Genomic DNA, 110,468 nt, shown 5'->3' with positions numbered 1-110,468 from the left:
CGCCGGCAGTGTTGCGGGCTGCGACGACGGAAACCTCCCGGCTGAAGGTGACGAAGCCTTCGAGGATGGCAGGAAAATGCCCGATGGCCTCATAGGCTTCGGCCAGATCGGTATCAGCCGCGATCTTCACCTGCCCCTTGCCGTCATAGCCGAAGCGGCGCGTCTTCAGGACGCTGGGGCGGCCGAGTTCGGCGACCGCGCGTTCGAGATCGGCCAGCGAATCGACGGCGCGGAACGGCGCAACCGCCAGCCCGAGATCGGCGACGAAGCTCTTCTCGCTCAGCCGGTCCTGCGTCAGGGCCAGGGCGCGCGCGCCGGGATGAAGCGGCGTGCGCGCGGCGAGGAAGGCCGCTGTCGCATGCGGCACATTCTCGAACTCATAGGTGACGAGGTCGACCGCATCGGCAAATCCGGCCAACGCAGCCTCGTCTTCATAGGCGCCGATCGTATGACGGGCGGCGACGTCGAAGGCCGGGCTATCAGCCTCGGGCGCGAAAATATGGGCGCGAATGCCGAGATCGGCGGCGGCGAGCGCAATCATGCGGGCAAGCTGCCCACCGCCGAGGATGCCGAGCATGGCGCCGGGGCCAAGCCCGCGCGGATCGGGCGTGCTCATGCGTCGTCCCTGGGGAATTCGGCGACCGCCCCGCTTTGGCGGCTGCGATAGGCTTCCAGCCGCTCGGCCAGGGGCTCATCGCCCAAGGCGAGCACGGCGGCGGCGAGGAGGCCGGCATTGACCGCCCCGGCCCGGCCGATGGCGAGCGTGCCGACCGGGATGCCCGCCGGCATCTGCACGATCGAGAGCAGGCTGTCCTGGCCGGAAAGGGCCTTGGATTCGACCGGCACTCCGAAGACCGGAAGCGGCGTCAGCGAAGCCGTCATGCCCGGCAGATGCGCGGCCCCGCCGGCGCCCGCGATGATGACCTTGAAGCCCTTCGCCTTGGCTTCCTTCGCGAAGGAGAACATGCGTTCCGGGGTCCGGTGCGCGGACATGATGCGAGCCTCGTGGGCCACGCCGAGCATGTCGAGGACTTCGGCCGCATGACGCATCGTCGCCCAGTCGGACTGGCTGCCCATGATGATGGCGACAGGAGGGCTGGTATCGGCCATGTGCACTCGCTTCCCATGCGAGGGGAGGAAGCGCGCGACTTAAACTGCGGGCAGCCCGGCAGGCAAGCACCGATTCGTCGAAATCATTGTTCTGTGTGCTGTTTTCCGCATCAGGCGATGATGTCCGGCGTCAGCGCGTCTTCGATCTGCGTGATGCGGTCCTTGAGGTAGAGCTTCCGCTTCTTCAGGCGCTGCACCTGGATCTGATTGATCGCGCCCATGCGCTCCAACGCGTCGATGGCGCTGTCGAGGTCGCGATGCTCTTCGCGCAGACGAGCCAGCTCGGCCGTAAAGGCCTCGATCTCCTCAGGGCTCAGCTCGAATCCCATGAAGCCGTCTCATCATTGCCGCGATCCGGGTCGACTATGCTCAGGCGCGGGCGGCCCGGCAAGAGCGCAGTGTCGCTTCGCGCAGGGATAGCGCGTGCCATTCGCGCCCTGCGGGAAGGAGAGACCCAGGATCACGGAAACTCATGGTGCAGTGCACTGCTGCCCCAGAGACTTGAAGCCGGCTCTGTGTCAGACTCCCCCCGTCAATCGCTCATCAGGAGAATCCAGATGTCGCTGCAGACCCACCTCGCCGAGCTCGAGCGCAAGCATCGTCAGCTTGAGGAAGCCATCGCCCAAGCCGCGGCGCGCCCCTCTTCCGATACGCTGAGTGTGTCCGAGTTGAAGCGGAAGAAGCTGCTGCTGAAGGAAGAGATCGAGCGCGTCAGAATGACGATGCCGCAGCCGACGCTGCATTGAACGGGATAACGGGGCAGCCATCGCCCGTCGAATAGGATGGTTTTGATCGAGCCGGTCCCAGGAGGGGCCGGCTTTCTCGTTGAATGGACATGCAGGACTGGAAGCCGCGCCTGGCACTACAGGGCCCTTGCCATCTCGCGCAGCTTGAATTTCTGGATCTTGCCGGTCGAGGTCTTGGGGATCTCGGTGAAGACCACCGTCTTGGGGCATTTGAACGAGGCCAGAAGCCCGCGGCAGAAGGCGATGATCTCCGCCTCGGTCGCATTCTTCCCCGGCATGAGTTCGACGAAGGCGCAGGGCGTCTCACCCCATTTCTCGTCCGGCCTGGCGACAACCGCAGCCGATTGCACCGAGGGATGCTTGTAGAGCGCATCCTCGACCTCGATCGAGGAGATGTTCTCGCCGCCGGAGATGATGATGTCCTTGGAGCGGTCCTTGAGCTGGATATAGCCGTCGGCATAACGCACGCCGAGGTCGCCGGAATGGAACCAGCCACCGGCAAAGGCAGCTTCGGTCGCCTTCGGATTCTTGAGGTAGCCCTTCATCACGACATTGCCGCGGAACATCACCTCGCCGAGTGTCTGACCATCGCGGGGAACCGGCTGCATGGTTTCCGGGTCGAGTACATCGAGGGCTTCCAGAGCGGGGTAGCGCACGCCCTGGCGTGCTTTCAGCACGGCCTGGTCCGCAGCTTCCAAGGCGTCCCAGTCGCGCTGCCACTCATTCACGACTGAGGGACCATAGGTCTCGGTCAGGCCGTAGAGATGCGTCACCTCGAACCCAGCCTGCTTCATCGCGGCAAGCACGGCTTCTGGCGGCGGGGCGGCGGCGGTGAGGAAGGAGACCTTCTGCGAGAAGGGGCGGCGTTCCTCCGCCGGGGCGTTGAGCAGCGTCGACATCACGATGGGTGCGCCGCAGAGATGGGTGACGCCATGATCCGCCAGCGCCGCGTACAGCGCCTTGGCGCGGACCTGGCGCAGGCAGACATGGGTGCCGGCGAGGATCGAGATCGACCAGGGGAAGCACCAGCCATTGCAGTGGAACATCGGCAGCGTCCAGAGATAGACGGGATGACGACCCATGCCGCAGGTCACAATATTCGAGGTCGCGAGCAGATTGGCGCCGCGGTGATGATAAACCACCCCCTTGGGGTCGCCGGTGGTGCCCGATGTGTAGTTCAGCGAGATCGCGTCCCATTCGTCGCCGGGTAACGTCCAGGCGAAATCCTGGTCGCCGGTCACGAGAAAGTCCTCGTATTCGACGCTGCCAAGCCGCTCGCCGCTGCCGTCATAGACCGGGTCGTCATAGTCGATGACCAGCGGCTTGACCTTGCAGAGTTCCAGTGCCGCCTGGACTGTGCTCGAGAATTCGCGGTCCGCGATCAGCACCTTGGCTTCGCCATGGTCGAGCGAGAACGCGATGATGGCGGCGTCGAGCCGCGTGTTCAACGTGTTGAGCACACCGCCGGTCATTGGCACGCCGTAGTGACATTCGAGCATGGCGGGCGTGTTCGGCAGCATGGCTGCGACGGTATCGCCCCTGCGGATGCCGTGCTTCGCCAGCGCGGATGCAAGCCTGCGCGAGCGTGCGTAGAATTCGGCATAGGTCCGGCGCAACGGGCCGTGGATGATCGCAACATGGTCGGGAAAGACGGCGGCGGCACGCTCGAGGAAGGTCAGCGGCGTCAGCGGCTGGAAGTTGGCCGGGTTGCGGTCGAGGTCGATGTCATAGGGCGAGGTCTTCATCGGGGCGCCTTCTTCCGTCGCGTCGCCTTCGGATCTAGCCGGTCCCGCGCTCTCCCGTAATCCATCCCTTTTTCCGATGCGGCGCAATCGACGCAGCTGGACTCGTGGGTCAGGGATGGAGGCGCAACGCCAGGAACCCGTCGATGATCAGCTTGCTGCCGACAGCAATCAGCAGCCAGTAGATGATGGTGTAGAAGCGTTCCGCCGGCACGCGGCGCACCAGCCAGACACCGGCAACGGTCGCGAGGATCGCGACCGGAAACAGTGCCGCCGACGCGGCGAGGTTCTCGCGGGTGAACTGGCCGAGCGCGATATAGGGGCCGACTTTCATGAGATTGAGCAGCGCGAAGAAGATCGCGCCGGTGCCAACGAAGGTCGGCGGCGAGAGCCGCTGCGGCATGACGTAGATCTGAAAGGGAGGGCCGCCGGCATGGGCGATCATGCTGGTGAAACCGCAAACCGCGCCCCAGAAGCTGCCGGGCCCGAACGCGGGCTTCGTGACCGGCGACTGCGCCTTGCGGTCGGCGAAGAGCCGACGGCCTGCGAAGGCAACCGAGATGATGCCGACCGAAAGGCCAACCGCGGCATCGGAAACCCGCGATGCCAAGACATAACCCGCAAGCACGCCGAGAAGAGCACCCGGCAGCATCGTCGCGAGGTTGCGTTTGTCGAACTCACGGCGATAGGCCCAGACGCTCACCATGTCCTGGACGATCAGGATGGGCAGCATGATCGCGGCCGCCTGGACCGGCGGGAGCACGAGCGCCATCAGCGGCAGCGAGAGCAGCCCCAGGCCCGAGAAGCCACCCTTGGCGAGCCCGACCAGGATGACGGCAGGCACCATCGCGGCGAGATAGGCTGGGTCGAAGCTCATGGCTGTCCGGGGGGGCGAGGGCGGGAGCGGTCGTGCGCGGATGCGTAGCTAAAGTCTGACGGCGGCGTGCTTGCGCAGGCGGGGGAGAGTGAGCACGATCCCGCGCAAAATCGCCCGACCCGCTTGCCGGGTCTAGGCCAGAACCAGGCGAAGAGGAACGCGTCCGATGAATGCCACGCATGCAAGCCACTATCGCGAAACCTATGCGCGCTGGCAGGCGGATCCGATCGGCTTCTGGCGCGAGGCGGCAGGCGAGATCGAATGGATCAAGCCGCCGCAGGCGATCTTCGATGCCGAAGCCGGTGTCTATGGACGCTGGTTCCCGGATGCGAGCTGCAATACCTGCTTCAATGCGCTCGACCGGCATGTGCGTGACGGGCGGGGCGAGCAGACGGCGCTGATCTATGACAGCCCCGTCACCGGAACCAAGGCGAGCTACAGCTATCGTGATCTGCTCGGCGAGGTCGCGACGCTTGCGGCTGTCCTGCAGGATCTGGGCGTCGGCAAGGGCGACCGCGTCATCATCTACATGCCGATGATCCCGGAGGCAGCCTTTGCCATGCTGGCCTGCGCCCGGATCGGGGCGSTGCATTCGGTGGTGTTCGGCGGCTTCGCCGCCAAGGAACTGGCGACGCGCATCGATGACGCCAGGCCAAAGGTCATCCTGACCGCGACATGCGGCATCGAGCCGACACGCATCGTCGAATACAAGCCGCTGCTCGACGGCGCGATCGCGCTCGCCGCCCACAAGCCGGAAACCTGCATCGTGCTGCAGCGTCCCCAGGCGGACGCCTCCATGCATGTCACGCGCGACCGGAACTGGCGGGCGCTGGTCGCCTCGGCCAAGGCCGCGGGACGCAAGGCCGATTGCGTCGAGGTCGCCGCCACGGACCCGCTCTATGTGCTCTACACCTCGGGCACGACGGGTCGGCCCAAGGGAGTGGTCCGTGACAACGGCGGCCATATGGTCGCGCTGAAATGGACTATGGAGAACCTCTACGGCGTGAAGCCGGGCGAGGTCTTCTTTACCGCGTCCGATGTCGGATGGGTCGTCGGCCATAGCTATATCGTTTATGGCCCGCTGCTGCATGGCGCGACCTCGGTGCTCTATGAGGGCAAGCCGGTCGGCACGCCTGATCCCGGCGCGTTCTGGCGCGTCATTTCCGAACACAAGGCGGTGGCGATGTTCACCGCACCGACGGCGTTTCGCGCGATCCGCAAGGAGGATCCGCAGGCAACCCATCTCGCACGCTACGACCTGTCGCAGTTCCGCACGCTCTTCCTCGCCGGAGAACGGGCCGATCCCGATACGTTGAAATGGGCCGAGGACGTGCTGAAGGTTCCGGTCATCGACCATTGGTGGCAGACCGAGAGCGGCTCCTGCATGGTCGGCAACCCGGTCGGGCTGGAGCTCCTGCCGGTGAAGCATGGATCGCCGACCGTGCCGCTGCCGGGCTATGACGTGCAGTGCCTCGACGAGACCGGAAAACCCGTATCGGCCGGCACGATGGGGGCGATCGTGGTCAAGCTGCCGCTGCCGCCCGGCGCCTTGCCGACGCTGTGGCAGGACGACGAGCGGTTCCGCCAATCCTATCTCACGGCCTTCCCGGGCTATTACAACACCTCGGATGCCGGCTTCATCGACGAGGACGGCTACGTCTTCATCATGGGCCGCACCGACGATATCATCAACGTCGCCGGCCATCGGCTCTCGACCGGTGGCATGGAGGAGGTGCTTGCCTCGCATCCGGCGGTGGCGGAATGCGCCGTGGTTGGTATCAGGGATGCTCTGAAGGGCGAGCAGCCCTGCGGGTTCGTCGTGCTGAAATCGGGCGTGACGCAAAGCCCGGCCGAGGTCGAGAAGGAGCTGGTTGCGCTGGTGCGCGACAAGATCGGCCCGGTTGCTGCCTTCAAGCTCGCGGTGACCGTGGCACGCCTGCCGAAGACACGCTCCGGCAAGATCCTGCGCGCGACGATGAAGAAGATCGCCGATGGCGAGGAATATGCCGTACCGGCGACGATCGACGATCCTGTCGTGCTCGACGAGATCGGCGAGGTCCTCAAGGCGAGAGGCGTTGGCTAGTCCGAGGGCGAGACAGGATTGCCTGGCTCGCGATGACGCGGCTCAGATCCCGATCGTCGCGCCATTCCAGCGCAGCAGTCGTTCGCCGACATCGAGCGCCATCAGATCCTCGCCAACAATCAGCGGGCCGGCATAACCTGCCGTCCTGATCTCGCGGGCAAGCCGGGAGGTGTCGGCGCCGGGCGGTACCAGATGCGTCAGCGCGAGCATGCCTGCGCCGGCCTGCGTCGCCAGTTTCGCCACCACGGCGGGGGTCATGTGATAGGCCTGTACGGCCGCCACGGTCTCGGCCGAGCGAATACCGGCGACGACAGGCATCTCACTGTCGATGAAGACCTCGCAGACCAGCAGATCGCAATTCTGCGCGGCGCGTTCGAGCGACGGTGTCAGGCGCGTGTCGCCCGAGAAGACAAGGCTGCTGCCTGCCAGCGAAATCGCGAGTCCAAAAGCGGGCTCGACAGGCCGGTGATCAACCAGGAAGGCGTCGATCGCGAGTTCGCCCAGCCCGGAGACGATGCCTTCGCGCAGCTCCTCGAACTGCACATCGAGCCCCGTGGCGTCGGGCCGCTTCTCGAAGGCAATGCGCAAGGCGCGTTCGCGGGCAAAGCCCTCGTATTGCGCGCGCATATTGGCAAGTGCGGGGGCAGGGGCCAGCACACGCCAGGGGCGGGCGCGGCCCTGATGCCAGGATGAGACCACAAGTTGGTAGAAATCGACCAGATGGTCGGAATGCTCATGCGTGACGATGAGCAGGTCGATATCGGTGCCGCGATGGCCGGCGGCGACCAGGCGCTGGCTCACGCCCGAGCCGCAATCGATCAGGATCTTGCGTCCGGCCCCCTGGACGAGATGGGACGGGCCGGCCCGGCGCAGGCTGACCGGCGGCGCGCCCGTGCCGAGAAAGGTGAAGGCAAGATCGGATGCCAAGGCCATTCTCCGCGACAGGCAGGCCGCTCGGTCGTCAGCGACCTCAGATCTCGTCGTCCTCGTCGGCCGGACGCTTGAGCTGCTTCAGCTTGGCGAAGACGGAATCGACGTCGATCGCCGCTTCCTCCTCGCGCTTCGGCTTGCTCATATCAGCGAAAGGCTGGCTCGCATGGACCGGCTCCCGCGCGGTGGTCTCCTCGGCCGGGAGCAAGGTCGAGCCTGCCTCCGCAAGGGCGGCCGGGCGATCCTTGGCCGCACGACCGACCTCGAAGTCGAGATCGATCTGCGAGCTGAGCCCGAGGCTGACCGGGTCGACCGGCGTCAGGGTCTGCGCGTTCCAGTGGGTGCGGTCGCGGATCTGGGCGATGGTCGATTTCGTCGTGCCGATCAGGCGGATGATCTGCGCGTCCTTGAGCTCGGGATGGTTGCGCAGCAGCCAGAGGATCGCGTTCGGGCGGTCCTGGCGCTTGGAAACCGGAGTGTAGCGCGGCCCCTTGGCGCGCTTGATCTCCGGCACCTTCACCTTGCGCTCGGCAAGCCGGAGATGGTGGTTCGGGTTCTTGGCGGCGCGCTCGAGCTCCTCACGGGTGAGCTGACCAGAGGTGATCGGGTCGAGGCCCTTGATGCCGGCGGCGACTTCGCCATCGGCGATGCCGCGAACTTCGAGCGGGTGGAGTTTGCAGAACTCGGCGATCTGCTCGAAGGTCAGCGACGTGTTTTCCACGAGCCAGACCGCAGTGGCTTTCGGCATCAGCGGGGGTTGTGACACGGCATCGTCTCCTGGATCTCGAAGGCCGGCGGCTTACGCCGGATCAGGGTCGCGGACAAAAGCTCTCATGCGCCGACCGGCCTCCTCGGCCGGCCATCCAAATCATCAGCGATGAGCAGGATGCGGGCGTTATATGCAAAGCCATGAAGGCTGTCCAAGAAAAAGCGCGGAAGGCGCCGGTGGCTCAGACAGCCCTATGATCGATGACAGCGCCGGCCGGCAAGGCGAGCACTGATATCGCGGCTGCGGGTCACATCGTCAGGACGATCTTGCCGATATGGGCGTTGCTCTCCATCAGGCGATGCCCGGCCGCGGCCTCTGCCAAGGGGAAGGTCGCATGGATCATGGGTTTGCAGCGGCCCTGGGCCAGCAGGGGCCAGACCTTGGCCTCCAGCTCGGCGGCGATGGCTGCCTTCTCGGCGATGGTGCGCGGGCGCAGTGTCGAGCCGGTATGGGTCAGGCGCTTCATCATCAGCCGACGGAAATCGACCTCCGCCTTGGGGCCGTTCAGAAAGGCGATCTGGACGATCCGGCCGCTCTCGGCCGCTGCCTCGTAATTGCGGGAAATGTAGTCGCCGCCGACCATATCCAGGATCAGGTCGATGCCGTGCCCGCCGGTGGCCTCCTTCGCGGCGCTGACGAAATCCTGCTCCCGGTAGTTGATCGCGACATCGGCACCGAGTTCGCGGCAGGCCGCGCATTTCTCATCCGAGCCCGCGGTTGCGATGACCGTCGCGCCAAAGGCCTTTGCGAGCTGGATCGCCGTGGTGCCGATGCCCGAGCTGCCGCCATGGACCATGAAGCTCTCGCCGCTCTTTAACCGGCCACGCTGGAAGACGTTGGTCCAGACGGTGAAATAGGTCTCGGGAATCGCGGCCGCCTCGATCAGCGACAGCCCGGCGGGGACTGGCAGGGCATTGCTCTCGTGGACGCTTGCATATTGGGCATAGCCGCCGCCGGCGACGAGCCCGCAGACCCGGTCTCCCAACGCGAAGCGGCCGACGCCATCGCCGACCGCCACGACCCTGCCCGCGATCTCGAGGCCGGGGATATCCGAGGCGCCGGGCGGGGGAGCGTAGCCGCCGAGCCGCTGCAGGACATCGGGCCGGTTGATGCCGGCGGCCGCAACTTCGACGAGAACCTCGCCTGCGGCCGGTTTCGGCACGGGCCGTGTTTCAGGACGCAACACGTCAGGGCCGCCGGGGGCCGCAAAGCCGATGGCGGTCATCGTCTCGGGAAGGATTGGCATCACGTCTGGTTGTCCCTCTTTGGTCATGAGGCGTCCGCATCTGACGCCTGCTTCGCAGAGATAGTGGCCTTGCGGCGGCGAGCCGGCTAGTCTCCGCCGTCGCGTTTCGAAAATGAGGCAGCCATGTCGATATTTTCAGAGGATGACCGCCCCGCGCCGCAACCCATTCACCAGATCGGGCAGGATCTTGCGATGCTGTCGCTCGCGGAGATCGATCAACGCATCGAGGCGCTCAAGACCGAGATCGCGCGCCTGATGGAGATCAGGGCCAAAAAGGATGCCTCGCGCTCGGCTGCGGATGCCTTTTTCCGCAAGATAGGCTGAGGCAGGGGCTCGCGGCACGAATAGCTCAGGCTTCGTCGTGCCAGGATTCCATAAGCGCGCATCGACCGGGCCGACTGGCGCGGGAGGAGGGCAATCGTCGCCCGATCCTGCCGTTTCCTTGCGCAAATATGCTCGCGCGGCGGCGTTCTTAACCGCTCCTTAACGATTCCAAAGTATGAATCCGATCATCCAGTTTCTCTGGATGTCGAGTGGCTCCTGCCCACTCTGTTTGACGCCTCCCTGTTGACCTTCGAGCCGCCTTCGGGGCGGCTCTTTTTTGGCCTTCATGGCGTGTTAAGGTTAACAACATCTTACCAGAGTCTCGACAATGCAACGGCGCTATTCTTGCCGTTGTGACGGTATCAATCCGTGGCGCGTCCCAGACGCACACGCCTTTGTGCCGATTGGAGACGTCGCGATGACCGATATGACGCTGCTGAAGTCCGGGCCGGATGAAGGCGCACTTTCCTTTGCAAGGGGCTTCGTCAAATCGGACGGCTTCATGCTGCTGTTTCGCGAGGGCATGGCGCTGGTCGAGCTGACGGCGAGCTACCTCGATGGCGACGGCCGCGCCGAGTCGGCGGCACTCCCGCGCGATGTTGCGCTGACCTATGCGACCGAAAGCATGCGCCTGACGACGCGGCTGATGCAGATCGCCTCCTGGCTCCTGGTGCAGCGCGCCGTGGCCGAAGGAGAGATGACCGCAGAGCAGGCTCGGCTGGAGAAGAACAAAGTCAAGATCGCCGAGCCGATGCTGTCGCCGGTGCAGGAAGAGGCGATGCGCCTGCCGCAGAGGCTGCGCGATCTGATTGCCCACTCCATCCGTCTGCAGGACCGCATCCGCCACCTCGAAGGGCTGATGTCCGGTTCAGACGTGTTCGAGGTCACTCCGAACCCCGTCCAGAGCCAGATCCGCAGCCTGCAATCGCGGCTCGCCCTGCTCAACTGAGCCTGATGCGCGGGGCTCGCGACCGCGACCAATCGCCGCCCGACACGCAAAAAGCCCGGCCGCTAGGCCGGGCTTTTGTGTTTGCAGGCTGCGTCGATCGGGGACGATCGACGGCCGAATTACTTCTTGCCGAGCGCGCTGAGGGCGCCGAAGCGCGAATTGAAGCGCGAGACGCGGCCGCCGCGGTCCATCAGCTGCTGGGTGCCGCCGGTCCAGGCCGGGTGGGTCTTCGGGTCGATGTCGAGATTGAGGGTGTCCCCCTCCTTGCCGAGCGTCGAACGCGTGAAGTATTCGGTGCCATCGGTCATGACGACCTTGATGGTGTGGTAGTCGGGATGGATGCCGGTCTTCATGGCGAAATCCTCAATCGTAAGCGGGCACGGTCGATAACCAGGCTAGCTGGCCGGCCCGTCGAACAATTCGTATGAGCCTGTCGTGAAGTCGCCAGCGCAATAGCGCAGGCGAAGCGACAGCGCAAGCATGACAGGACAGTGAAGCGTGGCCGAAGATAACGAAGACCAGAAAAAGACGCGCCCCGATTTCCATTCTCTCTCCTCCTTCTGGCCCTATGCGCTGGCGCAGAAGGGGCGGATCGCGCTGGCCATCCTCGCACTGATCGTCGCCTCGGGCGCGACTCTGGTGCTGCCGCTCGCGGTCCGTCGCGTCATCGATGTCGGGTTCTCCGGCGGCGATCAGGCGCTCGCCCACAATTATTTCATGCTGCTGATCGGGGTCGTCGCCGTGCTGGCACTGGCGAGCTCGGCGCGATTCTATCTGGTGATGACGATCGGCGAGCGCATCGTTTCCAGCCTGCGCGCCGATGTCTTCACCCATCTGACCCGGCTCGAGCCCGCATTCTTCGATTCGAGCCGCGCCGGCGACCTCGTCTCGCGCCTTACGGCGGATACGACGCAGATCAAATCGGCCTTCGGTTCGGCTGCCTCGATCGCATTGCGCAATGGCATCATGTTTCTCGGTGCCCTGGCGCTCATGGTCGTGACGAGCCCCCAGCTTTCGGCCATCGTCATCGCCGCGATCCCGCTGATCGTGCTGCCGCTGGTCTTCTCCGGACGCTCGGTCCGGCGCCGGGCGCGGGCGGCGCAGGATCGTCTGGCCGATGCCTCGGCCTTCGCCTCGGAGGCGGTCGGTGCGATCCGCACCATGCAATCCTTCGGGGCCGAGCGGCAGACGGCCCGGGCCTTCGAGAGTGCCTCGAACGATGCCTATGCGGCCTCGCGCTCCGCGACGCGCTCGCGTGCCATCCTCTCAGGCGTCGCGATCTTCCTGGTCAGCGCCAGCGTGGTCTGCGTGCTCTGGGTCGGCGCGATGGATGTCTTTGCCGGCCGGATGACTGGCGGCAGGCTCTCGCAATTCGTGCTCTACGCGGTGCTGGCTGCGAGTTCGCTCGGACAGCTCTCGGAGGTTTATGGCGAGATTTCGGCCGCCACCGGTGCCGCCGGGCGCCTCGGCGAAATCCTCGCGACCAAACCGGCGATCACCGCTCCTGTGCATCCAAAGCCGATGCCCGAGCCATCGCTCGGTGAACTCGCCTTCGAACGCGTCTCCTTCTCCTATCCTGGGCGGACGGTCCTGGCGCTGCACGAGATGTCCTTCAGCGTCCGCCCGGGCGAGCGCATTGCCCTGGTTGGCCCATCCGGTGCCGGCAAGAGCACGGTGCTGCAGCTTGCGCTGCGCTTCTTTGATCCGGCGGAAGGCCGCATCATGGTCGACGGCGTCGCCGGGACCGACGCCGATCCGGAAGCCTGGCGGCAGCGCTTCGCGCTGGTGCCGCAGGAACCGACCGTGTTCGGTGTCTCGGTGCGGGACAATATCGCCTATGGCCGCCCCGGTGCGAGCCGCGAGGAGGTCGAGGAAGCCGCCCGCCTGGCCGCAGCCGACGGCTTCATCCGTGCTCTGCCGCAGGGTTACGACACTGTCGTCGGCGAGCGTGGCGTCACGCTCTCGGGCGGCCAGCGCCAGCGTCTGGCGATCGCCCGGGCGGTGCTGAAAGATGCGCCGATCCTGCTGTTGGACGAGGCCACCTCCGCGCTCGATTCGGAAAGCGAACGCGCGGTCCAGGATGCGCTCGACCGGCTGATGCAGGGCCGCACCACGCTGGTGGTCGCCCATAGGCTCGCCACCATCCTTTCTGCCGATCGCATCCTGGTTCTGGACGAGGGCCAGGTGGTGGAGGAGGGCACCCACGCGGAGCTCAAGGCGAGAGGTGGGCTCTATGCCAGGCTGGCTGCCCTGCAATTCGGGCTGGAGGCGGCGTAGCCGAGCGCCCCGGGCGCAATCTGGGCCGATGCCCAGCAATCCCGGTTTTGCGACCCGATGACGGCGGCCACGCCGTCATCGTACCCGGGCTCTTTGCTTTGTCCTCCTGCATGGCGGCGGGAGCTCGCGCCTCAATCGGATCGCCTCAAGGTCGGAGCGCTCCACGCAAGCCGCGTCGCGGGATTCAAGCGAGGCATCGCACGGCACGAGTAGAGGCTCCGTCTTGCGAGGTGAAACGGCTGGCTCTCGGAGATGTCCGGCTGTTCGCGCCGATCAAACGCGTCAGGGAATTGTAACGCCCTTGTCATTCCTGCAGGGCGCCGATTCACTATTCCTGCAGTTCGACAAGACATCGGCTCCGTCTGTGACGCAAATTGCGCAGCAGTTCCGGAACCCGTACGCTCCGCTCGTTGATGGGGTGCACGCCATTCGCGAAGGCGCAAGCGTGAAGCGTTTTCACATCATCCTTGTCGCGTCAGTGCTAGCCCTGGTCGGCGCAGTCCTTCCGATCGCCGTGATGCTCCATATTTCCTGGACGCTTGCCGTCCGCGCCGAGCAGGCCCGGCTGGAGCTGTTTGCCAAGCGGGTGATCGTGCGCGCGGAGACGGCCTTCGCCGGGGCGAGCGAGGCCCTCCGGACCATCGCCGGCACTCCGTATGAGCCTTGCACCGAGGAGCATATTGCCGCGATGCGCAGGCTCGCGATCAACAACCGCTCGATCGACGAGGTTGGGTATTTTCGCGACGGAATCCTGAAATGTACATCCTGGGGTCAGACGGCTGACAGGATTGCCCACTCTCCCGGCGACTACGTGACGGCAGACGGCATCGAGGTCATCGTCAGGATGATGCCGATGGTGAGCGGCGGCGATGCCAGGATGGCGCTGCACCACGGGGACTACAATGTCCTGATCGACCCGGTGCGCCTGGTTGACGTGATCGTCGACCCCGGCATCAAGATCGCCGTCGGCAACGAACAGGGCGTGCTGATCGGTGCCCTGAACGATCCAGATCCCGGGGTGCTGCGCGAGCTGCTCGCCAATCCGCGCACGGGCATGGATGATCACAACATCTTTGCAGCAGCCCGCGCTCAAGGCTGGGTCGCAGTGGCGGCCCAGTCGCGCGAGAGCCTGTTGAGGCCCCTCCGGCGGGAACGAATGCTGCTTCTGCCGGTCGGGGCCTTCATCGCGGCCTTCATCGTCGGCATCATCATCTGGCTGTCCCGAAAGCGCCTGTCTCCGTTGGGGGAGTTGACGATCGCGGTGCGCAACCGCGAATTCATCGTGCATTATCAGCCGATCATCGAGCTCGAGACCGGCATCTGCGTCGGTGCCGAGGCCCTCGTGCGTTGGCGGCGCCCCGATGGCTCCCTGGTGCAGCCGGATCTCTTTGTTCCGCTTGCGGAAGAAAGCGGGCTGATCATGCCGATCACCGATCAGATCATCGACGTGGTGATCCTCGATATGAAGGCGCTGCTGGTGACCGACCGGTCCTTGCACATCGCGGTCAATCTCTGTGCGGACGATATCAAGACCGGGCGGATTCTGTCGTTCATCCAGACCGCGCTCGCGCCGACGGGCATAAGGCCGCAGCAGATCTGGCTCGAGGCGACCGAGCGCGGCTTCATCGATATCAATCCGGCGCGGGAGACGATCATTCAGGCCCGCAAGCTCGGTCATTCCGTGGCGATCGACGATTTCGGGACGGGTTATTCGAGCCTGCAATATCTGCAGGGCCTGCCGCTGGACGCCCTCAAGATCGACAAATCCTTCATCGACACGATCGGCCGGAACACGGCGACCAGTTCGGTGACCTCTCACATCATCGACATGGCCAAGACGCTGAACCTGTTCATCGTCGCAGAAGGCGTCGAAACCCGGGAGCAGTTCGATTACCTGCTCGATCACGGCGTGCATTTTGCCCAAGGCTGGTTCTTTGCAAAACCGCTCCCCGCCAAGGAGTTCATCGCCTTCTATCACGACAGGCAGGCGAGCCACGGTTCGGGGCCCGATGTCATCCGGCGCGCCGCCGCCTGAACGGTCTCGCGGTTACGCCGGGAGCAACCGACCGAGTTTCGCCACAACCTCCTCGACCGTGTCGGCGGTCACGCGCGAGATGCCGAAGACGAGCCCGGTCCGGGGCGGACCAAGATGGAAGCGCGACATGGGCTGCATCGCATAGCCGTGCTGGCTGAGATGGTGAGCCGTGGCGCGATCATCGGCACGCTGATCCTTGAACCATGCGGCCAGCTGGAGGCCACCTGTACCGCCGCCGAGGTGCAGAACCTGACCGCAATGATGGCTCAGGGCCGCCATACTCATGGCCATGCGCGCGGCATAGGCAGCGTTCATCTTGCGAATATAGGCGCGCAGCCGCCCCTCTCGGATGAAATCGGCAAGCGCCGCCTGAACATGGATCGGTACAACCGCGCCTCGGAGTTGCAGGCCGACATGGGCGTCTTCCAGCAGCCAGGGTGGAACGATCGCATAGGCGACCCTTACCCCCGGTGCCAGAACCTTCGAGAACGTGCCGAGATAGGCGACGACATTGTTCCGATCGATGCCCTGCAGCGCCGCGATCGAGCGGGATGCGTACTGGAATTCGCTGTCGTAATCGTCCTCGATGATCAGAGCTCCGCTGGCTTGCGCGACCTCCAGCAAGGCCAGTCGTCGTTGCAGGCTCATCGTTGCGCCAGTGGGGTATTGATGCGAGGGCGTGACATAGATCAGCCGCGCCGGCGGGCCGGAGGCCTTGCTGACATCGATCCCTGCACTGTCGCAGGGGACCGGGACGATGCGTGCTCCGGCCGCCTGCAGCAAGGCCCGTGCCGCCGGGTATCCTGGCTCTTCCATCCAGGCGATGCTGGCATCGCTTGCGGCGGGTTGGAGCCGGATGGACGCGAGCAGGCCGATCGCCGCCCTGGTCGAGGGAAGGACGAGGACCTGCTCAGGCCGCGCGACAACCCCGCGCCGGTCGGCGACATGAGCGATGATCGCTTCCTGCAACTCGCGGATGCCACCGGCGTCGCCGTAGCCGAGATCGTGAATCCGCAGCGAGCGGGCTCGGGCGCCCAGGCATCGCGCCCAGGTTGCGTGCGGAAAACCGGCCAGGTCCGGGATGCCGGGCTCGAAGAGTTTCTGGGCGGGCGGTTCGGCGCTCGGCCATGGAGTGGTCGGCTCGGCGCGATCCGGTCCCGGGGAGGGCAGCTTCGCAACGGGGGCAACGCGACTGGCCGATCCGGACGCGGCCTCAAGATATCCTTCCGCTTTGAGCCGGTCATAGGCCAGGACGACCGTCGAGCGGGCGACACCAAGAGCGTTGGCCAAAACGCGCGTCGACGGCAGGCGCTGACCTGCAAGCAATTGGCCCTGCAGGATGCGGTCCCGTACCGCGCGGTAGACCTGTCCTTCTAGATCGCCCGCGGCCCGATCGAGCGGAGACCACACCGGATGCGGAGGTGTTGTCGCGACGTCCAAAGTGGTCTGATGAAAATCCATGAAGTGGCAGTTTATGTCCTACCGGCAATCCCGACAACTGTCGCCGGTTCCGGTCTTCAGCCCGGTTCGACATCAGGAACGCATCATGGATCTCTCACATTGGAAGGGCGTGCCGCGTCCGGAACGCGTAGCGCTGGATGGGCGATACACTCGGCTCGAGCCGCTGGAGGCTGCGCGGCACGGTAAGGATCTCTTCGCCTCAGCCCAGCAACCAGGCGCGGAGGACCGCTTCCGCTATCTGTTCGAGGAGGCGCCGGCCGATCTGGCAGCCTTCGATCCCTGGCTCGAGAAGGCGTCAGCCTCGCCCGATCCGCTGTTCTTTGCCGTGATCGACAAGAGGACCGGTCGGGCCGAGGGACGCCAGGCGCTGATGCGGATCGAGCCTGCACATGGTGTGATTGAGATCGGCAACATTCTGTGGGGACCCGCGATCGCTCGCGGTCGCGTCGCGACCGAGGCGCTCTATCTCTTTGCCAGCCATGCCTTCGACACGCTCGGCTATCGCCGTTTCGAGTGGAAGTGCAATAACCTCAACGAGCCCTCGAAGCGCGCCGCGCAGCGCTTCGGCTTCACGCCGGAGGGCGTGTTCCGCCAGCACATGGTCACCAAGGGGCGAAACCGCGATACGGCCTGGTTCGCGATGGTCGATGGCGACTGGCCGCGCCTGAAGGCCGGCTACGAGGCCTGGCTCAGCCCGGATAATTTCGACGAGACCGGCCAGCAGCGTTCGAAGCTGGCATTTTAGGATTGGCGCCAGCGTCTCGCATGCCCTTCCGGTCAAGGCGTTTGGCTGGATGGGCGCGATACGGGGTGGGGAGGCCGCAGGAGCGGCTTTCCCCTACCGCTCCGTGATCTTGAACTCGATCCTGCGATTGCGGCGATAGGCTTCGTCGTTGCTGGCGAGATCGAGGGGTTGGAACTCGCCGAACCCGGTTGCAGCGATGCGATCGGCGGGGAGGCCGCGTGTGATCAGATACTCGACAACCGCGACCGCACGCGCCGTCGACAGGCTCCAGTTGGACGGGAACTGTGCGGAGCGGATCGGGCGTGCGTCGGTGTGGCCGTCGACGCGCAGGATCCACGGGATATCGGGTGGCATCTCATGGCCGAGATCGGTCAGGATGGTTGCGAGCTTGTCGAGTTCGGCCTTTCCTTCAGGCTTCAGCACGGCTTGGCCGGCATCGAAGAACACCTCTGACTGGAAGACGAAACGGTCCCCGACGACGCGGATGTCGGGACGTGCACCGAGCACCTGCCTGAGACGGCCGAAGAAGTCGGAACGATAGCGCGCCAGTTCCTGCACGCGCTGGGCGAGGGCGACATTCAGGCGCGAGCCGAGATCGGCAATACGGGCCTGCGATTCCTTGTCCTTGGCTTCGGAAGCCTCGATGGCCTGCTCGAGCGCAGCGAGTTGCCGGCGCATGGCCTGGATCTGCATGTTGACCTGCTCGACCGTCGCCTGGGCTCTCGCCGAGAGCTGCTTCTCCGCGTCGAGCGCTTTCTGGGTGTCGGCAAGCTGGGCTGGTCCGTTCGTCGCCTGCGCTTCGAGCGCACCCTGCAAGCGGCCGCGCTCGCTCTGTTCGCGCGTCAGGGTCGATTGCATCAGGAGCAGGTTCTCCTGGGCCTGCCGGTTGGAGACGCGCTCCAGCGCAAGCAGGTCGGACAGCTCTGATATCTGGCGATTCAGCCGTTCCAGCGCGGTGTCCTTGCCGGTCAATTCCTGCGACAGGAAGAACTGACCGAGCACGAAGACCGAGAGCAGGAAGACAATGCCGATCAGCATCGTCGAGAGGGCATCGACGAAGCCGGGCCAGAAATTCAGCTGCTCACGGCGGTAGGTGCGAGACAAAGCCATGGCTTCAGGCCTCCTTCGGCTTCGCGTACGCCTTCGTCAATGAGCCCGACGAGCGGATCATGGCTCGGAGACGCCGTTTGCGGTCAGCCGCTCGATCAGGCGCTTCAGATCCTTCTCGCGCGCAGCCTGCGCCTCGACCCAATCGCGGATCAGCTGCTGTTCGGCGCGCATATGCTGGACCAGCCCCTGCACGCCTTCGGCAAGGTTCGAGATGGCCTGAGTGGCGGCGCGGTTATTGGGGCCGTCGGCCAGCGCTGCACTGAGCCGGTCGAGCTTGTCGCCGAGATTGCGGCCGATCTCGGGGGCGAAGCCGGGGGCCGCGACGGCCGAGGCCGCCTCCCGGCTGCGCGAGCCGAGCCAGCTCTCGAGTTCGTTGCGGAAGCGGCGCTGTGCCTGGCCGACCTGCAGTTCCAGGAAGCCGAGGATCAGCGAGCCCGCGATGCCGAAGAGCGAAGACGAAAAGGAGAGGCCCATGCCGGCAAGCGGTGCGGCAAGGCCGGCCTTGAGTTCGTCGAAGAGCACGCCGGCTTCAGCGCCGGTGCGCAGGCTCTTGATGACGTTTCCGACCGAGCTCACGGTTTCGAGGAGGCCCCAGAAGGTGCCGAGCAGGCCGAGGAAGACAAGCAGGCCTGCGAGATAGCGCAGGACCTCACGACCGTCGTCGAGCCTGACCGCAATCGATTCGAGTACGGAGGCCGCTTGAGTGGGGGCGAGGGTCCCGGCGTCGAGGGCCGGCAGCACGGGACCGAGCGGGGCAATGACCTGGCCGCGCTCGACATCGGCGAGCCCGGGCGCTGCGGCGAGGCGGGTCGCAGCGGCCGCTTCGCTGTTGACGCGCCAGAGCTCACGCAGTGCGATCAGCGCTCCGACCAGGAGCGCGCCGAGGATGAGCCCGTTGAGACCGGGATTGGTCATGAAGGCCGTGACGAGGCCGCCCTGGAGGATGAAGCCCAGGAATCCGATCAGGGCAAGGAACAGGATTGCGCGGATCGCGTAGCGCAGCGGCCGCGAAAAGCGGGTGGTTTCCCGTGTCGTCGCGACCGTGCCCATCTCGGCCGCTGGGACCTCTCTGTCCATGCCTCGTCTTCCGTTCGCCTGGAGCCTGCCACTCCCGGGTGATCCCGAGCCGGCGTCTCTCATCAACCATCCGGCCGTCAGCGGGGTGGACCCGAATCCGGTCACCCCTGTCCACGGCCGCAACGCTGGAGGCAGACTGTCGCCTCCCGCTGCGCCATGATCAAGCGTGAAAGATCAAAGCTGTATGTCAGCCAGCCGTCTTGAGCGCGGCGCGAAGCGCTTGTTCACCGACTTCGTTGCCGCAGATGATATCCTTGGCGCTGGTCGGCTGCTTGCCATCGAGGGTGCCGAAGGTACCGCCAGCCTCGCGGATCATCACGGCGCCCGCCGCGAAATCCCAGGTGTTGAGGCCGCGTTCCCAGTAAGCGTCCATCCGGCCGGCCGCGACATAGGCGATGTCGAGCGCAGCGGAGCCCAGGCGGCGGACATTGGCAAAGCGCGTCATGACGGCGCCGAGCTCGCGCAGAAAGAGCGGGTGGCCGCCCTTGCCGATATGCGGCACGCCCATGCCGATCAGCATGTCGGTCGGCTCACGGCGGCCGGAAACGCGCATCCGGCGGTTGTTGACATAGGCGCCCTTGCCCTTCTCGGCGATGAAGAGCTCGTCCTTGGCTGCATCATAGACGATGCCCGCGACGAACTGGTTGTCGCGCTCCAGCGCCACCGAGATGTTCCAATGCGGAATGCCGCGCAGGAAGTTATGGGTGCCGTCGAGCGGGTCGATATGCCAGCGGTTGCTCTCGTCGGTGCCGTGGACGACGCCGCTCTCCTCCATGACGAAGCCGTAGCCTGGCCTGGCCTTCTCCAGCGATTCGCGCAGGATGCTCTCGGCCTTGTGGTCGGCCTTCGAGACGAAATCACCCGGGCCCTTGGCGAGCACCTGCAGGTTCTCGATTTCGCCGAAGTCGCGCTTCAGCGAACGGGACGCCTTCATCACGGCGTCGGTCATCACGGTCATCAGGGGAGAGCGGATCATCTAAAACCTCATGCGCGCCTTGAACGCGAGAAGGCCGGCAGCGCCATCGCTCCGGCCTGGAAATTCTGCCGTCACTTGCTCGGCTGGCTCGGCGTAGTCAAGGCCGTGCCCTCGATCCGGTCGGCGGCGACGCGTGCGATCCGGTTCATCTGCTCAGGTGTCATGCGATCAAGCAACTGGTCGAGCATGGGATCGTCGAGGCCCTGGGCCCTGGCGGCGAGATGCCAGGCAGCGGCCTCGGCACTGTCGGGAGCGATGCCGCGGCCAGCCAGATAGAGACGGGCGATGCGGTTCTGCGCTATCGCATTGCCCTTGTAGGCGGCGCGCAGGAAGAGCCTGGCGGCAGCTGTTTCGTCGGTGGCGACGCCCTCGCCATTGAACAGCATGATCGCATATTCGATCTCGCCCGCGACATTGCCGCTCTGTGCCGCCTTCGCCATCCATTCGGCGGCCTTCGCATTGTCCTGCGGCACGCCGCGGCCCTGATTGTAAAGCGTGCCCAGCGCGTGTTCGGCATCGCCGATATCGGCTTTCGCGGCGATTTCGAGAGAGGCAATAGCCCGCTTGTCGTCGGCCTCCTTGCCTGTCGCGAGCAGCGCCAGGGCCAGGTTGTAGTTGGCGGCCGGATGCCCGGCTGCGGCGGCACGTTCCAGCAGCTGGCCGGCCTTGGCGGGGTCGCGCTTGCTGCTGCGCTGGTCGAGCAATGCGATGGCGAGCGCATAGACGGCGTTGATGTCGCCACGGTCGGCTGCGCGCTCATACCATTCGGTGGCGGCCGTGGTGTTTTCCGGGACGCCGAGACCCTGGCGATAGATTTCGCCGAGCAGTGTCATGGCAGCAGCGTCAGTGTTATCAGCCTCGACGCGCTTTAGCGCCTCTTCCTGAGCCCTGCGATAATGGCCAGCCTGAAGGGCGCCATAGGCAAGGTCGATATCGGCGGCCGACGCAAGCCCGGCCGGCGCGAGCGCCAGCCCGACGAGCAGCAGGTTGCGCCGAAGGCGTCTCACCGGCCGGCCTTCCGGGTTGCGCAGGCGGCAATCGCCGCATTGGCGGCCTCGACAAGGGCGCGGATGTCCTGATCTTCGCCAAAGGCCCATTCGCCGAGCGCGATGAATTCGGCGCCGGTTTCGACAAGTGCCGGCACGGATGCCGCGTCGGGCGCATAGGCGACGCATGGCGTCTCGAAGATCTCCGCCCACCAGGTGGCGCGCTCGACGACGGCCGGCAAAGGCGGCATCGAGCCGTCAGGCCGCGGTTCGCCGAACATCACGTAGTCGACGCCTGCCTCGCCGACATCCATGGCGTCGTGCCGGGCGCGCAGGCCGCCGGCGCCGATGATGCGCTCATCGCGCAGGCTGGAGCGCGCCTCGCGGATCGCCTCCGGGCCGTCGACCAGGTGCACGCCATCGGCGCCACCGCGTGTCGCAATCAGCGCGGAACCTTCGACGACAAGCGCAACGCTGTTCGACTGAACGGGCCCGGCGATGCGCTTGACGCGCTCGATCCGGCTGCGGTCGTCGCCCTCGGTGAGGCGGAGCAGCACGGCGGCGACGTCGCCGCCGGCGAAGGCCTGCATCAGGCGGAATGACATGGCCTCGGCATCCGCGACGGGCGGAGTGACGAGCATGAGGCGGGTCTGTGAGGTTGTCATGGTCATGATCTTGCGCGCAAACGGCCTGCGAGAGCGTCCAATGTCAAGACCGCAAGCCCGGCGACCAGACTCCAGAAGGCGGAACCGACGCCGAAAAGCGAGAGGCTGGACGCCGCAACGGCGAAGGTGATGACGGCGGCGAAGCGCTCGGAATCCTTGGCCATGGACTGGCCGAGCGCGCCTGTCAGCGAGCCGATGAGGCCGAGTCCCGCGACCGCGACGATCAGTGCCTTGGGCATGGCGATGATGAGCGCGAGCAGCAGACCGGCTGTCGCGGCGATGCATAGCCAGAACAGGCCGTAGGCGATGCCGGCCTTCCAGCGTTGCTTGGGGTCGGGATGAGTGTCGGCGCCCGTGCAGATCGAGGCGCTGATCGCTGCGAGATTGACCATATGCGCGCCGGTCGGCGCCGTGATGAAGGACATCAGCCCGGTGACGAACAGACTGGGCGAAGTCGGCGGATGATAGCCGGCGGCGCGCAGCACGGCGAAGCCCGGCAGGTTCTGCGCGGCCATGGTGACGAGATAGAGCGGGATGCCGATGCCGATGATCGCGGTCAGGTCAAAGCGCGGCCAGGTCAGGACGAGTTCGGTCAGCGCCATGTCGCCGCCGGGCAGGGTTGCGAGGCCGGTTCCAAAGCTCAGCGCCAGGCCGGCAGCGAGCGCGGCGATGACGCCAAGAAACGGGTTGATCAGGCGCGCGACCAGGAAGACGGCGAGCAGCGTCAGGACAAGGGCGGGTTGCAGCTTCATCTCGTCGAAGACGGCGACGACAAAGCGGAAGATGACGCCGGCGAGCATGGCCGAGGCGATGGTCATCGGAATCCGCTCGATCAGCGCGCCGAGCGGCCGGAAAGTGGCGGTCAGCATCATCAGCGCCGCAGCGGCGAGGAAACCGCCGATCGCGGCTGCGAGATCAAAGCCGCTTGCGGCCGCGATCAGAGCGGCGCCGGGTGTCGACCAGGCGCAAATGATCGGCATCCGATGGCGCCAGGACAGCCAGATGCTGGCGAGCCCCTTGGCGATGGCGAGCCCGACGATCCAGGACACCGTCTGTGCCTGTGTCGCCCCAATGGCTTGCGCCGCGGCAAGCACGACCGTGACGGAGGCGGCAAAGCCGACAAAGACCGCGACCAGCGCGGAAAAGACGATCGACATCGGGCACTACCGCGGCAGTAAGGTAAGCCGCGCAGGGAGTGCGCGGCCAGACGGGCCTTTCCTTGAACCAGAAAAGCACGGCGCCCGGAAGGGCAGGGACGAAACCGGCTCATGTCCGCGGCGCCTGTCGCGGAGCTGCCACGGCTCCCTTTTCAAAGTGAAACGCCCGGCGAAAGGCCGGGCGTTTCTGTTCGGTGGGTTCAGGCCTGGGTCGCGACTCTGCGCCGCGCCGCGCCGATCCGTCCGTCCGTCCGTCCGAGCGGTGTGACTTACGCGGCCCTGCCCGCAAAGGTCGGGTCGAGCTCGCCCTTGGCGTAACGCTTGGCCATCTCGGCGGTGGTGGCGACGCGCTTGATCTTCGAGGCCTGTCCGGCGGTGTTGAACTCCTGCAGGCGCAGCGTGCAGAGCTTGGTCATTGCCTCCATGGCGGGCTTCAGATATTTGCGCGGGTCGAATTCGCCGGGATGCTCGGAGAGGATCTTCCGGATCTGGCCAGTCATGGCCATGCGATTGTCGGTGTCGATGTTGATCTTGCGCACGCCGTGCTTGATGCCGCGCTGGATCTCCTCGACCGGTACGCCCCAGGTCTGGGGCATCTTGCCGCCATACTGGTTGATGATGTCCTGCAGGTCCTGCGGCACGGAGGAGGAGCCGTGCATCACGAGATGCATGTTCGGCAGCTTCTTGTGGATCTCCTCGATGACATGCATGGCGAGGATCGCGCCGTCGGGCTTGCGCGTGAACTTGTAGGCGCCGTGCGAGGTGCCCATGGCGATGGCGAGCGCATCGACCTTGGTCTCGGCGACGAATTTCACGGCCTCCTCTGGATTGGTCAGGAGCTGGTCGTGGGAGAGCTTGCCCTCGAAGCCATGGCCGTCCTCCTTCTCGCCTTCGCCGCTTTCCAGTGAGCCGAGCACACCGAGCTCGCCCTCGACCGAGATGCCGCCGAGATGAGCCATCTCGGTCACCGTCTTGGTCACACCGACATTGTAGTCCCAGTCCCCCGGGGTCTTGCCGTCGGCCTTGAGCGAGCCGTCCATCATCACCGAGGTGAAGCCGGCCTGGATCGCGGTCATGCAGGTCGCCGGCTCGTTGCCGTGGTCGAGGTGAACGCAGACTGGGATATGCGGATAGATCTCGGTGACGGCGTCCATCATGTGCTTGAGCATGATGTCGTTGGCGTAGGAGCGGGCGCCGCGCGAGGCCTGGATGATGACGGGCGCATCGGTCGCGTCCGCTGCGGCCATGATCGCCAGTGCCTGTTCCATGTTGTTGATGTTGAAGGCGGGCACGCCGTAATCGTTCTCGGCGGCATGGTCGAGCAGTTGGCGAAGCGTGATGCGGGCCACGATGGTCCTCCCTTTGGGCTTAGAGCGTTCGGGGAGGATTTAGTGCGGATGACCCGTCATGGCAAAGCGAAAGCGGCCGCAGCGTGAATGCAGTTCGTGGCCGCGCGCTCCAATGAGGCGCGCCTGCTCGGCAAAGTCGCCGGTATGGTCTCGGCCATCGTGACCAGGCCTGCAGGGTCATGTCCCTGCTTTTGGACGAGCTCTTCCGGGGAGCGCATAGCCGAGCATATGTCCAAGGATGACTGAGGTTCAGTCACCGGGCCCGCAGCCAGAAGGCCGGTGATGCCGATCGGCAACCAGCGCGGCCCCGGCCAGCCGACGAAGTCGGCAGGCACGTCGATTGTTCGATTGGAGCCCTGCCAGACCTGCTGTGCAGACGTGGAACAGGAAGATGAAGGCGTTGCGGCTTACCGCGTCCGCAGCGCCTCGACCCCCGGCAGGGCCTTGCCTTCCATCCACTCGAGGAAGGCACCGCCCGCCGTCGAGACATAGGACAGGTCGTCGGCGACGCCAGCATGGTTCATTGCTGCAACGGTGTCGCCGCCGCCGGCAACGGCCACGAGCCGGCCGGCCTTGACGCGCTCGGCCGCAGCCTTGGCGACTGTGACCGTCGCCGTGTCGAAAGGATGCAGCTCGAAGGCGCCGAAGGGGCCGTTCCACACCAGCGTCCTGACGGTGTCGAGCTTGAGCACGACCTCGGCGACGCTGAGCGGGCCAGCATCGAGGATCATCTCGTCGGCAGCGACCTCGGTGATCGGCACGACGCGGTGTCCGGGATTGGCCTTGAACTCACGGGCGACCAGCGCATCGACCGGCAGCATGATCTCGCAGCCCGCAATCCTGGCCTTCTCGTCGATCTCGCGGGCGGTAGCGAGGAGATCATGCTCGCAGAGCGACTTGCCGACATCGACGCCGCGCGCGGCCAGAAAGGTATTGGCCATGCCGCCGCCGATGGCGAGGACGTCGACCTTCTTCACCAGGTTGCCGAGCAGCTCGAGCTTGGTGGAGACCTTGGCGCCGCCGACGATCGCCATGACCGGGCGGGCGGGATTGTCGAGCCCGGCGCTCAGCGCTTCCAGCTCGGCCTGCATGGTGCGACCGGCATAGGCCGGCAGCACATGGGCGAGGCCCTCGGTCGAAGCATGGGCACGGTGGGCAGCGGAGAAGGCGTCATTGACGAAGATGTCGCCATTGGCGGCGAGCGCCCGGACGAAGGCGGCGTCGTTCTTCTCGTCGCCCGCATGAAAGCGGGTGTTCTCCAGCAGCAGGACTTCGCCACTCTTGGCCGCGGCGACGGCCTTGGCGGCGTCCTCGCCGATGCAGTCATCGACGAAGATCACCGGCTGGCCAAGCTGATGGGCAAGCGCCATGGCGACCGGCTTCAGCGAATCCTTGGGATCGCGACCCTTCGGCCGGCCGAAATGCGCGAGCAGGATGACCTTGCCACCTTTCTGCGAGATCTCGCGAATGGTGGGCAGGACACGGTCGATGCGTGTCGTGTCGGTGACCTTGCCGGCGTCCATCGGCACGTTCAGGTCGACGCGGACAAGCACGCGCTTGCCGGCGAGATCGGCGTCGTCGAGCGTGCGGAAGCTCATCGTGGCAGAAGTCCCGGAAACAGGCCCGGCACGCCGAACTTCAGCACCAGGATGGTGAGCAGCACGGTGAGAACGGCAGTGACGAGGGCGGTCGTGAACAGGGTCGCCGAACGAGGAGTCGCGTCGACGCGTTCGCGCAGCGCCGCAACCTCCTGGCGGATTCCCGCGAAGTCCATGGCGCCGGTCGCGGTCTCGACCTTGGCCGCACTGCGCTCCAGCGAGGCTTCGGCTCGGGTGAAGACGGCCTCGTAGCGGGCAAACTTCTCCTCGATGCGCGCCGCCTTGTCTTCGATGCGAGAGAGTTGGTCGAGCTTGCGCGGCTCCGCGGTCGGCGCCACCTCTTCGGTCCGGCTGGCTGCGGAGAGAGCCGTCACCGTTGCTCCCGATGCGCCGGGCGCAGCGATGGAGGGTTCGGGGAGGCTCGCCGGCGCGGCGACGGTCGGCTCGATCTTGGTCATGCGCGTTCCGTTCGTTCGAGAAGGGTCAGGCGGGGCCCGGCAGCGCGCGGGGTCCCGCCGGCCGTTGCGTCAGATGAGCTTCGCCATCGCGACGGCAGTGTCGCTCATGCGGTTCGAGAAGCCCCACTCGTTGTCGTACCAAGCCAGGATGCGAACGAACTTGTCGTCCAAAACCTTGGTCTGGTCGAGCGCGAAGGTCGACGAAGCCGGGTCGTGGTTGAAGTCGATCGAGACGTTCGGCTGGTCGGTGACCGCGAGGATGCCCTTGAGCGGACCGCGCTTCGAGGCCTTGATGATGGCTTCGTTGATCTTCTCGACCGTGGTCTTGCGCTTCGAGATGAACTTGAAGTCGACGACCGAGACGTTCGGGGTCGGCACGCGGATCGAGGTCCCGTCGAGACGGCCCTTCAGCTCGGGAATGACGAGGCCGATCGCCTTGGCGGCGCCGGTCGAAGTCGGGATCATCGACAACGCGGCAGCACGGCCCCGATAGAGATCCTTGTGCATCGTATCGAGCGTCGGCTGGTCGCCGGTATAGGCGTGGATCGTGGTCATGAAGCCTTTGTCGATGCCGACCGCGTCCTGCAGCACGCGCACGACTGGCGCGAGGCAGTTCGTCGTGCAGGAGGCGTTCGAGACGACGAGATGGTCCGTGGCCAGGGCGTTGTTGTTGACGCCGAAAACCACGGTCAGGTCGGCGCCATCGCAGGGCGCCGAAACCAGCACGCGCTTGGCGCCGGCGGCGAGATGGGCGGCCGCCTTGTCGCGGGTCGTGAAGATGCCGGTGCATTCCAGCGCGATGTCCACGCCGAGCGCCTTGTGCGGCAGGTCCTTGGGATCGCGGATCGCCGTGACCTTGATCGGTCCACGGCCGACATCGATCGTGTCGCCGGAGACTGTCACGGTACCGGGGAAGCGGCCGTGGACGGAGTCGAAGCGGAAGAGATGGGCGTTGGTCTCGACCGGGCCGAGATCGTTGATCGCCACGACCTCGATATCCTTGCGCTTCGACTCAATGATCGCGCGCAGAACATTGCGCCCGATGCGGCCGAAGCCGTTGATCGCCACCTTGACCGTCATCTCAATCCTCTCCTTCGCCGATTCACGGCGGGTTGGCCGTTATTCACGCGGGCAAATCGGCCAAAGCATGGCCAAACGCAAGTGTCCGGGTAAAACTCAGCCGTTATGCCGCTTCAATGCGGCTTCGACCACTGCGTCGGGCGTAATGCCGAAATGCTTGTAGACGTCCTTGTAGGGGCCGCTGGCGCCGAAGGAGGCCATGCCGACGAAGATGCCGTCATGGCCGATCACCGCATCCCAGCCGAAGCGGACGGCGGCCTCGATCGCGATCTTGACCGGGGCCTCGCCGATGATCTGGTTCTGCGTCGCCTCGTCCTGAGCGAGCAGCAGTTCGAGCGAGGGTACAGAGACGACACGGGCGCGAACGCCCTTCTCGGCCAGAAGCTTGCGGGCCGCAACGGCGATCTCGAGTTCCGAGCCGGACGCGAAGAGCGAGACCTGCGCCTTGCCGCCCTCGGCCGCCTGCAATTCATAGGCGCCCTTGGCCGAGCGGTTGGTCGCGGTGCCATCCGTGCGGAGCGGCGCGAGATTCTGGCGCGAGAGCGCCAGCACGGTCGGCCCTCCGGTCCGCTCAAGCGCGATCTGCCAGGCTTCCGCCGTCTCGATCGCGTCGGCTGGGCGCAGCACGCGCATGTTCGGCATCGAGCGAAGCGAGGCGAGATGCTCGACCGGCTGGTGGGTTGGGCCGTCCTCGCCCAGGCCGATCGAGTCATGGGTCATGACATAGACGACCGGCAGGCCCATCAGGGCCGCCAGACGCATCGAGGGGCGGGCGTAGTCGGCGAAGACCAGGAAGGTGCCCCCGGCGGTGCGGAAGCCGCCATGCAGGGTGATGCCGTTCATCGCGGCAGCCATGCCGTGCTCGCGGATGCCGTAACGGATGTAGCGCCCCTTCGGGGTCTTGAGCGTGAAGTCTTCCAGCCCCTTCGCCTTGGTGTTGTTCGATGGCGTCAGGTCGGCCGAGCCGGAAACCAGCTCCGGCATCACCGGCACGATGACGTCGAGGGCGAGCTCGGAGGCCTTGCGGGTCGCGACGGTGACCGGGTTGGCGGCAAGGGCCTTCTTGTGGGCGACGATCACCTTGTCGAGCTTGCCCGGAATCGTGTGGGCGAGGCGGCGCTCGAACTCGGCGCGCTTGCGTGGCGACAGCGCCTCGAACCGGGCGAGCCAGTCCTTGTGGGCGAGGTGGCCGGCAGAGCCGAAGGCGCGCCAGCTCTTGAGGATGTCGGGGGCAATCTCGAAGGCCGCGCCGGTGATGCCGAGCTTGGCCTTCGCGGCTGCGAGTTCCTCGGCGCCGAGCGGCTCGCCATGAGCCTTGGAGGTGCCGGCCTTTTTCGGTGCGCCGAAGCCGATCACGGTCTTGCAGGCGATCATGGTCGGCTTGTTCGACTTCTGGGCGCGGCGGATCGCGGCCTCGATCGCGTCGGGGTCATGGCCGTCGACGCGCTCGGAGCGCCAGCCACAGGCCTTGAAACGCGCGACCTGGTCGACCGAGTCGGAGATCGAGAGCGGGCCATCGATCGAGATGCCGTTATCGTCCCAAAGCACGATCAGCTTGTTGAGCTTGTGGTGGCCGGCAAGCGCGATCGCTTCCTGGCTGATGCCTTCCATCAGGTCGCCGTCGGAGGCCAGGACATAGGTCTTGTGGTCGACGACCTTCTTGCCGAACTCGGCGGCGAGCATGCGCTCGGCCATGGCCATGCCGACTGCGGTGGCGAGACCCTGGCCGAGCGGGCCAGTGGTGGTCTCGACGCCGACAGTCATGAAGTTCTCGGGATGCCCCGGGGTCTTCGACTCGAGCTGGCGGAACTTCTTGAGGTCGTCGAGCTCCATGCCCGGCGTGCCCGTGAGATAGAGCAGGGCGTAGAGCAGCATCGAGCCGTGACCGGCCGAGAGAATGAAGCGGTCGCGATCCGGCCAGCGCGGATCGGCGGCGTCATAGTTCATGACGCGGGTAAACAGCACGGTTGCGACGTCGGCTGCACCCATCGGCAGGCCGGGGTGGCCGGACTTCGCCTGCTCGACGCCATCCATTGCCAGGGCGCGAATGGCGTTGGCGAGCTTGTCGTGCTGGGCGCGGTCGATCGTGGTCATGGTGTCATTGGCTCCGGCGGGCGGAAGGGCGCGTCCCGCGTCCGAACCATGCCGGAAGGGCATGAGGGCGACGGTCCGGTAGGCTTTCGGGGCATCGTTTTCGTGCGGGTGCTCGATAGGATGCCCGCTCTCCCGGAGTCAATTCATCAGGGGGCTGCTATCACAGTTGAGAGCTGCGAATATCTGCCCGAAAGCGTTTCCCACTTGCTCATATCCTGCTTTAGGCTCGCGAATCATGGAGCCGGCTTCGAACTGAAAGGGAGGAGACGACCGTGGCGAGCCTGATGCTGGACAATGCGCTTGCGCGACTCGATAGCGCACTCGCGCAACTCGAGGCGGCTGCGCGCCGACGCATCGAGGCGGAGCGCGGACGGGCCAACCTCGAAACCGAGCTGACCTTGATGCAGGATGACAGGGCCCGGCTCGCAGCGGAGCTCGATGGCGCGATCGCGCGCGTCGGCCAGGTCGAAACCGCGGCGGGCGACGTCGAACGCAGGTTGGAGAAGGCGTTGGGCGCGGTGGGTGACGTGATCGCCCGCGCCGAGGCGCGCGAGCACTGAATACGGAGGGCGTGATGCCGCAGGTGAATGTCACGATCGCGGGCAAGGCCTATCGCATGGCCTGCGGCGACGGCGAGGAAGCCCATCTCGAAGGGCTCGCCAATCTCTATGACGGCAAGATCGATGAAATGCGCCAGGCTTTTGGCGAGATCGGCGACATGCGTCTGCATGTGATGGCCGCGCTGATGGTTGCCGACGAGGTGTCGGAGCTCAAGGAACGCGTCGCGACGCTGGAGAACATGCTCGCGGCTGTGCGCGGCGACGCCGGCTCTGCCGATCAGCGCCTGGGCGAGGTCGAGGAGCGCGCCGCCGAAGCGCTGGTCACTGCGGCAGAGCGTATCGAAAGCGTAGCGCGCAGCCTGATCCCAAGCCCAGTCGGCTGAAGCCTCGAGGCACGGCATCGCCTATCCCGATCCGATCGACGGCGTGATCCAGCACGGACTGGTGCGGGCGGCCTGGCAGTGCCCTGCGGGGGCGACGATTGCCCCGAGGCGTTCTCTGGGTGAAACAGCGGCGATGCAGCCCTATGCGATTTTCCTGAGCGGCCCGATCGGCGCCGGCAAGACGACACTCGGCAAGGCGCTGGCCACGGAGCTCGGTGGCGGCTTCATCGACGGTGACGACCATTCGGATCCGGATCTGCCCTGGTATCGCTCAATCCTGCGGACGAGCCGATCCGTGGTCAGGACTGGCCTGACAATCCTCGCGGTTCAGCCAGTTGTCGTGATCGCCTATCCGCTGGGGTGTAGCACCTGGATCTTCTACCGGCGTCATTTCACGGATGCTGGCGTTCGCCCGCTCTTCATCAGCCTGCGCGCCTCCTATGCGGGTATCACATCGGCGGCACGCGGCCGTGCATTCGACGAGGACGAGCATGAGCGCATCCGCGTCATGCTGCATGAAGGTTATGCGGAACGTCCCTTCAGCGATCTGATCATCGACACCGACCTGCTGCCGTTCGAGGCGACGTTGCAGCAGCTCACCCGGGACGTGCGAGAGTTCTTCTCGGCGTGAGCCAGCATCCTGTGCGCCGGCTGCAACTCGCCACTGGCGCTTTGCCGGCGAGCGTCCTACATAGTTCTGGCGGGGCTGCCCGGTGCGTGAGAGTATGTATTCCCGGGCCCATACGATCTCCTCGGGAGCTGTCCCTGACTGGGTCCCTGGACCCAGACATATGGCGCCCACCTACTTAGTAGGTGTCCCGGGATCGAAAACTCCACGGCCAAGGTGGCTCCGCGCTTTCTCCATGCATACTGACCTTCAAACGACGCCGCTCCGCGGCAAGAGCGAGTTGCGGATCGAGGCGCTCGCGCGCCGTGACGCGCTTGAGATCGATGACCGGCTCGAATGGGATCAGGCCATCGTCGCCGGCGTCCTGGCGCTGCCGGCGCTGGCTGGAGGCGGAACCGTCTCGGCCTATTGGCCGATGCGCTCCGAGGCCGACCCCCGCCCGGTTCTGGAAGCCCTGCACGCGCGGGGCGTTCCGCTCTGCCTGCCGGCTATCGTCAATGGCGCGATGATTTTCCGGAGCTGGGCGCCATGGGAGCCGATCGTGCCCGGTGGCTTCGGTACGCTGGTGCCCGAGCCGCAACAGCCGCAGGCAAGGCCGAGCATCCTGCTTGTGCCGCTTGCGGCCTTCGACCGCCGCGGCTACCGCATCGGCTACGGCAAAGGCTATTACGACCGCACGCTCACCGAGCTCGGAGCGGTCACTACGATCGGCCTCGCCTATGGTGCGCAGGAGATCGCGGCTGTTCCCGATGAGCCCCATGACCGCAAGCTCGACTGGATCGTGACCGAGCGCGAAACCATCCGCTGCGGTTGATTCGCGTGCGCGTTCGCGTCAGTGAAGCGCTCCTTCTTCGTTCAGGGTTCCCGTCATGCGTTTTCTTTTCCTCGGCGACGTCGTCGGTCGCCCCGGTCGCATTGCGGTTCAGGAGCGCCTGCCTGGCCTGCGTGAGCGCTGGAAGCTCGACTGTGTCGTGATCAATGGCGAGAACTCGGCCGGTGGCTTCGGCATCACCGAGGCGATCTGCGACGAGTTTCTGGCCGCGGGGGCCGATGCCGTGACGCTCGGCAACCATTCCTGGGACCAGCGCGAGGCGCTGGTCTTCATCGAGCGCCAGCCCGCATTGGTCCGCCCCGCCAATTATCCGCCCGGAACGCCCGGCCGCGGCGCGACCGTGATCGAGGCGCGCAACGGCGCGCGCGTGCTGGTCGTCAATGTGATGGGGCGGCTGTTCATGGATCCGCTCGATGACCCCTTCGCCGCGGTCGAACGCGAACTCGCAGCCTGTCCGCTGCGCGAGGTCGCCGACGCCGTCATCATCGATGTCCATGCCGAGGCGACCAGCGAGAAGCAGGCCATGGCCTATTTCGTCGATGGCCGCGCCAGTCTCGTGGTCGGCACCCATACCCACGCCCCGACCGCCGATACGCGCATCCTGCCTGGCGGCACCGCCTACCAGTCCGATGCCGGCATGTGTGGCGACTATGATTCCGTTCTGGGCATGCACCGGGAGGAGCCGGTTCGCCGCTTCCTGCAGAAGGTGCCGGGCGCGAGGCTGGAGCCTGCGACCGGACCTGGAACACTGTCTGGCGTGGCGGTCGATATCGACGACGCGACGGGGCTGGCCCGGGCGGTCTGGGCCGTCAGGCTGGGGCCGCATCTGAGCGAGGCCACACCGGAGGCCTGGGAGCGGGGCTGATCACCCCACCCTGAACCGTTTAGACGGTGCGGCCCTGACGGGCGAGGTTCTCGAAGGCGGAGGTGAGCGACGAGGCTTGCTTCGCCAGGTTTTCCGCGACGCTCAGGACGTCCGAGACATTGGCGCCGGCTGTCTGCGCCATCTCGCTGACCCCGCTGGCGGCCTGCGCGACTTCCTGCGTTCCGAGCGCGGCCAGGTTGACGCTGCGGGCAATTTCCTGCGTTGCGGCGCGTTGCTCGTCGATCGAGCCCGCGATCGTCACCGTCGTCTGCTCCATCTGCGTGACGAAGGCGACGATGCTCTCGATTGCCGCGACTGCCTCGCGCGTCGCCGCCTGCATCGCCGGCACCTGAGCCGCGATCTCGTCGGTTGCCTGGGCCGTGCGCGCCGAAAGCTGCTTGACCTCATTGGCGACCACGGCAAAGCCGCGCCCGCTTTCGCCGGCACGCGCAGCCTCGATCGTGGCGTTGAGCGCGAGCATGTTGGTCTGGGCGGCGATGGTCTTGATCATCTCGACCACCGCGCCGATGGTTTCGGCCGAATGCGCGAGGCTCTTCACGATGATGTCGGTCTTCATCGCGGCCGCATTGGCGTCATGCGCCATGTTCGCCGCGCGCGAGATTTCGGACGAGACATCGTTCAACGAGATCGAGAGCTCTTCGGCCGCGCTGGCGACGTTCTGGACGTTTGCCGAGGCTTCATCGGAGGCCTGCGCGGCGACGATGGCCTGCGTGCCGGTATCCTGCACGACGTTGCTGACGGCGCGTGCCATGGTCTCGACGCGGGTGGCACCGGTGCTGACCGTGTCGACCACACCGCGAACCGTGACCTCGAAGGCCTCGATCTCGGCGCGGGTGCGCTCGCGGCTTTCACGCTGGACTTCGGCATAGGTCTCGAGCAGCAATTCGAGGTCCAGTTGCACGGCCTTGTTGAGCGCAGCCCTCATGGCAATGCCCCGGACGAAGCGCTTGTGCTGCCAGAAGCCATTCAACTTCTGGAGGCCGTCGCGGTCGACACCAAGCTCGGCGCCGATCGCGTTGGAGACGATCGTGTGGCAGATCGCGACCGCATAGACCGGAACACCGTGACGATAGAAGGCTGCGGCGAGGTTGCGGGCGGAGTGGAGGTAGCCATCCCCGAGTTCGCCCGAGGCCAGCCTGATCCAGTGCGCCAGCCTGAGTTCATGAACCTCGGGGGTTTTCAATGCGCGGCTGGTTTCCGGCCAGGGATCGAATTCGACGTGCAGTTCCTGCAGCAACCCCGGCAGTCTCTCCTTGGCGAAGGCGGATTGCAGGCGCAGAAGGGCGAGATCGTCGGCGCCGATCTGGAACGCGCGGAAGCGCACGTCCTGTTCTGCGATGGCTATGCTGGACACAGATTTCATGAGGTCGGGAGAGCTGCAATCTGGCAGGAGGGACTGATCTGAAGTGACCCTGACCCAGTTCGGCAAAGATTGGCTTAACGCTGCTCTTGCCGCGCTTCTGCCGTGGAAACGCAGTAGGAGCATCGTCATTCAGGGCGGCCCGGCGGCTTGCCTGCCGGCAAAAGCCCCGCTTATAAGGCGCGGATTGCCTCGCCGGGCCCAGTTTGGTCCGCCTTGGCAGGTCCACAGTGACAAAAGAGGCTGACCTCGATGGCCGGGCATTCCCAATTCAAGAACATCATGCACCGCAAGGGCAAGCAGGACGCGGTGCGGTCGAAGCTGTTCTCGCGGCTCGGGCGCGAAATCACCGTCGCGGCCAAGATGGGCATGCCCGACCCCAACATGAATCCGCGCCTGCGCATGGCGGTGCTCGCCGCGCGTGCCGAAAACATGCCGAAGGACAATATCGAGCGCGCCATCAAGAAGGCGGCCGGCAATGAAGGCGAGAACTATGACGAGGTGCGCTACGAGGGCTATGGCCCGGGCGGTGCCGCCGTCATCGTCGAGGCGCTGACCGATAACCGCAATCGCACCGCTTCGGCCGTCCGATCCTACTTCACCAAGGCCGGTGGGGCTCTTGGCGAAAGCAACTCCGTCTCCTTCATGTTCAACCGCGTCGGCGAGGTCACCTACCCGCCGGAGGCCGGCGATGCCGACAAGGTCATGGAAGCGGCGATCGAAGCTGGCGCCGACGACGTCGTCAGCGACGAGAACGGCCACACGATCCTGTGCGGCTTCGATGCGCTGAACGAAGTCTCCAAGGCGCTCGAAGCCTCGCTCGRCGCGCCGGCTTCGGCCAAGCCCGTCTGGCGCCCGACGACGACCGCGCCGCTCGACGAGGAGAAGGCCGCATCGATGATGCGGCTGATGGAGGCGCTCGACAATGACGACGACGTGCAGAACGTCTTCGCGAATTTCGAGATCGCCGACGAGATCATGGCGAAGCTCGGCTCGTAAGCAGCCCTGCCAATCATGGTCGGGCTTGTCCCGGCCACGACGCCTGCTCCTTCATCGCGTGCGGCAAGGCGCGACTACTTGCCTGCGAAGGCGAACGCGGCGGTTCAACGCCCCAGCATGCCATCCCATAGCGGCAGGCTGACCAGCGCGCTGAGGAAGATCACGAGATAGGCGATGCGCCGGAACGTCTCCTCGGAGGCGATCCGGAAGGCATGCGTGCCGACCCAGAGACCGGCGCCGTAGATCGCAAACAACGGCAGCGCCATCGCGAGCGATGCGGCCGTGATGATGCTCTTCAGCCAGAGCAGGACACCGCTGACCACGGTCGACAGGCCGAAATAGGTCTGGAGGTTGGCACGCGCTTTGTGCCGGTCGTTGCGCTGGGCGCCGAGCCAGAATACGGCCAGCGGCATGCCGCCGATACTGGAGAGGCCGTTGAACAGGCCGGACAGCGAACCGACACCCAGCGAGAGCGGGATGCCCGGCTTGCCGTGATAGCGCCAGCCCGAGGCCATCAGCGTCACCGCGGCGAGAACGAGCACGGCGACGATCCAGCGCATCGTCCTCGGCTCCAGCCAGGTCAGCAGCCAGAGCCCGAATGGCAGCGTCAGCGTCGCGGCGATCAGCAAGGGGATGACCTCGCTCCATTCGGCACGCTTGGCCGAGCGGGCGGCGATCGGCAGCGCGAAAGGCAGATCGATCACCCAGATCAGGCCGAGCGCTGCGACGGGGCCGAGCACCAGGCTTGCCAGCGGCATGAAGACCATGGCGAAGCCGAAGCCGGTGAACCCGCGCACCAGTCCGCCGAGCAGCGTCGCGCCGAGAAGGGTGGTTATCCCCGAGAGGGTGAGGCTGGGGAACAGCGCGGAAAGCAGGTCGGTCATCGGTCCAGGGAGGTCAGGCAGTCGGGGCAGCCCACCATCACCCAAGTCCCGGCGGGATCAACTCTTTCCTTGTGATGGCATCGATATGTGCACGTCATCGATGCCATGAGGATCGCGCGCGGTCATGCGCGCCTGATCAACTGCGCGTCCGCGCATGCCCGCCTTGCTCAGCTTGCGGCCACGGGTTCCGGGAATTTCCATTTGCCGTTCAGGATCTCAGCGCGTGGGCGATAGAGGCGAACCGTGTAATTCCAGCCCTTCATGATCGGCAGGCAGTTCGGGATCTTGCCGTCGCAGCCGCTGAACTGGATCGAGATCGAGCCGTCGCCATTCTTCCTAGCGGTGATGTTGTTCAATGAGTAGGCGCCGTAAGGATTCTTTTCGTAGTAGCCCTCGGCATTGTAGAGGCTCACCGACCAGAAGCCGTTGACCGGCACATCCTTGACGTTGAGCTTGTAGACGGTGGTTCCGTCATTCCTCGCCGGCGTGACGTTGAGATAAGTGGCGTCCTTGTCGGGGTTGCCGCCCCAGCCTGTCGCGGTCCCGATCAGGTGCCGAATGGGATCGACTTCCTTCTTCGTGCCGAAGGCCTTCTTGAAATCGGGTATCGTCGAGCCCAGCACCAGTAATGCGTCACGGACTTTCTTCTGGCTGGCCTGATCCCAGTTCGGCACGTCGAACTTACCCGCGCGCTTCTGGCTGACCTTGATGGCATCCTGCAGGGCGTGAACCTGCTGCACGTCCTTTGGATCCACAGGGTCGACCAGGGTGCGGATGGCAACCGCCGCATAGCGCGTGCCGACCCTTTGCCTGTCGAGGGTGTAGGAGCCGGCGCCATAGGCCACCATCGGGGTATAGTGGTCCTCGTTGATCACCTGCATCGACATGAAGCGCTTGCCTGCCGTCGGCAGCGTGATCGTGACCGGGCCTGCGTCGAGATCGAAGACGGCCGCCGAATAGAGCGTATCGCGGTTGAGGCGGATAACGGTCTGGTTGTCGATCGCGGCCGGCTCACGCCGGTGCACGAATTTACCGAGGCTGCCGTCCTTGACCATGTTGCTCATGTAGAGGTCCGATTCGGCGCGGATGAAATTGTCCACTCCGACTGGGGCTGCAGGATCCGACGGCGCCTGCGCGACCGCGCCGCCCGTAACCGCCAGCGTAGCGGCAAACGCGTAAATCGTGAGCTTGGTGTGCATCTCGGCCCTCTGGGTCAGTTCTGTGGCTGCAGCGGTGGGGATTTCCATTTGCCGTTCAGCGCCGCCGGCTTCGGCCAGTACAGCCGCGTGACCGCGAAGAACGGCCCCGTCGGCGCGGGCAGCCAGTTGGCTTCGCGCTCCTTGCCGGGGGACTCGTTTTGCACATGGACCGTGATCCCGCCATCCGCATCGCGCTTCAGGCCCGGCAGCATCGGCGAATTGATCAGGTAACGGTTGATCGGGTTGGCATAGAGCAGGCTCGCCGGCAGCTCGTACATGGTCAGCGACCAGAAGGCGTTGACCGGTGGCAACTGCCCCGGTGCAAAGCGCAGGGTGTAGCGCTTCGCCCCGTTCAGCGTCTGCTTGGCGGAGTCGATGAAATAGGCGGGATAGAGCGCCTCCTGCTTCGCATTGCCGTAGATGCCGAGGACAGCGCTTGCCATTCGCAGCATGTAATTGTTCTTCAGGAAGGCTCGCGTACCAAACCCGTCCGCACTCGAACTCTTGCCGGTATCGACCTCTGTTTCCTTGTACAGTTTGAATGCGGCCCAGCCATCGGCCATGCCGTCCTGCAGGGCCTGGCGTAGTTCAGGCGAGAGCGCATTCGCGTCGAAGCTCTTTCCGCCGCCGACGCCGATCTTCGAGAAACGCGCCATCAGCGCCCTTTCGGACGGATGCGTCGGGGCAAATTGCAGAACGAAATTCAGGACGTTGAAGGCCTCGAGCGAGCTGCGTTCCTGCTCGGGCGTCAGCGGCTTGATGAAATCGACCGTCGGCGCCGGTGCTGGCGCCGGCCGTCCCAGAAACTGCGAGAGCGGCTGGACCTTGTAGCCGGCCTGGACCGCCTTCACCTTGTCGATGTCACCGGGGTCGAAGAGCTGGGTCCGGTACAGCACGAAGGCGAAATCGGTCTCGGAGCGGATCACCTGCTTGATGCCCGCGGGTTTCTCGCCCTTCCATTTCGGCCCCGCCAGCAGATAGCTGCCCGCGCCGTTCCCGGTGGCGCGGCTGCCGACATAGGCGAAATCGAAGGTGTATTGGTCGATGAACTGAAGGGCATAGTAGCGGCCCTTCTCGACCGCGGGCACCGTGAAGACGAGCGGCTCGGCGCGCAGGTCGGCACCGACATAGGAATAGGGCGTGTCCGAGTTGGGCGTCTGGATCGCCTTGTCGTCAGGCGTATAGACACGTGCGTTGTTGACGAGCGTGTTCCAGGGAGCCTTGAACTCCGGGCTGTTGCGATCGACGAAATAGGAATGCTGGATGCGGTAATTGTCGACGAGCGGGAAGCCATAGATCGTGGCTTCCTTGGCGATGGCGCGGGCTTCGGCAGGGGTAGGAGATTGTGCGCGTGCCGTCAGCGCCAGAGGTGGCAGCAACAGGGCGAGCGAGGCCGCGAGAGAGACGAAGAGCGACGTTCTCATGACGTATTCCCCTGGATTCCTGCGCTGACATCGTCTCGATGACGAAAAACGTCCGGATTTCTCGCGGAATGACCGCGATCGACGAAGCATAGGGGCAAGCCGCGCGCAGCGTATAGAGGCCACGCCATGCTGTGCCGCATGCCCTGGCATTCCGGCAGCGCTCCTCAGTGGAACCTCGGTAATGGAGTACAAACCGTGTCCAGACTAGTGTGCGGACATGGCACAAGCGATTCGGATTCTCGGCCTTGATCCCGGTCTCAGGAAGACCGGCTGGGGCATCATCACCAGCGAGGGCACCAAGCTCTCCTTCGTTGCCTGCGGCTGCGTCGAAAGCGACGGAGCGAGCCCGCTTTCGGAGCGGTTGAGACAACTTCATGACGGTATCGCGCGGGTGATCGGCTCGTTCGACCCCCACGAGGTCGCGGTCGAGGAGACGTTCGTGAACCGCGATCCGCAATCGGCGCTGAAGCTCGGCCAGGCGCGCGGCATCGCGCTGGTGGTGCCGGCGATCGCCGGTCTCAGCGTTGCCGAATACGCGGCCAATCTCGTCAAGAAGACGGTGGTCGGCGTCGGCCATGCCGACAAGAAGCAGGTCCAGGCGATGATCCGGGTGCTGCTTCCGAAGGCCGAGACAAAATCGGCAGATGCTGCGGACGCGCTCGCGGTGGCGATCTGCCATTCGCAGCATCGCGGCATGAGGGCGCTGGTTGCGCAGATGCGCGCGGCCTCGTGAGGCGCTACAGCTTGGACATGCACATGCGACGGAGCCTCTGATGATCGGCAAGCTCAAGGGGCTGATCGATTCCTATGGCGAGGATTTCGTGATCCTCGACGTGCAGGGTGTCGGCTATGTCGTGCAATGCTCGTCGCGCACCTTGCAGCGTTTGCCAAAACCCGGCGAGGCAGCGGCGCTGGCGATCGAGACCCATGTCCGCGAGGACGCGATCCGTCTCTATGGCTTCCTGTCCGACGTCGAACGCGACTGGTTCCGGCTGATGCAGGTGGTACAGGGCGTCGGCGCCAAGGTGGCGCTCGCCATTCTCTCGACGCTGGAGCCCGGCGCGCTGGCGACGGCGATCGCGACCAACGACAAGGCGGCCGTGGCGCGTTCCCCCGGGGTCGGTCCAAAGCTGGCGCAGCGGCTCTGCGCCGAGCTCAAGGACAAGGCGCCCGCCTTCGGCCATATCGATCCCGGCGTGGTGCAGCTCGCGGGCGCACTGGAGGACAGGAAACTACCGCAAGCGGTGGCGGACGCGATCTCTGCCCTGTCCAATCTCGGCTATCCGCAGGCCCAGGCCGTGGCGGCGGTGGCCGCGGCCTCGAAAGCAGCCGGCGAGGGGGCCGGGACGGCCCAGCTGATCAAGCTGGGTCTCAAGGAACTGGCGAAGTGAGCAATGCCGACGCCCTGATCGTCCGCGCCGTCGAGGATAAGAGCGAGCTGCTGCAACTGATGCTGGCGGTCTGGGGCTCGCATAAGATGATGATCGACCTGCACACCTACGACGTCGCTGAGATCGATGCGCTCGGCCTGTTCACGGCTACGGGGCAGACGGCGGCGCTGGCAAGCTGGACGCGACACGACGAGACCGCCTATCTCTGCGCCCTGCATTCGCTGCGGCCGGGAGAGGGCGTGGCAGTCCAGATGCTCGCTGCGGTCAAGGCCGCTGCCCGGGCCGCAGGTGCCAAGAAGCTCAAGGCGATGCTGACCAATGACAACATGCCCGGGCTGACCTTCTATCAGCGCCAGGGCTTTCGCCTGTCCGGCCTCTATCCCGAGGCGATCGATCATTATCGCTCCGTGATTCCGACGATTATCAAGACCGGCTACAGGGACATCCCGGTGCATGACGCGCTGGAGCTGGAGATTGAACTGTGAGTGAACCCCGCCGCCTCGTGACGGCCGACCGTCGCGACGACGACAGCGAAACCTCGCTGCGGCCGCTGTCGCTGTCCGATTTCACCGGCCAGGCGGCGGCGCGCGCCAATCTCCAGGTCTTCATCAATGCGGCGCGCGCGCGCGGTGATGCGCTCGACCATGTGCTCTTCGTCGGCCCGCCGGGCCTCGGCAAGACGACGCTGGCGCAGATCGTGGCGCGTGAACTCGGCGTCAATTTCCGCTCGACCTCGGGGCCGGTCATTGCCAAGGCCGGCGACCTCGCGGCGCAACTGACCAATCTCGAAGAGCGCGACGTGCTCTTCATCGACGAGATTCACCGGCTCAACCCGGCGGTCGAGGAAATCCTTTATCCGGCGATGGAGGATTACCAACTCGACCTGATCATCGGGGAGGGCCCGGCGGCGCGCTCGGTCAAGATCGACCTGCCCAAGTTCACGCTCGTCGGCGCGACCACGCGCGCCGGCTTGCTGACGACGCCGCTGCGCGACCGTTTCGGCATTCCGATCCGCCTGCAATTCTACACGGTCGAGGAATTGCAGGGCATCGTCTCGCGCGGCGCTCGCGTGCTCGGCATCGGCATGTCGGATGACGGTGCCAACGAGGTCGCCCGCCGGTCCCGCGGGACACCGCGCATCGCCGGCCGGCTGCTCCGGCGCGTGCGGGACTTCGCCATCGTCGACGGCGATCCGGTGATCACGCGCTCGGTCGCCGACAAGGCGCTGCACCTGCTCGATGTGGACGGCATCGGCCTCGATCAGATGGACCGGCGCTATCTCACCACCGTCGCGATCAATTTCGGCGGCGGCCCGGTCGGGATCGAGACCATCGCCGCCTCGCTCTCCGAGCCGCGCGATGCGATCGAGGAAATCATCGAGCCGTTCCTGCTGCAGCAGGGCTTCATCCAGCGCACTCCGCGCGGGCGCCTGCTGACGCCGCATGCCTTCCGGCATCTCGGCATGCCGGAGCCGAACCGCGAGGCCGCGCAATTCGGGTTGTTCGGGGACGAGGCCGAGGACGAGTGATGCTGAAAATACTCCGGAACCTTTTGATCGCCGTCTTCGTCACGTTGACTGCGGGGCTCGCCGCGCAATGGGCTGCGGCGGCCGAGTCCACGCCCGAAGCGACGGTCAAACAGGCCTATGCCGCGACAATCCGTGGCCTCGCCAGCTCCGGCCCCAAAGCCCCGCCACCGGCATGGCGACCGCCGCATCGCGACAGGCTCTTGAGCAAAGGCCTTGCCGCGCTCTTCGCCCGCGACGACCTCTATCAGGATGAGAGCGGCGAGATGGGCAATATCGGCGCCGATCCCTTCCTCAACGGCCAGGACGGCGAGGTGAAGAACCTGCGCATTGTGGTGATTGGGAAGCCGGCGGCCGGCCAGGCGCTTGTCACGGCCAGCTTCCAGAGCCTCGGAAAGACGGTGATGGTGCCGTTCCGGATGATCTGGGAAGCCGGCGCCTGGCGCATCGACGATATTGGCGATGGGAGCGACAGCATCCGCGAGGCGCTGTCGCAACCCTATGAGTGCGGGTCCTTCATGAAGAAGCCCTGCACGCGCTGAAACCGGCTGCTACCGCGCGAATTTCGATCGGTGCATCGCCGAGCGTTGGCCCGCATGATCGAGCGCGCCGGATTTCCCTGCCTTGCTGCTTGGGACGGACTTCATGCCTTTACCGGCGTGCCGGCTCGCAGGCTGCGTCTGGGCGGCCTCCTGGCGCTGCTTCAGCGCCAGCGCCTTGCGGGCAAGGCTGCGCTGGCTCGGAGCGTGCAGCTTCTCCGTGCGGCGCGTCCGCTCGGCACCGACCCGCTTCAGCGCCGAGGTCAGCATGTCGGCCTTCGCCTTGGTGCCGCTGTTGTCGGAGGCAGGGCGCGCGCCCTGCGGCTCGGATTTGCGGCGCATCTCGCGCCGCTGCTGGCGGGCGATCGAGCGAGCCCGGTCGCGGCGTTCGCGCAACTGGACCGAAAGCTCCTTCAACTCGGCATCGGTCGCGCCGCCGATGGTTCGGCGCTGGGTCCGGGTAAAGAGCTCGTATTCCGACTTGTCGAGAAGACGCTGGATTGCCTTGGTCGATTGGGCCATGCCGTTTCTCCTTGCTAGGCTGTCGGTGAAGCAACCTTAGCGACGGCGCGAGGTTCCGGGTAGCGTCGCGTCGATCATGCCCGTGCGCGGTTGTTCCGGCTGCCATGCCCGGTCTAAAGGTCGGGAAACGTCATCACGGAAATCCCGCAGCGACATGAGCGCCGTCCACCAGCTTCCCGTCCGGGTCTATTATGAAGACACCGATTTCTCCGGCGTCGTCTATCACGCCTCCTATCTGCGTTTCATGGAGCGCGGCCGGACCGAGTTGATCCGCGCGCTCGGCGTTGAACAGCGCGAGCTGTTCGACGGGGGCGCGGCGTTGGGGTTCGCGGTGCGCCGCATGACGATCGATTTCCTCAAGCCCGCCGTGATGGACGACATGCTGACCGTTGAGACCGTTGCGACGGCTGCACGCGGCGCGACGATGGATATTGCCCAGCGCGTGCTGCGTGGCGAGGAGGTGCTGATCACCGCCGAGGTCAAGGTCGCCTGCGTCGGCGGCGGTCGGGCTCGGCGTATTCCCGACACACTGCGCCACCGGCTGGGGCTCGAGGCATGATGGGCGGCGAACACCGTCGACGCCATTCGCCTGCTATGTTAGCGCTCCTTACATGATCGGACGGCGGCCGGATTCGGAGCGACGCGGCTATCACCACGGCAACCTCAAGGAGGAGCTGGTGAAGGCGGCGCTCGAGTTGATCACAGAGAAGGGGGCGAACGGCTTCACCGTTGCCGAAGCCGCACGGCTGGCGGGGGTCAGCCCGACGGCGCCCTATCGGCATTATCGCGACAAGGTCGAACTGATGGCCGATGTCGCCACGCGGGGCTTCCAGGCCTTCGAGGCGGCACAGTCGCGCGCCTGGAACGAGGGCAGACCCAATGCATGGACTGCCTTCCAGCAGTTGGGACAGACCTATATCGCCTTTGCTCATGAGCAGCCGGCCTATTATTCCGCAATGTTCGAGGCTGGCGTACCGCTCGATGCCAGCCCGGAATTGCGTCTCGCGGCGGATCGTTCCTTCCAGATGCTGCGCGCGGCCTGTGAGGCCCTGATCGCGACCCTTCCGGCGGGGCGCCGGCCGCCGGCGCTGATGATGGCGCTGCATGTCTGGGCGATGTCGCATGGCGTGGCAGCCTTGTTCGGGCGGGCCGATGCGGGCCGTCGCTCGTTGCCGATGTCGGCGGCCGAACTGCTGGAAGCCAATATGCTGATCTATCTGCAAGGGCTCGGCCTCTCGGCGCCAGCGAATTGAAACCGGCCTCCGCCGCTTGACAGGGATCGGGGGCGTTCCCATAATGTGTATGTGACTAACATACACACTCACTGATATCGCGAGGGATCGATGCCGATCGTTGCGAGGCTTGATGAATATGGAAGAGGGGCCTGGTTCGCCTTTGCGGTACTGGGCTTCATCGTGTGGTGGCCGCTTGGTCTTGCGACCCTGGCCTTCATGTGGGGGAGTGGACGCATGTCTTGCGGATATGCCGGTGGAAACCGGTTCGAGCACCGGATGAGCCGTCTTCAGGAGAAGATGGATCGCATGCGGGAACGCATGGGGGAACGCGGCGGCCCTGGCGGCGGCTGGGGTCGATGGGGCGGTCCGCCGTCCAGCGGCAACCATGCCTTCGACGAGTACCGCGCAGAAACCCTGCGCAGGCTTGAGGACGAGCAGCGCGAGTTCCAGGACTTCCTGGGGCGTCTGCGCATGGCCAAGGACAAGGCCGAGTTCGACCAGTTCATGGCCGATCGTCGGCCCGGCAGCCAACCGGACCAGGATGCGGCCTGACGTGTCCGCCTGAAACCTGACGCCAGAGATGGCCCGCCTCGGCAACGAGGCGGGCCATTTTGCTTTGAGGAGACTCCGAGCGCAGGGGGGCTCAGCGCATCCGCTCGCGCCGCCCCAGAGCCCGCAGCAGCGGCGCGCCGTTCGATTCGTTTCGCTGTCAACCCGGCATTAACCTTGCTGGGTGCTTAACTCGACCAGCACGAGTCGCTGATGAAGAAAACCCCGGATGCGCCCATCTTTCGCCGGATTCAAAGGCAATTGACAGGAACGGCATGTTCCCCAGTTCGCAAATTCGGTGGTGGCGCGAGGTATTCGTGGCCTCGGTCATCGATTTGGTCGGCGGGAGATTGGATCAGCAGCGCTCGATCGCGCTGACCGTCTGAAAGGATGACAGAATGAACCCCGCCGAGGTTGCGCAGGCTGCGCCACAGATCGACATGTCGTTCTGGACGTTGTTCTGGCACGCCCATATCGTCGTCAAGCTGGTCATGATGGGTCTGCTCGGCGCCTCTGTGTGGTGCTGGTCGATCATCATCGACAAGACGCTGCTCTATCGCCGCACCCGCCGCGATATGGATGCCTTCGAGGAGGTGTTCTGGTCCGGTCGGTCGCTGGAAGAGTTGTATCGCGATCTCGCGAGCAAGCCGGTCAATGATATGGCGGCGGTCTTCGTCGCGGCGATGCGGGAGTGGAAGCGCTCCTTCGAGAATGGCGGCCGCTCCGTCGCCAGCCTTTCGGCACGTATCGACAAGGTTCTCGACGTTACCATTCAGCGCGAAACCGAGCGGCTGGAATCGAAGCTGCTCGTGCTCTCGACCATTGCCTCGGCCGCTCCCTTCATCGGCCTGTTCGGCACGGTCTGGGGCATCATGAATTCCTTCACCGCCATTGCGGTCTCCAAGAATTCCTCCCTTGCCGTGGTGGCGCCCGGTATCGCCGAGGCGCTCTTCGCCACCGCGATCGGCCTGTTTGCCGCGATTCCGGCGCTGATGGCCTATAACAAGCTGCAGGCCGAAGTGGCCAAGGCCCAGAACCGCCTCGAAGCCTTTGCCGACGAGTTCTCCGCGATCCTGTCGCGGCAGATCGACGAGCGGCTGGCGGCGTAGGGGGCTGCACGATGGGCATGTCAGCAGCGACCGGCGCCAAGGCCGGAGGCAGGCGGGGCCGGCGTGGCCGCCGCCACAGCGCGATCGCCGAGATCAACATGACGCCGTTCATCGACGTCATGCTGGTGTTGCTGATCATCTTCATGGTGGCCGCGCCCCTGATCGCGACCGGCGTTCCGCTCGATCTGCCGCAGACCGGGGCGAAGCCGATCAATGTCGACCAGAAGCCGATCACCATTGCCATCGACAGCAAGGGCCAGATCTTCCTCCAGGACCAGCCGACGCTGGAGCCCGACCTGGTGACGAAGCTGCATGGCCTCGCCAAGCAGGGCTTCGACGAGCGCATCTATGTGCGCGGCGACCGTCAGGTCGATTACGGGCGCGTCGCATCGGTGATGTCGACGATCACGTCGGCCGGGTTCAAGCGTGTGGCACTCGTCACCGAGCCCGCAACGCGCTGACGACGTGAAGGCGAGGTATTTCCAGCCGTGAAGCTCTCCACCTCCGAACCGGGAATCGCGCTCTCCGCTCTCGGCCACGTGACGTTTCTCGTCGCGGGGCTGCTGGCGTTCTCGTCGCCGAATCCCCTGCCGGAGAACGAAGAGGCGATCGCCGTCGAGATGGTCGATCCGAGTGCACTGAATCAGGTCACGCGTGGCGAACGCAAGGCTGAGAAGGTGCAGGAACAGCCGGTCCAGCGCGCCGAGCGCCAGTCGGAGACGGTCGAGCGCAAGGAAGCCGGTGAGGCCAAGCAGGACACCCCTGCGCCACCGACGCGGCCCGCTGAATTGAAGACCGCGGACGACAACGCTTCGGCGCCAATGCCGCCAGCCCGCCCTGCGCTGCAGCCCCCGAAGCCGGAGCCCAAGCCGCCGGAGCCGGCGAAGCAGCCGCCGCAGAAGGCAGAGGCTGCGGCTGAGCCAAAGCCGGATCTGCGCCGCGAGGAGCTCGCCAAGCTCGCCGAGGAAGCTGAACTGGCCTCCAAGGCGAAGCAGGCCGAGGAGGATGCCAAGGCCGCTGCCAAGGCGAAGGCCGAAGCCGAGGCGCAGGCCAGGGCCGACGCTGCTGCCAAGGCCAAGGCGGAAGCGCAGGTCAAGGCGGCCGCTGCCGAGGCGGCCAAGGAAAAGGCTGAGGCGGAAGCCAGGGCGAAGGCCGAAGCGGAGGCCAAGGCCAAGATCGCCGCCGCCGCCAAGGCAAAGGCCGAAGCCGAGGCCAAGGCCAAGCGTGAGGCGGAGATCGCCAAGAACTTCAACCCGACCGATATCGCCAAGCTTCTGCAATCGAAGGAGCCGGCTCAGTCCTCAGGCTCGTCCGCGCCGCAGGTGAACCGCACCGCGTCGCTCGGCACCGAGCGCGGCTCGTCGCAAAAGCTCAGCCCTTCGTTGCGCGCGCAGCTTGTCGGGATCATTCAGGACCAGCTCCTGAAATGCTGGAACGTGCCGATCGGGCTCGCGAATGCGAAGGGCGCAGTCGTGCCTTCGGTGCGGATGAAGCTGAATACCGACGGCTCGCTCGCGGGCCAGCCGGGCGTGATCAACACCTCGTCCGATCCGCTGTTCCGGGTCGCGGCCGATTCGGCCCTGACGGCGACACGCCGTTGCGCGCCCCTGCGCATTCCTGCTCAATTTGCCGCTTACTATGACGACTGGCGTGATGTCGTCGTCAATTTCGACGCTAGGGACGTGCTGTGACCCCCATGTTTCGCAACTCCATGATCAAGGGCGCCGGTCAGACCCGTTCCGGGCTGACGCGCCGCCACGCGCTGACCCTTGCCGGATCGGCCATGTCCTTGCCGCTGCTGGTGCCGGCGGCTGCGCGCGCGGAACTGGTGATCGACCTGCGCAAGGGTACTTTCCAGCCCATGCCGATCGCGATCGCCGATTTCGGCGGCGAGGCCGGCGTGATGGTGTCCGGCGTGATCACCAACAATCTCAAGCGTTCCGGCTATTTCCAGCCGATCGACAAGTCGCGCCACCCCGACAAGAACCCGGCCTTCGATGCGGTACCGCAGTTCGAGGCCTGGAAGGCCGCCGGCGTGCAGGGGCTGGTGACGGGCCGCGTCTCGCGCGACGGTGGCCGGCTTCGTGCGGAATTCCGGCTCTGGGACGTCGTCACCGGTGAGCAGATCGACGGGCAGCAATATTTCACCGACCCGAACAACAGCCGGCGGGTCGGCCATATCATCTCGGACGCGATCTTCACGAAGGTCACGGGCGTCGGCGGCTTCTTCGATACCCGCGTCGTCTTCGTCGACGAATCCGGGACGAAGGAAAACCGGCGCAAGCGGCTCGCCATCATGGATCAGGACGGCGCCAATGTCCGCTACCTGACCAATGGCGAGGTCTCGGTCGTGACCCCGCGCTACTCGCCTGTGGCGCAGGAAGTCGCCTATATGGCACAGCGCACCGGCGAGCAGCCGCGCGTGCATGTGCTGAATATCGAAACCGGACAGCGTCAGGTCGTCGGGAATTTCCCCGACATGACCTCGAGCCCGCGCTTCTCGCCGAATGGCGCGAAGATCGCGCTCAGCCTGCAGCAGGGCGGCAACGCAAATCTCTACATGATCGATATCGGCTCGCGCACGACGACGCGGCTGACTTCGACGGGCGCAATCGACACCTCGCCCTCCTTCTCGCCTGACGGCACCCAGATGGTGTTCGAGAGCGACCGCGGCGGTTCGCAGCAGCTTTATGTGATGGCGCTCGGCGGCGGGGAGGGCAAACGCATCTCCTTCGGCCAGGGCTCCTATTCGCAGCCGTCATGGTCGCCGCGCGGCGACCTGATCGCCTTCACGCGCCAGGGTGGTGGCGGCTTCGCCATCGGCGTGATGCGGCCGGACGGCTCGGGCGAGCGTATCCTGACCGAAGGCTTCCACAACGAAGCACCGAACTGGGCGCCGAACGGTCAGTACATCATGTTCTTCCGTGATCCAGGCGGGCAATCCGGCGGCAAGCTCTACATGGTCGATATCACGGGCCGGGTCGAAGTGCCGGTGCCGACACCGGCTTTCGCCTCGGATCCGAGCTGGTCTCCGCTGCTGACGACGGCGCGCTGAGGCGGCAATCTGTTGCTGTCGCGCAACAGCTCGGAGAATGCTGCATTTCGCTGCAATTGGTTAACCATACGCCGCAATGCCGCCACTTCGCCTTGATTTGGCAAGGTCTCGTTTAGGTTGACACATCATTGATGTGTCTGAGTTTCAGACTTTCTGATTGCGGAACCTAGACCCGCCTGGAGAATCAACATGCTGCTTGCCTCGCTCGCCAGCCCGCGCACTGCCCGTTTCGCCGCCGCCATCGCCGCCACGCTCGCACTGGGCGCCTGCGCCAAGGACCAGAACGCCGAAGCCGGCTTTGGAGCCGGCGGCGCGGCCACCCCGGGCAGCGCCCAGGACTTCGTCGTGAATGTCGGTGACCGCGTCTTCTTCGAGACCGACTCGACCGACCTGACGCCGACGGCCGTTTCGACCCTCGACAAGCAGTCCTCCTGGCTGCAGCGCTACCCGCGCTACACATTCACCGTCGAGGGCCATGCCGACGAGCGCGGCACCCGCGAATACAACTATTCGCTTGGCGCTCGCCGCGCCCAGACGGTGCGCGACTATCTGACCTCGCGCGGCATCCAGGCCAATCGGATGCGTACGATCTCCTACGGCAAGGAGCGCCCGGTGGCAGTCTGCAACGACATTTCCTGCTGGTCGCAGAATCGCCGTTCCGTGACCGTGCTCGATGGCGCCGGCGGCGTCTGAGCATCCGGCTTTCTGAAATCTATCGAGGCCGGCACTTTCCCTGCGGAAGTGCCGGCCTTTTCATATTTTGGCCGCGGTGACAGCGTGTGATAACCCGTCACTTGAGAGAAACAGTCCGGTCTTCATGATGGTTCGAGAATTTGCCTTTCTACCCAGCCGGGCGCGACTGCTGGCTGCTGTCGCCTTCGGGGCCATTGCATGGGCTGCGTTGCCGGCTGCAGCGCAGGATGCAGCCGAGCTGACCGTGCGCACCGGGCGACTGGAAAACCAGGTCCGAGCGCTGTCTGGCCAGATCGAGCAGTTGCAGTTCGAGAACCGCCGGCTCACCGAGCAGCTCCGCAAGTTCCAGGAGGATGTCGATTTCCGCCTGAACGAGCGCGGCGGCAGCGGTGGCGCTCGCCCGAGTGGCGCCGCGCCAGGGCCGGTTGCCCAGCCGCCGGCGACGCAGCCGGGTCGTCCGCGTCGGAATGATGCCTTCGACCCCTCAACGCACCCGGGTGGCTCGGGGGCGCCGCGTCAGCTCGGCAGCATGGAAGGCATTATCGAGGACGAATTCGCCGGGGCGGGCGGTGGTGGCCAGGGACCGCTCGACCTTCAGGGCGTCGGCCGACAGGTCCCGCAGGGTGCGCTGCCGCAGGGCGGACCGCGTGGCGGACCGAGCGTCGCGGYGACGGGCGCGGCGCCGAGCCCCAAGGACAGCTATGACACGGCCTATTCCTATGTCCTGCGCAAGGAATACGAGCAGGCCGAAATGGGCTTTCGTCAGTTCCTGCAGAGCTATCCGCGCGATCGGCTCGCCGCCGACGCCACCTTCTGGCTCGGCGAGAGCTATTTCCAGCGCCAGCGCTATCGCGAGGCTGCCGAGCAATTCCTCAAGATCTCGCGTGACTATCCGCGCGCCGGCAAGGGCGCCGACAGCCTGCTCAAGCTCGGCATGTCGCTGAATGGGCTTGGCGCGCGCGACCAGGCCTGCGCAACCTATGCCAAGGTCGGCGTCGACTATCCTTCCGCTTCCAATGCCGTGCGGCAGGGTGTCGAGCGCGAACGGCGCCGCGCTCGCTGCGCTTGAGCGCGCTGGCTTCCAGCGATCCTGAGCATCTTCCGGTTTCAGCCGGCGAGGCGGCTGCGCTCTTCGCCGGGCTCGCGGGTGAAACGCGCCTGCTGATTGCGGTCTCGGGCGGCCCAGATTCCGTTGCCCTGCTTTCCCTGTTGCACGATTGGTCGCAGCAGCCCGCTAGGCCCGCGCTTCATGCCGCGACGGTCGATCACGGCCTGCGCGAGACGTCCTCGAGCGAAGCTGAAGCCGTCGGCGCGCTCTGCTCCGGGCTGAGGGTTCCCCATGTGATCCTGCGTTGGGCAGGGCCGAAACCTGCGACGGGCATCCAGCAGCGGGCACGAGAGGCGCGCTATGCCCTGCTGGCGGCACATGCGGAGGCTCTCGGTGGTGCAGTGCTGGTCACGGCGCACACGCTCGACGACCAGGCCGAGACGCTGCTGATGCGGATGGCGCGCGGTTCCGGGCCGAGCGGGCTCGCCGGTATGCGGGCCAGGGTGCGCAAGGGTGGCACGGTGCTGGCACGTCCGCTGCTTGCCGTACCGAAAGCGCGTCTCATCGCGACCGCTGAGGCGAGGGGGCTTTCCTACATTCGTGACCCGAGCAATGCCGATCCGCGGTTCGAGCGCGCGCGTTGGCGGATCCTGATGCCGATGCTGGCCGACGAGGGGCTCACAGCCGAACGTCTGGCGGTCCTGGCTGCGAGGCTGGCGCGCATGGATGCGGCGATAGAGCACCACGTCGCCCTTCTGCTGCCGTCGCTCATATTCGCAGGGGAGGGGACCGGGGTGACGCGGCTGCGCTTCGGCGCGTTGGTCGATCTTCCCGAGGAAATTGCCCTGCGGGTTATGGCCGAGGCGCTCGCCCTGGTGCCTGGATCGAATGCAGAACTATCGCGGCTCGAGCGGCTGGAAGGCTGCGTGTTCACGCTTCTGGAGGCGGCACGGCGGGGCACGGCCATGACGCGGACACTATCGGGGTGTGTACTCGCGCTCGATCGGGACGGTGTCCTGACGCTGGCGCCGGAACCGGCGCGCAGACGGGGCGTTCACCCTGCGTCGCGATGAGCCTGGTTCAAATCTGCTGTTTCCCTTGGCAAGGGGCTTTGCCGCTCCTAGATTAACGCCTGAAACCCTTGGCCCTTTCCGGTTGGACCGGGCGGCCCGATCGGACAGAGAATGAATCCGAACTTCCGTAATTTTGCCCTCTGGGTGGTGATTTTCCTGCTGGTTCTGGCGCTCGTGACGCTGTTCCAGAGCCCGAGCCAACGCACCAGCACCAATGAAATCCCCTATAGCCAGCTCATCAACGAGAGCGAAGCCGGGCGGATTTCCAATGTCGTGGTCGCAGGCCAGGAGATTTCGGGCACGTTTTCGGACGGCCGCAGCTTCGTCACCTACGCTCCCTATGGCGACCCGGCTCTGCTGAAGACGCTGGCGCAGAAGGGGGTCCAGGTCTCGGCGCGTGCTCCGTCGGAGGGCACGCCCTGGTTCATGGCGCTGCTCGTCAATTCATTGCCCTTCGTCATCTTCATCGGCCTGTGGATCTTCATGTCCCGGCAGATGCAGAATGGTGCTGGTCGCGCCATGGGCTTCGGCAAGTCCAAGGCCAAGCTGCTGACCGAGGCGCATGGTCGCGTCACCTTCGAGGATGTCGCGGGCATCGACGAGGCCAAGGAGGATCTGCAGGAGATCGTCGAATTCCTGCGCGATCCCCAGAAGTTCCAGCGGCTCGGTGGGCGCATCCCGCGCGGCGTGCTGCTCGTCGGTCCTCCCGGCACCGGCAAGACGCTGACGGCGCGTGCCGTCGCCGGCGAAGCCAATGTGCCGTTCTTCACGATCTCGGGTTCTGATTTCGTCGAGATGTTCGTCGGCGTCGGCGCGAGCCGCGTGCGCGACATGTTCGAGCAGGCCAAGAAGAACGCGCCCTGCATCATCTTCATCGACGAAATCGATGCGGTCGGTCGTCACCGCGGCGCCGGTCTCGGCGGCGGCAATGACGAGCGCGAGCAGACCCTGAACCAGCTGCTCGTCGAGATGGACGGCTTCGAGGCGAATGAGGGTGTGATCATCATCGCCGCCACGAACCGCCCGGACGTGCTCGATCCGGCGCTGTTGCGCCCCGGTCGCTTCGATCGCCAGATCGTCGTGCCGAATCCCGACGTCGCCGGCCGCGAGAAGATCCTGCGCGTGCACGTCCGCAAGGTGCCGATGGCTCCCGATGTCGATCTCAAGATCCTGGCGCGCGGAACACCTGGCTTCTCGGGCGCCGATCTGATGAACCTCGTCAACGAGGCGGCGCTGCTGGCGGCTCGCCGCGGCAAGCGCATGGTCACCCATGCCGAGTTCGAGGATGCCAAGGACAAGGTCATGATGGGCGCCGAGCGCAAATCCATGGCGATGTCCGAGGAAGAGAAGAAGCTGACCGCCTATCATGAGGCCGGCCACGCCATCGTGGGCTTGTATGTCCCCGCCGGCATCCCGGTCCACAAGGCGACGATCATCCCGCGCGGTCGCGCGCTCGGCATGGTGAAGTTCCTGCCGGAGGGTGATCGCTATTCGATGAAGTTCAAGGAGTTCACCTCGCAGCTCGCGGTGGCCATGGGCGGTCGCGTTGCGGAGGAGATCACCTTCGGCAAGGAGAACATCACCTCGGGCGCCACCGGCGACATCCAGCAGGCGACCAAGATGGCCAAGGCCATGGTAACGCAGATGGGCTATTCCGATGAACTCGGCCTGGTCGCCTATGGCGACAACCAGGAAGAGGTTTTCTTGGGCATGTCGATGGGCCGGACCCAGAGCGTGTCGGAAGCGACCGCGCAGAAGATCGATAGCGAAGTGCGCAAGCTCGTCCACCAGGGCTATCTGGACGCCAAGAAGATCCTCAACGAACACCATGAGGAATTCGTCCACGTGGCCGAGGCGCTGCTCGAGTTCGAGACGCTGACCGGCGACGAGATCCGCGATCTGATCGCCGGCAAGCGCCCGACCCGCGATGCTGACGATACGCCGTCGGCGCCGCGCGGCTCGGCGGTGCCGAGTGCCGGCCGCGGCCGTAAGCGCGACGAGCCTGACGCTGGTCTGGAGCCGCAGCCGCTGGTCTGAACGGCCTCGGTCGGACCTGACACATGAAGGCGGCCATATTGGCCGCCTTTTTCTTTGCCTGCGATCAATGGTTAGGTGGGGCTGTTGCGTGTGACCGAGTTGGGGACGAGACCCGCGCGGTCGTTCCCGTCTTCGTTCCGGCGGCGTTGCCCATGATAAAATTCGTCATAAAACGTGACAAGGCGGAACGCATGTCCCGCTATAGAAGAACTCAACAGGGCCGGGAGCGGGCTGGTTGCAACCGCGCCCCGGTTGTCCGCGAAGCTCCCATCATGGCCGCCATCTGGATCGACTGGATATGACGCGCAAATATTTTGGAACCGACGGCATCCGCGGCCGCGCCAATGGCGTGATCACGCCCGATCTGGCGCTCAGGGTCGGCCAGGCAACCGGTATCGCGTTTCGGCGCGGCGAGTACCGCCACCGCGTGGTGATCGGCAAGGATACGCGGCTCTCGGGCTACATGATCGAGACGGCGCTGATCGCCGGCTTCACCTCGGTCGGCATGGATGTGCTGCAGCTCGGTCCGATGCCGACGCCGGCGGTCGCGATGCTGACGCGCTCGATGCGCGCGGATCTCGGCGTGATGATCTCGGCGTCGCACAATCCCTATGAGGATAACGGCATCAAGCTGTTCGGTCCCGACGGCTACAAGCTCAATGACGAGGTCGAGAGCGAGATCGCCGCCCTGATCGATTCCGATCTCGGAGCGCAGCTTTCGGAGGCTGCGATGCTTGGCCGTGCCAAGCGCATCGACAGCGCCCATGCGCGCTATATCGAATTCGCCAAACGCACCTTGCCGCGCAACATGAATCTCGACGGGCTGCGCATCGTCGTCGATTGCGCCAACGGCGCCGCCTACAAGGTTGCGCCCGAGGCGCTCTGGGAGCTCGGGGCCGAGGTCATCGCCATCGGGGTCGAGCCGGACGGCTTTAACATCAACAAGGATGTCGGTTCGACCAAGCCGGATGCCTTGGCTCAGAAGGTGCGCGAGCTGCGCGCCGATATCGGCATCGCCCTTGATGGCGACGCTGATCGCGTGCTGATCATCGACGAGCAGGGACATGCCGTCGATGGCGACCAGCTGATGGCCGTAATTGCGCGCAGCTGGCAGGAGGACGGTCGTCTCTCGGCGCCTGGCATCGTCGCGACCGTGATGTCGAATCTCGGGCTGGAGCGTTATCTCGCAGGACTCGGCCTGAGTCTTGAGCGCACCGCTGTGGGCGACCGTTATGTGCTCGAGCATATGCGGGCGAACGGCTTCAACCTTGGCGGCGAGCAATCCGGCCATATCATCCTCTCCGACTATGCGACGACCGGAGACGGGCTCGTGGCGGCGCTGCAGCTGCTCGCGGTGGTGAAGCGGATGGACAAGCCGGTCTCGGAAGTCTGCCACTGCTTCGAGCCGCTGCCGCAGATCCTCAAGAACGTGCGCTACAAGCAGGGCCAGCCCCTGACGGAGAAGCCGGTCGTCAACGCGATCGAGGCCGCCAGGCAAATGCTCGGGGATAGCGGGCGTCTCGTCATTCGTCCGTCAGGCACTGAGCCGGTGATCAGGGTGATGGCCGAAGGCGATGACCGCGACCTGGTGATGCGCGCTGTCGATGACATCGTCGATGCGGTGACCAAGGCCGCAGCCTGACGTAGCCGGCGGGCTGCGTTTTCGGTCAAGGATCATCCTGAAGCTAGGGCAGGTCCCTGTGCATTCCACCTTGAGAATGCACAGAGTTTGCTCGTTTGCACGAGATTTCGTGGTTAAGCGGTAAGGTTAAGCGTCGTTTAAGGAATTCGTGCCAGGGTCCTTCCCGTCGGTAACACGCGCGAGCTGAGTATCGCGTCGCGCAAACTCGAGGGACTCTGCCATGGGCAGCCTGAAAATTCTCGCGCTGGCGGGCGCCATGGCCTTCGGAGGCTCCGCAGTGGCCTCTGCTGCCGACCTCGCCCCTCTGCTGCCTCCACCGCCTGAGCCTGTTGCCCTGCGCGGGACGATTGGGTCCGGTTGGTATTTGCGCGGTGATGTAGGTGTCGGTTTGCAGACCGTCGGCAAGTACCAGCAGGACGACCTTGCGGCTGTCGGCGGCGTGCTTTTCAATAAAACCGATCAAACGGCCTTTTTCGGTGGCGTCGGCGTGGGCTACCGCTTCAACAATTGGTTCCGCATCGATGGTACATGGGAGTATCGCGGCGGAGGGGCGATTGGGGTCAATGATAAGCTCTTCAACTCCTTCGCCAATGGCACCCAGACAAATACCTACAAGGGCAACCTCTCCTCGATGGTGGCCCTGTTCAACGCCTATGTCGATCTCGGCACCTGGAACTGCCTGACGCCCTATATCGGCGCCGGTATCGGTTATGCGCAGAACCGCATCTCGGGGTTGACCGAACAGGGCATCGTGTTTGCCAATGAGCCTTTCGGTCCGGTTTCCCCGACGCTGGGCACCGCGAGCAACGGCACCCGTTCCGGCGTCGCCTGGGCGCTCATGGCGGGGCTCGGCTATGAGGTGAACAAGAACCTGACCCTTGAAGTTGGGTATCGCTACCTCAATCTGGGCGATGCCCAGTCTGGGCGCATTCAAAATGCATTCCTGACGGAATCCTATGGGCCGCTGAAGGCCAAGGACATCCAGAGCCACGACATCCGCATCGGCATGCGCTGGAATTTCGGCGATCCCGATTGCTGCGCGGCTCCGGCTCCGGTCGCCTACCAGGCGCCCGTCGTGCGCAAGTACTGACCAGCTGGCTTTCCAGTTTCGTAAGGAACGGCGCGGATCATCGATCCGCGCCGTTTGCATTTCGCAACTCCGCAAGACTGTGAGGCTCCAAGTCGGGCCGCGTTGACAAAGCCTCCATCCCTTCGCCCTATTTGTGCTTGGCCGAGGCGTTCGCAGTCGGGACACGCCTCCACTGACCAGGCTTCCAGCCCACGCGCCATCGCCGTTCGCGCTGGCCCTCTGCAAGGATATGATCATGAAGACACGCGCCGCCGTTGCCTGGGAGGCCGGAAAACCGCTGACCATCGAAACCATCGAGATCGGCGGCCCGAAGGCGGGCGAGGTCCTGGTCGAGGTGATGGCGACCGGCATCTGCCACACCGACGCCTACACGCTTTCCGGGCTCGATTCAGAGGGCAAGTTCCCGGCGATCCTCGGCCATGAGGGCGCCGGCATCGTGCGCGAGGTCGGCGCCGGGGTCACGACGCTGAAGCCAGGCGACCACGTCATTCCGCTCTACACGCCGGAATGCCGCAGCTGCAAAAGCTGCCTGTCGCGCCGCACCAATCTCTGCACCGCGATCCGCTCGACACAAGGCCAGGGCGTGATGCCGGACGGCACATCGCGCTTCTCCTGCGATGGCGGCGAGGTCTTCCACTATATGGGCTGCTCGACCTTCGCGAATTTCACGGTGCTGCCCGAGATCGCGCTGGCGAAGGTTCGTGAGGACGCGCCCTTCGACAAGATCTGCTATATCGGCTGCGGCGTGACGACGGGGATCGGCGCGGTGATCTACACCGCCAAGGTCTGGCCCGGCGCCAATGTCGTGGTCTTCGGGCTCGGCGGCATCGGCCTCAACGTCATCCAGGGTGCCCGCATGGTCGGTGCCGACAAGATCATCGGTGTCGACATCAATCCCGGCAAGCGCGCCATGGCCGAGAAATTCGGCATGACCGACTTCATCAATCCGGCCGAGATCGGCAACGACAAGGTGGTGCAGGCGATCGTCGATCTGACCGGCGGCGGCGCCGACTTTTCCTTCGACGCGACCGGCAATACCAACGTGATGCGCCAGGCGCTGGAATGCTGCCATCGCGGCTGGGGTGAATCGATCGTCATCGGGGTTGCCGAAGCCGGCAAGGAAATCGCGACCCGGCCGTTCCAGCTCGTCACCGGGCGGGTCTGGAAAGGCACAGCCTTCGGTGGCGCCCGTGGGCGCACCGATGTGCCGAAGATCGTCGACTGGTACATGGAGGGCAAGATCAACATCGATGATCTGATCACCCACAAGCTCAGCCTCGACGAGATCAATCACGGATTCGACCTGATGCATGAGGGCAAGTCGATTCGCTCGGTCGTCGTGTACTGAGCCGGCCGCTCTTCCGCCGCATCGACCTTCCATGGAAACCCGTCATCATCCCTGATCTCCGCTTCACCGCGGCAGGGATGATGATGTGGATCAGGCTTGGACTGCGCGTCGCGAACGACCGAAAGGGACATCATGGAACTCCTCTCGAACTCCAAGGCTTTCGGCGGCTCGCAGCGCGTTTTCCGACACGAGAGCGCGGTCTGCGCCTGTCCGATGACCTTCGCGATCTTCCTGCCGCCACAGATCGAAGATGGCCCGGTTCCGGTGCTCTGGTATCTGTCGGGGCTGACCTGTTCGCACCAGAACGTCATGGACAAGGGCGAGTACCGCGCTGCCGCGGCCGCGAACGGCATCGCGATCATATGCCCGGACACGTCGCCACGCGGCGACGGCGTGCCGGACGAGCCCGACAACTGGCAGTTCGGCTCCGGTGCGGGCTTCTATCTCGATGCGACCCAGGAGCCCTATGCCCGAAACTACCGGATGGAGAGCTATCTCCTCACAGAGCTGAGCGAGATCGTCGCTCACAACTTTCCCGTCGACATGAGCAGGCAGGGCATCTTTGGCCATTCCATGGGGGGGCACGGCGCGATCACCCTCGCGCTGAAAAATCCCGATCGCTTTCATTCGGTCTCAGCCTTCGCACCAATCACGCAGCCTTCGACGGCGGGTTGGTCGCGGCCGGCCTTTGAAAAATATCTCGGCTCCGATGAGGCGGGCTGGCGGCGTTACGATAGTACTGCGCTGATCGCGGACGGCCACCGGGTCAAGGACCTCCTGGTTGACCAGGGCACGGCCGACGGCTTCCTGCAGGAGGGGTTGCGGCCGTGGCTGCTCGAAGTGGCCTGCGTCAGCGCAGGTATTCCGCTCGAGCTCCACATGCGGGATGGCTACGACCATTCCTACAATTTCGTCTCCACTTTCATGGCGCAGCACATCTCCTGGCACGCCCAGCGCCTGACCCCCTGACGTGGATCGCAGCCGTTCCCAGGCGCCGGGAACGGACTGGCCCGCCCCGTGTTGATGAACGTAACCGTTCCGCATGCGGGGGAAGCAATCATGCCATCGAGCCGCTCTGCGATCGCGGAACGCTCCTTCTTCACGCGCCTTTCCCAGAGCACGGCCCATTTGGCCGGCAAGCCCCAGACCTTCTTCCTGGCGCTAGCGATCATCATCGTCTGGGCAGCGTCGGGGCCCTTCTTCGGCTTCAATGACACCTGGCAACTCGTGATCAACACCTCGACCACGATTGTCACCTTCCTGATGGTCTTCATCATCCAGAACAGCCAGAACCGCGACACCGCAGCGATGCAGATCAAGCTCGACGAGCTTATTCTTCGGCTTGAGGGGGCTCGGGAGGAGCTGCTCGACCTTGAGGAACTCGACGAGGAGAAGCTCGAGGCGATGCGCGCGGAGTTCGAGAGGCTGGCGAGGAAGGCGAGGGAGAAAAACGGTGACTAGCTCCGGCTTGCCGGGAGAGCGAGGCATCGTCTATCGTCATGGCGTGATTTGTCCGCCCTTCGTCTCGATCTGGTATTTCGCCAATTACTCAGAGCTTTAGCATAAGCCCATACCTCAAGTGGGAGATGCAAAATGTCCTCTGATACCGCCTTGCTCGTGATCGATGTCCAGGAATCCTTCCGGCAGCGTGCCTATTTTGAAGAGACCTATGTGTCGCCCTTCATCACGCGGCTTCAGGCGCTCGTCGACGGAGCCAAGGAAGCTGGCATCCCTGTCGTCCAGATTTTCCACGTCGACCCGACCGGTCCCTTCGCCGAGAGTTCCGGCTACGTGAAGACCCTCGCGCCGCTCACGCTCGAACCAGATGCCGTCTTTCGCAAGGGGCGGCACAGCGCGCTCGTTGGCAGTGGGCTTGATGTCTGGCTGACCGAGAATGGCATTCGCCGCGTGATCGTCTCCGGCATCCGCACCGAGCAGTGCTGCGAGACCACGACGCGCCACGCGTCGGACCTCGGCTATGAGGTCGATTATGTCGGCGAGGCGACCCTGACCTTCCCGATGACCGATGCCGCCGGCCGTCAGTGGAGCGCAGCCGAAATACGGGCGCGGACGGAGCTTGTTCTGGCCGATCGCTTTGCGCGCATCGCCACCGTCGAGGACGCTCTCACTCAGCGCAGCAAGAAGCTGGCAGCATGACGCGCGAGCAGCAGCCCGTCGAGGTGCCGGTCTATGTGCTCGTACCACCGCGCGTGCTGCTGCTCGATGTCGCCGGACCGATCGAGGTGCTGCGCCGGGCCAATCTGGAACAGGACGCCTTGCGCTTCACCGTGACCTATGCCGGGCCGCTGCCTGATGTCTGGAGTTCGATCGGCCTTGGCATGACAGCCATCGGTCCCTTACCAGCCTCCCTGCCAGACGGCTCGCTGCTTGTCCTGCCCGGCAGTGCCGATGCGCCTCTTGGCCATCAGGGCTCGAGCCGGGAGGAGGATGCGGTCCAGGAGGGGCAGATCGTCGAGTGGCTGCGGCGGGCGGTTCGTCCGGGCATCCGCTTCATCTCGATCTGCTCCGGAGCCCTGCTCGCGGGCCGCGCCGGGCTTCTCGACGGGTATGATTGCACCACGCATTATGACTGCCTCAGCGAACTCGCCGAGGCTGCGCCGGCGGCCCGAATCCTTGAGAACCGGCTCTATGTCGAGGATGGCGAGCGCCTGACCAGTGCCGGGATTACAGCCGGTATCGATCTGATGCTGCATGTCGTGGCGGGGATGGCGGGGCATGCCTGCGCGCTTGCAGTTGCACGCTATCTCGTCGTCTATCTCAGGCGTGCCGGCGCCGATCCGCAGCTTTCGCCCTGGCTCGAAGGCCGCAACCACATCCACCCTTCCGTGCACCGGGCACAGGATGCGGTGGCGGCCGACCCGGTGCGCGACTGGTCGGTGAGTACGCTTGCCGATGCCGCCGCAACGAGCCCGCGCAATCTCTCGCGCCTGTTCAACGAACATGCGGGCATGAGCGTCACCGAATATGTCAATCGGATGCGGGTTGCCGTTGCGCGAGAGTTGCTGACCGGTTCCCGCCTCGACATCGAGGCGGTCGCTGAACGCGCCGGCTTTGCTTCACCTCGGCAATTGCGGCGGGCCTGGGGGCGCTTCCATAGTCTGCCGCCGAGCCGGATGCGGCAGAGCGAGGCTAATGCTGCGGGCTGAACCGGAGGTCAGACCACCGATGTCAGGCCGCCATCGACCATCAGCAGATGGCCGTTGACATAGTCGGATGCTGCCGATGAGAGGAAGATCGCGGCGCCGACCAGTTCCTTAGTCTCGCCCCAGCGCCCGGCGGGCGTCCGGCTCTTGACCCAGCCTGAGAAAGTTTCGTCGGCGATCAGCGCCTTGTTGAGCTCGGTGACGATGTAGCCGGGGCCGATCGCGTTGGTCTGGATGTTATGTTTGCCGAGCTCGGCGGCGAGACCGCGTGTCATCATCTTCACGGCGCCTTTGGTGGCGGTGTAGGGCACGATGGTGGGCCGGCCGAGCTCACTCATCACCGAGCCGATATTGACGATCTTGCCCCGGCCGCGCGGCACCATCCGCTTCGTCACGGCCTGCGTGACATAGAAGACCGAATGGAGATTGGTATTGATCAGGTAATGCCAGTCCTCGGCGGGGAACTCGGTGAAGGGCGCCCGCTTCTGCGTGCCGGCATTGTTGATCAGGATGTCGATCGGCCCGACCTCGGCCTCGATCGTGGCAATGGCCGCCTCGACGGCCTGCTGCTCGGTGACGTCGAAGGCAGAGATCGAGACCTTGCGGCCGGAATTGGCGATCGCGGCGCGTGCGGTCTCGAGCTTGCCCTTGTCGCGGCCGTTGAGCACGACATGTGCCCCAGCTTCGCTCAGACCTTCGGCCATGGCGAGGCCGATGCCCTGGCCCGAACCGGTGATGAGTGCGATCTTGCCTTCAAGGCTGAACAGCGAAAGCGACATGGCGTATCCTCGATGGCGCAGGTATGGCCGAAGAAATTCGATTTGCGCGGGCCCGCATAGCTTGGGTAAGCATCTTTCAATCGATTAGACAATTGCAGATCGGCCGAATCCGGCAAGGCCTTCCCTGGGAGAACCGCCATGCGCGCAGTCGTCATCCACGCCGCGAAGGACCTGCGGGTCGAGGAAAGGCCCGTGCCGGAACTCGGACCGCTGGATGTGCGTGTGCGGATCGAGGCGGGCGGGATCTGCGGCTCGGACCTGCACTACTACCAGCATGGTGGCTTCGGTACGATCCGCGTGCGCGAGCCGATGATCCTCGGCCACGAGATCGCAGGGACGGTCGAGGCGGTCGGCGGCGAGGTCTCGCGGGTCAGGTCGGGGGACCGTGTCGCCGTCAATCCGAGCCGGGCTTGCGGGCGTTGCCGCTACTGCCAGGCAGGCCAGCAGCAACACTGCACCGACATGCTGTTCTATGGCAGCGCCATGCGCTTCCCCCATGTCCAGGGCGGGTTTCGCGATGTGCTCGTCGTCGAGGAGCGGCAGGCGGTGAAGCTGCCTGCGCATGTGCCGGCGGCGCAGGCCGCCTTCGCCGAGCCGCTTTCGGTTTGCCTCCATGCCGCCAAGCGCGCTGGCCCCCTCCTCGGCAAGCGGGTCCTGGTGACCGGCTCCGGGCCGATCGGCGTGCTCACCGTGGTCGCTGCCAGGGCGGCGGGAGCCTCCGAGATCGTCGCGACCGACGTTGTCGACGGTCCGCTGCCGACGGCATTGAAGATGGGCGCGACGGGCGCGATCAACGTCATGGTGGAGCCGGAGCGGCTCAAGGCGGAGTACGGCGCGGAGAAGGGAACCTTCGACGTGATGTTCGAGGCCTCGGGTAACCAGCATGCGCTGACGGGTGCGTTCGACGTGGTGCGGCCCGGCGGGGTCATTGTGCAGATCGGCGTCGGCGGCAATTTCACCCTGCCGATGAACGTGCTGGTCGCCAAGGAGTTCGATCTGCGGGGCTCATTCCGCTTCCATGAGGAGTTCGACTGGGCCGTGGCGATGATCGGCTCGGGCAGCGTCGATCTCTCTCCGCTGCTGACGGCGTCGATCCCGGTCGAGCGGGCCGTCGAGGCCTTCGAGCTGGCTGGCGACAAGTCGCGGGCGATGAAGGTGCAGCTCGCCTTCGCCTGATCAGCCGAGCCGCAGCGTCGGATGGCCCGTCTGGCCGTGCAGCGCGGGGTCGTAGACGACGAAGGTGTCGCGGCCGCCATGCTTGGCGGCATAGAGCGCGGCATCGGCATGGGCGGCCGCGCTCGACAGGGTTTCCAGCGGGCCGACGATGCAGGCGCCGATGCTCACGGTCGCGGTGATCGCCTGCGCCCCATTAAGCTCGATCGGGGCTGCCCTGATCTCGCTGACGATCTTGGCGGCAATCGCCGAAAGCGAGGCGAGCGAACTGTCGGCGATCAGCAGGATGAACTCGTCGCCGCCCCAGCGGGCGCAAATATCATAGTTGCGCAGCACGGCGGACATGCGGTGTACGACCTCGATGATCACCCGGTCACCGGCCTGGTGGCCATAGGTATCGTTGATCGTCTTGAAGTCATCGAGATCGACCAGGGCGAGCGCCGTCGGGCGCCCGGTGCGAAGGGCCCGGTTCTGCTCCTGGGCAAAGGCCCCTTCAAAGCCACGTCGATTCAGCACCGAGGTAAGCGGGTCGTGATGGGCGAGATGCTCGAGCGTCTCGGTGCGCTCCCGTACCATTGCCTCGAGTCGGTCGGTATTGTCGCTAACCGCGCGTGCCATCTCCTCGAGGGCGCGCGACAGGCGGCCGATCTCATCATGGCCGGCGTCAGTGTCGGAAGCTGTGAACGAGCCGGCGCGGACGCGCATCACGGAGGCTTCCATCCGCGCCAGCCTGTCGAGAACGCTGCGTTTGAACAGCAAGGTCATCAGTGTGGCGGCAGTCATCAGGATGGTGGCCAGCAGCAATGCGATCGGAAGAAACAGCCTTCGATCGATGATCTGGTCGACATCCATCAGGCTGATGTTGAACCAGCCCAGGCGGTCGAGATAGCCCACTCCGACGAGCGTTTCGCGGCCGCTGACGGTCATGAAGCGTGAGCGGACGGGGGCTTCACCCCGCGCGACCTCAGCCATCATGCCGGTCAGCGCCGCACGGTCGGCTTCTTCGTCGACAAGGGCAAAGATCGTCTTCTTGGCCTTGAGGTCCTTTGTCAGACTATGAAAGTCGACAAGGCGCGGATCGCGATGCGCCTGCACCGCGCCGTTGCGGTCGACGAAGATGCTCTGCACGCCGACCTGCGGGATATCGACGACTTCGCGAATGAACTGGCTGAGATCGACGCCGGTCCCGATGATGCCGAGCTGCTTGTCACCCTTGCTGATGATGCAGTTGATCCAGACCTTGGTGACTTTGAGATTGTCGTCGTGGTCGACATTGAGGTGGCAGCCGGAGCCGAGCGCCGCCGTCTTGTAGTACCAGCCGTCGCGCGGGTTCTCGCGTGAGAGGGTGTAGCGCCTGCGGGCGGTCTCGTAAGTGTTCTGCTTGTCGTTGAAGTAGTAGTTTCCGGAGCCGTCGAGCACGACGAAATAGCTGCGATCCTTGAACGAGAGCCGGTAATGCTCAAGTTCAGCGAGCCCGCGCTCGGATTTCTCGGGATCGTTCTCATCTGCCGCCCAGGCAAGAATGGCTGGGGAGCGCGCCACCGTTTCGGCCAGCGAGACCTCCCGCATCAGGGATTCCAGCCCGCGATAGCGATCGAACAGGATCTGCTTCTCGGCGAAGAGCGTGCCGAGTTTCTCGACCGTCGCGTTGACGATCCAGAGAAGAGCTGCGGTCGAGGGGATGGCGACCGCAAGCAGGGCGGCCAGGGTCAAGACGAGAACCCGGCCCCTCAACCCCGAGGTGAAGGCCGGCCGCGCGATATTCGCCCTCATCCCGAGCAGTGCCCCGACAGCGTCCGCCGAACCTAACTGGATGTCGTGATTCGACGCGTTTGATTCGGCCTGTTTCTGTCACGATGCTTGCACGGGTGAAGCTAGAAATCACCCGTGCCAGTGTCCAATCCAGCCGCAAAAGCTTAGAAGAGGCCTTCGATCTGTCCTTCCGCATCGATATGGATGCGTTCTGCGGCGGGCTCCCGGGGCAGACCGGGCATGGTCATGATGTCCCCGCAGATCGCGACGACGAATCCGGCCCCGGCCGAGAGGCGAAGTTCACGGACCGGAACGATGTGGCCCGAGGGAGCGCCGCGCAACGTGGGATCGGCCGAGAAGGAGTATTGGGTCTTGGCCACGCAGACGGGAAGGTGTCCATGCCCGGCAGCTTCGAGTTCCGCGAAGCGCGCGCCCACCTTGGCGTCGTGGGAGATGCCAGCCGCGCCATAGATCTCTTCGGCAATGGTCTGCAGCTTGTCGCGCAACGGCATGGCATCTGGATAGAGCGGCGCGAAATCCGCCTCGTCATCGTCGGCCAGTGCGGCGACCTTGCGCGCCAGCTCCTCTGCGCCCGCGCCGCCTTCGGCCCAGTGCCGGCAGATCACGGCTTCGACGCCAAGATGGTTGCGGCAATAATGGCGGATCAGCTCATGCTCGGCATGGGTGTCGCTGTCGAAATTGTTGATCGCGACGATCGGCGGAACGCCGAATTTCCGGATGTTGACGACATGGCGCGTCAGATTGGAGAGCCCGGCTTCGAGCGCCTTCAGGTTCTCCTGGCCGAGCGCATCCTTGGCTGCGCCGCCATGCATCTTCAGCGCGCGGACGGTCGCGACCACGACAGCCGCGGCCGGCTTGAGGCCGGCCTTGCGGCATTTGATGTCGAAGAACTTTTCCGCGCCGAGATCGGCTCCGAAGCCGGCTTCGGTCACGACATAATCGGCGAGCTTCAGTGCGGCGCGCGTGGCGATCACCGTGTTGCAGCCATGGGCGATATTGGCGAAGGGGCCGCCATGGACGAAGGCGGGCGTTCCTTCCAGGCTCTGCACGAGATTCGGCATGAGCGCATCCTTGAGGAGGACGCTCATCGCGCCGGTCGCCTTCAGCTCGGCGGCAGTGATCGCGCGCTTGTCGCGGCTGCGGCCGACCACGATGCGGCCGAGCCGGTCCTCGAGATCGGCATGGTCGCGAGCGAGGCAGAAGATCGCCATGACTTCCGAGGCGACAGTGATGTCGAAGCCGTCCTCGCGTGGATAGCCGTTGCCATTGCCGCCCAGCGACGACACGATCTGCCGCAAGGCGCGATCATTCATGTCCATGACGCGGCGCAGCGCAACATTGCGGGCATCGAAGTCGAGCGCATTGCCCCAATAGATATGATTGTCGACCAGCGCAGCGAGCAGGTTGTGGGCGCTGGTGATGGCGTGGAAGTCGCCGGTGAAATGCAGATTGATCTGTTCCATCGGCACGACCTGCGCATAGCCGCCGCCGGCGGCCCCGCCCTTCATGCCAAAGCAGGGACCGAGCGACGGTTCGCGCAGCGCGATCATGGTACGCTTGCCGAGGCGAGACAGGCCGTCGCCGAGGCCAACCGTCGTGGTGGTCTTGCCCTCGCCGGCGGGCGTCGGGCTGATCGCCGTGACGAGGATCAGCTTTCCATTTGGACGCTGCTCGAAATCCGGGATCGCGGCGCCATCGATCTTTGCGATGTACTTGCCGTAGGGATGAAGGGCCTCTTCGGGAATCCCGACCCTTTCGGCGATGCTGGCGATGGGCGTGAGTTCGGTTGCGCGGGCAATTTCGATATCGGTCGGCATACGGTTTCCTTCGCCGCGTCGCGACCCAGACCGGAGCACGCGGAATCGGCGGTCACAGTGCCGTGAAACGGGCCATTCTGCCACTGCTTTCCCGGAACGCTGCGTCCATATTTTGGCACGGCTCCGGTCTTCACCCCAAGGGGAGGGGCACCAAACTGGGATCCGGGATGGGAGTGCGCGATGCCGCAAATTGGGTTCAACCGCCGTGATCTCGTCGCTTCCGCGCTCGCTGCGGCCGGGCTCGCGGCGCTGTCTCGTCCCGAACCTGCCCGGGCCCAAGGAGCGGAACTTCCGATGACGCCTGCCTGTGAGGGTAGGGCGGCGGTTACCAGGCGCCAGACCGAGGGGCCGTATTTCACGGCGTCCTCCCCGCTCAAGCGGGATCTGCGCGGAGATGGGCCAGGCGAGATGCTGGTGCTGTCCGGTTTCGTGCTGACGCCGCAATGCCGCCCGGTCGGCGGAGCCCTGGTCGATCTCTGGCATGCCAATGCGAGCGGCGACTATGACAATGCGGGCTTTCTCTTCCGAGGCCACCAGTTCACCGACGCGCAGGGCCGGTACCAGTTCATCACCCGCATGCCCGGCCTCTATCCCGGCCGGACACGACATTTTCATGTGAAGGTTCGGGCGGGACAGGGGCCGGTCCTGACGACCCAGCTCTATTTCCCGAGCGAGCCCGGCAATGCGCGCGACGGTATCTTCGATCGCGCGCTGCTGATGGATATCCGCGCTGCCGAAGGTGGGCGTCTCGGCCGGTTCGATTTCGTGATCGCGGCCTGAGCGAACCGGCGTGAGCCGGCCCGCTCGGGCTTTGGCTCACGCGACGAGATGGGCGTTCTGCGGGAACAGGAACTTGCGCGCTTCCTCGTCGAATTCCGTCTTGAAGGCGAACTGATCCTTCAATGCCACCGCGCGCTGAGCGGCGGGGCGAGCGGAAATCTCATCGAGATGGCGCTTGACGTTGGTCAGCTTGCCGAAGGCCTCTTCACCGAGCGCGAAGGCCGCGCGCGTCGACCAGCCCCAGACCGACATGTCGATCAGCGTGTAGCTGTCTCCCAGCATGTAACGATGCTTGCCGAGCTGGTCGTTGATGATGCCCCAATGTCGTTCGGCCTCGCGCGAGTAGCGGTTGATTGCGTAGGGGATCTTCTCAGGCGCAAAACGGGTGAAATGCACGGCCTGTCCACAATAGGGGCCGATGCCGGTGGCGACGAACATCAACCAGGAGAGCATCTGGCCTCGTGCCGCCGGTGTGCTCTCGGGGAGGAACTTGCCGGTCTTCTCCGCGAGATAAAGCAGGATCGCGTTGCTATCGAAGATCGTGACGTCGCCATCAGTCAGGGCTGGCGTCTTGGCATTGGGATTGATCGCCAGGAACTCGGGCTTGAACTGGTCGCCACGCCGGGTATCGACCGGCACCATCTCGTAGGGCAGCCCGGCTTCCTCAAGGAAGAGCGCGATCTTCGCGGGGTTCGGCGACGGATGATAGTAGAACTTGATCATCGATTGGGTCTCCTGGCGCAGGGTGATCGAGCGGGTCTTACCGCTGTTTCGTCGCGTAAGCTGCAAGATCCGTCAGCCTGGCGATAGTAAGGTCGGCGCCCGCCCCGAGCCGTTCCGGTTGCATGCGCAGAGCCTTGAACAGTGCCGTGGGGCCGATCCCGCCGGGGGCCGCCAGCTCGGCGCGCAAGGCCGATGCGGGAATGCGCTCGATGCGCGCGACGGTGAAGCCGTAGGCTTTGGCGCCGGCGATATCGAAACCGTTGGAGGAAACGAAGAGGATCTCCTCGCGAGCAAGGCCCAGTCGCTTCTCTACCAGCTCATAGCCGCGGGGGTCCGGCTTGTAGACGCCGATCTCGTCGACGCTGATCACGGTTTCCAGCAACTTGTCGATTCCGGCCTGGGCGACGAGGCGCTTCAACATGGCCGGGCTGCCATTCGAGAAAATGGCGAGGCGGAAGCCCGCAAGCTCCTCGAGTGCCTGCCTTGCCTCCGGGTAGAGCGCGAGCGCGTCATAGGCTGCCGCAATTCTGGCGATCAGATCGGGCGTCGCCACCAGCCCGAGTGTCGCCAACGTGAAGTCGAGCGAGTCGCGCGTGACCGTCCAGAAATCCTCATAGCGGCCCATCAGCGCCCTGAGCCAGGTGTACTCGAGCTGCTTCAGCCGCCAGATCTGGGTGATCGTTTCGCCATGGCCGGGAAACGCCTCGTCAGTGACGCCGGCAACGGATTGGACGTCGAACAAGGTGCCATAGGCGTCGAAAACGAGGGCTTTGAGCGCCATGGGCGGTTCCCTTGCCGCGGGATCGGGGATCGGTGCTTCTTCTTAGCACTCGCGTTGGCGGCGCGGTGCGTGATATCCGCACAAGCAGTTTTTCCTTGATGCCCACAGGTTGCCGCATGTCGAACCGCCCCGTGATGCTGATGGTCCTCGATGGCTGGGGCTGGCGCGAGGATGAAACCAGTAATGCGGTGAAGCTGGCGAACACGCCGAATTTCGATCGCTATTGGGCCAGTGCGCCGCGCGCTTTCCTGAAGACTTCGGGGCTCGATGTCGGCTTGCCGGAAGGCCAGATGGGTAATTCCGAGGTCGGCCATCTCAATCTCGGCGCCGGGCGCGTCGTCATGCAGGACCTGCCGCGGATCAACCAGGCGATCCAGGACAAGTCGATCGCGCAGGCGCTGGACGCGACCGGGCTTGTCGCGAAACTCAGGGATACAGGGGGCACCTGCCACCTGCTAGGCCTCGTCTCGCCCGGGGGGGTGCACGCCCATCAGGATCACGCCGTGGCGCTGGCCCGGATTCTGACCGGGCAGGGTATCCCGGTCTGCATCCATGTCTTCACGGATGGACGAGACACCCCACCGCAATCGGCGGCAGAGTATGTACGCGATTTCGCCGCGGCCCTGCCGAAGGAGGCTGTGATCGGCAGCCTGTCGGGCCGTTATTTCGCGATGGATCGCGACAATCGCTGGGAGCGCGTCGAGCAGGCCTGGCGCGCCATGGTGCTGGGCGAGGGCAAGGCCTTCGCGACGGCCGGGGAGGCGGTCGCCGGCGCCTATGCGGAGGGCGTCAATGACGAGTTCATCGTTCCAACCGTGATCGCTGGATATGCCGGCATGCGGGACGGCGACGGGTTGCTCAGCTTCAATTTTCGCTCGGACCGGATTCGCGAGATTCTGGCCGCGGTACTCGACCCGGATTTCACGGGCTTTACTCGGGCTCGCGTGCCGAAGCTTTCCAGGGCGGTCAGCATGACCTCCTACAGCGCCGAACTCGACAAGATCATGCCGGCGCTGTTTCCGCCGCAGACGCTCTCGAACGGTCTCGGAGAGACCGTCGCCAAGGCAGGGCGGATGCAGGTCCGCATGGCAGAGACCGAGAAATATCCGCATGTGACCTATTTCTTCAATGGTGGCGAAGAGCGCCTCTATCCCGGCGAGGACCGGGTGATGGTGCCGTCTCCCAAGGTCGCGACCTACGATCTGCAGCCCGAAATGTCGGCGCCGGAGCTGACGGACCGCGCCGTCGCGGCGATCACTTCGGGGCGATATGATCTCGTCGTGCTGAACTTTGCCAATCCCGACATGGTTGGGCATACCGGAGTGCTTTCGGCGGCGATCAAGGCGGTCGAAACCGTCGATGCGGGCCTGGGCCGGATTGCCAAGGCAATCGAGCAGATGGGGGGTGCCCTGCTCGTCACGGCCGATCACGGCAACAGCGAGCTGATGGTCGATCCGGTGACCGGCAAGCCGCATACCGCCCACACGACGTTTCCGGTGCCCGTGATGCTGATCGGTGGCGATGCGAAGGCGTTGGCCGATGGCAGGCTCGCTGATGTCGCGCCGACGCTGCTGGCATTGATGGGGCTAAAACAGCCGGACGAGATGACCGGCCGCTCGCTGCTGCGCTGACCAATGCAGGCTGATCAGAAGCTGTAGGCGGCTTTCACCTTGACGGGATGCTGGCTGAAATTGGTGAGGTCCAGATTACGGGGTTCACCCTTGGCCTTGCCGGCGACCTGCATGTTGTAGGCGGCCGAGAGCGCGAGCTGTTTCGTCGCCTGCCAGTAGATGCCGGGGCCGGCGAATGTGGCGTAGCCCGCTTCGTTGCCGAAGCCGAGATCGTTGTAGCGCCGCAGATGGCGGACCTCGCCGCTGACATGGAGGCCGTCGACGACCTGCCAGGCCAGTGATCCTGAGGCCGTAAAGGTCGAGGAGCGCCCATAGGGGTCGGGGCCGGTCCAGGTCATGTCCTGGGAGAGATTGAGCGCGGCATAGAGCTTGCCTGGCACCAGCGCCGTGTCGGCGAAGAGACGGATGCCGGTATTGAAAGTGGTGAAGCGGCCGGCGCCGTCGGGATCAGTGCGATTGACGCTCGGATCGAGCACCACCGTCAGGCCGATGCCGTGCAAGTCACGGCCGAGCAGGCGGTATTTCATCTCGACGCCGGCACCATTATTGCTTGAATTAGCACTGATCCCCCCGGCCGAAGCATTGGTGTAGCCACCGAGCAGATAGGGGCCGATCTCGAAGCAGGAGAAGAGCCCATAGGAGCCCTGGAGCTGCGCGCCGTGGGCGTTCGACCGGCCACTGCGCGCGCCGAAGGCGCCGCCATAGGTCAGGCTCGGCCCGAACGAACCGAGCTCCGCCACGTCCGAACCGGTTGTGAAGCCGAAAGCGTCGGTCGGGATGCCTTCGCTCTCGGCGCAGGCTGAGAGCGTCGGCTGGGCGGCAGGCACGCTCTTGCGGGTAGGCAGGTCGGTTGCCAAGGCGTTGGCGGAAAGAGCGCTCAGGGCAAGGGCAGCGGCGGCAATCTTCGGCAGCATCGGTCAGTCCTCGGGTATCGATGCCCCAAGATCGATCAGGTGCAAATGATTTGCAAGAGCGTTAACTGGCCGCCAGAATCGTTGCGGGGAGAATCCTCGCGAAATTGGTCGGGAATGGCGAGACCGCGCCGGCTTCCCAAAATATAATAAAGTTACATCTTTGCAGCGACACTGCTATCGCACCGCAACCGAAGCGAGGCGGGCCGCAACGAGCGGCGCAATGCCGGCGAGTTCGGCGGCAGGCTTCCAGGCTGCGGCGTGAACTTCCTCGAGCTGCGCGACGAGCGGCACCGCGGGATCGGCGACGAAGAGATATTGCAGATCGTGATGGATATGGTCCGGCTCTCCGCGCGAGGGTTTTCCGGGGACGTCATGGCTGTCGATGACGAAGGGCAGATCGTCGCCGCGATGCCAGGGATGCAGGGCAAGCCTGCTGACGCCGGTCTCTTCGATGGCCTCGCGCGCAGCGGAAAGGTTGAATGCTTCGGCCTCTTCGTAATGGCCGCCAGGCTGCAGCCAGCGACCGATGACGACATGGTCGATCAGCAGTACCTGGGCGTGATCCGGCGACAGGACGATCGCACTGGTCGTGACATGGCCCGGAAAGGTGTCGCGCTCGTCGAGCGCATGGCCTGCGGCAATCTGCCAGCGCAACAGCGACAGATGCTCACGCCGCGAGGCGACCTCGGCGCGATAGCGCGTCACTACGCCCTCAAGGCGAGACCGGAAGGAAATAGTCATGGCAGTTGCAGCTCGTATTCCTGGAATCGACCATTCTTGATGCCGTCATAACCGATCAGGAAGCGCAGGCGACCAGGCCTTTCCTCGAGAATGGTCACGACCTCCGCCTTGGCATCCTTGGGCGGTGCAAGTGTGCCGAGATCCCTCGGTGACTGGGGCGCGGCAGGGTCAAGCAGCAGCAGGCCATAGGGAACGTCCTGTTCCTGCGCAGGGCCGACCAGGACCAGCAGGCGTCCGTCCCGCAGTGCAGCAAGGTCGCGCACGCCGCGATTCGGGCCAGCCGGGAAAGCGATCACAGTCGGAGTGCCCTGGGCGGGTTCATTGCCGGGCGCGAAGAGCTCGTCCGGATTTGTTTCTAGCAGGAAGGCGCGACCGTTCTGCGACGGCGCCCGCAGCCCGATCCAGAGCCTGTCATGAGCGGTCGCTATGCCTTCGATGTTTAGGCCGTTGCCATCCGTCAGGGGCTTGCCGAAAGAGGGCGCAACCTCGCCGGCACGACGCAACAGATCACTCAGGCGGTAGGTCAGTTCAACCTGGCCGATGGGGGTGCCGGCCGTATCGACCTTGACCCGCGCGAGCTGGAACGACGAGAGGCGAAACTCGCTGCTGCTGCGCGAGCAGCCATGCGAACCGGCGATGTAGAAATAGGGCGCGGCGTAGGCGACCGCCTCGCCGTCGAACTCGCCATAACCGCCGATCGTCGGACAAGGAGACGCGGGGATCGCGCCGAGCGCGGTCGGGGAGGGGCTGTCCCCGATCAGCTCGACCACGCCGGCAGGCTTGATGCGCCCCTTGGTCAGGATAGCGAACTGGGCCGAGCGGTTCTCGTCATTCGCCAGGAGGCAGCGCCGCTCCTCGCCATTCGCCGGCAGGCAGGCCAGGCCGCTGACATCCTTGGCTGCCTTGTCGGGCTTCTTGCCAGCAAAATCCTCGGTCGCTTCGACATTGCGGACGGGCTTCAGCGTCTTGGCTGACGCCGGTAGCGCGAGCAGCAGCGCTGTGGCGAGAGCAGTCGACGTCAAGGCAAGGCGAGGCATGGCAGGGTTTCCGGTTGCCGCGGGATTGAGCGCGTCGCGCCCGGTGCTGTCAAAGCATTAGTCCGCATCATGCACATTCGGGGCCGGTCAGGCTCGCCCTTGTGTGCGATTGACGTGCTTCTCGCACTCTCACCGCGCTGGTCGCGGCAGACAGCCGGAATCCAGTCGAGCCCTGCCCCGGCGACGGAGGGCGGAGCCCTTGCCGTTCGGAATGCGAGGACTATCTAGCGCGGGTTCACCGAGACCCTTTCTATGCTGCCCCTCGATTTCCGTGTTCCCGGCGTCTTGAATTCAAAAGAGATGCTTATCGCAGAGGCCATCCACGCCCGAGCATGGGAAACTGTAAGAAGCGACCCAGATCTTGCCGGAGATGAGGCCGAAGCTGCGAAGGCGAGGCTTGGAGGGATCGTGGCTCGTTTGATGTCAGATCCTTCCAGATCGGTCGGCGACCTCGCCGCTGCAGCAGTCCGGGCCTTCAACGAAAGCCCCCGCACGCCCTGAGCGGAGAGGGGGATTGCGCGCCACCACCCATGGCGCGCAGTCAGTTCTCATGCGTCTCAGGCCGCGAGTACGCCGTCTGCGTTGCGCAGGACATCGGCGAGCGGAACGAGACCCTTCATCGCGCCACTGCCTGCCGCCTGTTTGCCGTCCTCGATGGCTACCGCGAAGCGAAACGCGGGATCGGCTTCGATGCGCTTGCGCAGCGCCAGGATGCGGGGATAGTCGCGTGGGTCGACGGCCTTGTGGAAGTCCACCCAGCGCGCAACGCCGGCAAACACCGCATCGGCCAGCGTCGGTCTGTCGCCGAGCAGGTAGTCGCTGGCGCCGATCATCGCCTCGAGTTGTTCATGGCGCTCGGCGACAAAGCTGCGGCCGAACTTGCGCAGCGTTTCGCGATACTCCTCCGGTACACCTTCCGCTTCCAGCGCCACCCACATCGGGACGAACGCACCGGTGAAGCCGGTATTGAGGAAGGCGACGTATTGATGCAGCCGGTCGGCCTCCGGCGTGCCGGGTTCGAAGCTGATGCGGCGGTCAAGGTCGCGCGCCTCCAGCCACAGGGCGATCGCCATCGTCTCGGTGAGGACACGGCCTTCGCCGGTGATCAGCACGGGCGTCTCCACGCGGCCGTTCAGGCGCTTGTAGGCGTCGGTGCGCATTTCTCCCAGCATATCCACCCTGGTGAGGCGATAGGGCTGGCCGAGCCATTCGAAGGCGGTCACCAGCCCTGCGGAACTGCCGAGCGGAAAGCCGGAGGTGAGGATCGGTTCAGATATCGGGTTCATGTCGTTTCTCCAACGTCGATGCGCTGGATATGCGGATGTGGACGCCCGACCTGTAGATTGGCAATGGTGGACTCAGCGTCTACTCTCATAGACTTTGAGCGAGCGGCTCGCCTGCGCTGGGTTCATCGTCTGGAGAGCTGGCCTTCAAGGACCGCAGGGGCGCCGGCGTCTCGTTGTTGCGATCGCGTTCGCCAGTTCCTTCGTGCGAGCGGCAGCAGCCGTTCTCGAAATCCCGGCTCGTCCTTTGATCTCCCGTGGACGGAATGCCACTGCCTGATCCTGCGCCTCTTTCTGCTTCAGCGAAAGCAATTGCTGGTGATTGCCAGCCTAGGGTCTCCGGGAGTCGCTCCCAGGAAGGCCCTCCCATGCTGTCTGCCACACTCGATCCCGTTCAAGCCCCGCGCACATGTCAGATGACGCCTCGCTCTTCGGCGTCCCTGGGATGAGGCCGCTCAATGCGTTCGAAGGGTTCGGAATCGAGATTGAATACGCGATCGTCGGAACCGCCGATCTGGAATGCCGCTCCATTGCAGATATCGTCCTGGCGCATGCCGCCGGCACGGGCGCCGTAGCTATGGAGCGAGGCTTGATCGGCTGGTCCAACGAGTTCGTGCTTCATGTCCTGGAAGCGAAGAATCTCGCTCCGGCGGCCAGATTGGAAGACCTCGCCCAGCCCCTGCAACGCGAGGTCATCGCATTGAACAAGACCCTTCTGGGCCACGGAGCGCGCCTGATGCCGACGGCAATGCATCCGTGGCTGGATCCCCGATATGATGCTCAGCCGTGGCCGATTGATCCCCACGGAATCTACCGCACCTATCAGCGCATCTTCGAAACCAGATCGCATGGGTGGACCAATCTGCAGAGCGTCCATCTCAATCTCCCCTTTGCCGACGACGATCAATTTGCGCGGCTCCACGAAGCGATCCGTCGCGTCCTGCCGATCATTCCAGCATTGGCTGCAAGCTCGCCCATTGCCGACGGCCAGCGCACCGCCTACCGCGATTTCCGCATGAGGGCCTACGGAGCCAATGCGAAGGCCTATCCCCTGATCAACGGCCTGATCATTCCCGACACCGTCTCCAGTCAACGCGCGTACGAAGACACGATTCTCGAGCCGATCTATGCCGTCATGGCGTCTGCAGATCCCGGCGGAATCCTCAGGCACCCCTGGCTCAATGCCAGGGGCTGCATCCCCCGCTTCGACCGAAACACAATCGAAATTCGGGTCATCGATACCCAGGAGTGCCCCGAAGCCGATCTCGCAGTTGCCGCCGCTGTCGTTGGAGCAGTTCATCGCCTCTACGGCGATCTCCAGCGCCTCAGCGGCGACATGGCCACCGAGGAGCTGGCCCGGATATTCGACAGCTGCGTGATATCCGCCGAGGACGCCATGATCGATGATGAGGCCTATCTCAGGCTGTTCGACTATTCCGGTCAGTCCTGTCGCGCCGGCGATCTCTGGCGGCACATTCTGGAGAACATGGATGACAGCTCGGGCATTGATCCAGCGCGCTGGACACCAATCTGGGCAACCATCCTGAAGCATGGCAGCCTTGCCCGCCGGATCGAGGATGCAGTGGGTGCCAGCCGCCCGTCACGTGAGCGATTGGCCGCGGTCTATCGCGATCTCTGCGACTGTCTCCAGCAAGGCACCATGTTCGCGCCCGACAGGGACAGCTGAGACGCATACAGGCGACCGAAGCGCCCCGACGGGCTCAATGCGAGTCCTTGTCCAAGGGCCTTCTTGGGCGGGGCAGGGGGGCGAGGCGATCGCTTGCCAGCCCAACTGGCCTGGTTCGCCGGCTTTGGCGCCGGTGATCAGTGCATCAGCCGTCCGCCGGCGATGTCGAGGGTTGCGCCGGTCAACCAGCCCGAACTCTCCGAAGCGAGGAACAGCGTGGCCGCCGCCACGTCTGCCGGCGAGCCGAGCCGCCGGACCGGATGAGCGAGGACCACCTGCGCCCTGACGGCGGGAGGCATGTGTGTTGCGGTCCGGTCGGTCAATACGGCCGATGGTGAAATGCAGTTCACGCGCACGCTGGATGGCCCGAGGTCGTGTGCGGCTTGCTGTGTGAGCATGATGACGCCGGCCTTGGCGACCCCATAGCCGAGCGGCGCCTGCGAAGGCGCGCGGCCGGCTGTCGAGGCCATGGTGATGACGGCGCCGCCGCGGCCCTGCTTGAGGCTTGGCAGGAAGGTTTTGAGCGTCAAGAACGTGGCGGTCAGATTGTGATCAAGGCTGGAGTGCCAGTCCGCCTCAGTCACATCCTCCAGCGCAACGGGCCTGCTGGTCCCACCTCCGGCGAAGGCGGCGAGAATGTCGAGCTTGCCGCGCCGTGCAACGAACGCGGCACGCGCGGTCTCCAACTCGTCGTGCCGGGTGCAGTCGATCCGGACGGCGGCATGCCCGTCGGAGATCGCCTCCAGGGAGCGCAGCACGGTGTCGAGCCGGGGTTGGTCGCGGCCGGCAACCGTCACGGAAACCCCGTTATGCGCCAGCCAACGCGCGGTTTCGGCGCCGATCCCGCCGGAGCCGCCGGTGACCAGCGCCGTTTTGCCGGCGAGGTCGGGGAAAGTCGGGATGTGCGACACGGTCGACGGTTCCTCAGACATAGCGTGCGACCGTCATGCAGATCACGGTTACGAGCAGCAGCGCGGCCGAGATCCGGTAGAGGAGACCCAGCCAGGGCGCAGCTTGGCCGGTCCTGCGCAAGCCGCGCAGCACCCCGACAGCCTGGATCACCAAAGCCGCCACCGCCGTGCCGGCGCCGAGCGCAAGCAGCATTTCTGCGTTTCCGACGTTCCCGGCATGGATGAAACTCCACAGGAGCGCGCCAGAGATCATCGCGACGACGGCGGCACCGAACTGCGGGCGGAAGAGGCGGGCGACGTCGTTTGCACCAGTACGGGCCAGCACGAATGTCGTGCCGGCCCAGAACACCGATGAGAGAACGTGCATGGCGATGATACTGATCAGGAAGGGCTCCATAGGCTAGGCTCCGAAACAGCGCCCGTTTGAATGGGCAAAATTGGATATACAAACTGTATAGTCATGAGTCGCGAGAGAACGTCAAGGCCCTATTCGAGTGCCAAACGAGAGGCCAAAACCGCAGAAACGCGCGGCCGGCTCCTCGCTGCGGCAGCGGCATTGCTTCGCGAGCCGGCTGGAAGGACGCTCTCGCTAGAGGCCGTGGCGGCCGCGGCGGGCGTGACTCGACTGACCGTCTACAATCAGTTCGGCTCGCGACGCGGGCTGCTGGAGGCGACCTTCGACGCCCTGGCGGCTGCCGGCGGGATCGCTGATCTTGCAGACGCAATGGCCATTTCTGACCCGAAGGAGGCCTTGGCGGCCCTGGTCACGGTGTTCTGCGGCTTCTGGAGTTCCGATGACGGACTGGTTGGGCTGTTCGCGACAGCGGCCGGCGACACCGAACTGACGGAGAGCCTGGCAGAACGCAATGAGCGCCGTCGGCTGGCGCTGGCCGCGCTCGTGCGCCGCCAGGGTGGGCGCGACGAGCAACTGCAGCGCGATGCCGTCGACCTGCTCTTCGCGCTGACCAGCTTTGCCGTGTTCCACATGCTGCGGTCCGGCGGGCGCGAACCAGATGCCATATGCGCGCTGCTTCAACCGCTTTGCGACCAGGCTCTGCGGGGCAATGATGGCGCGCTGAACCTGTCGCCGCGGGGGGGCGGTGTCTCAGCCGGATTGTGACAGGGCGGCTGCCGCTGCCATCGGACGTCAGTAATCGGGCAGGAGATCAGCCTGCGGGCGGCGCCCTCGGTTGTTCCCTGTTTCAGCCGGCACCCCACCCATATCATCGGGCGAATTCTGCATCCCGCAGACCCGGCGGACGCATTCGCGCAGCCAGCGGTGCGCAGGATCGGCATCCAGCCTGGGATGCCAGAGCAGGGACACGGAGATCTCAGGCACAGAAACCGGCAGCGGAAAGGTGACCATGCCGTCGCGCAGGGTCCGAGTGTGTCGTTCGGGCACAATGGCGACGAGATCGGATCCACGCGCGAGCGAGAGCGCAGGCGAGAAGCCGGTGACGATCGTGGCGATGTCTCGCCGCAGTCCGATCGCCTCCAGCGCGTCGTCGATCGGTCCCTTGTCGAGACCGCGCCGCGAGACGAGGATCTGCCGGCCAGCAGCAAAGCGATCGGCGGTGATCTCGCCTGTGGCCAATGGATGTCCCCGCCGCACGACCCCGACGAAGTGATCCGCGAACAGCGCCCGCGTCCTGATTTCCGGACTCTGCGCCGCCCCGATGACACCGGTTTCGAGATCGACACTGCCTTCTCGAAGCAGCGTACTATCCTTGTCCAGCTTCTGGACGAAGCGGAGCCGTATGCCGGGCGCTTCCGCCTGGATGTGCGCGATGAGTTCAGGCCCAAAGGCCTCGACGAAGCCGTCGCTCGCCCGAACCGAGAAGGTCCGGACAAGCCGTTGCAGATCGAGCGCCTCGGCCGGCCGCAGGATCGCCTCCGCTTCCTGAACGAGCGGACCGACGCGCTCCCGCAATTCCAGTGCACGCGGCGTTGGTACAAGGCCGCGCCCCGCCCTTACCAACAGCGGGTCGCCGATCGTCTCGCGCAGCCGCGCCAGGGCTCGGCTCATCGCGGACGGGCTTAGCCGCAGGCGCCGGGCAGCGCGGGCCACGCTGCCTTCGGTGAGAAGGACATCGAGGGTGATGAGCAAGTTGAGGTCGGCTCTCGTCATGCTGGCAAGACTAGCACGGCTCGCCAGCATGACATGGCGTCAAATGCACTGAATCAGTGCAAATGCTGCGTCTTCCGCCAGGTGTCATATGTGGCTACCTGCTTCGAACAGTGCTTCGGAGCCCCCCACGATGATGAAGGCTATGCTTGACCCGCCGTTCCCCACCGAAGCCCCGACGGCCCAGCGTGGCGCGCCTCGTTTGGCTCTCGCCGGCCTATCCCTCTGCATGTTGCTGTCCTCGCTTGGCACCAGCATTGCCAATGTCGGCCTGCCGGCGCTGGTGCAGGCCTTCGCAGCCTCCTTCCAGCAGGTGCAGTGGGTGGTCCTCGCCTATTTGCTTGTCATCACCACGTTGAGCGTCGGGGTCGGACGACTTGGCGATCTCGTCGGACGCCGCTCGCTTCTGCTGGCCGGCATAGCCCTCTTCACAGCGGGCTCGGCGGGGTGCGGCCTTGCTTCCGGCCTCGCCGGCTTGATCGCCGCGCGGGCGGTGCAGGGGGCGGGCGCCGCAGTCATGATGACGCTGAGCCTGGCCCTTGTCGGCGATGCCCTGCCGAGGGACCGGACCGGCAGTGCCATGGGGTTGCTCGGCACCATGTCGGCGGTCGGCACGGCACTCGGCCCCTCGCTCGGTGGTGCTGTCATCGACGGCTTCGGATGGCGGGCGATATTCCTTGTCACTGTCCCGTTCGGCGTCGTTGCCTTCATGATCGCCTTGCGGAGCCTTCCGGTCGATCGCCTCGAGAAGAGGGGAGACAAGCCGCGCTTCGATATGCTCGGCACGCTGCTGCTGGCCGCTGCGCTGGTTGCCTATGCGCTCGCCATGACCTGGAACCGCGGTGCATTCGGCTTGCTCAATGGCGGGCTCCTGCTAGCCGCAGCAGTCGCCGCGCTCCTGTTCGTATTGGTACAAGCGCGGGTCGCGGAGCCCCTGATCCGGCTCTCGATGCTGCGCGAGCCCGGGCTGCGGAAAGGCCTCGCCACAACCGCGCTGGTCGCGGCGGTGATGATGACAACACTGGTCGTTGGCCCCTTCCATCTCACCATGGCGCTCGGCCTCGATGCATCGGGCGCTGGCCTGGTCATGGCGATCGGGCCGGTTGTCGCGGCGCTCTCGGGCGTACCGGCTGGCCGCTTGGTCGATCGGTTCGGCGCGCAACGCATGAGCTTGGTGGGCTTGGCCGCCATGGCCGTCGGATCGCTTCTCTTCGCGCTCATGCCGCTGCAGATCGGGATTGCGGGCTATGCCGTTCCCCTGATCGTTCTCACCCCAGGCTATGCGCTGTTCCAGGCCGCCAACAACACGGCCGTGATGCGAGAGGCTGGTCCGGAAGGGCGCGGGCTTGTCTCCGGGATGCTCGGCCTCGCCCGCAATCTCGGCCTGATCACCGGTGCTTCGGTGATGGGTGCGGTGTTCGCTCTCGCCGCGGGGACGGACGGCAGCGCGGTCGCATCTCCGGACATGGTCGCGACCGGATTGCACGTCACCTTTGGCCTGGCTGGAGCAATGATCGTCATGGCCCTTGCCATCGCGAGCCGCTCGGGCACTCCCGCTGCTTGAGGATGGAATCCGGCTGCGCTCGGGCTGAGGTTGGTGCCGCGACATGAATGAGGATCCGTCGGGGCATTTCCATTGTCACCAGCGGATAGCCGTAGACAGGCGCGTCGGCCGCGAGTTTCATGAATCCACGCTCTAACCACGCATGATCGCTTGGGCCCGGGATGGGATTGGGGGCTGTCTATCGCACCCGGTTGGTCAATTCGCTCGGCGGCCGACGGCGTTCGCGACGAGGCGAAGAAACCATGATTCCTGAGCTTCCGTCCGTGAACCAGCTTTCATTGGTCATCAGCCAGGCTGCCGCACCAGCATTCCTGCTCGGCGCGGTCGTCGGCCTGATATCGGTCCTGATCAGTCGCCTGGAGCGAATTCTCGACCGGTCGCGCATGTTGAGCAGCCTGCAGGGCGAGGGGCCTGTCGTTCACGAACTCAAGGCTGATCTCCCCCGCCTCGAGCGGCGAGCCCATCTGATCAACAGCGCGATGCGTCTTGCCATCTCGAGCGGTGTTTCGACGATCCTGCTGATGATGCTCGCGTTCATGTTTGCGTTCGTCGGGTCGGCCCATGAACGGGGTGTGGCCGTGCTCTTCATCGTGGCTGTTGGGCTCTTCGGCGCTTCGCTTGTCCAGTTCCTGCGCGAAATCAACGTCGCCTTGCGACGGAGCGATCATATCGCTTGATCCGCATCGCCGGGGCATAGGCAACGACCGGCGCCGCCCAGGCGGCGCCGGTCGTTGGACTCAACCGAGCTTGTCGTACGCCGGGACGGTAAGGAATTCCTCGAATTCAGGCGCGAGCGAGAGGGTCGAGAACAGCTCGATCGCCTCCGGGAAACGGCCCTTTGCGTAGTTTTCAGGCCCGACCTCGCCCTTCACGCGCTCCATCTCCTCGGTGAGGCAGCGCTTGAAGAGATCCGCGGTGACGATGGTGCCTCCGTCAACGGTGACGCCGTACTGGATGAACTGCCAGATCTGGGCACGGCTGATCTCGGCCGTCGCGGCATCCTCCATCATGTTGTAGATCGGCACCGCGCCGCGGCCGCGCAGCCATGCTTCGAGATATTGCACGCCGATGCGGATGTTCTCGCGGAAGCCGGCCTCGGTGCGCGTGCCCTCATGGACCTCGAGCAGTTGCTCGCGGCCGACGGAGACGTCCTCGCGCTTCTTGTCGAGCTGGTTCTGCTGCGGCATCAGCCGGTTGAAGACCTCCATCGCCACCGGCACGAGATCGGGATGGGCAACCCAGGTGCCGTCATGGCCGTCGCCGGCCTCACGCTCCTTGTCGGCCCGGACCTTGGCGAAGGCGGCCTCGTTGGCGGCCGGATCGTTCTTGACCGGGATCTGCGCCGCCATGCCGCCCATGGCGAAGGCGCCGCGGCGGTGACAGGTCTTGATCAGCAGCAGCGAATAGGCCCGCAGGAAGGCCTTGGTCATCACCACCTGCGAGCGATCGGGCAGGACGAAGGCCGGGTTGCGGGCGAGCTTCTTGATGAAGGAGAAGATGTAGTCCCAGCGGCCGCAGTTCAGCCCGGCCATGTGATCCTTCAGCTCATAGAGGATCTCGTCCATTTCGAAGGCCGCGGGCAGGGTCTCGATCAGGATGGTGGCCTTGATCGTGCCGGTCTTGAGGCCAAGCGCGTTCTGAGCGGCGACAAAGACATCGTTCCAGAGCCTGGCCTCGAGATGGCTCTCGAGCTTCGGCAGATAGAAATAGGGGCCGGAGCCCGCAGCCAGCGCCGCCTTGGCATTGTGGAAGACATAGAGGCCGAAATCGACCAGCGAGCCCGAGGCGATTTCACCGTCGATCTCGATATGGCGTTCCGGCAGATGCCAGCCGCGCGGGCGGATGATCAGAACGGCTGGCTTGTCCTTGAGCTTGTAGGCCTTGCCGGTGGTCGGCTCGGTGAAGTCGATCCGGCCGGCCCAGCGATCCCTGAGATTGATCTGGCCTTCGACCATATTGGCCCAGACCGGAGAGGAGGCATCCTCGAAATCGGCCATGAACACCTTGGCGCCGGAGTTCAGCGCGTTGATGATCATCTTGCGGTCGACAGGACCGGTGATCTCGACACGACGATCCTGCAGATCGGCGGGAATCGGCGCCACCTTCCAGTCGCCTTCGCGGATATGCCTGGTCTCGGTCAGGAAATCGGGCGTCTCGCCGGTATCGAAGCGCTTCTGGCGCTCCTTGCGCAAGGCGAGCAGGCGCTTGCGCGTCTCGTTGAAGCGGCGCTGCAAGTCGGCAACGAAGGCGAGCGCATCATGGCTCAGGATCTCGTCGAAGCGCGGACCCATTGCGCCCTTGATGACGACACCCTTCGGCAGGGTCTTGGTGTCCGACATGGCGGTCTCCTTCGCATTCGGCAGGGATGAGGTGAGGCGCAGTATCGGAGGAAATCGCTTTCTCCTGTAGCCGCGGGAATGCTTGATGACTTTTGCCAAAATAGAATAAATCGGCATTCACCCTCTGTCCGCTTGCGTGCAATATCGGAGCGCGGAAAGGCAGGACGGATCGACGATGACCAAGGTAGCAGGATCTCACTGGCGGACCATGACCGTGTCCGATCTCGACGCTGTCGTCGCAGTGGCGGCCGAGGTTCATCCGGATTTTCCGGAGGAGGCCGCCATTTTCGCCGAGCGGCTGAAGCTGTTTGGCGATGGCTGCCGGGTCCTGGACATGGGGAGCGGGATCGCCGCCTATCTGCTCAGCCATCCCTGGCGCGAGCTCGAGCCCCCAGCCCTGAACGCGCCGCTCGGCGCGCTGCCGCCCGCTCCCGGGACCTTCTACATCCATGATCTCGCGCTGCTGCCGCAGGCGCGAGGCACCGGCGCCGCTGTCCTGGCGGTCGCGGATGCACTCAGGCTCGCTCAAAAGTTCGGGCTGCCGAGCCTGTCGCTCGTCGCGGTCAATGCCTCTGTCGGCTTCTGGGGCAAGCAGGGTTTTTCGGTCGTCGTCGACCCGCGGCTCGAGGCCAAGCTTGCGAGCTATGGCAGCGATGCGCGTTTCATGATGCGCCCGGTCGCCGGGGCGGATTGAGCCGAGATCGCTAAACGAGGGCCTGAAAGCGCTCCAGGAAGCGCGCTTGCGCGAGTTCGGTCGACAGTGGCCTCAGCCAGTCCGTGACCTCGCGCGGCAGCGGCTTCGGCCGGCCAAAGAAGATCAGAGCTTCCTCGCGGTCGAAATCGGCGAGTTCGGTCGCCTCGAGGAAAGCCGAGATCTTGTCGGCGTCCTTGGTCTTCCGCGCCAGCATGGCGGGCGTCGCCGCCGGCAGACCGAAGCGCAGATGGATCGCGGCAAGCAGGCGGAGCTCGACGCTCTTATAGGCGTCGCCCATCACCACCTTGAAGGGCGAGATCATGTCGCCGATGACATATTCCGGAGCGTCGTGCAGCAGCGCCATCAGCCGCCAGGGCTTTGACCAGTCCGGATTGAGGTGGCTCGCGATCGCCTCGACCAGCAGGCAGTGCTGCGCCACCGAGAAGGAATGCTCCCCACGCGTCTGGCCGTTCCAGCGCGCGACGCGAGCCAGACCATGCGCGATATCCTCGATCTCTATATCGAGCGGGGAGGGGTCGAGCAGATCGAGCCTCCGGCCCGACAGCATGCGCTGCCAGGCGCGGGGTGGAAGCGGCGCCTTGGCCATGCTCAGGCCGGAACGCGGATGTCGCGGGCGAGCACGGCGCATTCCTCGTAGCGGAAACAGCCGGTCAGATGGTCGTTGACCAGTCCGCAGGCCTGCATGAAGGCGTAGACGATGGTCGGGCCGCAGAAGGTGAAGCCGGCGGCCTTCAGCTCCTTGGAGATCGCCTTGGAGACCGCCGTCTCGGCCGGCACCTCCTCATGAGTCCGAAAAGCGTTCTGGAGGACGCGGCCGTCGAGATGGCGCCAGAGGAAATCCGAGAACTCGCGCCGTTCGCTGATCTCGAGATAGGCGCGAGCGCTCTTGATCGTGCCCTCGATCTTGCCGCGATGGCGGACGATGCCGGCATCGCCGAGCAGCCGCTGGACATCGGTCTCGGTGAAGCGAGCAATCGCCTCCGGCTCGAAACCGGCGAAGGCGGAGCGAAAACTGTCGCGCTTGCGCAGAATGGTGATCCAGGCGAGGCCAGCCTGAAAGCCGTCGAGGATCAGCTTCTCGAACAAGGCGCGCGAATCATATTCCGGCACGCCCCATTCGGTGTCGTGATAGGCGAGATAGAGCGGATCGGTCCCCGGCCAGATGCAACGGAACTTGCCGTCCGGGCCTTCGACTGCTGCGCGTCCGCTCATGCTGCTGCTCCAAAACCGGGCTCGCCGGGGAAGGGGAAGCGGATAAAGTCCGGCTTCGCCAGGGTAAAGGCCACGCCGCCGCCTTCGAGTCTTTCGCCCGCGGCCATGGCGTCGGCGACACGGTCGAGCCGCAGCATGGCGAGCCCGCGCCCCTTGGCGCAGGAACCGATGCGGCCGAGCACCTTGCTGCCGGCGGTCGCCTCGACGCCCATCTCGGGAACCAGTCCCTCGGTAAAGACCACCGGCACGATGCGGGTCCGGGCGGTGCCGCGATGCTGCATGCGCGACACCACCTCCTGGCCGATATAGCAGCCCTTCTTGAAGGAGACGCCGCCAAGCTGGTCGAGCAGCGCCTCATGCGGAAAGGTGTCGCCATAGACGAAATCCCTGCCGCCATCGGGAATGCCGAGCGCGATGCGCCTGGCGTGGTAGGCATCGGGTTCGGCGCTGGCGAGCGAGCCGACGTCGTTGCGGTCAGTGATCGCGCGCTCGCCGAGCGCCGGCAGGCGCGGGTCGGCATAGACGAGGCCGGCATCGTCGGGGAGCGAGAAACCGCCGCTCGATGCGACCACGGTGGCCACCTCGGTGAGATCGTCGAGCGCGACCTTGGCGCGCAACTTGTAGAGCTTCAGCCGCTTCATCAGATCGGGAACCTGCAGGAGCGGCACGTCGAGGAGAAAACCTCCGCGTTCCTCCTCCGGCACCGCGACCACGAGAAAATCGCTGATGATCTTGCCTTGCGGTGTCAGGAGCGCGCCATAGCCGGCATGGTCCGGCGTCACCACGTCCATCTCGTTGGTGACGATGTTCTGCAGGAAGTCGCGCGCGTCCTCGCCACTGACGCGAATGACGCCGCGATCGACCAATCGGGTTGCAGGCATGGTGAAGCTCGTTTCTGATCGCTGCCAAGGGCTGGACGCGGGTCCGTTCGATAGGTAGGCCGCTTCAGCCTCATCCTCAACCAGCAGGACGCCTCCGATGCCGCAGAGCTATGATGTCATTCTGAAGGGCGGCACCGTCGTGAATCACGATGGCCGTGTCCAGCGGGATCTCGGGATTACCGGCGGCAAGATTTTGGCGCTCGGCGATCTGTCGCAGGCTTCCGCAGGTGAGACGGTCGATTGCCGCGGCCTGCATATTCTGCCGGGCGTCATCGACAGCCAGGTGCATTTCCGCGAGCCGGGGCTCGACCACAAGGAGGATCTGGAGACCGGCTCGCGCGCCGCGGTGCTCGGCGGCGTCACGACCGTCTTCGAGATGCCGAACACGATCCCTCAGACCACCGACGAGGCGTCGCTGGCCGACAAGGTCAGGCGCGGTCGGCACCGGATGCATTGCGATTTCGCCTTCTGGGTTGGTGGCACGCATGAGAACATTGCCGATGTGCCGGAGCTGGAGCGCCTGCCGGGTGCGGCGGGCATCAAGGTCTTCATGGGTTCCTCCACCGGCTCGCTGCTGGTCGAGGACGACAAGGGCGTCAGTGAGATCCTGAAGCGCACGCGCCGCCGCGCCGCCTTCCATTCCGAAGACGAGATGATGTTGCGCGAGCGCATGGGCCTGCGCGTCGAGGGGGATCCGTCGAGCCATCCGGTCTGGCGCTCGCCCGAAGTCGCCCTGACCTGCACCAGGCGACTGGTGCGGATTGCACGCGAGACCGGCGCGCGCGTTCACATCCTGCACATCTCGACCGGCGAGGAGATGATCTTCCTCAGGGATCACAAGGACGTCGCGACCGTCGAGGTGCTGCCGAACCATCTGACGCTGGTCGCGCCGGACTGCTACGAGCGGCTTGGCACCTATGCCCAGATGAATCCGCCGATCCGCGACGACAGCCATCGCCGGACGATCTGGTGGGGGCTGGAGCAGGGCATCGTCGACGTGCTCGGCTCCGACCATGCGCCGCATACGCATGAGGAGAAGCATCATGCGTATCCTGCGAGCCATTCCGGCATGCCGGGCGTGCAGACGCTGGTCCCGATCATGCTCGACCATGTCAATGCCGGGCGGCTTTCACTGGAACGGTTCGTCGATCTGACCAGCCATGGCCCGCAACGGATCTTCGGGCTCGAGGGCAAGGGGCGGATCGCGGCGGGCTATGATGCCGACCTGACCATTGTCGACCTGAAGCGCCGCGAGACCATCACCAATGACTGGATCGCCTCGCGCTGCGGCTGGACGCCCTATGACGGCGTCACCGTGACCGGCTGGCCCGTCGGCACCTATGTCCGCGGCCGGAAGGTGATGTGGGAGCGCGAAGTGGTGACGCCTGCGCAGGGCGAGCCGGCGCGCTTCCTGGAGGCGCTGCCGCGCGGCTGAACTTTTTTGCGCGATCGTGTCGATCGTGCGCTGCCCCGTTCGACGTATTGGCGAGGAGCAGGGGGAGGCCGCAGGTCGTTGCGGCTTCCCCTGAGCTCCTGACAATCGCGCGGGGGCACGGCTCCCGCCCAACGGGAGATCCGAAGATGCGAAACGTCGTTGCCGCCACATTCCTGTCCCTAGACGGCGTGATGCAGGCGCCGGGCGGCCCGGAGGAGGATAGCTCGGGCGGCTTCAGCCATGGTGGCTGGACCTTCCACTACTGGGACGAGCCGATGGGCGAGGTCATGGAAAAGGCCTTCGCCGAGGAATTCGACCTGCTGCTCGGCCGCAAGACCTACGACATCTTCGCGGCGCATTGGCCGCATGCCGGCGACGACCCGGTCGCCATGAAGTTCAACGCCTGCATCAAATATGTCGCGACCTCTGCGCCGAAGACGCTGAACTGGCAGAACTCGGTCGCGCTACGCGGCGATATCGCCGCCGAGGTGGCGGCGCTGAAGCGCCAGGACGGTCCCAAGCTCCTGCTCCAGGGCAGCAGCGAACTGATCCAGCTGCTGCTGGCGAAGGACCTGATCGACGAGTTCAACCTGCTGATCTTCCCGGTGGTGCTCGGCGCAGGCAAGCGGCTGTTCGGCGAGGGCACCATGCCCGCTGCCTTCACGCTGGTCGAGAGCAGGGTTTCGAGCACGGGCGTGATCATGGCGACCTATCGTCGAGCCGGTGCGGTTACGACCGGCTCCTTCGCGCTTGAGGCTCCGAGCGAGGACAAGATCGCGCGCCGCGAGAAAAATCTCAGCGCAGCCTGAAAAAAGTTTCGGCGCGTTGTCGATTCCGGAGCGCGCCGTTCGACGTGAGGACAGAGAGCGGGAATTCTCCGCTCTCCGAACCAAAGTCAGAACCCACCCACCCCATCAGGAGAAGACCGATGCGCTTCATGATCATCGTCAAGGCGACCCTGGATTCCGAAGCCGGCATCATGCCGAGCGAGGAACTGCTGACCGCCATGGGCGCCTATAACGAGCAACTGGTAAAGGCCGGCATCATGCTCGCCGGTGACGGGCTGCATCCCAGCTCCAAGGGCGCACGCATCCGCTTCTCAGGCGCCAAGCGTGCCGTCGTCGACGGACCTTTCGCCGAGACCAAGGAACTGATCGCCGGTTTCTGGATCTGGCAGTGCAAGTCGATGGAAGAGGCGGTCGAATGGGTCAAGCGCTGCCCGAATCCAATGACAGGCGATTCCGAGATCGAGATCCGCCGGATCTTCGAGGCCGAGGATTTCGGAGAGGCCTTCACCCCGGAGCTGCGCGAGCAGGAAGAGCGCATCCGCGCCGAGGCCGCGAAAAAGGCCGGCTGACCTGTCGATTTCGCGACGCGTCGATCGACGTGTCCTCAGGAGCGGCGGGGCACCAGGCCCCGACCGGCTTCGGACCACCGACTCCAGGAGCAAATCCATGCGTTACATGATCATGGTCAAGGCGACCAAGGACAGCGAAGCGGGCATCTTCCCGGAAGACGACAGTCTGATGGCGGCGATGGCGGCCTATCACGAGGAGCTTGCCAAGGCCGGCATGCTGCTCGACGGCTCCGGCCTGAAGCCGAGCTGGAAGGGCTGGAGGATCAAGTACTCGGCCGACGGCAAGAACCGCGTCGTTGACGGCCCCTTCGCCGAGACCAAGGAGCTGGTCGCCGGTTACACCGTGATCAAGGCCAAGTCCCGCGAGGAAGCGCTCGAATGGACGCGGCGCTTTCCCAGGCCCTTCGAGCCGGGTCAGGAGTGCGAAATCGAGATCCGCGAACTCTATGAGCTGGAGGATTTCGAGCAGTTCGAATCGGTCGAGCGCTTCCGGGAAATGGGCATCGGCGGTGAGTGACGGCGGGACGATACCTGCCGCTGCGTCTTGCGCCATCGGTCTGTGGAGGCTTTCATGAATACGGTCTTGTCCAAGGATGGCACCGCCATCGCCTATCAGCGCTTCGGTTCCGGCCCGGCGGTCATCCTCGTCGACGGCGCGCTCTGCAGCCGCGCCTTCGGGCCGATGCCGAAGCTTGCGCCGCTGCTGGCGGAGCGCTTCACCGTCTTCGTCTATGACCGCCGCGGGCGCGGCGATAGCGGCGACTCGCCGACCTATGCCAAGCAGCGCGAGATCGAGGACATCGCTGCGCTCGTCGCCGAGGCGGGCGGCGAGGCAGCGGCTGTCGGCCTCTCATCCGGCGCCGCATTGGCGCTTGAAGCTGCCGCCGCAGGCGTGCCGATTCGCCGGCTCGCGCTGTACGAACCGCCTTATCTCGCCGCTGACAAGGAGGGCCGGCAGCCGCCGCAGGACTGCCCCGGCAAGCTCAGGGCGCTGATCGCCGCGGGCCGGCGCAGCGCCGCAGTGCGCTTCTTCATGGTCGATATCGTCGGCATGCCGACATTTGTCGGCTGGCTGATGCGGCTGATGCCGGGCTGGTCCAAGCTCAAGGCAGTGGCCCACACGCTGGTCTACGACACGACGATCATGGGCGATTTCACGGTGCCGGCCGAGCGGTTCGCCAAGGTCGCAGTTCCGACGCTGTTGCTTGCAGGGGAGAAGAGCCCGCGCTCGCTGAGAATGGCGGCGCAGGCTGCGGCCGATTCCGTTCCGGGAGCCAGTCACGCCGTGCTGAAGGGGCAGACGCACAATGTCTCGCTGCCGGTGTTGGCGCCAGAGCTGGAACGCTTTCTCGCGGCCTGACCGCAGACCGGACGGCTTGCGCAGCAAGGGCCGAAATGGTGTGTATCGGCCGTCATGTCGGCGAGCGATGCACACCGTACCATTGAAACGGTCTGGCGAATCGAGGCTCCCAAGCTGATCGCCGGGCTGACGCGCATCACCCGTGATGTCGGGCGCGCCGAGGAACTGGCGCAGGATGCGCTGGTCGCGGCTCTGAAGCAGTGGCCGCAAGACGGCGTACCGCGCAATCCGGGCGCCTGGCTGATGCAGGCGGGCAAGCACCGCGCCCTCGACGGCCTTCGCCGCGACAAGCTTCTCGCCCGCAAGCATCAGGAGCTTGGCCACCAACTCGAAACCGAGACGACGCCCGATCTCGACGCCGCGCTCGATGACGATGTCGGCGACGATCTGCTGCGGCTGGTCTTCACGGCCTGCCATCCGGTTCTCTCGACGGAGGCGCGGCTTGCACTGACGCTGCGACTGCTCGGTGGACTCACCACCGAGGAGATCGCGCGGGCCTTCCTGGTGCCTGAGCCAACCATGGCGCAGCGGATCGTGCGGGCGAAGAAGACGCTTGCCGACGCCAAAGTGCCCTTCGAGGTTCCGCATGGCGCGGAATTGGCCGAGAGACTCGAGTCGGTGCTCGAGGTCGTCTACCTGATCTTCAACGAGGGCTATGCGGCAACAGCCGGTGAGGATTGGATCCGACCGGCCCTGTGCGAAGAAGCACTCAGGCTGGGGCGCATCCTGGCCGAGCTCGCGCCGCTGGAGCCCGAGGTCCATGGACTCGTAGCGCTGATGGAGATCCAGGCGTCGCGCCTCAGGGCCAGGGTCGGCCCGAGCGGCGAGCCGATCCTGCTGCTCGACCAGAATCGCGCATGCTGGGACCATCTTCTGATCGGCCGGGGCCTTGCGGCGATCAAGCGGGCGCGAGCGACAGGTGGCGTTATCGGTCCCTATCTGCTCCAGGCCGAGCTAGCCGCCTGCCATGCGCGAGCGCGCACCGCGGAAGAGACGGATTGGGTCCGCATCGCCGTGCTTTATGGTGCGCTGGCCGCGATCAACCCGTCGCCGATCGTCGAACTCAACCGGGCGGTGGCGATCAGCATGGCCGAGGGGCCGGCAGCCGGGCTTGCCGCGGTCGAACGACTGGCCTCGGAACCCTCGCTGAAGAACTACCATCTGCTGCCGAGCGTACGGGCCGATCTGCTCGGCAAGCTCGATCGGCATGGCGAGGCGCAGGCCGAGTTCGAGCGCGCGGCGGCGATGACGAGGAATGTACAGGAGCGAACATTATTGCTCGCTCGCGCAGAGAATGCCCGCCGGGCCGCTAGCGGCGCCTAGGCAAGACCAGAGCATCAGACCGGACAGTGGGATCCACTTTTCGGAGAAATCCGATGCGGGGCAAAGAGATGGGCCGCCACAATACGTCCGGTCGGACGCACGGCGATCTAGTGCCGTGTGCCCATCGTGAAGGCGCCGCAGCGCACCTTTTCCGCCAGGGTTTCGGCGAAAACAGCTGTGGCTTCTTCGCCATAGGTCTCGACCAGCGTGCGAAAGGCCGCGAAGAGAGCGGCGTGGGCCAGCGCATCGCTGTCGAGCCCGTCCTGCTGCGCCTCGTTGAAGGCGTCCTCGACATAGCCATAGGCGACGCGGCGTGCATCTCCCGGCTCGTCGGTGAGCATGGGATCGAGCTGCAGATCGTCTGGACGGATGGACATGAAGGCACGGACTCTGCGGCTGGTCACAAAGGACCGGCGCGTACCCGAGAATCAGGCCTGCGCCGGGGCGATCGACTGCCTCAGATTCATACGCATCAGGGGAGGCTGGCGCTACCGCGGTGTTTAAGAAAGGTTAATTTGACCGCGCGAGTTTTGAGAAAGACACAGTTTCGTCCCGATGTGACCTATCCGCCATAGCGGCCGGCGAGGGACCGGGCCAGACGGTCGCCTTCGGCGGCGAGTCGCCGTGCGGCCTCCTGGCTGCCGCCAGAACAGCTCCGGTGGGTCGCCGAATAAGCCCGGAAACCGCCGTTATAGGCACTCATCAGCCGTTCCCGCCGCTGTGGCGTGCGTCCTTCGGCCTCGATCAGCGCAGTCATGCGCTCACGCCAGACATCGGCTTCCTTGCCGCCGCACAAGGTCCGCAAATAGGCGAGCGAGCCCATGATCTCGGCGAGTTCGAGCAGTTGCGGTTCGTAGGGCGGAGGCGGCGCCTCGGGGGGCGGCGTGGCCTGGGTCGGCGGCGGCGGCGATTGCTGGCGTTGCCCCTGTGCAATGGCGTGACCGAACGGCGCAACCGCCATTATCCCGGCGAGTAGAAGCGCGAGGCGGGTGCAGGTCACGGCCGCTGACCGCCGCTCTGCAGGATGGCATGGGCGTTTCGCAGCACGTCACCGAGTTCGCGCGTCGTCGCCAAGCCTCCGAGTTTGAGCGGATCGGCCCACATCACGGCGCCTGCCTCAGGACCGGGCTGCGGCTCGCCGGAAATCCATTCGCCGACGAATGAGGCGATGACGAAATGATGCGTCACCGAGCCTGCCGCATCACGCCCGAAAATCTCGACATGCCGGTTGAAGCCGAGAATGGCGGCCTTGACCCCGACCTCCTCCTCGAGCTCGCGCAGTGCGGCCGCTTCAAGCGTCTCGCCTGCTTCGACCTTGCCGCCGGGGAGTGACCAAAGCTGGTCGGCCGGCGGCTTGGTGCGGGTTGCGAGCAGCACCTTGCCGTCGCGGAAGACCGCGAGGGACGCGGCAAGCGTTGGGCGCGCCGCCTTGGCCGGCGTCGGAAAACGGATGACCTGGCCGCCTTGGCTCTTCACACGTGCTGCCCGCCATTGATGTGCAACTCGGCGCCCGTGACATAGGACGAGGCGTCCGTGCAGAGGAAATGGATCGCCTTCGCGACTTCCTCCGTCTTGCCGAGCCGGCCGAGCGGCAGCGTCGCGACGATCTTCTCGGTGCCGGGCGAGAGGATGGCGGTGTCGATCTCGCCGGGCGAAATCGAGTTCACCCGGATGCCGAGCGGGCCGAAATCGGCGGCCATCTCGCGCGTCAGGCTGGCGAGCGCAGCCTTCGAGGTGGCATAGGCGGCACCGGCGAAGGGGTGGACGCGGGAGCCGGCGATCGAGGTGACGTTGACGATCGTGCCCCTGGCGGCGGTCAGCTCGTCCAGCAGGCCGCGCGCCAGCATGATCGGCGCGAAGAAGTTGACCTGGAAGACCTGGTGCCAGTCATTGAAGGAGGTCGTGGCAGCGCCCAGGCGCATGCCCTTCGGCCCCTTCGGCGAAATGCCGGCATTGTTGACCAGCGCATTGAGCTTGCCGCCCTCGGCCGCCAGCCGCTTCTTGATCTCGGCTATGCCACGCATCGTGTCCTCGGGGTCGCCGAGATCGATCTGGACATGATCGTCGGCGCCTGAGGGCCAGGGGCATTTATCCGAGAAGGCCTGGCGCGAGCAGGACAGGATGCGCCAGCCCGCCATGGCGAACTGCATCACCGTGGCGTGGCCGATCCCGCGGCTCGCTCCGGTCAGGAGCATGACCGGGCGCTTGCCTGCCTCGGTCTTGGGGAAGTCGAATTTCGGCATGGCCATGCGGTCAGATCCTCAGGGGTAAAGGCGGGTTCGCGTCCACGGCTCGGCGGCCGAGGCACGGCGGAAGACCACACGGTCGTGCAGGCGGAAGGCGCCGTCGCGCCAGAACTCGATATAGACCGGGTCGATGCGGAATCCAGTCCAATGCGGCGGGCGCGGGATCGTGCTGAGACCGAATTTCGCGGCATAGCTCGCCACGGCCTTCTCGAGCGCGAAGCGGCTCTCGAGCGGGCGCGACTGCTGCGAGGCCCAGGCTCCGATGCGGCTGTCGCGCGGGCGAGACTGGAAATACGCATCGGCCTCGGCGTCGCTGACGATCGACACGGGTCCGCGAATACGGACTTGCCGGCGCAGGCTCTTCCAGTGGAACAACGCGGCCGCCTTGCCCTGGCCGAGCAGCTCCTCGCCCTTCTGGCTTTGGGTGTTGGTGTAGAAGACGAAGCCGTCGCGATCGTGCCCCTTCAGCAGGACCATGCGGACATTGGGCAGGCCCTCGGCATCGACCGTCGAGAGTGCCATGCCGTTGGGGTCGTTCGGCTCGGAGCGCGCGGCCTCCTCCAGCCAGCTCGCGAACAGGGCGAAGGGTTCATCGACTTCGGTGAAGTCACCCGGCGTTAACCGTTCCACGTGTCTAATCCTCGGCAAGTTCTGGTTAAGCGTCGGGCGAGCGCAATCTGTGATTTGGTGTTGGACTGCGAGTTTATATAGGCCAGCCCGGGCGGCGAACCAAAGCCTCGATCGGCGCGCTGCGCCCATGCGTCCGGCTGCTGTCGCCACCGTGCTGCTGCTCGCCGTTGCCAGCGCCGGCTGCTCGGTCTCCTTTCCGATCCTCGGCCTGTCGAGCAAGTCCGAAGACGAGGTGGCGATGACGACGACTTCGACCCTGCCGGCGCGCGGCACGACGAAGCCGAGCGTGCTTGGCGCCCTCTCCACCGAGCTTGGCCCCGAGGATCTGCGCCGTGCCGATGGGGCGATGGCGCTGGCCCTCGACCCCCAGGGCAATGGCGCAGCGGTCAACTGGGATAATCCGCAGAGCGGCATGAAGGGATCGTTCACGCCGGTTGGCGGGCCGTTCCTGCGCTCGGACGAGATTTGTCGTGCCTTCATCGCCAATGTTCAGACGCAGACCAGCCCGGTTCGGCTTCAGGGCACGGCCTGCCGTCCGTCCGGTGGAGAATGGGCAGTCAAGGAAACGCAACCCTGGAAGGGGTTGAGCTAGCATAGGCTGCCGGATCCGGCCTGCGGCCGCGTCGGGAAGGAAAACGTTGCATTCCCGCCACAGTCTCCCCACATAGCGGGCGGAGCTGTTCCGGCGTGCCGTATCGGGCGCGGGATACAGCGTCTCGTCGAAGAGTGGGGTTCATGCATGCGCGATCCGTATCAGGTCCTGGGCGTCGCCCGTGGTGCCAGCGAAGCTGAAATCAAGAAAGCCTATCGCCGTCGCGCCAAGGACCTGCATCCCGACCGCAATCAGGATGATCCCAAGGCGCAGGACCGCTTCTCGGAGCTCAACAGCGCCTATGAGATCGTGGGTGACGAAACCAAGCGCAAACAGTTCGACCGCGGCGAGATCGACGCCGACGGCAAGCCGAAATTCCAGGGCTTCGAGGGCATGGGCGCCGGTCGGGGCGGGCGTGCCGGCGGGTTCGAGTTCAATTTCGGCCATGGCGGCGGCGCGGCCTCGGGGCGTGGCGGGGCCGATCAGGGCTTCGATCCTGCCGATATTTTCGGCTCGCTTTTCGGTGACGCGGCCCGCCGCGGCGGCGGCCGGGCTCGCCATGAGCCCCAGAAACCGCCGGAGCAGAGCTTTTCGCTGAGCGTCTCGCTTGCCGAGGCAGCCACGGGCGCTACCCGCCGTGTGAAGCTGCCGCATGGGCGCGAGGTCGAGGTCACGATTCCCGAGGGTGTTGCGGACGGCAAGGTCATGCGGCTGCGCGGCCTTGGCCAGACCGATCCCTTCTCGGGCGAGGCTGGCGACCTGCTGATGACGATCAAGGTCAAGCCCGATCCGCGCTTCACGATCGAGGGCCATGATCTGCGTACCCGCGTGGCGGTTCCGCTGGCGACGGCCGTGCTGGGCGGGCCGCTGCATGTGCCGACCCTCACCGGAGCCGTGGAGATGAAGATTCCGCCGCTAACCGGTACGACGAAGCAGTTTCGCCTGCGCGGCAAAGGGCTGAAGGGCGAGAAGGGTCATCACGGCGATCTCTTCGTCGCAATCGACATCGAGATGCCGGAGAAGGATCCTGAACTGATGGCGCTGATGAAGGCGCGGAGCGAGTAAGCGAGCAACTGAGCCTTTCGTTGAGGCGCTGGCTCGGCTAAGAGACCTTCCGCTTCGTCCAGTTCGCAGGTCCCCGATGCCCGAATCCAGCGCTGCCTCCTCCACCGCCAATGTCCTGAAGGGCAAGCGGGGCCTCATCATGGGCGTCGCGAACAATCGCTCGATTGCCTGGGGCATTGCCAAGGCTGCGGCCGATGCTGGTGCGGAGCTGGCTTTCACCTATCAGGGCGATGCGCTGAAGAAGCGCGTCGAACCCCTGGCGAAGGAACTTGGCGGACACGTTGTCGGCCATTGCGACGTCACCGACTCGGCGACGATCGATGCCGTCTTCGCCGAGGTCGAGAAGCTCTGGGGCAAGCTCGATTTCGTCGTTCACTGCATCGCCTTCTCCGACAAGGACGAGCTGACCGGCCGCTATGTCGAGACGACTGAAGCGAATTTCACCAAGTCGCTCCTGATCTCCTGCTACTCCTTCACCGCCGTCACGCAGCGCGCCGAGAAGCTGATGACCAATGGCGGCTCGATGCTGACGCTGACCTATTACGGCGCCGAGAAATGGATGCCGCATTACAACGTCATGGGCGTGGCGAAGGCGGCGCTGGAATCGAGCGTGCAGTATCTTGCCGCCGATCTCGGTCCCTCGAAGATCCGCGTCAACGCGATCTCGGCTGGGCCGATCAAGACGCTCGCCGCCTCTGGTATCGGCGATTTCCGCTATATCCTGCGCTGGAACGAGTACAATTCACCGCTCCGTCGCACCGTGACGATCGAGGAAGTCGGCGAGACAGCAGTCTTCCTGGTCTCCGACATGTCGCGCGGCATCACCGGCGAGATCATGCATGTCGATGCCGGCTACCACGTGGTCGGCATGAAGGTGCCGTCTGCCCCCGATATCACGCTCGACAAGGGCGAGTGATCCGGAGCGCCGGCTTCAGCCGGCGCCGGCGTTCCGCAGGCGCGCCGTTTCCGTATCGTCGCGCCTGACTTCCTCGCTCGCGAGAGCGTCGCGCAGCTCGGACGCACTCCCGCCGCCGATGACGAGCGTCGGCGCGATTTCCGCGAGCGGCGCCAGGACGAAGGCGCGCTCGGCGATGCGCGGGTGCGGAACCTGAAGACCCGGCTCGTCGATGATAGCCTCGCCATAAGTCAGAAGATCGATATCGAGCGTGCGCGGCCCCCAGCGCTCCTTGCGCTCGCGGCCTTGCTCGCGCTCGATCCTCAGACAGAAGGCGAGCAGGTCGGCCGCCGCGAGATCGGTTGCGATCATCACGGCCATGTTCTTGAATTCGGGCTGGTCGAGCTTGCCCCAGGGCGCGGTGCGATAGACCGACGAAATCCGCAGCACGGTCACGGCAGGATGGCGCGCGAGGGCTTCGATCGCGGCGGCGAAGGCAATGACCGGATCGCCGAGATTGCCGCCGAAGCAGAGAGCGGCCTCAGTCTTCACGCCGGAAGTCCAGGCGGATGCCGACAGCTGCCAGCGTTGCCGGAATCGGCGGCGCGGGCTTGCGCAGGGTGATCCAGACACGGCTGACCGGCGGGAACTCGGCCAGGATGGCCTGCGCCACGGCGCGCGCTGCCGCTTCCAGCAAATTGTAGCGGCGGGTGGTGAAGGTCTGTTTCACCACGGCGACGACCTTGCCGTAATCGACCGTATCCGCGAGGTCGTCGCTGATGGCCGAGGCGTGGATATTGGTCGCCAGCGCAATATCGAGCGTGAAGCGCTGGCCGAGCCGTTCCTCCTCGGAGAAGCAGCCGTGATAGGCATAGATGTCGAGCTTCTCGATCAGGATGCTGCCTGTCTCGCTCATGGCGCGTCTCCGATGGCGGTCCAGACCTTGAAGGCGTCGGCATGTGGACGAATGTCATGCGCGCGGATGATCGAGGCGCCCTGCGAGACGCCGTAGAGATGGGCTGCCAGCGTGCCGGCCAGTCGCTCGGCCGGAACCTTCTGGCCGGTGATCAGACCGATGGTCGACTTGCGTGAGGCGCCGAGCAGGATGGCGCAGCCAAGCTGTTCGAGCTGGCGGAGGTCGCGGATCATCGCGAGGTTCTGCGCCGGCGTCTTGCCGAAGCCGATTCCCGGGTCGACCACGATCTGCTCGCGTGGCACGCCGGCTGCGATGGCGATGGCGATGGAGCGTTCGAGGTAGCGCAGAACGTCGTCGAGGATATCAAGCGCGGGATCGATGCTGTCGCGGTTGTGCATCAGGATCATCGGGGCGCCGAAGCGGGCAGCGACATCGGCAATGGCCGGCTCGCGCTGGCAGCCCCAGACGTCATTGACGATCGCTGCGCCGGCGCCGAGCGCGGCTTCGGCGACCTCGGCCTTGTAGCTGTCGATCGAGATCGGGATGCGTGTTCGGGTGGCGAGTCGCGAAATCACCGGGATGACCCGGGCACGCTCGGTCTCCGCATCGACTTCTGCATGGCCTGGCCGGGTCGACTCGCCGCCGATATCGACGATATCGGCGCCCTCCGCGATCAGCGTTTCGGCATGAGCGATCGCCTCGTCGGCGCTCTTCAGCATGCCGCCATCCGAGAAGGAATCGGGAGTGACATTGACGACGCCCATGAGCAGGGGCGTCGTGCCGAGGGCAAGCCTGCGACCGTCTGGCAAAGTGAGAGCCGGGGACATGGATCCATCCGAAGCGGAGAGCCGCCTATACACAGCGCACTCGCGCTCTGCCATCAGAAAGCGATGACAGGTTGCCATGGCCAATACGCATGCCCCTGTGCCCCTCTGACGCTTTGACCTGCGGGCGCGGAGCGTGCATGAGCCGGAGCATGCTGCCGCTCACGATCTCTCACCGCCTCTTCCTCGTCCGTCACGGCGAAACCGACTGGAACCGGGAGGGTCGTCTCCAGGGTTCGAAGGACATCCCGCTGAACGAGCTCGGGCGCGAGCAGGCGGCCGAAGCCGCCGGGCGCCTGCGCAACCTGGTGCAGGGCTATGAGGGGCTCGATTTCGTGGCCTCTCCCATGGAGCGGGCGCGCGAGACCATGGAAATCCTGCGCTACCGGCTGGGGTTGCCGCCCAAGGGCTACCGCATCGATGAGCGCCTGCGCGAGCTGACCTTCGGCGCCTGGGAAGGGTTCACCTGGCGCGAGGTCCGCAAGTCCGAGCGCGAGCTGGCGCTGGCGCGCGAGCGCGACAAATGGGGCTTCGTTCCCCCTGAAGGCGAGAGCTACCGGATGCTGGCCGAGCGGATCAGGCCGGTGCTGGAAGGGCTGACGGGCGAGACGGTGATGGTGAGCCATGGCGGTGTGGCGCGCGCCGTGCTCGCGCTTGTCGGGGCGGTCGCGCCGGGGGAAGCCGCCATGGTCGATATCTGGCAGGGCAAGATCCTGATGGTCTCGGACGGACGCGTCTCCTGGGTCTAGCGCGAGGTTCGGTCGCAGACATTCATCGTGGGTTCAGGGGTGCTCTTTAAGGAGTGTTGTGCTAGCAGGGATGCACACAACAGCGACATGCTCGGCCGGGGGGAGGCAGCCGGAATCCGGATCGAACGATACGGTTTCCGGGGCAGTTTTAGAGGTGCGGTTCGCCGCAGGGTCGCCTTGGGGTGAGTGCCGCCGGGGCTGCTCTGGCCGATCCGCAGCGGGGCACCATGAACGACATCAGCATTCTGTCGGCGGACGAGACCGCCCGGAGCGCCACCCCGCTCGCCATGATCGCGGGCGAGAAGCGGCCTGACCTGATCCGCGATGAGGTTCTGGGCGAGATCTTCGCTGCGACAGTGGCCGCGCGCGGCGCACACCCGGCTCTGACGGATGCCGAGCGCCGGCTCAGCTATGACGAGGTCTGGGCAGCGGCGCGCAGTCAGGCGCGCGGCCTTGTCCTGTCGGGCGTCGGCCCCGGCAGCATGGTCGGCCTGTGGATGCCGCGCGGCATCGACCTCCTTGTCGCGCAGATCGCGATCACGCTCAGCGGCGCGGCCTGGGTGCCGTTCGATGCCGAGGCGCCTGTCGATCGCATCGCGACCTGCCTGAACGATGCCGAGGCCAAGGGGCTCGTGACCTGCGCCGCCTGGCAGGGCAAGGCGGCCGCGATCGGGCGTCCGGTCTGGTCGCCTGCCGATCTCGTGGCGCGTGACGATGGCGCACTCCTGCCGGCGCGCGCAGCCGGGCTGAGCAAGGATCATCCCGCCTACCTGATCTATACCTCGGGCTCGACGGGGACGCCGAAGGCGATCGTCATCAGCCATCACAACATCTGCCACTTCCTGCGCTCCGGGAACGCCTTCTACGGGATGGGGCCAGACGACATCGTTTTCCAGGGCGCGTCGGTCGCCTTCGACCTGTCGATGGAGGAAATCTGGACACCCTATCTCGTCGGCGCGACGCTGTTCGTCGCTTCGCCCGAGATGATGGGCGATGCCGAGAAGCTGCCGGCAATCCTGAACGGTGCCGGCGTCACCGTGATCGACACCGTGCCGACGCTGCTCGGTATCCTGCCTTCCGACGTGCCTTCGCTGCGGCTCATCCTGCTCGGCGGCGAGGCGCTGCCGCCCTCGATCGTGCAGAAATGGGCGAAGCCGGAAAGGCGCATCCTCAACACCTACGGGCCGACCGAGGCGACCGTGGTGGCGACCGCGACCGAGGTGAAACCCGGCGAGGTGGTGACCATCGGCCGGCCGATCCCCAACTATACCGCCTATGTCGTCAGCGAAGAGCTGCAATTGCTGCCGCCTGGCCAGCAGGGCGAACTCCTGATCGGCGGCCCGGGCGTTGCCCGGGGCTATCACGGCCGCCCCGAACTGACGGCGGAGAAATTCATCGCCAATCCGTTTGGTGGGATCGACGACCCCATTCTCTACCGATCCGGTGATGCGGTCAGCCTCGATGCGGCCGGCAACATCGTCTTCCATGGCCGTATCGACGACCAGATCAAGATCCGCGGCTTCCGGGTCGAACTCGGCGAGATCGAGTCGAAGCTCGCAGACGAGCCGGGGGTGAACCAGGCGGCGGTCGTGCTGCGCGAAGATGACGGCATCGAACGGCTCGTCGCCTTCGTGGTCAGCGAGCCCGGCGTCGCGGTCGATGCGGGCGTGCTGCGCGCTGCGCTGAGAGAACAGCTGCCTCCCTACATGGTCCCCGCCCATTTCGAGGCTGTCGGCTCGCTGCCGCGCATGGTCTCGGGCAAGGTCGACCGCAAGATGCTGAGGGCTGCGCCGCTGACGGCGCCGGCCGCAGCCGGCGAGCAGGAGCCGCCGCGCAACGAGACGGAGGCCGCCCTTCTCGAGGCGGCCAAGCGCGTATTGGGTGCGTCGAGCCTGCCGTTCGAGGCCGATTTCTTCGTCGATCTCGGTGGTCATTCGCTGCTGGCCGCGCGCTTCATCTCGATCGTGCGCGAAACCCCTGCCTATGCCGGCATCACGCTGCAGGACGTCTATGGTGCCCGTACGTTGCGTGGCATGGCGGCGGTGCTCGATGGGCGCGGGATCGCGGAGGCCGAGGATCTCTCTTTCACTCCGCCCTCCTTTCGGCGCCGCTTCCTGTGCGGGCTGGCGCAGGCCGCCGCGCTGCCGATCATCATCAGCCTGGCGACGGCGCAGTGGCTCGGAATTTTCGTCACCTATCTGCTGATTTCCGGCGAGGATCTGTCGCTGCCGGCGCAGGTCTTCACCCTGCTCGGCGTCTATGTCGCGATTACCATCGTCACCGGCCTGATCTCGATCGCCTTGAAATGGATCGTGCTCGGCCGGACCAAGCCCGGCGTCTATCCGCTCTGGGGCGTCTATTATTTCCGCTGGTGGTTCGCCGCGCGCGTTGCAGGCCTTGTCCATATCAAATGGCTGCAGGGTACGCCGGTGATGCGCTTCTACTGGCGCCTGCTCGGTGCCAAGGTCGGCCGCGACGTCATCATCTCGGATTACGAGGCCGGTGCGCTCGATCTCATCGAGATCGGCGACTACACGACCTTCGGCTCGAAGACCACTTTCGCCAATGGCGAAGCCATCGGCGACAAGCTGATCCTGGGCCGGATCAAGATCGGGCGGGACGTGAACGCTGGCGCCTCCGTGGTCTTCGGTCATGGCAGCACCACCGGCGACCATGCCGAGATTGGCGATCTGACGGCGATACCGTCCGGTACGACGGTCGGCGCGGCCGAAATCTGGGACGGCACGCCTGGCCGGAAGATCGGCATGGTCGATCTCGACGCGTTGCCGCCGCAGGCCGAGGCGAGCATGCGCCGTCGCTTCGCGATGACGGTTTTCTACGTGTTCATGCTGATCGTGCTGCCGCCGATCAGCTTGCTGCCGATCTTCCCGGCCTTCTGGCTCTTCGACAGGATCGACGACCAGATCGCGACATGGTCCGATATCAGCTATCTCTGGTATCTGCCGATCCTGACCTGGCCGACGGCGATGGGCCTCATCGCCTTCACCGTGCTGCTGATGGCCGGCCTGCGCTGGGTGATCCTGCCGCGCGTGACCTCGGGCTCGTGGTCGATCCATTCCGGCTTCTATGCCCGCAAATGGACGGTGGCGCTGGCGACCGAGGTGACGCTGGAGACACTCTCCTCGCTGTTCGCGACGATCTATATGCGCTTCTGGTATCGGTTGATGGGCGCCAGCATCGGCAAGGGCGCGGAGATCTCGACCAATCTGTCGGGTCGCTACGATCTGACGGCGATCGGGGCCGGCAACTTCATCGCCGACGAGGTCGTCTTCGGCGACGAGGACATGCGCCGCGGCTATATGCGTCTCGACATGACGAAGACCGGCGATCAGGTCTTCATCGGCAATGATGCGGTCGTGGCGCCAGGCGCCGTGATCCCCGACCGGGTGCTGATCGGCATCAAGTCGAAGCCGCCTGCCAATGAGAAGATGCAGCCGGGCGATACCTGGTTCGGCTCGCCGCCGATCCGCCTGCCGACGCGGCAGAAGGTCGACCTTGGGGCGGATTGGACCTACAAGCCGTCGCTGGGGAAGAGGCTGGCGCGGGCGGGCTTCGAGGCGCTGCACACCTCATTCCCGGCGATGCTGTTCATCACTTTCGGCACCATCGCGGTCGATCTCGTGCTGCAGCAGAAGATCTTCGATCGCGACTGGGGCGGGCTCGCGCTCAGCTTCATGGGCGTGTCCATCCTGATCGCGGTGACGCAGGCGCTGATCTGCGCCGCGATGAAATGGCTGCTGATGGGCGTCTACAAGCCGGTGATGAAGCCGATGTGGTCGTTCTGGGCGATGCGCACCGAGGCGGTCGCCGTGCTCTATTGGGGATTGGGCGGCAAGGTGCTGTTCGACTATCTGCGCGGCACGCCTTTCCTGCCCTGGTTCCTGATGCTGTTCGGTGCGAAATACGGCAAGGGCGTCTGGCTCGACTCGACCGATATCACCGAGTTCGACTGCATCAGGGTCGGCGACTACTGCACGGTCAACGCGCATTCGGCCCTGCAGACCCACCTCTATGAGGACAGGGTCATGAAGGTCGGCCGCGTGCATCTCGGCAAGGGCGTTTGTGTGGGCGCGGCAGCGACGGTGCTCTACGACACCCATGTCGGCGACTACGCGCAGATCGGCCTGCTGACCGTGATCATGAAGGGCGAGAACCTGCCGGCGAATACGCGCTGGGAGGGGGCGCCGGCGGTGCCGGCCAAGGCGGCGGCGCACTAGGGCCAAAGCTGACCGGCGGTTCTACCCGTCGAGGCGGCCCTCGGCCGAAGGTCGCGGAGCGCCGACGCAGCCATTATCGAGCGGTAGTGCGATCTCGTCAGGCTGCAATGCGCGGACCGCGCCCTTTGGCAGGTCGCCCAGCGGCAAGGCCCCGATGCTGACACGGACCAGGCGCAGCACCCGCGCGCCGGCCGCTTCGACGATGCGCCGGATCTGTCGGTTGCGGCCCTCGTCGATCACCATTTCGATCCAGGCGTTCCTTTGGCCATGGCGCAGGAGCGTCGCCGCCTTGGTCGAGAGCGCCTCGTCGCCGTCGACGGCACCGGCGCGCAGCCGCGCCATCAAGGCGGTGTCGGGCACCGTGTCGATCTGGACATGGTAGGTTTTCTCCACGCCGGAGGCCGGGTCCAGGATGCGCTGCGCCCAGCGCGTGTCGTTGCTCATGAGCAGCAACCCTTCACTCGCCTTGTCGAGCCGCCCGACCGGGGCGACGAACGGTAGCTCCAGTCCGTCCAGGCAGGAATAGACCGTGGCGCGGCCTTCGGGGTCGGTCCGGGTCGTGAGCGCGCCGCGGGGCTTGTTGACCATCAGATAGACACGGCGTTCGGCCGAGACCGTTTCGCCATCGACGATGATGCGGGCACGCGCGAGATCCAGGCGCAGGCTCGGGTTCAGGGCAAGACGCCCATCGACCCGGACGCGCCTGCCGAGAATCAGGCCTTCGGCCTGGGTGCGTGAGCAATAGCCGAGCTTGGAAAGGGCGCGCGCGAGGCTGACGGACCCCGGCGTGCCGGGGCCGGATTGTCTCGACATGGTCTGGGCATTCCGAATGCGAAAGACCGGTCGCCGGCTCCGGGGCCATCATGTCGAGGCGCGGGACGGGCTACCGTGGACAAGCCGCCTTGCGGTGCGAAACCGTCTGCGCGAACCTCGTCCGGGATAGGTTGCTGTGCCAGGTCCGAGACGGCACGCCGTGGCAGGCGTCGTGGCCGACCTGAGGCCACTCCCCCCGAACCCGCTCCTCTTCGGAAGGTTCGGGGCTAGGCGCCCGCGATGATGACACTCCCGGGGCGCCAGGAGCGCGGCTGGGTGACAGGCCTGCGTCTCATCGGGCCTAGAAGCCGCCGGATCGGGCGGCTGTCAAGACTTGCGCTGCCGCGCAGCATTGCCGGGGATGCGGAGCGCGGGACGCGACGCGGCGGGCGTTGGGGCATGGTTTGCGCGCAGCGGGGTTTCGCGCGGGCGCGATCCGGCTTATGAGCCCGGAGCGAAACCCGTCAGGCTGCCATGTCCCATAACACCTTCGGCCATCTCTTCCGCGTCACCACCTTTGGGGAAAGCCACGGGCCGGCGATCGGCTGCGTCGTCGATGGCTGCCCGCCTCTGATCCCGCTGAGCGAAGCCGAAATCCAGCTCGAACTCGATCGCCGCCGGCCCGGTCAGTCGCGCTTCACCACGCAGCGCCAGGAGCCTGATCAGGTCCGCATCGTCTCCGGTGTCTTTCCCGATGAGGCGAGCGGCCAGCAGGTGACGACGGGAACCTCGATCGGGCTGATGATCGACAATGTCGACCAGCGTTCCAAGGACTACTCGGACATCAAGGACAAGTACCGGCCCGGCCACGCCGACTTCACCTATGACGTGAAATACGGCATTCGCGATTATCGCGGTGGCGGGCGTTCCTCGGCGCGCGAGACGGCCATGCGGGTCGCAGCCGGCGCGATTGCGCGCAAGGTCGTGCCAGGCATGATCGTGCGCGGTGCGCTGGTGCAGATGGGGCCGCACAAGATCGACCGGAACAACTGGGACTGGAACGAGGTCGGCAATAATCCGTTCTTCTGCCCGGATGCCAAGGCGGCGGCCTTCTTCGCCGAATATCTCGATGGCATCCGCAAGTCCGGATCCTCGATCGGCGCGGTGCTGGAGATTGTCGCCGAGGGCGTTCCTGCCGGCCTGGGCGCGCCAATCTACGGGAAGCTCGATGCCGAGCTGGCCTCGGCGCTGATGAGCATCAATGCCGTCAAGGGTGTCGAAATCGGTGAGGGGTTCGCTGCGGCCGAACTCTCGGGCGAAGAGAATGCCGACGAGATGCGGGCCGGCAATGACGGCAAGCCGCTCTTTCTCTCCAACCATGCCGGCGGCATCCTGGGTGGCATCTCGACCGGGCAGCCGATTGTCGCCCGTTTCGCGGTGAAGCCGACATCCTCGATCCTCGCCACGCGCGCGACCGTGACGCGGACCGGCGGGGAAGCGGATATGTTCACCAAGGGGCGCCACGACCCCTGTGTCGGCATCCGGGCCGTGCCGGTCGGGGAGGCAATGGTCGCCTGCGTGCTGGCCGACCAGTTCCTGCGCCATCGCGCCCAGGTCGGCGTGGTCGAGCCGCGCTGGCCTTTTGCTCAGTAATTTTCAGTATTACTGAATTTCATTCCCTGCTTCATTGCAAGTGAAGTGGGGGTGTATTAACTTGCGGCCATGAAGCTCGAAACTTGGCTCCGGCAGAATGGCATGGCTCGCAGCGCCTTCGCGCGGCAGGTCGGCCTGTCGCCGGCCAGCGTGACGGCGCTCTGCAACGATCAGAGTGCCTGGATCTCGCGCGAAAGTGCCGAGCGCATCGCCGCCGCCACGAACGGTGCCGTCACCCCCAATGATTTTCTGGGCCTGCAAGGGCCGCGGGAGGCTGTCATGCAGCAGAACGTCACTCAGGCCATCGAAGCCTTCGCCCGCGGCGAGATCGTTATCGTCACCGATGACGATGACCGCGAGAACGAGGGCGATCTGATCATCGCGGCCTCGCTCTGCACGCCGGAGAAGATGGCCTTCATTATCCGCAATACCTGCGGCATCGTCTGCGCGCCGCTGACGGCTGACGAGGCGCGGCGGCTCCGGCTCGACCCGATGGTCTCGTCAAACGACGCACCGCTCGGCACGGCCTTCACGGTGACAGTCGACGTCAAGCACGGGCTGACCACCGGTATTTCGGCCGAGCAGCGCAACAATACCGTGCGGGCGCTGGCCAATGGCAATATGGGCGCCACGGATTTCGTGCGGCCCGGTCACGTGTTTCCGTTGATCGCCAAGGATGGCGGCGTTCTGATGCGCTCCGGCCATACCGAAGCGGCGGTGGATCTCTGCAAGCTCGCCAATCTGCCGCCGGTCGGCGTAATCTGCGAGCTCGCCAATGATGATGGCACCGTGATGAAGGGCGCGCAGATCACCGCCTTCGCCAAGACGCACGGGCTGCAGCAGATCACGGTCGCCGAGCTGATCGCTTATCGCCAGGCGCGCGAGAAGCTCGTCGAGCGGGTGCATTCCTTCCCGGTCAAGACCGAGTTCGGCGAGATGACCGGCCATGTCTATGTCACGCCCTTCGAAGACACCCAGCATTTTGCCTTCGTCATGGGCAAGGTCGGTGACGGCGAGAAGGTCCCGGCGCGACTGCATCGTGCGAATGTCGTGGCGGATGTGCTCGGAGGCGCGAAGTCGATCCAGTGCGCGCTCCGGCGCTTCCAGCAGGATGGTCGCGGCGTGCTGATCTATCTGCGCGACGGCTCCGCCGGCGTGCCGATCAAGAGCGTCGAGGAGGGTTCCGACGCCCAGCGCTCGCAGCAATGGCGCGAGGTCGGACTCGGCGCCCAGATCCTGCGCGATCTCGGGGTCGCCTCGATCGTCAACCTCGCGTCCTCGCCGCGCTCCTTCGTGGGCCTGAGCGGCTTCGGCATCGAAATCGCGGAGACGCAGCCGCTGGAGTGAGCGGCTCCGCCATCAGCGCGACGAAACGCAGCCCCCGGGGATGCCTGCCCTGCCCGGATTGGGTCGCCGCTGGGCGACTTGCAAGGGCGGCTAGATCATCGGACCGGACATCGCATCCAGTCCGATGATCTAACCCTTTGTCTTTGCATCGGCTTTCCCGAAAACCGCAATCCACTTTTCGGGCTGATGCTTTAGCCTCGCATCAGTGCCAGGACATGGCTTGCGGTCGATTTCGACAGGGCTTCGAGATCGTAGCCCCCTTCCAGGATCGAGACGACACGGCCCTCGGCGCGGCGGTCTGCAATCGCCATCAGCTTCTGGGTTGCCCAGGCGAAATCGCTTTCGACCAGATTGATATTGGCGAGCGGGTCGCGCCAATGCGCATCGAAGCCGGCCGAGATGATCACGAGGTCGGGCTGGAAGGCGTCGACGCGCGGCAATACCGCAGTCTCGAACGCATCCCGGAAGGTGTCGGAACCATCGCCCGCGCGCAGGGGGGCATTGACGATCGTGCCGTGCTCGCCACGTTCCGAGGCGGCGCCGGTGCCGGGATAGAGCGGCATCTCATGGGTTGAGGCGTAAAGCACGCTCGGGTCGTTCCAGAAGATCTCCTGCGTGCCATTGCCGTGATGCACGTCCCAGTCGATGATCGCGACGCGCTCCGCGCCATAGGCCTTCTGGGCGTGGCGGGCGGCGATGGCAGCCTGATTGAAGAAGCAGAAGCCCATCGCCTTGACGCTCTCGGCGTGGTGGCCGGGCGGGCGCGTGGCGCAGAAGGCATTTCTCGCCTTGCCCTGCATCACTTCGTCCACGGCATGGGCGGCTGCGCCGACGCCGCGCAGCGCAGCCTCCAGCGAGCCGGGCGACATCGTGGTGTCGGCTTCGATCTCGACGAGTCCCGTTGCCGGTGAGGCGGCGATCAGTGCCTCCGCGAAGTGGCGCGGGTGGCAGAGCGTGACGAGTTCGAGATCGGCGCGCGGAGCCTCGACCCGGGCGAGATGGGCGAATCGTTCATCTTCGAGTGTTTGCTCGACGACGCGGATGCGGTCCGGGCGCTCGGGATGGCCGGGCGGAGTCAGGTGCCGGAGGCTCGCCGGGTGTGTAATCAGAAGCGTCGTCACTGGTTCTCACCCTCATTGCGGGGCCTGCCGCCGCGCGTCATGTTGCACTGCCGTTGCGCGATTACCACGGTCGCGGTCGAAGTCGACGAAACACGCATCACGGCTGGAACTTCATTGCGCCATGTCAGTTTGCCGCATAGAGCAGCGGCATGTCTCGACGTCGCCCCAACCCCGGGGGCGGGAATAGAATATTAACTTTTCATTCATCATAAATGGCGCGTTCGCGGCGTCGCTGGTGGTAGGCATGAAACAGACCGTAATCGTTGCCCTGGCGCTGTCGACCCTTCTCGGTGCGTGCCAATACAAGAGCGTGAATGCTCCCGCACTGTCCGAGCGCGATGCAGAATACATCGCGCTGGTGCCGAAATTCGAGCACCAGATCACGCAGTTGCCCTACGAGATCACGGACCCGACCGGTCTGCCGCCCGGCAGCATCAAGGTCGATACGGTCGAGAAGTTTCTCTACTTCGTGCTGCCGAACAAGAAGGCGATTCGCTACGCCGTCGCGACCGGCGACGAAGCCTTCGGCTGGACGGGTGAAGCCACGATGCAGCGCAAGGCCGAGTGGCCGCGCTGGACCCCACCGGCCGAGATGATCAAGCGCTGGCCGCATCTGGCGCCCCGCGCCGGTGGCATGGAGGGCGGTCCGGACAACCCGCTCGGTGCGCGCGCTCTGTATCTCTACCAGAACGGCAAGGACACGCTCTACCGCATCCATGGCACGAACGAGCCCGAGACCATTGGCCGTTCGGCGTCTTCCGGCTGCATCCGGATGCGCAATATCGACGTGATCGACCTCTATAATCGGGTCACGGTCGGCACCAAGGTGGTGGTGGTCTGACGGCCCCCGCCGGTTCTGGTCGGGCCTCGCCCGGCCAGGGTCTGACAGCATTTCAGATCGAGCGGAGCAAGATGCTCGGGGCATCCGAGCATGCGGCGGCGATCTAGCTCCTTGTTTAAGCATCGGATTTTTCCAAAAACCGGATTCCACTTTTCGGTCCGATGCCCTAGCCTAGCTCCACCAGCACAACCTCCGGCGGAATTCCGAACCTGAGCGGCAGTTTGCTGGTGCCGAGGCCGGCAGAAACCACCAGATCGCGCCCGTTCTCGCGGACATGGCCATAGGCGTAGCGATTGCCATAGCGTGACGGCACGATCGGCGACCAGCCGAACAGCCTTACCTGTCCGCCATGGGTATGGCCTGACAGTGTCAGCCCAACCCGCGCCGGCATCCGGGCGAAGACATCCGGCTCATGCGCCAGCATGATGACGGGCGCGCCATCATCAGCGATCTGGGCGAGGGTGCCGGGCAGATCGTCGACGCCATTCTTCTGTCCGCGCAACCGTTTGACGAAGGCGATCTGGTCGCCGAGGCCGGCAAGCCAGAGCGGACCTGCAGCGGTCTCCAGGCGCACCGCCCGATTCTCGAGAACCGTGATCCCGGCCGCTTCGAGCGCAAGGCCCGCTTGTGTCGGCCCGCTGCGGTTCCTTTGTGTCGGTTCGTCCTGCCACCAGTCGTGATTGCCGAGTACGGCGTAGACCCCGCTCGGCGCCTTGAGCGCGGCGAGTGCCATAGCCCATTCGGCATAGGGAGGGTCGGAGGCGCGGCGCGTCCGGCTCGCAACGAAATCCCCGAGCAGCAGGACGAGATCCGGTTTCAGCTCGTTGGTCATCGCGACTATATCGCGCACACGCGATACCGGCATATGCGGCCCGCCAATGTGCAGATCCGAGATGATTGCGAGTTTGAGGCGGCCTGACTGGGGCCAGCCATTCGGCGTGAACCGGTAGTGCGTCACCCGCTGATGGGTTGGCTCCCAAGCATAGGCATAGCCGCCAGTGCCGAAGCCGGCCAAAAAAAGACCGGCGAGAGTTTGGAGAGCTCTGCGCCGGTCAATCATGGAGGGTCTCGAAAGTCAGTCTGGCAGTCGTCAAGTCAATCGTCAAAACCGTTGCGGAGAACGGCCGGCACAAGATGAGCCGGTTTCCTCTCTGCCGTCCTGTCCGACGCAGGCGAGGCACGTCTCGTTCCCGCGGCGATCGCGCGAAATGCGATCGGGCGGAAGTGCGATGCGTAGG

Annotated in this window: 112 protein-coding genes and 1 other RNA gene (1 of these 113 only partly in view); 60 read left to right on the top strand and 53 right to left on the bottom strand. The window is 65.2% G+C overall.

From position 1 onward, the window contains the following. From AC1DW9_RS14055 to AC1DW9_RS14045, 3 genes are all read right to left on the bottom strand, one after another. Positions 1-616, bottom strand: partial view of a 5-(carboxyamino)imidazole ribonucleotide synthase gene (locus AC1DW9_RS14055; protein WP_476776090.1) — the 5' portion only. It extends 485 nt beyond the left edge of the window; the window shows 616 of its 1,101 coding nt (coding positions 1-616); it begins with the start codon at positions 614-616; its stop codon lies off the left edge, out of view. Continuing rightward, entirely contained in the window at positions 613-1,110 is a 498-nt protein-coding gene (purE, locus tag AC1DW9_RS14050) for a 5-(carboxyamino)imidazole ribonucleotide mutase (protein WP_441506984.1), read from the bottom strand. The genes AC1DW9_RS14055 and purE overlap by 4 nt, the downstream gene beginning before the upstream one ends. A 110-nt stretch (positions 1,111-1,220) precedes the next feature. Then, a complete protein-coding gene (locus tag AC1DW9_RS14045; RefSeq protein WP_043238474.1) occupies positions 1,221-1,439 on the bottom strand; it encodes a YdcH family protein in 219 nt (72 codons plus the stop codon). A gap of 228 nt (positions 1,440-1,667) precedes the next feature. Between AC1DW9_RS14045 and AC1DW9_RS14040 the strand changes: the two genes are divergently transcribed. Further along, positions 1,668-1,856: a DUF465 domain-containing protein gene (locus AC1DW9_RS14040; protein ID WP_043238472.1), complete on the top strand. Its 189-nt coding sequence runs from the start codon at positions 1,668-1,670 to the stop codon at positions 1,854-1,856. A 116-nt stretch (positions 1,857-1,972) separates the two neighbouring features. Here AC1DW9_RS14040 and AC1DW9_RS14035 read toward each other — a convergent pair whose 3' ends face one another. Both AC1DW9_RS14035 and AC1DW9_RS14030 read right to left on the bottom strand, forming a co-directional pair. Next, positions 1,973-3,601: an acyl-CoA synthetase gene (locus AC1DW9_RS14035; protein ID WP_441506985.1), complete on the bottom strand. Its 1,629-nt coding sequence runs from the start codon at positions 3,599-3,601 to the stop codon at positions 1,973-1,975. A gap of 109 nt (positions 3,602-3,710) precedes the next feature. Then, positions 3,711-4,475 carry a sulfite exporter TauE/SafE family protein gene (locus AC1DW9_RS14030; protein ID WP_441488189.1) on the bottom strand — a complete coding sequence of 255 codons (765 nt, stop codon included), beginning with the start codon at positions 4,473-4,475 and terminating at the stop codon, positions 3,711-3,713. Between the two features lie 166 nt (positions 4,476-4,641). Between AC1DW9_RS14030 and AC1DW9_RS14025 the strand changes: the two genes are divergently transcribed. Beyond that, entirely contained in the window at positions 4,642-6,558 is a 1,917-nt protein-coding gene (locus tag AC1DW9_RS14025; RefSeq protein WP_476855117.1) for a propionyl-CoA synthetase, read from the top strand. A gap of 42 nt (positions 6,559-6,600) precedes the next feature. On the opposite strand, the gene AC1DW9_RS14020 is transcribed toward AC1DW9_RS14025, so the two are convergent. The 3 genes from AC1DW9_RS14020 to AC1DW9_RS14010 all read right to left on the bottom strand — a co-directional run bounded on the left by AC1DW9_RS14020 (position 6,601) and on the right by AC1DW9_RS14010 (position 9,506). Then, positions 6,601-7,485 carry an MBL fold metallo-hydrolase gene (locus AC1DW9_RS14020; RefSeq protein ID WP_441506987.1) on the bottom strand — a complete coding sequence of 295 codons (885 nt, stop codon included), beginning with the start codon at positions 7,483-7,485 and terminating at the stop codon, positions 6,601-6,603. Between the two features lie 43 nt (positions 7,486-7,528). Continuing rightward, a complete protein-coding gene (locus AC1DW9_RS14015) occupies positions 7,529-8,254 on the bottom strand; it encodes a DUF1013 domain-containing protein (protein WP_441488192.1) in 726 nt (241 codons plus the stop codon). Positions 8,255-8,504: 250 nt separating this feature from the next. Further along, positions 8,505-9,506: an NAD(P)H-quinone oxidoreductase gene (locus AC1DW9_RS14010; RefSeq protein ID WP_441506988.1), complete on the bottom strand. Its 1,002-nt coding sequence runs from the start codon at positions 9,504-9,506 to the stop codon at positions 8,505-8,507. Positions 9,507-9,626: 120 nt separating this feature from the next. On the opposite strand from AC1DW9_RS14010, the gene AC1DW9_RS14005 reads away from it, so the two are divergent. Together AC1DW9_RS14005 and rcdA are read left to right on the top strand one after the other, a co-directional pair. Then, positions 9,627-9,827 carry a DUF1192 domain-containing protein gene (locus AC1DW9_RS14005; protein WP_069879389.1) on the top strand — a complete coding sequence of 67 codons (201 nt, stop codon included), beginning with the start codon at positions 9,627-9,629 and terminating at the stop codon, positions 9,825-9,827. Between the two features lie 418 nt (positions 9,828-10,245). Then, positions 10,246-10,776, top strand: a complete 531-nt coding sequence (gene rcdA, locus AC1DW9_RS14000) for a protease adaptor protein RcdA (RefSeq protein WP_113513280.1) — start codon at positions 10,246-10,248, stop codon at positions 10,774-10,776. A 119-nt stretch (positions 10,777-10,895) separates the two neighbouring features. Here rcdA and rpmE read toward each other — a convergent pair whose 3' ends face one another. Further along, positions 10,896-11,129, bottom strand: coding sequence for a 50S ribosomal protein L31 (gene rpmE, locus AC1DW9_RS13995; RefSeq protein WP_043238453.1), 234 nt, complete (start codon positions 11,127-11,129; stop codon positions 10,896-10,898). Between the two features lie 145 nt (positions 11,130-11,274). On the opposite strand from rpmE, the gene AC1DW9_RS13990 reads away from it, so the two are divergent. After that, positions 11,275-13,053, top strand: a complete 1,779-nt coding sequence (locus tag AC1DW9_RS13990) for an ABC transporter transmembrane domain-containing protein (protein ID WP_441506989.1) — start codon at positions 11,275-11,277, stop codon at positions 13,051-13,053. 445 nt (positions 13,054-13,498) lie between these two features. After that, positions 13,499-15,088 carry an EAL domain-containing protein gene (locus AC1DW9_RS13985; protein ID WP_441506990.1) on the top strand — a complete coding sequence of 530 codons (1,590 nt, stop codon included), beginning with the start codon at positions 13,499-13,501 and terminating at the stop codon, positions 15,086-15,088. Between the two features lie 12 nt (positions 15,089-15,100). Here the strand turns inward: AC1DW9_RS13985 and pdxR are convergent, their stop codons facing one another. Next, positions 15,101-16,549 (bottom strand): MocR-like pyridoxine biosynthesis transcription factor PdxR, encoded by a 1,449-nt coding sequence (pdxR, locus tag AC1DW9_RS13980; protein ID WP_476770459.1) that lies wholly within the window; start codon positions 16,547-16,549, stop codon positions 15,101-15,103. A gap of 82 nt (positions 16,550-16,631) precedes the next feature. Between pdxR and AC1DW9_RS13975 the strand changes: the two genes are divergently transcribed. Continuing rightward, positions 16,632-17,294 carry a GNAT family N-acetyltransferase gene (locus tag AC1DW9_RS13975; protein ID WP_476770460.1) on the top strand — a complete coding sequence of 221 codons (663 nt, stop codon included), beginning with the start codon at positions 16,632-16,634 and terminating at the stop codon, positions 17,292-17,294. 93 nt (positions 17,295-17,387) lie between these two features. Here AC1DW9_RS13975 and AC1DW9_RS13970 read toward each other — a convergent pair whose 3' ends face one another. The 11 genes from AC1DW9_RS13970 to tkt all read right to left on the bottom strand — a co-directional run bounded on the left by AC1DW9_RS13970 (position 17,388) and on the right by tkt (position 29,844). Continuing rightward, the gene (locus AC1DW9_RS13970) at positions 17,388-18,404 is read right to left on the bottom strand and encodes a peptidoglycan -binding protein (RefSeq protein WP_113513290.1); all 1,017 of its coding nucleotides are present in this window, start codon (positions 18,402-18,404) and stop codon (positions 17,388-17,390) included. 57 nt (positions 18,405-18,461) lie between these two features. Further along, positions 18,462-19,454, bottom strand: coding sequence for a flagellar motor protein MotA (locus tag AC1DW9_RS13965; protein WP_441488349.1), 993 nt, complete (start codon positions 19,452-19,454; stop codon positions 18,462-18,464). A 214-nt stretch (positions 19,455-19,668) separates the two neighbouring features. Beyond that, positions 19,669-20,457 carry an inositol monophosphatase family protein gene (locus tag AC1DW9_RS13960; protein WP_476770458.1) on the bottom strand — a complete coding sequence of 263 codons (789 nt, stop codon included), beginning with the start codon at positions 20,455-20,457 and terminating at the stop codon, positions 19,669-19,671. A gap of 71 nt (positions 20,458-20,528) precedes the next feature. Then, positions 20,529-21,464, bottom strand: coding sequence for a tetratricopeptide repeat protein (locus AC1DW9_RS13955; protein WP_476770457.1), 936 nt, complete (start codon positions 21,462-21,464; stop codon positions 20,529-20,531). Continuing rightward, a complete protein-coding gene (locus AC1DW9_RS13950) occupies positions 21,461-22,108 on the bottom strand; it encodes a thiamine phosphate synthase (RefSeq protein ID WP_441488199.1) in 648 nt (215 codons plus the stop codon). Before AC1DW9_RS13950 ends, AC1DW9_RS13955 begins: the two co-directional genes overlap by 4 nt. Positions 22,109-22,110: 2 nt before the next feature. Further along, positions 22,111-23,265, bottom strand: coding sequence for a benzoate/H(+) symporter BenE family transporter (locus AC1DW9_RS13945; RefSeq protein ID WP_476776089.1), 1,155 nt, complete (start codon positions 23,263-23,265; stop codon positions 22,111-22,113). A gap of 269 nt (positions 23,266-23,534) precedes the next feature. Next, a complete protein-coding gene (fba, locus tag AC1DW9_RS13940; protein ID WP_441488201.1) occupies positions 23,535-24,614 on the bottom strand; it encodes a class II fructose-bisphosphate aldolase in 1,080 nt (359 codons plus the stop codon). A 407-nt stretch (positions 24,615-25,021) separates the two neighbouring features. Beyond that, positions 25,022-26,212, bottom strand: a complete 1,191-nt coding sequence (locus tag AC1DW9_RS13935) for a phosphoglycerate kinase (protein ID WP_441506992.1) — start codon at positions 26,210-26,212, stop codon at positions 25,022-25,024. Beyond that, the gene (locus AC1DW9_RS13930; protein WP_476776088.1) at positions 26,209-26,670 is read right to left on the bottom strand and encodes a hypothetical protein; all 462 of its coding nucleotides are present in this window, start codon (positions 26,668-26,670) and stop codon (positions 26,209-26,211) included. Before AC1DW9_RS13930 ends, AC1DW9_RS13935 begins: the two co-directional genes overlap by 4 nt. A 69-nt stretch (positions 26,671-26,739) precedes the next feature. Next, on the bottom strand, positions 26,740-27,750 hold the full coding sequence (gap, locus tag AC1DW9_RS13925) for a type I glyceraldehyde-3-phosphate dehydrogenase (RefSeq protein ID WP_441488205.1): 1,011 nt from the start codon (positions 27,748-27,750) through the stop codon (positions 26,740-26,742). A 96-nt stretch (positions 27,751-27,846) separates the two neighbouring features. Next, positions 27,847-29,844: a transketolase gene (tkt, locus tag AC1DW9_RS13920; protein WP_476776087.1), complete on the bottom strand. Its 1,998-nt coding sequence runs from the start codon at positions 29,842-29,844 to the stop codon at positions 27,847-27,849. 272 nt (positions 29,845-30,116) lie between these two features. Between tkt and AC1DW9_RS13915 the strand changes: the two genes are divergently transcribed. The 6 genes from AC1DW9_RS13915 (at position 30,117) to AC1DW9_RS13890 (ending at position 33,112) form a co-directional block, all read left to right on the top strand. Beyond that, complete coding sequence (locus AC1DW9_RS13915) at positions 30,117-30,404, top strand: DUF4164 family protein (RefSeq protein ID WP_371331978.1); 288 nt, start codon at positions 30,117-30,119, stop codon at positions 30,402-30,404. 14 nt (positions 30,405-30,418) lie between these two features. Continuing rightward, positions 30,419-30,787 carry a cell division protein ZapA gene (locus AC1DW9_RS13910; RefSeq protein ID WP_069879404.1) on the top strand — a complete coding sequence of 123 codons (369 nt, stop codon included), beginning with the start codon at positions 30,419-30,421 and terminating at the stop codon, positions 30,785-30,787. Between the two features lie 43 nt (positions 30,788-30,830). Further along, positions 30,831-31,418 carry an AAA family ATPase gene (locus AC1DW9_RS13905; RefSeq protein ID WP_441506994.1) on the top strand — a complete coding sequence of 196 codons (588 nt, stop codon included), beginning with the start codon at positions 30,831-30,833 and terminating at the stop codon, positions 31,416-31,418. 69 nt (positions 31,419-31,487) lie between these two features. Beyond that, positions 31,488-31,642: non-coding RNA, 6S RNA (gene ssrS, locus AC1DW9_RS13900), on the top strand. 8 nt (positions 31,643-31,650) lie between these two features. Then, positions 31,651-32,229: a 5-formyltetrahydrofolate cyclo-ligase gene (locus tag AC1DW9_RS13895; RefSeq protein ID WP_441506995.1), complete on the top strand. Its 579-nt coding sequence runs from the start codon at positions 31,651-31,653 to the stop codon at positions 32,227-32,229. Between the two features lie 55 nt (positions 32,230-32,284). Then, positions 32,285-33,112 carry a TIGR00282 family metallophosphoesterase gene (locus AC1DW9_RS13890; RefSeq protein ID WP_441488209.1) on the top strand — a complete coding sequence of 276 codons (828 nt, stop codon included), beginning with the start codon at positions 32,285-32,287 and terminating at the stop codon, positions 33,110-33,112. Between the two features lie 19 nt (positions 33,113-33,131). On the opposite strand, the gene AC1DW9_RS13885 is transcribed toward AC1DW9_RS13890, so the two are convergent. Then, positions 33,132-34,457, bottom strand: a complete 1,326-nt coding sequence (locus AC1DW9_RS13885; RefSeq protein ID WP_476855116.1) for a methyl-accepting chemotaxis protein — start codon at positions 34,455-34,457, stop codon at positions 33,132-33,134. A gap of 288 nt (positions 34,458-34,745) precedes the next feature. Here AC1DW9_RS13885 and AC1DW9_RS13880 point away from each other — a divergent pair, with 288 nt between their 5' ends. Then, positions 34,746-35,492 (top strand): YebC/PmpR family DNA-binding transcriptional regulator, encoded by a 747-nt coding sequence (locus AC1DW9_RS13880; protein ID WP_476855115.1) that lies wholly within the window; start codon positions 34,746-34,748, stop codon positions 35,490-35,492. Between the two features lie 104 nt (positions 35,493-35,596). On the opposite strand, the gene AC1DW9_RS13875 is transcribed toward AC1DW9_RS13880, so the two are convergent. From AC1DW9_RS13875 to AC1DW9_RS13865, 3 genes are all read right to left on the bottom strand, one after another. Then, entirely contained in the window at positions 35,597-36,376 is a 780-nt protein-coding gene (locus AC1DW9_RS13875) for a sulfite exporter TauE/SafE family protein (RefSeq protein WP_476770808.1), read from the bottom strand. A gap of 167 nt (positions 36,377-36,543) precedes the next feature. Next, positions 36,544-37,575 (bottom strand): DUF1254 domain-containing protein, encoded by a 1,032-nt coding sequence (locus AC1DW9_RS13870; RefSeq protein ID WP_476776116.1) that lies wholly within the window; start codon positions 37,573-37,575, stop codon positions 36,544-36,546. A 14-nt stretch (positions 37,576-37,589) separates the two neighbouring features. Beyond that, a complete protein-coding gene (locus AC1DW9_RS13865) occupies positions 37,590-38,999 on the bottom strand; it encodes a DUF1254 domain-containing protein (RefSeq protein ID WP_476776085.1) in 1,410 nt (469 codons plus the stop codon). 217 nt (positions 39,000-39,216) lie between these two features. On the opposite strand from AC1DW9_RS13865, the gene ruvC reads away from it, so the two are divergent. The 5 genes from ruvC to AC1DW9_RS13840 are packed head-to-tail and all read left to right on the top strand — an operon-like array spanning position 39,217 to position 42,457. Next, positions 39,217-39,732, top strand: coding sequence for a crossover junction endodeoxyribonuclease RuvC (gene ruvC, locus AC1DW9_RS13860; RefSeq protein WP_476776084.1), 516 nt, complete (start codon positions 39,217-39,219; stop codon positions 39,730-39,732). Positions 39,733-39,772: 40 nt separating this feature from the next. After that, complete coding sequence (ruvA, locus tag AC1DW9_RS13855; RefSeq protein ID WP_069879414.1) at positions 39,773-40,390, top strand: Holliday junction branch migration protein RuvA; 618 nt, start codon at positions 39,773-39,775, stop codon at positions 40,388-40,390. Further along, the gene (locus tag AC1DW9_RS13850; protein WP_476770811.1) at positions 40,387-40,875 is read left to right on the top strand and encodes a hypothetical protein; all 489 of its coding nucleotides are present in this window, start codon (positions 40,387-40,389) and stop codon (positions 40,873-40,875) included. The genes ruvA and AC1DW9_RS13850 overlap by 4 nt, the downstream gene beginning before the upstream one ends. After that, entirely contained in the window at positions 40,872-41,918 is a 1,047-nt protein-coding gene (gene ruvB, locus AC1DW9_RS13845; RefSeq protein WP_476776083.1) for a Holliday junction branch migration DNA helicase RuvB, read from the top strand. The genes AC1DW9_RS13850 and ruvB overlap by 4 nt, the downstream gene beginning before the upstream one ends. Further along, a complete protein-coding gene (locus AC1DW9_RS13840) occupies positions 41,918-42,457 on the top strand; it encodes a DUF3828 domain-containing protein (protein WP_476776082.1) in 540 nt (179 codons plus the stop codon). Before ruvB ends, AC1DW9_RS13840 begins: the two co-directional genes overlap by 1 nt. Positions 42,458-42,466: 9 nt before the next feature. On the opposite strand, the gene AC1DW9_RS13835 is transcribed toward AC1DW9_RS13840, so the two are convergent. After that, positions 42,467-42,976 (bottom strand): hypothetical protein, encoded by a 510-nt coding sequence (locus AC1DW9_RS13835; protein ID WP_476776081.1) that lies wholly within the window; start codon positions 42,974-42,976, stop codon positions 42,467-42,469. A 154-nt stretch (positions 42,977-43,130) separates the two neighbouring features. Between AC1DW9_RS13835 and ybgC the strand changes: the two genes are divergently transcribed. From ybgC to AC1DW9_RS13740, 19 genes are all read left to right on the top strand, one after another. Continuing rightward, entirely contained in the window at positions 43,131-43,535 is a 405-nt protein-coding gene (ybgC, locus tag AC1DW9_RS13830) for a tol-pal system-associated acyl-CoA thioesterase (RefSeq protein ID WP_476776080.1), read from the top strand. Positions 43,536-43,587: 52 nt separating this feature from the next. Beyond that, on the top strand, positions 43,588-44,229 hold the full coding sequence (locus tag AC1DW9_RS13825; protein WP_476776079.1) for a TetR/AcrR family transcriptional regulator: 642 nt from the start codon (positions 43,588-43,590) through the stop codon (positions 44,227-44,229). A 90-nt stretch (positions 44,230-44,319) separates the two neighbouring features. Then, entirely contained in the window at positions 44,320-44,763 is a 444-nt protein-coding gene (locus tag AC1DW9_RS13820) for a DUF2852 domain-containing protein (protein WP_113513332.1), read from the top strand. A 395-nt stretch (positions 44,764-45,158) separates the two neighbouring features. Continuing rightward, the gene (gene tolQ, locus AC1DW9_RS13815; RefSeq protein WP_043238377.1) at positions 45,159-45,869 is read left to right on the top strand and encodes a protein TolQ; all 711 of its coding nucleotides are present in this window, start codon (positions 45,159-45,161) and stop codon (positions 45,867-45,869) included. A gap of 11 nt (positions 45,870-45,880) precedes the next feature. Continuing rightward, positions 45,881-46,330, top strand: coding sequence for a protein TolR (gene tolR, locus AC1DW9_RS13810; RefSeq protein ID WP_069879422.1), 450 nt, complete (start codon positions 45,881-45,883; stop codon positions 46,328-46,330). A gap of 27 nt (positions 46,331-46,357) precedes the next feature. Continuing rightward, a complete protein-coding gene (tolA, locus tag AC1DW9_RS13805; protein ID WP_476776078.1) occupies positions 46,358-47,560 on the top strand; it encodes a cell envelope integrity protein TolA in 1,203 nt (400 codons plus the stop codon). Between the two features lie 20 nt (positions 47,561-47,580). After that, the gene (gene tolB, locus AC1DW9_RS13800; protein ID WP_441488350.1) at positions 47,581-48,924 is read left to right on the top strand and encodes a Tol-Pal system beta propeller repeat protein TolB; all 1,344 of its coding nucleotides are present in this window, start codon (positions 47,581-47,583) and stop codon (positions 48,922-48,924) included. Positions 48,925-49,113: 189 nt separating this feature from the next. Continuing rightward, a complete protein-coding gene (gene pal, locus AC1DW9_RS13795; RefSeq protein WP_069879425.1) occupies positions 49,114-49,617 on the top strand; it encodes a peptidoglycan-associated lipoprotein Pal in 504 nt (167 codons plus the stop codon). A gap of 124 nt (positions 49,618-49,741) precedes the next feature. Continuing rightward, a complete protein-coding gene (gene ybgF, locus AC1DW9_RS13790) occupies positions 49,742-50,686 on the top strand; it encodes a tol-pal system protein YbgF (RefSeq protein WP_476855114.1) in 945 nt (314 codons plus the stop codon). After that, positions 50,683-51,738: a tRNA lysidine(34) synthetase TilS gene (gene tilS / locus AC1DW9_RS13785; RefSeq protein ID WP_476776076.1), complete on the top strand. Its 1,056-nt coding sequence runs from the start codon at positions 50,683-50,685 to the stop codon at positions 51,736-51,738. The genes ybgF and tilS overlap by 4 nt, the downstream gene beginning before the upstream one ends. A gap of 111 nt (positions 51,739-51,849) precedes the next feature. Beyond that, positions 51,850-53,775 (top strand): ATP-dependent zinc metalloprotease FtsH, encoded by a 1,926-nt coding sequence (gene ftsH / locus AC1DW9_RS13780; RefSeq protein WP_113513338.1) that lies wholly within the window; start codon positions 51,850-51,852, stop codon positions 53,773-53,775. Between the two features lie 23 nt (positions 53,776-53,798). Continuing rightward, entirely contained in the window at positions 53,799-54,077 is a 279-nt protein-coding gene (locus AC1DW9_RS13775; protein ID WP_476770885.1) for a hypothetical protein, read from the top strand. Further along, complete coding sequence (gene glmM, locus AC1DW9_RS13770; protein WP_113513340.1) at positions 54,074-55,417, top strand: phosphoglucosamine mutase; 1,344 nt, start codon at positions 54,074-54,076, stop codon at positions 55,415-55,417. Before AC1DW9_RS13775 ends, glmM begins: the two co-directional genes overlap by 4 nt. A gap of 220 nt (positions 55,418-55,637) precedes the next feature. Further along, a complete protein-coding gene (locus AC1DW9_RS13765; protein WP_476776075.1) occupies positions 55,638-56,507 on the top strand; it encodes an outer membrane protein in 870 nt (289 codons plus the stop codon). A 235-nt stretch (positions 56,508-56,742) separates the two neighbouring features. Continuing rightward, positions 56,743-57,855: an S-(hydroxymethyl)glutathione dehydrogenase/class III alcohol dehydrogenase gene (locus AC1DW9_RS13760; RefSeq protein ID WP_441507009.1), complete on the top strand. Its 1,113-nt coding sequence runs from the start codon at positions 56,743-56,745 to the stop codon at positions 57,853-57,855. 132 nt (positions 57,856-57,987) lie between these two features. Next, positions 57,988-58,824 (top strand): S-formylglutathione hydrolase, encoded by an 837-nt coding sequence (gene fghA, locus AC1DW9_RS13755; RefSeq protein ID WP_441488231.1) that lies wholly within the window; start codon positions 57,988-57,990, stop codon positions 58,822-58,824. 90 nt (positions 58,825-58,914) lie between these two features. Beyond that, positions 58,915-59,316: a low affinity iron permease family protein gene (locus AC1DW9_RS13750; RefSeq protein WP_441488232.1), complete on the top strand. Its 402-nt coding sequence runs from the start codon at positions 58,915-58,917 to the stop codon at positions 59,314-59,316. Positions 59,317-59,448: 132 nt separating this feature from the next. Further along, positions 59,449-60,012 (top strand): isochorismatase family protein, encoded by a 564-nt coding sequence (locus AC1DW9_RS13745; protein WP_441488233.1) that lies wholly within the window; start codon positions 59,449-59,451, stop codon positions 60,010-60,012. Continuing rightward, positions 60,009-61,022 (top strand): GlxA family transcriptional regulator, encoded by a 1,014-nt coding sequence (locus AC1DW9_RS13740; RefSeq protein ID WP_476776074.1) that lies wholly within the window; start codon positions 60,009-60,011, stop codon positions 61,020-61,022. The genes AC1DW9_RS13745 and AC1DW9_RS13740 overlap by 4 nt, the downstream gene beginning before the upstream one ends. A gap of 8 nt (positions 61,023-61,030) precedes the next feature. Here AC1DW9_RS13740 and AC1DW9_RS13735 read toward each other — a convergent pair whose 3' ends face one another. Further along, positions 61,031-61,798: an SDR family oxidoreductase gene (locus tag AC1DW9_RS13735; protein WP_476776073.1), complete on the bottom strand. Its 768-nt coding sequence runs from the start codon at positions 61,796-61,798 to the stop codon at positions 61,031-61,033. Between the two features lie 138 nt (positions 61,799-61,936). Between AC1DW9_RS13735 and AC1DW9_RS13730 the strand changes: the two genes are divergently transcribed. Continuing rightward, entirely contained in the window at positions 61,937-62,974 is a 1,038-nt protein-coding gene (locus tag AC1DW9_RS13730; protein ID WP_441507013.1) for an L-idonate 5-dehydrogenase, read from the top strand. Here AC1DW9_RS13730 and AC1DW9_RS13725 read toward each other — a convergent pair whose 3' ends face one another. Together AC1DW9_RS13725 and AC1DW9_RS13720 are read right to left on the bottom strand one after the other, a co-directional pair. Then, positions 62,975-64,744 (bottom strand): sensor domain-containing diguanylate cyclase, encoded by a 1,770-nt coding sequence (locus AC1DW9_RS13725; RefSeq protein ID WP_476855113.1) that lies wholly within the window; start codon positions 64,742-64,744, stop codon positions 62,975-62,977. It abuts the gene before it with no gap. A gap of 143 nt (positions 64,745-64,887) precedes the next feature. Beyond that, positions 64,888-66,561, bottom strand: coding sequence for a formate--tetrahydrofolate ligase (locus tag AC1DW9_RS13720; RefSeq protein ID WP_476776071.1), 1,674 nt, complete (start codon positions 66,559-66,561; stop codon positions 64,888-64,890). A 180-nt stretch (positions 66,562-66,741) separates the two neighbouring features. Between AC1DW9_RS13720 and AC1DW9_RS13715 the strand changes: the two genes are divergently transcribed. After that, on the top strand, positions 66,742-67,341 hold the full coding sequence (locus AC1DW9_RS13715; protein WP_476776070.1) for a dioxygenase family protein: 600 nt from the start codon (positions 66,742-66,744) through the stop codon (positions 67,339-67,341). A gap of 36 nt (positions 67,342-67,377) precedes the next feature. Here AC1DW9_RS13715 and AC1DW9_RS13710 read toward each other — a convergent pair whose 3' ends face one another. Beyond that, entirely contained in the window at positions 67,378-68,064 is a 687-nt protein-coding gene (locus AC1DW9_RS13710) for a glutathione S-transferase family protein (protein ID WP_441488240.1), read from the bottom strand. A gap of 37 nt (positions 68,065-68,101) precedes the next feature. After that, positions 68,102-68,845, bottom strand: coding sequence for a haloacid dehalogenase type II (locus AC1DW9_RS13705; protein WP_476776069.1), 744 nt, complete (start codon positions 68,843-68,845; stop codon positions 68,102-68,104). A 116-nt stretch (positions 68,846-68,961) separates the two neighbouring features. On the opposite strand from AC1DW9_RS13705, the gene gpmI reads away from it, so the two are divergent. Next, positions 68,962-70,476: a 2,3-bisphosphoglycerate-independent phosphoglycerate mutase gene (gpmI, locus tag AC1DW9_RS13700; protein ID WP_476776068.1), complete on the top strand. Its 1,515-nt coding sequence runs from the start codon at positions 68,962-68,964 to the stop codon at positions 70,474-70,476. A 14-nt stretch (positions 70,477-70,490) separates the two neighbouring features. Here the strand turns inward: gpmI and AC1DW9_RS13695 are convergent, their stop codons facing one another. The 4 genes from AC1DW9_RS13695 to AC1DW9_RS13680 all read right to left on the bottom strand — a co-directional run bounded on the left by AC1DW9_RS13695 (position 70,491) and on the right by AC1DW9_RS13680 (position 74,454). Further along, positions 70,491-71,390 carry a hypothetical protein gene (locus AC1DW9_RS13695; protein ID WP_476776067.1) on the bottom strand — a complete coding sequence of 300 codons (900 nt, stop codon included), beginning with the start codon at positions 71,388-71,390 and terminating at the stop codon, positions 70,491-70,493. Positions 71,391-71,564: 174 nt separating this feature from the next. After that, on the bottom strand, positions 71,565-72,131 hold the full coding sequence (locus tag AC1DW9_RS13690; protein ID WP_476768929.1) for an NUDIX hydrolase: 567 nt from the start codon (positions 72,129-72,131) through the stop codon (positions 71,565-71,567). Continuing rightward, entirely contained in the window at positions 72,128-73,168 is a 1,041-nt protein-coding gene (locus tag AC1DW9_RS13685) for a DUF3616 domain-containing protein (RefSeq protein ID WP_476776066.1), read from the bottom strand. The genes AC1DW9_RS13690 and AC1DW9_RS13685 overlap by 4 nt, the downstream gene beginning before the upstream one ends. Positions 73,169-73,725: 557 nt before the next feature. Further along, complete coding sequence (locus AC1DW9_RS13680; RefSeq protein WP_441507021.1) at positions 73,726-74,454, bottom strand: glutathione S-transferase family protein; 729 nt, start codon at positions 74,452-74,454, stop codon at positions 73,726-73,728. A gap of 442 nt (positions 74,455-74,896) precedes the next feature. Here AC1DW9_RS13680 and AC1DW9_RS13675 point away from each other — a divergent pair, with 442 nt between their 5' ends. Further along, positions 74,897-76,138 (top strand): carboxylate-amine ligase, encoded by a 1,242-nt coding sequence (locus AC1DW9_RS13675; protein ID WP_476776065.1) that lies wholly within the window; start codon positions 74,897-74,899, stop codon positions 76,136-76,138. A 137-nt stretch (positions 76,139-76,275) separates the two neighbouring features. On the opposite strand, the gene AC1DW9_RS13670 is transcribed toward AC1DW9_RS13675, so the two are convergent. Both AC1DW9_RS13670 and AC1DW9_RS13665 read right to left on the bottom strand, forming a co-directional pair. Continuing rightward, on the bottom strand, positions 76,276-77,049 hold the full coding sequence (locus AC1DW9_RS13670; protein ID WP_441488248.1) for an SDR family NAD(P)-dependent oxidoreductase: 774 nt from the start codon (positions 77,047-77,049) through the stop codon (positions 76,276-76,278). 13 nt (positions 77,050-77,062) lie between these two features. Then, positions 77,063-77,446: a hypothetical protein gene (locus AC1DW9_RS13665; protein ID WP_476776064.1), complete on the bottom strand. Its 384-nt coding sequence runs from the start codon at positions 77,444-77,446 to the stop codon at positions 77,063-77,065. Positions 77,447-77,476: 30 nt separating this feature from the next. Between AC1DW9_RS13665 and AC1DW9_RS13660 the strand changes: the two genes are divergently transcribed. Next, on the top strand, positions 77,477-78,169 hold the full coding sequence (locus tag AC1DW9_RS13660; RefSeq protein WP_476776063.1) for a TetR/AcrR family transcriptional regulator: 693 nt from the start codon (positions 77,477-77,479) through the stop codon (positions 78,167-78,169). A gap of 27 nt (positions 78,170-78,196) precedes the next feature. Here AC1DW9_RS13660 and AC1DW9_RS13655 read toward each other — a convergent pair whose 3' ends face one another. Continuing rightward, complete coding sequence (locus tag AC1DW9_RS13655) at positions 78,197-79,177, bottom strand: LysR family transcriptional regulator (protein ID WP_476776062.1); 981 nt, start codon at positions 79,175-79,177, stop codon at positions 78,197-78,199. A gap of 142 nt (positions 79,178-79,319) precedes the next feature. On the opposite strand from AC1DW9_RS13655, the gene AC1DW9_RS13650 reads away from it, so the two are divergent. Both AC1DW9_RS13650 and AC1DW9_RS13645 read left to right on the top strand, forming a co-directional pair. Further along, a complete protein-coding gene (locus AC1DW9_RS13650; RefSeq protein WP_476768942.1) occupies positions 79,320-80,738 on the top strand; it encodes an MFS transporter in 1,419 nt (472 codons plus the stop codon). Positions 80,739-80,899: 161 nt separating this feature from the next. Then, a complete protein-coding gene (locus AC1DW9_RS13645; RefSeq protein ID WP_476768923.1) occupies positions 80,900-81,415 on the top strand; it encodes a DUF2721 domain-containing protein in 516 nt (171 codons plus the stop codon). A gap of 60 nt (positions 81,416-81,475) precedes the next feature. On the opposite strand, the gene aceB is transcribed toward AC1DW9_RS13645, so the two are convergent. Further along, a complete protein-coding gene (gene aceB, locus AC1DW9_RS13640; protein WP_476776061.1) occupies positions 81,476-83,077 on the bottom strand; it encodes a malate synthase A in 1,602 nt (533 codons plus the stop codon). Positions 83,078-83,252: 175 nt separating this feature from the next. On the opposite strand from aceB, the gene AC1DW9_RS13635 reads away from it, so the two are divergent. Next, a complete protein-coding gene (locus AC1DW9_RS13635; RefSeq protein ID WP_441488254.1) occupies positions 83,253-83,771 on the top strand; it encodes a GNAT family N-acetyltransferase in 519 nt (172 codons plus the stop codon). A 10-nt stretch (positions 83,772-83,781) separates the two neighbouring features. On the opposite strand, the gene AC1DW9_RS13630 is transcribed toward AC1DW9_RS13635, so the two are convergent. Genes AC1DW9_RS13630 through ygfZ form a run of 3 tightly spaced genes read right to left on the bottom strand, consistent with a single transcriptional unit; the run spans position 83,782 to position 85,885 of the window. Then, positions 83,782-84,378 (bottom strand): YfbR-like 5'-deoxynucleotidase, encoded by a 597-nt coding sequence (locus tag AC1DW9_RS13630; RefSeq protein ID WP_441488255.1) that lies wholly within the window; start codon positions 84,376-84,378, stop codon positions 83,782-83,784. Positions 84,379-84,380: 2 nt separating this feature from the next. Next, the gene (locus AC1DW9_RS13625) at positions 84,381-85,004 is read right to left on the bottom strand and encodes a DNA-3-methyladenine glycosylase I (RefSeq protein ID WP_441488256.1); all 624 of its coding nucleotides are present in this window, start codon (positions 85,002-85,004) and stop codon (positions 84,381-84,383) included. Continuing rightward, the gene (gene ygfZ / locus AC1DW9_RS13620; protein ID WP_476768920.1) at positions 85,001-85,885 is read right to left on the bottom strand and encodes a CAF17-like 4Fe-4S cluster assembly/insertion protein YgfZ; all 885 of its coding nucleotides are present in this window, start codon (positions 85,883-85,885) and stop codon (positions 85,001-85,003) included. The genes AC1DW9_RS13625 and ygfZ overlap by 4 nt, the downstream gene beginning before the upstream one ends. A 97-nt stretch (positions 85,886-85,982) precedes the next feature. Here ygfZ and AC1DW9_RS13615 point away from each other — a divergent pair, with 97 nt between their 5' ends. The 6 genes from AC1DW9_RS13615 (at position 85,983) to AC1DW9_RS13590 (ending at position 91,360) form a co-directional block, all read left to right on the top strand. Further along, positions 85,983-87,320 (top strand): dihydroorotase, encoded by a 1,338-nt coding sequence (locus AC1DW9_RS13615; RefSeq protein WP_476776060.1) that lies wholly within the window; start codon positions 85,983-85,985, stop codon positions 87,318-87,320. Positions 87,321-87,466: 146 nt separating this feature from the next. Next, positions 87,467-88,129, top strand: a complete 663-nt coding sequence (locus AC1DW9_RS13610; RefSeq protein WP_476776059.1) for a dihydrofolate reductase family protein — start codon at positions 87,467-87,469, stop codon at positions 88,127-88,129. Positions 88,130-88,248: 119 nt separating this feature from the next. Beyond that, positions 88,249-88,677 carry a YciI family protein gene (locus tag AC1DW9_RS13605; RefSeq protein ID WP_441507033.1) on the top strand — a complete coding sequence of 143 codons (429 nt, stop codon included), beginning with the start codon at positions 88,249-88,251 and terminating at the stop codon, positions 88,675-88,677. A 97-nt stretch (positions 88,678-88,774) separates the two neighbouring features. Beyond that, positions 88,775-89,194, top strand: coding sequence for a YciI family protein (locus AC1DW9_RS13600; protein WP_476771086.1), 420 nt, complete (start codon positions 88,775-88,777; stop codon positions 89,192-89,194). A gap of 54 nt (positions 89,195-89,248) precedes the next feature. Beyond that, positions 89,249-90,037 (top strand): alpha/beta fold hydrolase, encoded by a 789-nt coding sequence (locus tag AC1DW9_RS13595; protein WP_441507034.1) that lies wholly within the window; start codon positions 89,249-89,251, stop codon positions 90,035-90,037. Positions 90,038-90,091: 54 nt separating this feature from the next. Continuing rightward, complete coding sequence (locus AC1DW9_RS13590; RefSeq protein WP_476769623.1) at positions 90,092-91,360, top strand: RNA polymerase sigma factor; 1,269 nt, start codon at positions 90,092-90,094, stop codon at positions 91,358-91,360. Between the two features lie 107 nt (positions 91,361-91,467). Here AC1DW9_RS13590 and AC1DW9_RS13585 read toward each other — a convergent pair whose 3' ends face one another. The 5 genes from AC1DW9_RS13585 to pdxH form a co-directional block, all read right to left on the bottom strand. Continuing rightward, positions 91,468-91,737: a hypothetical protein gene (locus tag AC1DW9_RS13585; RefSeq protein ID WP_441488264.1), complete on the bottom strand. Its 270-nt coding sequence runs from the start codon at positions 91,735-91,737 to the stop codon at positions 91,468-91,470. 185 nt (positions 91,738-91,922) lie between these two features. Continuing rightward, complete coding sequence (locus AC1DW9_RS13580) at positions 91,923-92,360, bottom strand: TIGR02301 family protein (protein ID WP_476776058.1); 438 nt, start codon at positions 92,358-92,360, stop codon at positions 91,923-91,925. Next, complete coding sequence (locus AC1DW9_RS13575; RefSeq protein ID WP_476776057.1) at positions 92,357-92,836, bottom strand: NUDIX hydrolase; 480 nt, start codon at positions 92,834-92,836, stop codon at positions 92,357-92,359. The genes AC1DW9_RS13580 and AC1DW9_RS13575 overlap by 4 nt, the downstream gene beginning before the upstream one ends. Further along, on the bottom strand, positions 92,833-93,609 hold the full coding sequence (locus AC1DW9_RS13570; RefSeq protein WP_052514014.1) for an SDR family NAD(P)-dependent oxidoreductase: 777 nt from the start codon (positions 93,607-93,609) through the stop codon (positions 92,833-92,835). The genes AC1DW9_RS13575 and AC1DW9_RS13570 overlap by 4 nt, the downstream gene beginning before the upstream one ends. A gap of 12 nt (positions 93,610-93,621) precedes the next feature. After that, positions 93,622-94,236 carry a pyridoxamine 5'-phosphate oxidase gene (pdxH, locus tag AC1DW9_RS13565; protein ID WP_441488267.1) on the bottom strand — a complete coding sequence of 205 codons (615 nt, stop codon included), beginning with the start codon at positions 94,234-94,236 and terminating at the stop codon, positions 93,622-93,624. Between the two features lie 127 nt (positions 94,237-94,363). Between pdxH and AC1DW9_RS13560 the strand changes: the two genes are divergently transcribed. The 3 genes from AC1DW9_RS13560 to fabI all read left to right on the top strand — a co-directional run bounded on the left by AC1DW9_RS13560 (position 94,364) and on the right by fabI (position 96,809). After that, positions 94,364-94,828, top strand: coding sequence for an RT0821/Lpp0805 family surface protein (locus AC1DW9_RS13560; protein ID WP_441507677.1), 465 nt, complete (start codon positions 94,364-94,366; stop codon positions 94,826-94,828). A 147-nt stretch (positions 94,829-94,975) separates the two neighbouring features. Beyond that, a complete protein-coding gene (locus AC1DW9_RS13555) occupies positions 94,976-95,893 on the top strand; it encodes a DnaJ C-terminal domain-containing protein (RefSeq protein WP_476776056.1) in 918 nt (305 codons plus the stop codon). Positions 95,894-95,969: 76 nt separating this feature from the next. Further along, a complete protein-coding gene (gene fabI, locus AC1DW9_RS13550; RefSeq protein WP_441507678.1) occupies positions 95,970-96,809 on the top strand; it encodes an enoyl-ACP reductase FabI in 840 nt (279 codons plus the stop codon). A gap of 15 nt (positions 96,810-96,824) precedes the next feature. On the opposite strand, the gene folK is transcribed toward fabI, so the two are convergent. Genes folK through folP form a run of 3 tightly spaced genes read right to left on the bottom strand, consistent with a single transcriptional unit; the run spans position 96,825 to position 98,531 of the window. Beyond that, positions 96,825-97,340, bottom strand: coding sequence for a 2-amino-4-hydroxy-6-hydroxymethyldihydropteridine diphosphokinase (gene folK / locus AC1DW9_RS13545; RefSeq protein WP_476776055.1), 516 nt, complete (start codon positions 97,338-97,340; stop codon positions 96,825-96,827). Beyond that, the gene (folB, locus tag AC1DW9_RS13540; RefSeq protein WP_069879469.1) at positions 97,330-97,704 is read right to left on the bottom strand and encodes a dihydroneopterin aldolase; all 375 of its coding nucleotides are present in this window, start codon (positions 97,702-97,704) and stop codon (positions 97,330-97,332) included. The genes folK and folB overlap by 11 nt, the downstream gene beginning before the upstream one ends. Then, positions 97,701-98,531, bottom strand: coding sequence for a dihydropteroate synthase (folP, locus tag AC1DW9_RS13535; RefSeq protein ID WP_476769607.1), 831 nt, complete (start codon positions 98,529-98,531; stop codon positions 97,701-97,703). Before folP ends, folB begins: the two co-directional genes overlap by 4 nt. Before the next feature lie 149 nt (positions 98,532-98,680). On the opposite strand from folP, the gene AC1DW9_RS13530 reads away from it, so the two are divergent. Both AC1DW9_RS13530 and AC1DW9_RS13525 read left to right on the top strand, forming a co-directional pair. Continuing rightward, a complete protein-coding gene (locus AC1DW9_RS13530) occupies positions 98,681-99,277 on the top strand; it encodes a histidine phosphatase family protein (protein ID WP_476855112.1) in 597 nt (198 codons plus the stop codon). Positions 99,278-99,504: 227 nt separating this feature from the next. Next, positions 99,505-103,515: a Pls/PosA family non-ribosomal peptide synthetase gene (locus AC1DW9_RS13525; RefSeq protein ID WP_476776054.1), complete on the top strand. Its 4,011-nt coding sequence runs from the start codon at positions 99,505-99,507 to the stop codon at positions 103,513-103,515. A 21-nt stretch (positions 103,516-103,536) separates the two neighbouring features. Here AC1DW9_RS13525 and AC1DW9_RS13520 read toward each other — a convergent pair whose 3' ends face one another. Then, positions 103,537-104,328 carry a pseudouridine synthase gene (locus AC1DW9_RS13520; RefSeq protein WP_476776053.1) on the bottom strand — a complete coding sequence of 264 codons (792 nt, stop codon included), beginning with the start codon at positions 104,326-104,328 and terminating at the stop codon, positions 103,537-103,539. Positions 104,329-104,802: 474 nt separating this feature from the next. Between AC1DW9_RS13520 and aroC the strand changes: the two genes are divergently transcribed. Then, positions 104,803-105,921: a chorismate synthase gene (gene aroC / locus AC1DW9_RS13515; protein WP_476776052.1), complete on the top strand. Its 1,119-nt coding sequence runs from the start codon at positions 104,803-104,805 to the stop codon at positions 105,919-105,921. Between the two features lie 69 nt (positions 105,922-105,990). Continuing rightward, entirely contained in the window at positions 105,991-107,268 is a 1,278-nt protein-coding gene (gene ribB / locus AC1DW9_RS13510) for a 3,4-dihydroxy-2-butanone-4-phosphate synthase (RefSeq protein WP_441488275.1), read from the top strand. A 191-nt stretch (positions 107,269-107,459) separates the two neighbouring features. On the opposite strand, the gene AC1DW9_RS13505 is transcribed toward ribB, so the two are convergent. After that, positions 107,460-108,389, bottom strand: a complete 930-nt coding sequence (locus AC1DW9_RS13505; protein ID WP_441488276.1) for a histone deacetylase family protein — start codon at positions 108,387-108,389, stop codon at positions 107,460-107,462. Positions 108,390-108,633: 244 nt separating this feature from the next. On the opposite strand from AC1DW9_RS13505, the gene AC1DW9_RS13500 reads away from it, so the two are divergent. After that, a complete protein-coding gene (locus AC1DW9_RS13500; RefSeq protein ID WP_476769612.1) occupies positions 108,634-109,230 on the top strand; it encodes a L,D-transpeptidase in 597 nt (198 codons plus the stop codon). 166 nt (positions 109,231-109,396) lie between these two features. On the opposite strand, the gene AC1DW9_RS13495 is transcribed toward AC1DW9_RS13500, so the two are convergent. Next, on the bottom strand, positions 109,397-110,290 hold the full coding sequence (locus AC1DW9_RS13495) for a metallophosphoesterase (RefSeq protein WP_476776051.1): 894 nt from the start codon (positions 110,288-110,290) through the stop codon (positions 109,397-109,399). Positions 110,291-110,468 lie beyond the last annotated feature (178 nt).

Source organism: Allobosea sp. P4_E12, from assembly GCF_056401655.1.
Note: the sequence above shows the minus strand (reverse complement) of the source record. Positions and strands in the feature narration are given on the sequence as shown.

What these genes read in the sequence shown, in the direction of transcription:
- purE (WP_441506984.1), bottom strand. Translation starts at nt 1,110, where the DNA reads ATGGCCGATACCAGCCCTCCTGTCGCCATCATCATGGGCAGCCAGTCC.
- AC1DW9_RS14045 (WP_043238474.1), bottom strand. Translation starts at nt 1,439, where the DNA reads ATGGGATTCGAGCTGAGCCCTGAGGAGATCGAGGCCTTTACGGCCGAG.
- AC1DW9_RS14040 (WP_043238472.1), top strand. Translation starts at nt 1,668, where the DNA reads ATGTCGCTGCAGACCCACCTCGCCGAGCTCGAGCGCAAGCATCGTCAG.
- AC1DW9_RS14035 (WP_441506985.1), bottom strand. Translation starts at nt 3,601, where the DNA reads ATGAAGACCTCGCCCTATGACATCGACCTCGACCGCAACCCGGCCAAC.
- AC1DW9_RS14030 (WP_441488189.1), bottom strand. Translation starts at nt 4,475, where the DNA reads ATGAGCTTCGACCCAGCCTATCTCGCCGCGATGGTGCCTGCCGTCATC.
- AC1DW9_RS14005 (WP_069879389.1), top strand. Translation starts at nt 9,627, where the DNA reads ATGTCGATATTTTCAGAGGATGACCGCCCCGCGCCGCAACCCATTCAC.
- rcdA (WP_113513280.1), top strand. Translation starts at nt 10,246, where the DNA reads ATGACCGATATGACGCTGCTGAAGTCCGGGCCGGATGAAGGCGCACTT.
- rpmE (WP_043238453.1), bottom strand. Translation starts at nt 11,129, where the DNA reads ATGAAGACCGGCATCCATCCCGACTACCACACCATCAAGGTCGTCATG.
- pdxR (WP_476770459.1), bottom strand. Translation starts at nt 16,549, where the DNA reads ATGGATTTTCATCAGACCACTTTGGACGTCGCGACAACACCTCCGCAT.
- AC1DW9_RS13970 (WP_113513290.1), bottom strand. Translation starts at nt 18,404, where the DNA reads ATGGCTTTGTCTCGCACCTACCGCCGTGAGCAGCTGAATTTCTGGCCC.
- AC1DW9_RS13965 (WP_441488349.1), bottom strand. Translation starts at nt 19,454, where the DNA reads ATGGGCACGGTCGCGACGACACGGGAAACCACCCGCTTTTCGCGGCCG.
- AC1DW9_RS13960 (WP_476770458.1), bottom strand. Translation starts at nt 20,457, where the DNA reads ATGATCCGCTCTCCCCTGATGACCGTGATGACCGACGCCGTGATGAAG.
- AC1DW9_RS13950 (WP_441488199.1), bottom strand. Translation starts at nt 22,108, where the DNA reads ATGACAACCTCACAGACCCGCCTCATGCTCGTCACTCCGCCCGTCGCG.
- AC1DW9_RS13945 (WP_476776089.1), bottom strand. Translation starts at nt 23,265, where the DNA reads ATGTCGATCGTCTTTTCCGCGCTGGTCGCGGTCTTTGTCGGCTTTGCC.
- AC1DW9_RS13935 (WP_441506992.1), bottom strand. Translation starts at nt 26,212, where the DNA reads ATGAGCTTCCGCACGCTCGACGACGCCGATCTCGCCGGCAAGCGCGTG.
- AC1DW9_RS13930 (WP_476776088.1), bottom strand. Translation starts at nt 26,670, where the DNA reads ATGACCAAGATCGAGCCGACCGTCGCCGCGCCGGCGAGCCTCCCCGAA.
- gap (WP_441488205.1), bottom strand. Translation starts at nt 27,750, where the DNA reads ATGACGGTCAAGGTGGCGATCAACGGCTTCGGCCGCATCGGGCGCAAT.
- tkt (WP_476776087.1), bottom strand. Translation starts at nt 29,844, where the DNA reads ATGACCACGATCGACCGCGCCCAGCACGACAAGCTCGCCAACGCCATT.
- AC1DW9_RS13910 (WP_069879404.1), top strand. Translation starts at nt 30,419, where the DNA reads ATGCCGCAGGTGAATGTCACGATCGCGGGCAAGGCCTATCGCATGGCC.
- AC1DW9_RS13895 (WP_441506995.1), top strand. Translation starts at nt 31,651, where the DNA reads ATGCATACTGACCTTCAAACGACGCCGCTCCGCGGCAAGAGCGAGTTG.
- AC1DW9_RS13890 (WP_441488209.1), top strand. Translation starts at nt 32,285, where the DNA reads ATGCGTTTTCTTTTCCTCGGCGACGTCGTCGGTCGCCCCGGTCGCATT.
- AC1DW9_RS13875 (WP_476770808.1), bottom strand. Translation starts at nt 36,376, where the DNA reads ATGACCGACCTGCTTTCCGCGCTGTTCCCCAGCCTCACCCTCTCGGGG.
- AC1DW9_RS13870 (WP_476776116.1), bottom strand. Translation starts at nt 37,575, where the DNA reads ATGCACACCAAGCTCACGATTTACGCGTTTGCCGCTACGCTGGCGGTT.
- AC1DW9_RS13865 (WP_476776085.1), bottom strand. Translation starts at nt 38,999, where the DNA reads ATGAGAACGTCGCTCTTCGTCTCTCTCGCGGCCTCGCTCGCCCTGTTG.
- ruvC (WP_476776084.1), top strand. Translation starts at nt 39,217, where the DNA reads ATGGCACAAGCGATTCGGATTCTCGGCCTTGATCCCGGTCTCAGGAAG.
- ruvA (WP_069879414.1), top strand. Translation starts at nt 39,773, where the DNA reads ATGATCGGCAAGCTCAAGGGGCTGATCGATTCCTATGGCGAGGATTTC.
- AC1DW9_RS13840 (WP_476776082.1), top strand. Translation starts at nt 41,918, where the DNA reads ATGCTGAAAATACTCCGGAACCTTTTGATCGCCGTCTTCGTCACGTTG.
- AC1DW9_RS13835 (WP_476776081.1), bottom strand. Translation starts at nt 42,976, where the DNA reads ATGGCCCAATCGACCAAGGCAATCCAGCGTCTTCTCGACAAGTCGGAA.
- ybgC (WP_476776080.1), top strand. Translation starts at nt 43,131, where the DNA reads ATGAGCGCCGTCCACCAGCTTCCCGTCCGGGTCTATTATGAAGACACC.
- AC1DW9_RS13825 (WP_476776079.1), top strand. Translation starts at nt 43,588, where the DNA reads ATGATCGGACGGCGGCCGGATTCGGAGCGACGCGGCTATCACCACGGC.
- AC1DW9_RS13820 (WP_113513332.1), top strand. Translation starts at nt 44,320, where the DNA reads ATGCCGATCGTTGCGAGGCTTGATGAATATGGAAGAGGGGCCTGGTTC.
- tolQ (WP_043238377.1), top strand. Translation starts at nt 45,159, where the DNA reads ATGAACCCCGCCGAGGTTGCGCAGGCTGCGCCACAGATCGACATGTCG.
- tolR (WP_069879422.1), top strand. Translation starts at nt 45,881, where the DNA reads ATGGGCATGTCAGCAGCGACCGGCGCCAAGGCCGGAGGCAGGCGGGGC.
- tolB (WP_441488350.1), top strand. Translation starts at nt 47,581, where the DNA reads ATGATCAAGGGCGCCGGTCAGACCCGTTCCGGGCTGACGCGCCGCCAC.
- pal (WP_069879425.1), top strand. Translation starts at nt 49,114, where the DNA reads ATGCTGCTTGCCTCGCTCGCCAGCCCGCGCACTGCCCGTTTCGCCGCC.
- ftsH (WP_113513338.1), top strand. Translation starts at nt 51,850, where the DNA reads ATGAATCCGAACTTCCGTAATTTTGCCCTCTGGGTGGTGATTTTCCTG.
- AC1DW9_RS13775 (WP_476770885.1), top strand. Translation starts at nt 53,799, where the DNA reads ATGAAGGCGGCCATATTGGCCGCCTTTTTCTTTGCCTGCGATCAATGG.
- glmM (WP_113513340.1), top strand. Translation starts at nt 54,074, where the DNA reads ATGACGCGCAAATATTTTGGAACCGACGGCATCCGCGGCCGCGCCAAT.
- AC1DW9_RS13765 (WP_476776075.1), top strand. Translation starts at nt 55,638, where the DNA reads ATGGGCAGCCTGAAAATTCTCGCGCTGGCGGGCGCCATGGCCTTCGGA.
- AC1DW9_RS13760 (WP_441507009.1), top strand. Translation starts at nt 56,743, where the DNA reads ATGAAGACACGCGCCGCCGTTGCCTGGGAGGCCGGAAAACCGCTGACC.
- fghA (WP_441488231.1), top strand. Translation starts at nt 57,988, where the DNA reads ATGGAACTCCTCTCGAACTCCAAGGCTTTCGGCGGCTCGCAGCGCGTT.
- AC1DW9_RS13750 (WP_441488232.1), top strand. Translation starts at nt 58,915, where the DNA reads ATGCCATCGAGCCGCTCTGCGATCGCGGAACGCTCCTTCTTCACGCGC.
- AC1DW9_RS13745 (WP_441488233.1), top strand. Translation starts at nt 59,449, where the DNA reads ATGTCCTCTGATACCGCCTTGCTCGTGATCGATGTCCAGGAATCCTTC.
- AC1DW9_RS13740 (WP_476776074.1), top strand. Translation starts at nt 60,009, where the DNA reads ATGACGCGCGAGCAGCAGCCCGTCGAGGTGCCGGTCTATGTGCTCGTA.
- AC1DW9_RS13735 (WP_476776073.1), bottom strand. Translation starts at nt 61,798, where the DNA reads ATGTCGCTTTCGCTGTTCAGCCTTGAAGGCAAGATCGCACTCATCACC.
- AC1DW9_RS13730 (WP_441507013.1), top strand. Translation starts at nt 61,937, where the DNA reads ATGCGCGCAGTCGTCATCCACGCCGCGAAGGACCTGCGGGTCGAGGAA.
- AC1DW9_RS13725 (WP_476855113.1), bottom strand. Translation starts at nt 64,744, where the DNA reads ATGAGGGCGAATATCGCGCGGCCGGCCTTCACCTCGGGGTTGAGGGGC.
- AC1DW9_RS13720 (WP_476776071.1), bottom strand. Translation starts at nt 66,561, where the DNA reads ATGCCGACCGATATCGAAATTGCCCGCGCAACCGAACTCACGCCCATC.
- AC1DW9_RS13715 (WP_476776070.1), top strand. Translation starts at nt 66,742, where the DNA reads ATGCCGCAAATTGGGTTCAACCGCCGTGATCTCGTCGCTTCCGCGCTC.
- AC1DW9_RS13710 (WP_441488240.1), bottom strand. Translation starts at nt 68,064, where the DNA reads ATGATCAAGTTCTACTATCATCCGTCGCCGAACCCCGCGAAGATCGCG.
- AC1DW9_RS13705 (WP_476776069.1), bottom strand. Translation starts at nt 68,845, where the DNA reads ATGGCGCTCAAAGCCCTCGTTTTCGACGCCTATGGCACCTTGTTCGAC.
- gpmI (WP_476776068.1), top strand. Translation starts at nt 68,962, where the DNA reads ATGTCGAACCGCCCCGTGATGCTGATGGTCCTCGATGGCTGGGGCTGG.
- AC1DW9_RS13695 (WP_476776067.1), bottom strand. Translation starts at nt 71,390, where the DNA reads ATGCTGCCGAAGATTGCCGCCGCTGCCCTTGCCCTGAGCGCTCTTTCC.
- AC1DW9_RS13690 (WP_476768929.1), bottom strand. Translation starts at nt 72,131, where the DNA reads ATGACTATTTCCTTCCGGTCTCGCCTTGAGGGCGTAGTGACGCGCTAT.
- AC1DW9_RS13685 (WP_476776066.1), bottom strand. Translation starts at nt 73,168, where the DNA reads ATGCCTCGCCTTGCCTTGACGTCGACTGCTCTCGCCACAGCGCTGCTG.
- AC1DW9_RS13680 (WP_441507021.1), bottom strand. Translation starts at nt 74,454, where the DNA reads ATGAACCCGATATCTGAACCGATCCTCACCTCCGGCTTTCCGCTCGGC.
- AC1DW9_RS13675 (WP_476776065.1), top strand. Translation starts at nt 74,897, where the DNA reads ATGAGGCCGCTCAATGCGTTCGAAGGGTTCGGAATCGAGATTGAATAC.
- AC1DW9_RS13665 (WP_476776064.1), bottom strand. Translation starts at nt 77,446, where the DNA reads ATGGAGCCCTTCCTGATCAGTATCATCGCCATGCACGTTCTCTCATCG.
- AC1DW9_RS13660 (WP_476776063.1), top strand. Translation starts at nt 77,477, where the DNA reads ATGGGCAAAATTGGATATACAAACTGTATAGTCATGAGTCGCGAGAGA.
- AC1DW9_RS13655 (WP_476776062.1), bottom strand. Translation starts at nt 79,177, where the DNA reads ATGACGAGAGCCGACCTCAACTTGCTCATCACCCTCGATGTCCTTCTC.
- AC1DW9_RS13650 (WP_476768942.1), top strand. Translation starts at nt 79,320, where the DNA reads ATGCTTGACCCGCCGTTCCCCACCGAAGCCCCGACGGCCCAGCGTGGC.
- AC1DW9_RS13645 (WP_476768923.1), top strand. Translation starts at nt 80,900, where the DNA reads ATGGGATTGGGGGCTGTCTATCGCACCCGGTTGGTCAATTCGCTCGGC.
- aceB (WP_476776061.1), bottom strand. Translation starts at nt 83,077, where the DNA reads ATGTCGGACACCAAGACCCTGCCGAAGGGTGTCGTCATCAAGGGCGCA.
- AC1DW9_RS13635 (WP_441488254.1), top strand. Translation starts at nt 83,253, where the DNA reads ATGACCAAGGTAGCAGGATCTCACTGGCGGACCATGACCGTGTCCGAT.
- AC1DW9_RS13630 (WP_441488255.1), bottom strand. Translation starts at nt 84,378, where the DNA reads ATGGCCAAGGCGCCGCTTCCACCCCGCGCCTGGCAGCGCATGCTGTCG.
- AC1DW9_RS13625 (WP_441488256.1), bottom strand. Translation starts at nt 85,004, where the DNA reads ATGAGCGGACGCGCAGCAGTCGAAGGCCCGGACGGCAAGTTCCGTTGC.
- ygfZ (WP_476768920.1), bottom strand. Translation starts at nt 85,885, where the DNA reads ATGCCTGCAACCCGATTGGTCGATCGCGGCGTCATTCGCGTCAGTGGC.
- AC1DW9_RS13615 (WP_476776060.1), top strand. Translation starts at nt 85,983, where the DNA reads ATGCCGCAGAGCTATGATGTCATTCTGAAGGGCGGCACCGTCGTGAAT.
- AC1DW9_RS13610 (WP_476776059.1), top strand. Translation starts at nt 87,467, where the DNA reads ATGCGAAACGTCGTTGCCGCCACATTCCTGTCCCTAGACGGCGTGATG.
- AC1DW9_RS13605 (WP_441507033.1), top strand. Translation starts at nt 88,249, where the DNA reads ATGCGCTTCATGATCATCGTCAAGGCGACCCTGGATTCCGAAGCCGGC.
- AC1DW9_RS13600 (WP_476771086.1), top strand. Translation starts at nt 88,775, where the DNA reads ATGCGTTACATGATCATGGTCAAGGCGACCAAGGACAGCGAAGCGGGC.
- AC1DW9_RS13595 (WP_441507034.1), top strand. Translation starts at nt 89,249, where the DNA reads ATGAATACGGTCTTGTCCAAGGATGGCACCGCCATCGCCTATCAGCGC.
- AC1DW9_RS13590 (WP_476769623.1), top strand. Translation starts at nt 90,092, where the DNA reads ATGTCGGCGAGCGATGCACACCGTACCATTGAAACGGTCTGGCGAATC.
- AC1DW9_RS13585 (WP_441488264.1), bottom strand. Translation starts at nt 91,737, where the DNA reads ATGTCCATCCGTCCAGACGATCTGCAGCTCGATCCCATGCTCACCGAC.
- AC1DW9_RS13570 (WP_052514014.1), bottom strand. Translation starts at nt 93,609, where the DNA reads ATGGCCATGCCGAAATTCGACTTCCCCAAGACCGAGGCAGGCAAGCGC.
- AC1DW9_RS13560 (WP_441507677.1), top strand. Translation starts at nt 94,364, where the DNA reads ATGCGTCCGGCTGCTGTCGCCACCGTGCTGCTGCTCGCCGTTGCCAGC.
- AC1DW9_RS13555 (WP_476776056.1), top strand. Translation starts at nt 94,976, where the DNA reads ATGCGCGATCCGTATCAGGTCCTGGGCGTCGCCCGTGGTGCCAGCGAA.
- fabI (WP_441507678.1), top strand. Translation starts at nt 95,970, where the DNA reads ATGCCCGAATCCAGCGCTGCCTCCTCCACCGCCAATGTCCTGAAGGGC.
- folB (WP_069879469.1), bottom strand. Translation starts at nt 97,704, where the DNA reads ATGAGCGAGACAGGCAGCATCCTGATCGAGAAGCTCGACATCTATGCC.
- folP (WP_476769607.1), bottom strand. Translation starts at nt 98,531, where the DNA reads ATGTCCCCGGCTCTCACTTTGCCAGACGGTCGCAGGCTTGCCCTCGGC.
- AC1DW9_RS13530 (WP_476855112.1), top strand. Translation starts at nt 98,681, where the DNA reads ATGCTGCCGCTCACGATCTCTCACCGCCTCTTCCTCGTCCGTCACGGC.
- AC1DW9_RS13525 (WP_476776054.1), top strand. Translation starts at nt 99,505, where the DNA reads ATGAACGACATCAGCATTCTGTCGGCGGACGAGACCGCCCGGAGCGCC.
- AC1DW9_RS13520 (WP_476776053.1), bottom strand. Translation starts at nt 104,328, where the DNA reads ATGTCGAGACAATCCGGCCCCGGCACGCCGGGGTCCGTCAGCCTCGCG.
- aroC (WP_476776052.1), top strand. Translation starts at nt 104,803, where the DNA reads ATGTCCCATAACACCTTCGGCCATCTCTTCCGCGTCACCACCTTTGGG.
- ribB (WP_441488275.1), top strand. Translation starts at nt 105,991, where the DNA reads ATGAAGCTCGAAACTTGGCTCCGGCAGAATGGCATGGCTCGCAGCGCC.
- AC1DW9_RS13500 (WP_476769612.1), top strand. Translation starts at nt 108,634, where the DNA reads ATGAAACAGACCGTAATCGTTGCCCTGGCGCTGTCGACCCTTCTCGGT.
- AC1DW9_RS13495 (WP_476776051.1), bottom strand. Translation starts at nt 110,290, where the DNA reads ATGATTGACCGGCGCAGAGCTCTCCAAACTCTCGCCGGTCTTTTTTTG.